This window comes from Luteibacter sp. Sphag1AF (assembly GCF_014192715.1).
GTDB lineage: Bacteria > Pseudomonadota > Gammaproteobacteria > Xanthomonadales > Rhodanobacteraceae > Luteibacter.
In genome coordinates this window covers 1-87,081 of the sequence record NZ_JACHYH010000010.1, presented here as the reverse complement: position 1 = coordinate 87,081, position 87,081 = coordinate 1, and the positions used below count along the sequence as shown (strand labels likewise).

Sequence of the window (87,081 nt, the reverse complement as noted above, 5' to 3'; positions counted from 1 at the left end):
CGGTGAATTTGCTTTTGCGCATCGTAGGTCTCCTTGGGGATATTTTGCCCGGGGACCTCGGTTTATGTCTGGAGTAAGTTTACGGGGAGGCGACACGAACATCGCCAAGCGCGAAAGTGCGGATGAAGCAAAGAACGGCGGTCATCTGACCAGGCGCGAAACCACCAACCTCAATCGCGCCGAAAACCGCAACAGTCGCCATATCTACAAGCAGAAGCACTGAGCGTATTGCCGCACATTGATTCGACGCATGGCACCGGTGCGACCGGCGCCATGCGTCTGTTTCGCTCAGTACAGCACGCGTGCCCGCAGGGTGTCGGGGATGGCGGCCAGTTCGTCTTTCAACGCGGCGGCATGCTGCTCGGTCGTCGACACGTCGATGACGACGTAGCCCACATGCGGTGAGGTCTGCAGATACTGGCCGTCGATGTTGACCTTCGCGCGCGAGAACACATCGTTGATGCGTGAGAGAATGCCGGGCACGTTGCGATGGATGTGCAGCAGGCGGCGGCTTTCAGGATGGCCCGGTAGCGACACCTCGGGGAAATTGACCGCAGAAAGCGTGGAGCCGTTGTCGCTGTAGCGCACCAGTTTGGATGCGACTTCGATGCCGATGTTTTCCTGCGCTTCGAGCGTGCTGCCGCCAATGTGCGGCGTCAGGATCACGTTGTCCATGCCAACCAGCGGCGAGACGAATGCGTCGTCATTGCCTTTGGGTTCCACTGGAAACACGTCGATGGCCGCGCCGGAAATATGGCCATTGCGCAGGTTGGCAGCCAGCGCGTCAATGTCCACCACGGTGCCGCGCGACGCATTGACCAGCATGGCACCAGCGCGCATGCGTTCGAGCTGCGCATTGCCGATCATCAGCCTGGTTTGCGGTGTTTCCGGCACATGCAGTGTCACGACGTCCGCACGCTTGAGCAGTTCGTCCAGGCTGGCCGCAGGACGCGCGTTGCCCAGCGAAAGCTTCGGTTCGATGTCATAGAAAATCACGCGCATGCCGAGGCTTTCGGCAAGTACACCGACCTGCGTGCCGATGTGGCCGTAGCCGACAATGCCCAGCACTTTGTCGCGCACTTCAAAGCTTCCGCTGGCGGATTTGGACCAGCCGCCGCGATGGCATTGCGCATTCTTTTCCGGAATGCGGCGAATCAGCAGGATCGTCTCGGCAATGACCAGTTCCGCCACGCTGCGCGTGTTGGAGTAGGGCGCATTGAACACCGGTACGCCGAGCTTCTGAGCCGCTTCCGTGTCGACCTGGTTGGTGCCGATGCAGAAGCAGCCGACGGCGATCAGGCGCTTGGCTTCGGCCAGCACCTCTTCGCTGAGGTGCGTTCGCGAGCGGATGCCAACGATGTGCGCATCGGCGATGGCGCGCTTGAGTTCATCGTCCGGAAGCGACTTCTCGTGAAATTCGATCTGCGAGTAGCCTGCGTGTCGGAAGGTGTCCAGTGCGCTGCGGCTCACGCCTTCCAGCAGCAGGACTTTGATGTCTTCTTTCGGGTAGGACGTGCGCTTCATATAGGCCGGCTCACAGAACGTATGGCCTCACTATGCCAGATGCCACGCGGCTTTTGCGGCATCGCAGCAGTGGACGGGAAGCCGTGCCGCTGGCAGGCTGGGCGGGCCAACCATCCGGGACCTCCATGAACGATCCGCGCCTTGCCGACCTGACCCGCGTCCTGCCTGATCTGAAGCTGGCCACCGATCCCGGTGACCTGGAGCATTACGGCCGCGACTGGACCCGACGCTGGGCGCCTGCGCCTCTGGCCATCGCGTTCCCGGCGTCCATCGAGGACGTTCAGGGCATCGTGCGCTGGGCGGTGCGCCAAGGCGTGGCGGTGGTGCCGTCGGGCGGACGTACGGGCCTGTCCGGTGGCGCGGTGGCTGCGCATGGCGAGATCGTCATCAGCCTGGACCGGATGAACCGCGTTCTGGCCTTCGATCCCATTGACCGGACGCTGACCGTCCAGCCGGGCATGGCACTGGAGGCGGTGCACAAGGCGGCCCGCGAGCACGGGCTTATTTATCCGGTGGACTTCGCCGCACGTGGCTCCTGCCAGATTGGCGGCAACATTGCGACGAATGCCGGCGGCATCCGGGTCATCCGTTACGGTAATACGCGCCAATGGATCGCGGGCCTGAAAGTGGTGACCGGAACCGGCGAGCTGCTGGAACTCAATCGCGGCCTCATCAAGAATGCGTCCGGATACGACCTGCGTCATCTGATCATCGGTTCAGAAGGCACGCTGGGCATCGTGGTGGAAGCCACCCTGTGGCTCACCTCACCACCGCCGCCCTCTCAGGTCATGCTGTTTGCCGTGCCGGCCATGGAAGACCTGATGCGGGTCTTCGGCGAAGCGCGCCGCAGGCTGTCGCTGGGTGCCTTTGAGTTCTTCACTGATCGTGCCCTGCATCATGTACTGGCGCATGGCGCGCAGCGGCCCTTTGGTGAATCCTCGCCGTATTACGTGGTCACCGAATTCGACGCGCAGGACGACTCGCAGCAGGCTGCTGCACTGGAACTGTTTGAGTTCTGCCTTGAAAAGGGCTGGGTGACCGATGGGGCAATCAGTTCCAGTGACGCGCAGGCTGCCGCGCTCTGGCGTCTGCGCGAAGGCATTACCGAGAGCCTCGCCGCCTATAAGCCGTACAAGAACGATGTCTCTGTACGCATCAGTGCCGTACCCGACTTCATGAGGGACATGCAGGCGCTGCTGCAAGCCGAATACCCGTCGTTTGACGTCGTGTGGTTCGGACATATCGGCGACGGCAATCTGCACATCAATGTACTGAAGCCGGAGGGGCTGGATGACGCCGCGTTCGTCAGTCAGTGCGAGCACGTGACCGCACTGTTGTGCGACACGCTGGAACGCCACGGCGGCAGCATTTCGGCCGAGCACGGCATCGGCCTGGTCAAGAAGCCGTACCTGTCCAGTGTGCGCAGCGAGGCGGACATCGCCCTGATGCGCGGCATCAAGGCAGTCTGGGACCCGGCGGGCATCATGAATCCGGGAAAATTGCTCTGATCGGTCGCGTCGGGTGGCTATCGGGAGGCCGGGGCATTAGCCTTGGCATTCCCTCCCCGCAACGTCCAGAACGACATGGCCCAGGATCAGCGCAGCCTTTACCCCGAAATTGAAGCCTACGACACCGGTTTTCTGAAGGTGTCCGATCTGCACACGATCTACTACGAGCAGAGCGGCAACCCGAACGGCAAGCCCGTCGTCTTCCTGCACGGTGGTCCGGGCGGTGGCACGAATCCGAAGTGCCGTCGCTTCTTTGATCCGGCCAAATACCGCATCGTGCTGTTCGACCAGCGCGGCTGCGGCAAGTCCACGCCGCACGCGGAACTCAACGACAACACCACGTGGGATCTGGTCGCTGATATCGAGCGCGTGCGCGAGCACCTCGGCATCGACCGCTGGCAGGTGTTTGGCGGCTCGTGGGGCTCAACGCTGGCACTGGCCTATGCGCAGACCCATCCGCAGCAGGTCACGGAACTGGTGTTGCGTGGCATCTTCATGCTGCGTCGCTCGGAACTGGAGTGGTTCTACCAGAAGGGTTGCGACGCGCTGTACCCGGATGCCTGGGAAACCTACCTCTCGGCCATTCCGCCGGCAGAGCACGGCGACCTCATCAGCGCCTACCACCGCCGTCTGACTCATGCAGACCCTGCCGTACGTCTTGCCGCCGCGCAGGCCTGGTCGGTATGGGAAGGCGCCACCAGCTATCTGTACCAGGATACCGGCCACATTGCGTCCAGCGCCGAAGACGAATTCGCGCTGGCGTTTGCACGCATTGAATGCCACTACTTCGTCAACGCAGGCTTCTTCGATGTGGATGGCCAATTGCTGCGCGACGTGGAGCGCATCCGCCATATCCCGACCGTGATCGTGCAGGGGCGCTACGACGTGGTATGCCCGATGCGTAGCGCATGGGATCTGCATCGTGCATTCCCCGAGGCCGATCTTCACGTAGTGCAGGACGCCGGTCATTCGGCCTTTGAGCCCGGCATTCTCAGCGAGCTGGTGAAAGCGACGGATCGTTTCGCAGGTTGATCGCAACCGCGAAATCGCTCCGCGTTTCCACCCCGATCAGGTCATGACCGCACGGTCATGACCTGATCGGGATGCCACCCGCTAGGACACGCCCGGTGGGGGACTCAGGTCAAGCTCTTTCAGCGCGCGGGCCGTCTTTTCCGAGCCGCTGCCGTCCAGCGAAATCAGCGCCATTACTTTCAGCGTGCCATAGGCGCCCAACTGATTCATGACCGACCAAGGGATAACGGCGCTGATGCCGTCGTTGACTTCCTTGGCCGAGACGGTGGCCGGCGGTATCCGCATGTCAGCCTGGAAGGGTGTCCTGTCATTTCGCGTGCCGCTGTATCGTAGCCAGATCGACTGGCCCTGTGCGATGCCGGGCCATGGCGCGATCGTTATCGCGATGCCTACACTCTGCGCGGCCCCGCGCACGGGCGATGGCCACGAGACCGCGACCGGAGCAGGAGCAGGAGCAGGGGCAGGAGCCGGAGCCGGAGCCGGAGCCGGGCTGTCACGGTTTGGATCAACCTGCGTGCCGGCGTCGGTGGAAGTGCTTGTGCCAGGCATGTTCTGAACCGTCAGCGCCTGCTGAAGGTTGTCTATGATGGCCTTGAAGCCGGTGCCGCCCCACGCGGCGGAATATTCCAGCCGCACCTCGATATCGTCAATGATGGCGAACAGATCCTTCAGTCCGGCCTTGTCGCCAGGGAAGGTGAGGGTCCAGGAGGAGATCGCTCCCGTACCTTCAAACATCCGGTAGCGACCGTCTTCGTACTGCGTGCGCAGGACGATGGTTTCCATCGGATCGGCCGTCTGTCGTGGCGCGACATGCGAGAGAATCATCTGTTGCCCGCCACGCATGTCCATCAGGATGGCATCCGTGTTGCCGCGCGATGCGTCGTACAACCATTGCGCACCGTCCTCGTCGGGCAGGCATAGCAGGTAGTTCGAAGACTGGGTCAGAACGGCCCGGATGGAGGTGTCCGGGTCGAGTGTTTTACCGCTCTTCGGAATCAGCGCAACGGACACATGCACGATCTGCCGCAGATAATGGCCAGGGAAATCGCTGTCGAAGTGCTGTGCTTGCAGCTTGAACCGCACTTTATTTAACTTGAACTGATCGGCAAGCGTTTTATTTTTTTCGACCAGCAGGCTCTTCAGCGAAACCGTCTTGTGAATGCTCAGGCGTCGCTGGTTCAGGCGCAGGTGCGCGCTTTTCAGGCTGTCCAGGTCGTTGAGCAGCGCATCGCCCGCGAACATGCCGCGCCGCGAGTTGTTCCACGCATCGGAGCGCACGCGCTGGCTATCGAATTGTCCGGTTTCGTAGCGATAGCTGGACTCCGCCGCAAGACACAACGCAAAGACCGACTGATACGCGGAGGCATACAGCTGGTCCAGCCGTCCAAGCATCCATGTGTAAGTGGAGGCGATGGCAAAGCCGGTGGTCTGCACTTCCATCTCACGGCGAAGCGCATCGCGACGGGCCAGTGCCTGCTTCAACTCTATGACGGCAAAGTCGTGCCGGGACTCGTGCTCCTGAAGCTGGGACTGAACAATGCGCAGTTCATGTTCGGCCTGGATCTTTTCGTTCTGCCACTCTTCCAGGCGACGGTCGTACTCGGCCTCCGTTCGCAGGTCTTCGGCCGTGAGCCGAAGTGCTTCTGCGGTAACCCTGAGTGCTTCGGTAACTCCCTCCGCCGCGCCTTCCAGCCTCTGGCCGCCGAACGCCATACCCCATATCTTGGGTATCTGTTTCAATCCCAGCGTGATACCAATGGGAGCGTACTGAGCAGCAAGAACCGCCGCCCCGGCCAGGCCGGTGACTGAGCCGGCTATCTCGGTCGCACTGCGTCCGCCTGGAGGCGCCATCTGCGTGACGTAGTACTGGATGCGTGATTCGACAGCCCGCTGACCTTCATTGAGCGTATTTCGTTCCCGCCGCGCCGTTTCCAGGGCTTGCCGGCGTAGTGAAATATCAAAGTCGGCAAGTTCAACCAGGCTCTTCTGCCGCTCCACTTCCAGTGCATTATCGGCCTCCTGCTCGATGATGTGGAACAGGTAGTGACCGAGTTTTGAAAGCCTTTTCGCAGCGGCACGCGCGGTCGCCCATACTTCCACAAACCGGTAGCTTGGAACGGCGGTTGCGTTGAGCATGCGGAGCATGCCGGACGTTGCGAATCGTCCACTGCCCATTTCTCCATAGGCATCGTCATCGCTGAACCCGAGGTACGGTGCCAGCACGCCATCAATCGTACGTCCATGCCGCAGGTTGTCCAGGCGCGAAAGAATCAGGTCGCGAAGATTGCGTAGCTGACGGTTCACGGGCTGGATGAACACGGCACTGCGCGAGCCCAGCGTGACCGGTGCCCAGGGGCGTTGCTCGGCGGGTTCCTGCAACGTTCCGATGAGGCGAAGCGCCTTCTGGTAGCACACGCTGGCATCGCGCACGCTGTGGGGAGTGAGCCTGCGGAAGTATTCGTCGCCTTCCATGCGCCACAGATCCACCAGGAAGGCATGAATGGCCTTGCGGAAAACCAGAACGTTCTCGTAACCGGCAAGGTCCGGTTCGTTCTCAACATCGTCTTTCGTGGCGCCATCCAGGAAATAGATCAGGGGCACACAATTCCAGAACGGCACGGGCGCTGTCGTGGGCGTGGTACGTGTCCGGTAGGGGTCAAACAGGTAGTCGGTGCACCACTGCAACGCTTCCGCGTACTGGCCTTTTTCGCGAAGGCTCCATGCCACCAGCCAGGGCACGTGGAAGAACAGTTCCCAGAAGTACATGCCATTCGCACCGCGAAAATCTACGAAGCCGTCGCTGCCATCAGGGTGCAAGGCAGGCTCCGCCAGCATCTGCGTATCCAGCGAAAGCACAGCGTCAACTGACTTGGTGGCCCGGGCGACCAGTTGCTTGCCGAAGAGCGTATTGAGGCGAATGGGCGGGAGCTGTGATTCCTCCAGATCGAGGTACTGAGCTTCCACTTTGTTGTGGCGAATGCGTGACGTAGGGACGCGGTCGTCCCGAACGTTGCCGGCAGAGGATGCGGATACGAGTTTGCAGGCAGCCGTGACGGAAAGCCATTTCTCGAATGGAGCCTTTGCCGTGTCGGGTGTGGTTGACGTGCTGAGTTCCAGGCGAAATGTGTAGTTGGTCTCATCGGTGTTGACAGGTACGGAAGCACGAATAATCTTCCTGCCAGGCCCGTTTGCGTTGACCTTCTTGCTGAAAATCAACGCATCACTTGTCCGCCCCGTAAATTGGTACAGCTTGCCAAGCAGTCTGCGATAAAGCGACTGGTGCTGGATGGCAAACTCAACGATCGTGCTGCGCAGTTCGAGCGGGATTTTGTCTCTCGTTTTCGCCTCCAGCCCTTCGCCAAGCCGTGCGGTCATGATCCCGGCAAGCGCGTCGCGAATCTTGCTGTTTCCCGTCGTATGCATGACCTGAAGGAAGGGGAGTTCGCCCGCCAGCGCCCTGTCGTCGGCGATGCCCGTCTCCAGGTTGGCGGCACGAAGCGCGCCATGGTAATCCTTGAATGGCACCTGCCAGGTGTTCTGGAGGGCCGGCAGCCACGCTGATACGGCAGCCTGGTCGGTACTGGCCAGCGTGTACAGATCCTTCAGGCCGTGACTTGCAAATTCTTTGCTGAGCGTTGAGTTGTCTTCCTGGGCAGCCGCCTTTGCGCCAACCCGGAAGAGCGACAGGTCTACCCAGATGGGGCGATCTTTCCGATCTTCGCCCGATGTCGCCGGCTTGGCGTCCAGGCTGAAGGGAAGGACTAGTGAATCGCTCTCCGGTTCGAACTTCCAGCCTGCGCCGTCAATCTCGCCGTACAGGATTTTTGCTAGCGGGATTCCTGACGGCGAAGCTTTCCACCAGGAAAATACGTCAGGGAGTAGCGATTTCGGTTTTGAAGCTACTTGCGGGCCGTACCGAAACTCGTTGCGTGGATAACCTACTTTATTGAAATCGAGCATGCGCAGGAGGACATGCGTTGCGCGTCCCCGAAATTCTATATCGGCGGTGCTGAACCCTCGAGTATGCTTGTCTTTCGAGCCGTCCTGGAGGACATACCAGAAGTCTATCTCGGTCGAATCCTTCCCTTCCATGGCATCTTTTTCCCGCCAATCGAAGTCTCGTATTTCGCCCAGTGGATTTGATTTCGCAGAATCGTTCGAGGCAGTGATCTCACCGAGCTTAAATTGATTCTCCAGAAGCCCCTTTGCGTCAATCGTTGCCTTGATTTTGTAGGTGATAATAAATGTCGTCGGATCTCTTCCCTCTGGCTTTACTGTCCGGGTTGCTCGTACCTTCAATACGGCATCAATGCGGAGTCGTTCGATATCGTCGCCGGAAGCGATGGTGCTGGACACCTGCTGCCTTTTTGTCCATTCATCGTCAAACGCCCCCTGGATCTCGATGCTATTTTCGTCATCGGACAATCTCGCCCTGAGCATGGCGTTGCGCAGATCGGTCGTGATATACGCGCTTGAGAGTGCATTGACCACTTTTGATACTTCTTCCTTCACGCACTTTTCAGGCGAAGGAACCGTCAGTGCATACTTCGCACCCACATACGGATGCTGCACCACGCGGGGATCGCGGAAGAGGGTGCCCCAGTTGGTGACGAGCTGTTTCTGTATGTCGTTGCTGCCGCTGGTACTGGCTCCTCCCACCCTGTCCTTGTCGGTGTCGTCCAGTTTTTTCTCGTCGATCAGCAGCAGGTCGCGCACCGACAGGAAATAGTCGGTGCCCGCGCTCCAGGAGTCGGGATCTTTGGTGTTCTGGCTGTCGAAGAGCATCACCACGAGGTAGGGATCAGTGTCCCGGCGTCCCTTGCGGTTTTCCATCACGATCAGTCCGGGCATGTAGCCCGCGCCCACCAGCTTGCCTTTCCCGGTCAGGTCGACACTGGTTTTTGATGGCGTTTTTCCGGAAGGATTTGGCCTGTTTCCATTGGCGTCCCTGCCGTCCAGGCAAAGGAGTTCATTGGGCATGCTCCATGAGCCATTGCTATTCTGGTAGGCATAACAGACGCGCAGCGCGTAGTAGGAACTGGCGGCGGTTTCGTTGTCGAACACGATGGCCGAGGTATCGCGCTCCGCCCATACCACATAGCGTCGTCCGTCAATGATCAGGGGCCGGATGGCATCGACAGCGGTTCGGGGATCTTCCTTGTCCAGCTTGTCGGCCTGTATCGCGACCCTGGCCGCCCAGACTTTATCCTGGGCGGCCAGGGTAGCCTTGCTTGCTTCCGAGATCGCTTCGTCGTCCGGAGGTGTCGCCGCGCGAAGCGTCTTTTCCGCCTTCGCGGCGGCGTCGGCCTCTTTGTTCGCGTCTTCCAGTGCCTTATCGTTTTTCTGTTGCCTGTCGCTCGGAGGGGAGGGAAGCTGGGTTTGTGCAAGATGCCCCACCACCGGCAGTTCGATGCGTTCCCAGTCGCTCCATGCCAGCATGCCGGTGTAACCGTCCGCCGTCTTGGCCTTCATGTCGCCAGCGCGCCAGTAGAACTCGTACGGTTCGCTGTTGGTGCGACCGATCAGGTGCAGGAGATCATTGGCCGGATCAACGCCGTCGTGGTATGCCGACAGCACTTGCAGGTTGCTTATCTTCTCGAAGGCCGTGAGGTAGTTCAGTAGCGTGGTGTTGATATCCGCGACACGCGCCTGGCCTTGCGCCAGTTGCATTTCAAGCTCGCGAAAGGCCCTGGTGTTGCGCCGGTGTTTTGTCGGTTCGATATGGTTATGGGGGTAATAGAGCGCTTCGCGGTGGTCGCGCCAGTCCACGTAGCGCGAAAGATAAGCACCCCATATCTTGCGCTCGGCCTTCATGTCTGCGGCAGGATCAACATGCTTCTCCAGGCCGCTTAGCAGCCGGTGAATGTAGATCTGCACGCTGTCAGTGGCGGCAGCCACGGAGGTTGTTTGCGGCTCGGTGCCCACGTCCACGTCGATCAGCAGCCATGCGGACAGTTCTTCGCGATCCGCAAACGATTTGCCATCCGCATCCCGGGCGTGAAACAGCAGCCAGTCGACCATGGCGTTGCGCCATGCCTCATGATGCTTTCCCATCACGAGCTTGCGTTCGGACGTATCGCAGCATGCCAGCAGCATCTGTCCCGTCGTCTCGATGCTCGTCGTGGTGCTCTTCGTATCCAGTCGGCTTAACGCGAGTAGTGCGTCGATGGACAGTTCCGACCGTGTCGCGATGGTTTCCAGGCGCTGCCACCATGCGAGCTGCGGGATTCGGGTAAGCCGGGTGGCCGTGGGTTCGGAGGCCTTCGCAAGCGCTTCGATGGTTGTGACATTGGCCTGAATGATGTCAGCCAGTACGAGGCAGGCCTGCTTCGCGTCGAAGTCACCGTCAGTGGTGACGCTGTTCAGATAGGCGAGCAACTGATCGCGCACGCCTTCCGCCTCGTTGCCTGTCTGCCCGGCCACCGCCTGAACAAGATTCTTCCATTCAACCACCCGGTAGATAAGGGTGAGGTCGGCATCCAGCGGTTTATCCGCGCCGAGGCCGAACCACGCCGGGTGTGTGGCCAGCGCATCCATCGTCGGAGCGTCGAGCGCCAGCAGGGAGACCAGTGGCGCCAGTCTTCCCAGCCGGTTCAGCCAGGCAAGCTCCTGCGCCTTTGCCGCCGCATCATTCGGCTGGCCAATACCCAGGGCGTTTGCCAGCAGGTCGTTCAGCGCTGCAAGGCTGTAGTTGCGCACCAGCATGATCAGGTCGGCGTGCGATACCCCAACCCAGGACGCCAGGCTGGTGCGCACGGTTTCCTCGTGCAATTGCGGGAGAAGGCCGGCAAGGACGTCGGAGGCCAGGGCACGCTGCCGACGGATCAGTTCATTCAACTGCTGCGTGACGTTGCTGGAGATGCGCCGCAATGTTTCCGCGGCGGTGTCGGCATCGTCCGGCTCCGTTGGCTTTCCGGCTGCGGCGGTGATCAGCGAGGTCACCTTTTCTGCCAGTGCTTCGGGCGTCAGGGCCAGTGCGGCGGCGCTGGCCAGTCCATTGGCATCGACCAGTGGCGACAGGACAGCAAGCGGCTCTTGAGCACCACCCTGTGGAGAAGGCATGCCGATGAACGCGTTCGCGAGACTTTCCCGGGTGATGAGGCAGGCATCACATTTTTTCGTGTTGGCCACGCGCAACTCGGCCAGAACATCGTCCGGAATGGGGGCCTGGGACGCGGCAGTCAACACGGCGGCGAGCGCCGGGGGAGCGATACGCTGCTGACGCAGCCACTCCGCCAGATTCATCAGGGTGGTGAGTGCATCGACGACGTCTGCCGGGACGCCGTCGCCATCACGTCCGAGGGAGGGCGTTCCTGCCAGTTGCGCCATCAGCTGGGGATGGGTGTGCCTGAACAGCTTGAGCAGCGCCAGTCCGTCGTTGCCCGAATAGCCCAGCCAAAGCGGGAGGACGGCAAGGCGGTGGCAGGCCGATACCAGGGCCAGTGTCCGTGTGGGCACGGGGATCGCGCCGGTGGGCTCCATGCGGGCCTCGGTGGCCCACGAGAGCAGCGTGCAAAGGGTATCCGGTGGCACGCCAAGTCCCGCGCACAGGCGCTGTACCGTGGGATCGTCTGCGCTGTTGCCGAAGGTGCCGCCGTCCATCTTCAGCACCGCATCGGCGCTGACCGCATCGTCGCCACCGGGCCGCGAAAGGAATAGCCGGTCGTAGTAAGGCGTATCGCGCCCCGTCGCCCTGGGGGATATCTCGTGGATCACCGCCGCGTAGGCGTCCAGATCCACGTGGCGCGAATCGCGCAGATGGCAGTACAGCCCAATGGCGCGCAGCACATGCGTGTCTATCTTGAAGCCCGACGTGATGCCCTGTGCACCGAAGGCCGCCTGGAGCAGCCTGTCCAGCGATGCGAACGGCATGTTCGTGCCCGAATGCAGTCGCAGCATCGTCCAGATGCGTTGCATGGACGCGGCGGTCAGGCCTTCAATCCTCGATACCGTGCGGACGTCGGTGGGCGTCACCAGGCGTAGCGCGGGCGATGTACCGTCGTTGATGAAAACAGCACCGAAGAGATGGCTGCTCGCGGTGCCTTTCGGAGCACCGTAGTCGCTCACCGTCACGGAGGTATAGGTATCCGTGGCCCCGGGTTTGGCCACGCCATTGACTGCCAGAAGCTGACGCATGCGCTTGCGGTTGAGGCCAGTGACCTTGAGAAACAGCGGCGTGTCGGCAAGGTCACTGATCGTTGTGCCATCGGGCACGCCCAGACTGGTCAGAAGCGATTTGTCGGTGGTTGCAGCGGCAGGTGTCGACTGCAACGAACCCAGCTGTGTGGGCGACATACCTGTGCATAACGTCAGTGCATCGCGCATCGACGTGTTGGTGATGTTCGCCTGGGCAAAATTGGGATAGTCCTCATCCGTGAAGCGCAGCAGTTGCCAGGGAAGCTGTCGTTTCTGCTGGAGCACTTCACTGACCAGATTCCAGGCCCTGTCAAATGGCACGCTGGGCGACGACGTCGCCGCCGCAATGGTGGTGGCCGCACTTGCATCCGTTTTGGTGGTGCGTTTCACCAGACCTTCCAGGCACTCCACCGCCAGGGTCAGGCGCGATACGCGCCGGGTCAGCGCCGGTTCGTCCAGAAGCAATGCAGCGATGTCCGGACGCCGACGCTCCAGGGGGCTATAGGGTTTGGCGCTGTAGTCTTGCTCGATGGTGCGTGCCCGTGCGTAAAGCTCATCCAGATAGGCCAGCGGACGCAGCGCGCTTTCCAGTGCGGTGGGCAGGCAGCGGCTCATGGAGCGATCGCCGAAGAGGCTGGGATAGTCCGCGGTAAATGCGTTGTTCTGCGATGCCTCGTTACTTTGGGACGGGATGGCGACGGCCTTTGCTTGCTCGGACATGGCACGGATTTCCCACAAGGCGCCCGCAGCACGGTGCCGCGAAGATCGCGTGCCTGTGACGCTAATGATTCGTCAGCGCCGCGGAAATAGCCCAATGGATGTAGGCGCGTTTCATATTTCTGAACGGGGATGGCAGGGCAACGTACGTTGCAGACGAAGAAGGCCTGAGTGCGGCGCCATGCCGGACTCAGGCCTTCGGTTCTCGTGCCTGGGCTCGCACGATGAGCGGATCAGCTCATCGTGCGGTGGCAGCAGGTCAGTGCTTAATGGCCAAGCAGGATGCCACCGAACGGCAGCGGCAAGGCAAGCAGGTCGACCACGAAGCCATCGTGATCCGACGCGCCGATCGCCTTGCGCCAGTCTTTGGCCGACGCCGAATCGTCCAGTGTCTGCACCGGCGCATCCAGGTCGGCACGGCCGTACTGCATGCGCAGGAAGCGGGCCCGCGCGGCATTGTTCAGCAGCGCGTGGTCCAGAACCTGATGGGAGGGAAGCTGACGACCGCTGGTGCCGGTATAGCCCTGAATCGCACCGAAGCTCTCGGTGAAGAGGAACGAGTAGCGATCATTGCGCGGCACCGATTCCACCGCGTTCCAAAGCGCCGGCTTGACGATGTTGTTGCCAAGCTTGAGCAGGTTCTGCTTGTCGTCGTAGCGACCGGCAATGAGGTTCACCACATCGACGAAGCCGTCGCTGAACTCGTAGGCATTGAAGTCACCCACGACCAGCAGCGGCACCTGCGAGGTGGCGCGGTCGTTCTGCAATGCCTGCACCTGGGTTGCCAGCGAGGTGGCCTGGAGGAAGCGCTTCTGACGATCACGTTCAGCCGTGGAGCCGGTCTTGTCGACGTTCTGACGGGCCTTCGGATGCACCGAGATCACGTTGATGCGCATGCGTCCCGCGCTCGGAATTTCGGCGGTCAGCAGCAGCGGCGGATGATCGTGCACGAACGAGGTGCTGCCCTGATCGTTCCAGGTTTCATCGGCACCAAGCTGGCGGACACCAAGCACGCGCACGCGGTCGCTGCGAACAAGGAAGCCCACGTTGATGCCGCTGGGGTCGTGACCCGGAATCAGGTACGCCTCGTAACGCGCCGGATAGTCATCGCCCAGCTGTTTGGCCAGGCCCTGAAGCACGGCCAGGCTCTTCACTTCTTCTACCGACAGGATGTCCGGCAGTTTCAGCACGCTGCCCACATACGCGGAGAGGCGCTGTGTTTTCAGCTTGACCTGATCGGCGGTGGGTTCCGTGGTGCCGCCGCTGCATGTGTACACCGTGTTGAACTCGGTGTCGCAGAAGCGCTCGGTGTTCAGCGCGCCAACGCGTACGGAGAAGAACGGCCGCGGGTCCACTGCACGGGGCAGTGGTGCTGCCTGGGTCAGGCGGAACTTGGTCGGGATGAATGTGTACGCGCCGAAGCTGTACGACATCACGCCTTCCGCACGGAAACGGCTGCCGGCCACGAAAGGCGTGTTGACTGCCACGGCACCGTAGTCGGCGGTGTTCATCTTCAGTACTTCAGGGTTGCCCGACCAGTTCGGCAGGTTCACGCCATCGGGCACCGGCACCGAGAAACGGACGCCTGGCTTGCGCAGCGAACGCTGGCCATTGGCCGTGATGTACACCTCGGCGAACGGTTCGTTGCTGAAGCGCAGATTGCCGGTGGTGATCATGCCGTCGTCGATCACGACGCGCATGCCCACATAGCACTGGAAGTTTGTCTCGCCGCACGACAGCGCATTGGGGTCCGAGGACGGCGTGCGATCACCAAATACCACGGCACGCGGCAGCGTGGCGTTGTGACGCTTCACCGAGAACGTGGCCGTCTTCAGTTCGGGCAGGTAGTAGTAGTTGTCGACCGTGGCGTCCACATCCACCACGTCGCCAATGGCGACGGCCGGGGCGGTGCTGGTGAACACGTAGATGCCGTTGGACGTCAACGTGTCATTGTCAGCACGTGCGTCGGGCGTCTGCATGGTGAAGCCGGCCGGCCCCACGGCAGTGACGATGTTGCCCTTCGTCGACACGCGCTTGCCGAGCAGCGGCGAAATCTGTCCGCGACCCGTGATCTGCCAGATTTCTGCGTCGACGGGGATTTCGTTGAGGATGGCACCGATGGCGCCGCCCTTGGCGATGGTGGCATCACCAGTGACATGGTCGATGTTGACGCGGAACGCCTTGTCCGGGCCGGCCACCGACTTGCCATGCACTTGGACGTTGAACGCTGCGGTGGTGGAACCGGCAGGGAACGAGAGCGTGGTGTCCAGGGCGTTGTAATCGCCCGCAGCAACCGTGGCGCTGTCGTCCGCCGTGCTGGCGTGCACAGTGATGTCGGCAGGAGAGGCTTCGCTCAGCGTGACCGTGAACGGCATGCTGACGTCGCTGCTGTTGCGGATGCTCACCGACGAGTCGGCGATGCTGATGCTGCGACCCTGCGCGACGCAGGTGGACTGACTGTTGTGCGGAACGGTCGGTGCGACCTTGACGAAGTCGGCGCTGTTGTCGCCGGTATTCTGGGGCACGCTCGCCGCATTGGTCTTGCGGGCATAGCCCTGGTCGGCATTGCTTGAACCCAGCGAGGCCAGCGGTGTGCCTGCCTTGTATGCGGAGCCGGCACTGAGGCCCACCTGGTCCACGATGGAACCATTGGCGGCCAGCAGCGCGAGGCCCCCGTCGTCGGTGACACCGGTGCTGTATTTGAGGTCAGGCACGACGGTGCCGGAGTAGCCACCCGTTGCGGAGTTGCCCAGCAGCAGATAACAGCCGGGTGCGACGGTGATGCCGGCGGGAATGGTCAGGCGCGTGCCTGTGGTGCCGCTGGCATTGGATGCGTTGAGCTTGTAGCCGCTGAGGTCTTGCGGCGTGGTGCCGCTGTTGTAGATTTCGACGAATTCGTCGTTGCCGCCTGCCGGGCCGCGAACGCGGAACTGGCTGAAGGAAAGGTCGGCCGCCTGAAGCGGCAAAATGATAAACAGGCCAGCCAGCGCCGACGCGCAAGCACGCCACGTATGTTTGGAACGCATTCCAGTAATCCCCTTCGATGTGTGATCAATCGATGTAGCGGGGGCCGAAACAGCGCACGCGGGTCATCCGCGTAGCGTTCCCCCTGATCGGGCGCCGCAACGCGAGAGTGTGCCGCAAGTTTGTGACAGCAAAACGAGTAAGGCGTCGTTATTTTACGACTGGCCGAAAATGCATGACGCCTTTTGCCGTGGAGCGGGCTTGCTGGGCAATTACGCCTTGGTGCCGAAGATCTTGTCGCCCGCATCGCCGAGGCCCGGCAGGATGTAACCCAGTTCGTTCAGGCGTTCGTCGATGGACGCGGTGTAGATCTCCACATCGGGGTGCACCGCTTCCAGGCGCGCCAGACCTTCGGGCGCCGCCACGAGGAACAGGCCCTTGATGCGCTTTGCGCCCGCCGCCTTCAGCATGTCCACGGTAGCGATCAGGGTGCCTGCCGTGGCGAGCATCGGGTCGATGATGAGCGCGGTGCGCTCGTCCATGCGGCCGCTCAGCTTTTCGTAGTAAGCCACCGGCTGCAACGTTTCTTCATCGCGTTGCAGACCAACGACGCTGACCTTGGCCGACGGAATGAGTTCAAGCACGCCGGGCAGCATGCCGATGCCTGCACGCAGGATGGGCACGATGGTGATTTTCTTGCCCTTGATGTGGGTAACTTCCACCGGGCCGGCCCAGCCGTCGATGGTTTTGGTTTCGGTTTCCAGATCGGCGGTAGCTTCGTAGGTCAGCAGGGTGCCGACTTCGGAGGCGAGTTCGCGAAACTCCTTCGTGCTGATGCCGGCGCGGCGCATCAGGCCGAGCTTGTGCTGGATAAGAGGGTGGCGAACTTCGACGATTTTCATGGCAGACCGGGCATCAGGGGCAAAGGTCTATTGTGCCATGGCCGGTCAGGTGCGCCGGGCCCTCGGGGGCGCGGCGCGCCTGTCCGGGGAGGATCAGTTTTTCAGGCAGGTGCTCATGAAGGATTTGCGCGCATCGCCTTTCAGTGCCTTGGCGGAGGCGTCCTTGTTGCACGAGGTCATTTTCTGCTGCTGGGTCATTTTGGCCGGTGCGGCCGATTCGCCCTTCAGGCAGTGACTCATGAAGTCTTTGCGGTCATCGCCTTTCTTGCCCGTGGCCTGCGTGTTGCAGGAGGACATGCGCTGTTGCTGCGGCGTGAGGTCTTTGGCCGGCTGAGCGGCCTGCGGCGCCGCGATGGCGGCGGCGGAAGTGACGAGGAAAGCAACGGTACAGGCAAGACGGAAATGCACGTGCATGACGACCCTCTCCCATTGGCGCCGGCCGGTGCCGGCGCCACGGAGTCTACGCCGGAACGCGTCAGGCCGCGCGCGACTCCGCCGCCTTGCGCGGACCTTCGGCAAGGGCGAGGCGCACCTGATCGACGATCAGGTCGACTTCGGCGCTGGTCACGTTGAAGTGCGGCGTGAAGCGCAGCGAATTGACACCGCCATGGATGACGCCAAGGCCACGCTCGCGCATGTATTCCTCGGTGGAACGCGCGCCAAAACACTTGAACTCCGGAGACAGTTCGCACGAGAACAGGAGGCCCGTGCCCTGGACCTTGGTGATAAGGCCGCCCAGTTCGTCTTTCAGTGCATTGAGCTTGTCGAGGAATTCGCGACCACGCTCGACGATGTTGTTGCGCACCTCATCGGTAAGCGCCGCCATCGTCGCCACCGCCACGTCGAGCGCGCGGGGGTTGGCGGTCATCGTGTTGCCGTAGATGCCCTTGCGGTAAAGGCCGGCGACGCGTTCGGAAACGGCCAGCACAGACAGCGGGTACTGACCGGCGTTCAGTGCCTTGGAGAAGGTTTCCAGATCCGGCGGGTCCAGTGACTCGAAGCCCGGATAGTCCACGATGGACAGCACACCATGCGCGCGCAGGCCAGCCTGGATGGAATCGACAAGGAGCAGGGTGCCGTGGTCCATCGTCAGCTGGCGGGCCGCCTGATAGAACTCCGGCGTGACGGCGCGGCCCGGGTCGCCTTCGCCCATGACGGGCTCCAGGAACATGGCCTCGATGAACCAGCCGTGGCGGTCTGCGTCAGCAAACACCTGTCTGAGCTGAGCCACGTTGTACGGCTCCACGGTGATCAGCGTGTCTTCGTTGCGGTAGCTGGCCAGATGCTGCTGATAGTTGCGACGCGAAGAATCCGAATACAGTGCCGGGCGCTCGGTGCGGCCGTGGAAGGCGCCCTTCACGGCAACGCGCTTGATGGTGCGGCCAGCGTGGCGGGCACCGGGGTCGGTCATCAGGCGCGCGTTGACGTCGGCGATGCGGCCGGCAAGCGTCACCGATTCGGAGCCCGAATTCAGGCACAGGAAACGGGAGTACGGATTGCTGCCACGACGGCGACCCAGCTCGCGCCCCAGGGCTTCGGTGAGGCGAAGCTGGGCGACGTTGGCCGTCATCACGTTGGCCATGACCTGCGGGCGCGCCATCGCTTCACCAATGGCTTTCGGATTGTGGCCGAAGCCCAGCATGCCGTAGCCGCCGTTGTCGTGAACGACCGCGCCCTTGAGCGTGACGACCCACGGGCCGCTGGCGGCGGCGGGAATATACGGGTTGAGGCCGTCGTCCGGATAGAAGTTGACGAAGCCAGCCTGCACGCGCTGAATCTGTTCGGATTCATCCAGCTTGAGGAAGTCGGCCATGTCTTCGCGCAGCGCGCGGTGGTATGCGACCGCAGCGGTCACGGCTTCACCGAGCAGCGGGTCGATCGAGGCAAAGCGCGAGACCGTCGCGTCGTCCAATCCGTGTGTACGCGGCGCACCGCCAAATTCGCGCAGTTCGCGCAGCTGACCGATCACATCCATAACCCACTCCTCGCAATGCCGCTAAGTGTATATATGTAAAGGATTTCTTCCCCGAGCATAGCACCCGGCTTCACCCCGCGTAACCCCCGGGTGACGCATGTCACATCCGCACAATGACGCAAGCGACTACGTACAAGGGGTTGCGCAGGAATATGGTGCGTTGCAAGGGAGGACACCATGCACACAGAAACGATGTTGGCGGAACTGAAGGGCGTTACGAGTCGCTACGGGAAGATCGTCGCACTGGACAACATGAACCTCACGGTGCGTCGAGGTGAGCTGCTGGCATTGCTGGGCCCCAACGGGGCAGGCAAGAGCACGGCCATAGGATTGCTGTTGGGTCTGCATCGCGCCGATACCGGTTCGGTGAGCCTGTTTGGCCGTGACCCGCAGGAGATCGAGGCGCGGCGGCGCATCGGCGTGATGTTGCAGTCGGCCGAGTTGCCCCGCACGCTGAAAGTTCGCGAGCTGCTGAACCTGACCGCCAGCTACTACCCGTCACCGCGCACGCTCGCCGAGACCGCGGCAGTGGCGGGCATCGGCGATCTGCTGGGCCGCTACTATTCGGCGCTCTCCGGGGGCCAGCAGCGCCGCGTGCAGTTTGCGATGGCGCTGTGCGGACGCCCCGAACTCCTGTTCCTCGACGAGCCCACCGTGGGCATGGACATCGAAGCCCGGCAGCAGTTGTGGTCGGCGATTCGCCAGCTGGTGGCAGCGGGCTGCGGGGTCGTGCTCACCACGCATTATCTGGAAGAGGCCGAAGCGCTTGCCGACCGCGTATGCGTGATCGCTCGCGGCAAGGTCATCAGCGAAGGCAGTGTGGATGCGCTGCGTGCACGTGTCGCTCATCGCCGGGTCCGTTGCACCACGTCGCTGGATGTGGCCACGGTGGCCGCATGGCCGGGCGTCGTTGAGTGCGATGTGGATCACGGCCGCCTGCGCGTGGTGACGGCAGATGCCGAATCGGTCGTGCGTCGCCTGCTGGCCGCCGATCTGACCCTGTGTGACCTGGAAGTGCAGCGGGCTGGTCTGGCCGAAGCCTTCACTGAACTTACCCGGGACGACGATGCATCGTCGTCCGAGAAGGAAGCTGCCTGATGAACACTGTCACTCTTTCCATGGGCGAAACCGCCGCCGCGATGCCGCGCAGTCGCGTGCTGCGCGCTTACGTGCAGGAAGCGCGTACGGAATGCCTGCGCTACCTGCGCATGCCGGGATTCCTGCTGCCGACGCTGCTGTTCCCGTCGGTGTTCTACGTGATGTTCGGCATCCTCCTGGGGAGTGCCAATGGTCCGGACGTTCCGCGCCTGCTGCTTGCCTCCTACGGTGTGTTCGGCGTAATGGCACCGGGGCTGTTCGGTTTTGGTGTGTCGCTGGCGCTGGAGCGGGAAACCGGCCTCCTGACGCTCAAGCGCGCGTTGCCGATGCCACCGGGTGCGTACCTTGTCGGCAAGATGAGCATGGCGATGGTGGTGGCCGTGATCATCTCGCTGATCCTGCTGGCGCTCGCCGTGTTTGCAGCGCATGTGGTGTTGAGCGGCACGCAGATGGCCACGCTGTTCATCGTGCAGGTGCTGGGTGTGCTGCCGTTCTGTGCGATGGGCCTGCTGGTGGGCACGCTGGTCAGGGGGCAGGGTGCGCCGGGCATCATCAACATGGTTTACCTGCCGATGGCGTTCCTGTCCGGACTGTGGTTCCCGTTGCAGATACTGCCGGAATTCATCCAGCGCATTGCCCCCATCTGGCCGAGCTACCACCTGCGCGAGCTGTGCCTGAGCGCCATTGGCATGGGGCATGGCGGGGTATGGATTCACGTGGCCGTGCTGGCTTCTTACACCGTGGCCTTCGTGCTGCTGGCCAGCCGTCGCCTGCGTCGCCACGGTTGAAGTAGCATGACTGAACGTCTTTCCACTGAGAAACCCCGCATGGCCGCTTCCTGGTTCGCGATGGCACCGGACTCGCTTGCCGCGCGGCACCGTGCCACGGGTAAGCACCGTTACCTGCAGATGTTCAATCTGATCTGGGCGGTGTGGATTTTCGGCGACCTGATCTTCCGCAACACGGTCAGTGACGGATGGGTTCTGGCGACCTGCCTCAGCTTTCCTGTCTTTCTTTCGCTGTATCTGCTCGCGTACTTCCAGCCCATCCATCGCATCGCGATCTATGCGGTGGGTATCGGGGTGCTGGGCATGGTCATTCTGCGCTGGAACAACAGCGGCGGCGCGAGCTATGTGATCTTCTCCTGCGCGTATCTGGCGTTTGCCGGCTCTGTGCGAACCGCGCTGGTTTTCATGTGCCTGATGGTGGGCAGTTTCCTGATCGAAGCCAGCCTGCAGGGATGGCCTCTCCCGGTGATGATCACCATGAGCATCATGGCGCTGGCCGTGGGCTCGGGCAATTTCCTGTATCGCCTCAATGCGGAGAAGGATGCCGAACTGAAGCTGTCGCACGATGAAGTGCGCCGGCTGGCGGCGATGGCTGAGCGCGAACGCATCGGTCGCGATCTGCACGACCTGCTCGGCCACACGCTGTCGCTGATTGCCCTGAAGCTGGAACTCTCGCGTCGCCTGCTGGATCGCGACACGGACGCGGCCCGACGTGAAATGGAAGATGCCGAAGGCGTCGCCCGTCATGCGCTGGCCGAAGTGCGCGCCGCAGTCACGGGCATCCGCGCCACCGGTCTTGCCGCCGAACTGGCATCGGCCAAACTGTTGTTGAACTCTTCGCTTGTGCATCTCGATTACGAAAACACGCTGCCTGCACTTCCCGCGCGCGTTGAGGCGGGCCTGGCGCTGGTGCTGCGCGAGGCGGTGACCAATATTCACCGGCATGCACGGGCCACGCGCGCGTCCGTTCGCGTGGAGTGGGTGGAGGGTGAGCTTCGCTTCGTCATTGCAGACAATGGCAAAGGCGGCATGGCGACGGAAGGCAACGGCCTGTGCGGCATGCGCGAACGCGTGCGTGCGCTGGGTGGAAAACTGGTGGTGGAATCGCTGCGTGAGCGCGGCACGACGCTGCGCATCACCGTTCCTTTGAGCAATGAAGATCGACTTGCGGCGCCCATGCCTCAGGCCATATCCGACGAAAGCCGGCTGGCGTCATGAAACGGCTGTTCACGCCCACGCCCGATTCCCTGCTGGGCAGTCTGGGTTCGCCCTATCTGCGTTTGCAGGCAGGGTTGCAGGTGTTCTGGGTGGTTGCGCTGATCCAGGTGCCACTGAGCGTCAAAGGGTTTGCGTGGGGCTGGTTTGCACCCACGCTGCTGACGATCCCCATCTACCTGTGGTGCACGCTGCGTATCCTCATCGGTCCTATGAGGCAGATTCCCATCCACGCCGTGGTCATCGGCGCGCTGGGCGTTGCGCTGTGGTCGCTCAATCCGGTGGGGGTGGGCTACCTGCTGATTGCCTCGGGCGTCATTGCCTATACCGGGCGCATCAACGTGTGGTTCTGGGGCCTGGTTGGCTTCACGGGACTGACGACGGTGCTGATGTTCGTTTCCGGCGAGAACCCGGCACGCATCGCGGTGGTTGCGGTGGGCGGCGGCTTTGGTGGCTTTGCCAATTACCTGTACGTGCGCACCGCCCGAAACGATATGGAACTGCGTCTGTCCCAGGCGGAGGTGCGCCGACTGGCCACGGTCACCGAGCGTGAGCGCATCGGTCGCGATCTGCATGACCTGCTGGGTCATACGCTGTCGCTGATCACGCTCAAATCAGAGCTTGCGCGACGGCTGGCACTCGCCGACCCGGAGCGCGCCCGGCAGGAAATGGAAGAAGTGGAGCGGGTGGCGCGTCACACGCTGGCCGAAGTACGGGCGGCCGTGACCGGTTTGCGCGTGGGCGACCTGCGCGCCGAAGTCACTTCCGCGCGCCTCATGCTGGAAGCCTCCGGCATCTCGTTCGTGGCGCAGCTTCCCGATGCCATCGTTCTGGCCGACACCACGCAGGCGGCGCTGTCGCTGGTCGTGCGCGAGGCCATCACCAATATTCATCGCCATTCGCGCGCCACGGCCGCGAACATCTCAGTGACAAGGGAAGACAACGTCATGTATGTACGGATCATCGACAACGGATGCGGCGGCGTGGCCGCGCACGGTAACGGCATCAGTGGCATGCGCGAACGCGTTCGCGCGCTGGGTGGCACGCTGCGCATGGAGTCGCCGGCCCGCAAGGGCACGTCCATCGACATCGTTGTGCCGGTCGTGGCGCAGCCGGGTCTGGAGCACGTCGCATGATCCGCGTTCTGCTGGCGGAAGATCAGGCGATGGTGCGTGGCGCGCTCTCTGCGCTGCTCAGTCTGGAATCGGATATTGAAGTGCTGGGCTCGGCGGCCGACGGCGAAACTGCGTGGAGGGAGCTGCAACGCCTGAAGCCGGACGTGCTGGTCACCGACATTGAAATGCCCGGACTCACGGGTCTGGAAATCGCCCAGCGCGTTCGCCGTCAGGAGCTGCCGATCAAGGTCATCATCGTCACCACGTTTGCCCGGCCGGGCTTTCTGCGCCGTGCGCTGGACGCAGGCGTGGGTGGCTATCTGTTGAAAGACGCGCCCGCGGAGAATCTGGCCGAAGCGCTGCGCACTGTGCATCGTGGCGGCCGCGCCATCGACCCGCAGCTGGCGCTGGAAGCATGGTCGGAGGCCGATCCGCTGAACGACCGCGAGCGTCAGGTGTTGCGTCTGGCGGGTGAGGGGCAGTCGGCGGGCGACATTGCCACGGCGCTGAACCTGTCCCATGGCACAGTGCGCAATTATCTTTCCGAAGCCATTGGCAAGCTGGGTGTCGCCAATCGCATCGAAGCCTATCGCCTGGCCCGACAGAAAGGATGGCTGTAACCGCGCGATCGCTTAATATAGGCGATGGCGCAGGGGCGCCGATGGAGTGGCACGTTGCTCGGCTGGCGCACAATCGTTATTTTTTTCGTTCTGGCACTTGCCACCGCATGTGACCGGGCGCGGACGCCGCTGACCCAGGATGCCTATATCTGGCAACGCACATGGACACCGGCGCTGCGCGCATCGGTGGATACGGCCACGGATGCGGTCAGTCAGTGGCGCGTGCTGGCTGCCCAGGTGGATGCCGACGGGCAGTTCCGCACCTTTTCTCCCGACGTCGATTCGCTGCTTGCCACAAAGCGGCCAGTGGTTCTGGTGGTGCGCATCGACGGTCGTCTGGCGAACCTGGATGCCGCCGCCCTGGTCGAGCGCATTGCCGAGCTTTCGGCGCGCAGCGATAGCCGTGTGGGCGGCATCGAAATTGACTACGACTGTGCGACGGCAAAGTTGCCCGCCTATGCGGCGTTCCTGTCGACCCTGAAGCCGCGCCTGCCGGGGCGCTGGCTTTCCATTACCGCGTTGCCCGCGTGGATGGATTCAAAGCAGGTGGATACGGTCACGGCCGCGGTCGATGAGGCCGTGCTTCAGGTGCATGCGGTGCAGTCACCGCACGCAGGCCTGTTCGACGCCGACATGGCGTACCGGTGGATCAGGAGCTTTGCGAAGCACACACGTGCGGGGTACCGCGTGGCGTTGCCCACGTACGGCTCGCGGGTCAGCTGGGATGGCGACGGCCGCCTTCTCGCGGTGGAAAGCGAGAAGGCCGGTCTCGTGCCGGGCTCGTCGTCCGCCGAGCTGGCGGCGTCGCCGCGCGAGGTGTCGCGCTTGCTCGATCTGCTGGAAAAAAGCCGTCCTGCGAATCTGCGCGGCATCGTATGGTTTCGCCTGCCTACCAGCGACGACCAGCGGGCCTGGAGCATGACCACCTGGCTGGCGGTCATGCGCGGCCGCTACGTCGATGGGCACGTCGCCACCGTATTCCAGCCGGCCGCCACGCCCGGCATGCTCGACGTGCTGATCCGCAACGATGGCGACACGGACGCGGTAGTGCCCGCCAGCGTGGATCTGCCCGAAGGCTGTCGCCTGGCCGACGGCATCAAGGGCTATGTCCTTCATCGCGATGGCAACGCGGTGACGCTGCGCACCGACGATGCGCGCTTCCTACGCGCCCATACCCAGCAAGCCATTGGCTGGACGCGCTGCGGCGCGCCGGCCACGCCGTCTCCCACACCCTCTTCATCCTCTTCTGCATAAGCCTATCGCCATGAATGGACGCAAATCCGTCACCGCCGCCGTGATCGCCAGCCTTCTCGCAGGCGCGGTTGCCTGGGCCTGTGGCCCGATGTTTCCCAACCAGCTTCTGGATGACCGTGGTGCCACGCTCAAAGCGGTGCCGCAGAATACGTTCGCGTTCGAGGTGGCTCGTCTGCTGCCCGCGACCGACAAGCTGCTGGCGGTCGAAGCCGATCCGTACGACTACAGCGAAAAACCCAACGCCGCCACCATGCCGGACCTGACCAAAGAGCAGGCCAAACGCGTGGACACGCTGCGCGACTCGGAAACGGGCGCCATCGCGATTGAAAACGGCAAGGACTTGCCGGACGACGTGCGCTGGTATGTGGCAGGCGCCATTGATTACAGCCGCTCCAACGCGGCATGTACGGACGAAGACCTCTCCAGCCCGAATGACGACGCTGAGGAGGCGATGAAACACGCACGCGCCGCAGCCCGCCACGCCTGCCGTGATCCAAATGGCGATGCGATGGATCAGGCGCTGGCCAACTTCCAGAAAGTCACGGCGCTGCCGGCCGACCAGTCTGTATTGCGGGGCGTGTGGGCGGCTTACATGCTGGGCGAAGCGCACTCGCAGCTTGCTTACAATGCCGTAGGTACGCCGGCCTTCGCCGGGGAGCGCGATGCCGCTGCCAAGGCGTTTGCCGAAGCGCGCACGCGCGCCGTGGCGGGTGGATCAGACAACGAAGGTCTTGCGGTAGCGAGCTTCGGTGAAGAAGCCCGTCTGTGGTTGCTGGGCAGCGATGGTCACTATTGCGACTGGTCCGCCCTGAACAGCGGCTCCGGTTGCATTGCCGCAGTAAAGCCTGCTGACCTCAAGCACGCCATCGCGCTGTATGCGGCGCAGGCGGGCCATGGCTCGTACGGTGCGGTGCAGTCGTTGTCGGTGATTGCCGAGGCTGTGCTGCACGCACCGGAGCAGGTGGCGGCTATCGTGGATGGCCCGGTATCCCAGCGCCTGCTGGTGGCTTACGCACTTGCCCGTGTGGATGCGCGCGTGGATGGCAAGCCGGATGATCGCCTGGCCGACTTGGTTGCCGCCATTGAAAAAGTGGGCCTGGACAAAGTCGCCGCTGCGGATCGCCTTGCTGCGCTGGCTTACCAGACGGGCCGCTACGACCTCGCTGCAAAGCTCACGGCGAAGGCGCCTGGCCCGCTGGCCAGTTGGGTCAACGCCAAGCTGGCGCTGCAGAAGGGCGATCTGGCGGCGGCTGCCGCCGCGTATGCCGATGCCGCCCGGGCCTTCCCGAAAGCCGATGATCCGAAAGCCTCACTGGCTCCGGCCAGCGCACACCTGCTGACGGGCGAGCAGGGCGTCCTGGCGCTGGCGCGCGGTGAGTATGTCGAGGCCATGAACCACATGTTCGACGCGGCCACGGCAGTGGGTGGCAACGGCAACGTTTATGACGACTACGGTTCCGGCGTTGGCTACGGCAATGACATGGCGTTCATCGGTGAGCGCGTGCTCACCGTGGATGAGCTGAAGTCGTTTGTCGATGCGCGCGTTCCCGCTTCGCCGGTCGTCAAGCCCGACCCGTCCGACAAGGAAGCGGCATACCGTCCCATTCCGCTGAACGACCGTCTGCGCTGGCTACTTGCGCGCCGGCTGGTACGGGCAGGGCAGTTCGATGAGGCCCTGGCGTACTTCCCCGAAGGCAAAGACGAGCGTTACGCCGATGTCGACCTGCGCGAGACCGTGCGCGATTACGCCAAAGATCTGCACGACGGCGACCACGCCTGGACCGATATCGGCAAGGCCGAAGCACGCTACAAGGCAGCCGTGATCGCACGCGGCTATGGGATGGAAATCATGGGCTACGAGCAGTCGCCCGATTACACCGACAATGGTGGTGGTCTGCAATGCGGCTCGGGACAGTCGGGCGCTTCCATGAAGGGCCCTTACGTGACCGAAGGCGAGCGCACGCGTTTCAACGATTCGGTGGCCCGTCCGGACCTGCGCTTCCATTACCGCTATATCGCGGCAGACAAGGCCAACGCCTCGGCCGACCTGCTGCCGCCGCGTTCGCAGGCGTTTGCGGCGGTGATGTGCAAGGCCACCGGCTGGATGCAGGACGGCCCGGCTAGCTACATGCCTGATCCGGAAGATTGCACTCCTGTGGTGGTCAGCGAACGAGAGAAGCGCATTGGTCAGTATTACGACCGCTACGTGAAACAGGGGCCGTACGTGGATTGGGCGGAGGATTTCGGCCGCAACTGCGAGGAGCCCGACTTCGACCGCGCCCGCCAGATGGTGAAAGCCCAGCGTATCGCGGCGGTGAAGCACTTCATCCGTCGCAACCTGCCTTATGAAATTGGCGCGTTCGTGCTGGTGCTGGCGTTGGCCGGCGTGCTGATCGTGCGGCGTCGTCGCAAGGCGTAAAACGGCATCCGGGGGCGGCATGAGCGATAATGCTGCCCCCGTTATCCCCGGTTGCGTCGTGAAAAAGTCCGATTTCGATTTTCATCTGCCCCCCGAACTGATTGCCCAGGCCCCTCTGGCCGAGCGCTCGGCCAGCCGTCTGCTGCTTCTGGACGTGGCGGCGGGCACGCGTGAAAACCGGATGTTCCGTGAACTTCCCGACCTTCTGGCACCCGGCGACCTGCTGGTGTTCAACGACACCCGCGTGCTTCCGGCGCGCCTGCATGGTCACAAGGAATCGGGAGGTGCCGTCGAAATCCTGATCGAGCGGGTCACCGGCACCCATGAGGCGCGCGCCCAGCTGGGCGTAAGCAAGAAGCCGAAAGAGGGCGGCCGGATCATCCTGACCGACGGCAGCATGGTCACCGTGCTGGGCCGGGAGGGCGAGTTCTTCGTCCTGCGTTTCGACACCGACGAGCCGCTGGAAAAGCTGCTGATCCGGGTCGGCGAAATGCCGCTGCCTCCTTATATCGAGCGCGGCGCGGACTCCAGCGATACCGAGCGCTACCAGACCGTCTTTGCCCGGGAGCCCGGCGCCGTGGCCGCCCCCACGGCAGGACTGCACTTCGACGAAGCGCTGCTGGCCAGAATCCGCGACATGGGCGTGGATACCGGCTACGTCACGCTGCACGTGGGTGCGGGCACCTTCCAGGCCATGCGCGCCGACGACGTGCGCGACCACGTGATGCATCGCGAATGGCTTAACGTGGGCGAGGCGCTGGTCGAGAAGATCCGGGCCACGCGCGCCGCTGGCGGCCGGGTGATCGCGGTGGGCACCACGGTGGTGCGGGCGCTGGAAAGTGCCACGGTCGACGGCGTTCTCAGCCCGTTCGCCGGAGAAACGCAGATTTTCATCTTCCCCGGCTACCGGATCACCAGCGTCGATGGTCTGGTGACCAACTTCCATCTGCCCCAGTCCACGCTGCTGATGCTGGTATCGGCGCTGGCAGGCAAGGAAACGATCCTGGACGCGTACCGATTCGCGGTGGCCGAGCGCTATCGGTTCTTCTCCTACGGAGACGCCATGCTCATCCTGCCCGGCGGCACAGAACCCTAAAGATTCGTCAGCCTGCGCCGATAAGCCCACCGAACGACCCTTCGCGATGATGTGAAGGGCGCTAAGGGTGTGGGCTCATGGCGAAGAAATCCTCAAGCGACAAGGCGTCCGCGGCTCTCGTGCTCGACGCCGATCTGCGTATTGCCTCGGCGCCGGCCCTGCGCGAGACCCTGCTGACCGCACTGGCCTCCGGCCAGCGCGTGGAACTGGACGGCGCAGGCGTCACCCATATTGATACGGCCGGCCTCCAGCTGCTGGCTGCTTTTTCCCGCGACGCACGCGCACGAGACCTGGCTCCGGTATGGCTGGCGGCCAGCGAAGCCGTGCACAAGGGTGTTGCGACGCTCGCTCTTCATGACTTGATTGAACTGCCGGCTCGCGCCGGCGTGAACTGAGGTGGACGATGGCTAAGATTCTTGCAGTTGACGACTCGGCATCCATGCGCAGCATGGTCGCTTTCACCCTGCGCGGCGCAGGCCATGACGTCGAAGAGGCGGACAACGGCCAGGCAGCGCTGGATACCGCGCGCAGCACGAAGTTCGACCTGGTGCTGGCCGACGTGAACATGCCCGTCATGGACGGCATCTCGATGGTTCGCGAAATGCGCACGATGCCCGATTACCGCGGCGTGCCCATTCTCATGCTGACCACCGAATCGAATCCGGAAAAGAAGATGGAAGGCAAGGCTGCTGGCGCGACCGGCTGGCTGGTGAAGCCGTTCGATCCCGATCAGCTGCTGGCCACTGTCGGCCGCGTTCTCGGTTGATCCACTTTTAAGCATCAAGGCCGTACCCATGTCCAAAGTCGATCTGGCGCAGTTTCACAAGGCTTTCTTTGAAGAGAGCCTGGATGGTCTCGATGCCATGGAGGCTGCACTGCTGGCGCTCGATGAGGGTTCGGACGACCCGGAGCTTGTGCACACCGTGTTCCGCGCGGCTCACTCGATCAAGGGCGGCGCGGCCACGTTCGGTTTCTCTGACGTTGCGGCCTTCACGCACGTGGCGGAGTCGCTGCTGGACGAAGTCCGCAGCGGCCGGCGTCCGATGGACAAGGCCATTGTCGAGTTGCTGCTGCGCTCTGGCGACACCGTGCGCGACATGCTTTCCCGTTCCATGAGCGGCCAGCCGGCGGCCACGGCTGAAAGCCAGGAGCTGCTGGCTGCGTTGTCCGCGATGGTGGCCGGGCATGCTGCCGTGCCCGCCGCTGCCGCGGCAAAAGCCAGCGCCCCGGCCGACGACATCGAAGGCTGGGACATCACGTTCCGCCCGTTCGACTATCTGCTTAAAACCGGTAACGATCCGGCACGCATGTTCCGCGAGCTGGAAGCCATGGGGCCGTTGTCCGTGGTGTGCGACGCGGGCAAGCTGCCCGCGCTGGATGCCATGGATGCCGAAACGGCTTACCTTGCCTGGACGCTGCATCTGGCGGCCCCGGCAAAGAAGGCCGCCGTTGAAGGTGTTTTCGACTGGGTCGACGGCGACTGCGAACTCAGCATCGTGCCGAAGCTCGCCGTGAAGGCAGAGCCTGCACCGGCTCCGGTCGCGGTGGCCGCACCGGCCGCCGCCGCGTCGCGCACCACGCGCGAATCGGCAGCCAACAGCGAATCGAGTTCGGTGCGCGTGGGCATCGAGAAGATCGACACCCTCATCAATCTGGTGGGCGAACTGGTCATCACCCAGTCCATGCTCAGCCAGTTTGCCGACGGCGTGGATGCCTCGCAGCTTGAACTCCTGCGCCATGGCCTTGCCCAGTTGGGGCGCCATTCGCGCGAGTTGCAGGAAAGCGTGATGAGCATCCGCATGCTGCCCATCAGCACGGTGTTCAACCGTTTCCCGCGCCTGGTCCGCGATCTGTCGCAGAAGCTGGACAAGAAGGTCAATCTGGACATGCGCGGTGAAACCACCGAGCTGGACAAGACGGTTCTTGAAAAGATCGGCGATCCGCTGGTCCATCTGGTCCGCAATGCCATCGACCACGGCCTGGAAATGCCGGCAAAGCGCGCGGCTGCGGGCAAGTCGGAAACCGGCACGCTGCGTCTGGAAGCCTTCCATCGCGGCGGCTCCATCGTGGTGGAAGTGGGCGACGACGGCGCCGGCCTGAATCGCGACGCCATCGTGGCCAAGGCGGTGCAGCGCGGCATCATCACCAGCGGCGATGGCATGAGCGACGACGCCGTGGCCGAGCTGATCTTCGAGGCGGGCTTCTCCACCGCCGCCGCCACCACCGACCTGTCCGGCCGTGGTGTCGGCATGGACGTGGTTCGCCGCAACGTCATGGATCTGGGCGGTACCTGCGCCATCTCCAGCGTTCACGGCAAGGGCACCACGTTCACCATCACGCTGCCGCTGACGCTCGCCATCATTGATGGCCTGACCGCTGCGGTCGGCGAAGAAACCTACATCGTCCCGCTGGTCTCCATCGTGGAATCCGTGCAGCTGAAGACGGAAATGATCCGCAGCGTGGCCGGTGGTGGCGAACTGTTCCGTTTCCGCGATGCGTGGCTGCCGGTGGTTCGCCTGCACGATGTGTTCGGTTGCGCCGGCCAGCGCCGCGCCATCGACGAGGGCATTGTCATCGTGGTGGAAGGCGAGGGCACCCGTATCGGCCTGTTTGTCGATGAACTGATCGGCCAGCAGCAGGCGGTGGTCAAGTCGCTGGAAGCCAACTATCGCCGGGTTCAGGGCATTTCCGGCGCGACCATCCTCGCGGACGGCTCGGTTGCCCTCATCACCGACGTGACCGGCCTGGTCCGCATGCAGTCCAGACGCCGGGCGGCCTGACGGCCTTTTCTGATCCCCATTCAAGGTTCGCCTCTTCCAGCCGATAGGGCTTGTGGGGAGGCGGACAGAACGTTCCGCCAGTGGAAAGCACATGAACCAGCCAGCCAGCAGCGCGCCCGAGACCGAAGCGGCGGAAATCGCCCAGTACCTGACCGTGAACCTCGCCAACGAGGAATATGGCGTGGATATCCTCGCGGTACGCGAGATCCGCGGCTGGACGCCGGTGACCCGCATCCCGCAGACCCCGCACTACGTGCTGGGTGTGCTGAACATGCGCGGCGCCATCGTTCCCGTGCTGGACCTTCGCCTGCGCTTTGGCCTCACCCGTGAGGAATACACCGCGACCACCGTCACCGTGATCGTCACCGTTGCCGGCCGCAATTTCGGCGTGGTGGTGGATGCCGTGTCCGACGTGGTGGAAGTGGCGCCCAACGCCATCCGTCCGGTGCCCGACATGGGTACGGCGGTCGAAACCGAATATCTCAAAGGCCTGACGTCCGTCGGTGAGCGCATGGTTCTGCTCCTCGATGTAGACAGGCTCCTGCAACCCCAGGATGCGCAGATGCTGGAGGCCGCCCTGCCTTCCGCTGAAGAGAAAGCCGTCGCCTGAGTCATCGGGGCCGGCGGTTTATCCGATCGGCCCTGTGCGCTCCTGCGTACCAACCGCACCTTGCCGATTGGAAACGTGATGAAGAAGTTCAGTTTCAAGATTCCCGCACTCACCGTACGTGGCCGCCTTTACGGCGTGCTGGGTCTGCTGACGGCCATGCTGGTCGGCGGCGCCGCCCTTGGTCTGGGTTCGATGTACTTCCAGAACGAAGGCCTGCGCACTGTCTATGAAGAAGAGATGGTGCCGTCGGAGTTGATCAGCCAGATCAACACGCGCTCGCTGATGTCCTTCATCGCGCTGGGCGAGGCTGCCAGCAAGGTCGGGCAGGCCGATCAGGTCAAGCAGAAGGTCGCCGAATTCCAGAAGTACCAGACCGAGATGGACGAGCTGAAGAAGCGCTTCGATGCGATTCCGATGACCCCGGCCATCCAGAAGCTCAACAAGGAATGGCACGACACCGACGCCGACTACGATCAGGCCAAGACCGACATGGTCGAGGCGCTGAACGAAGGCGACACGGGCGCCAACGACGTGCTGGAACTGCAGGTGCGTCCGCTGCTGATGCAGCGCCAGGATTCGCTGGCCAAGCTCATTGCCGCCAAGCGTGACGAAGCCAACGGCATCTATGCGCACCAGGCCAGCAACTACAAGATCATCCGTGCGTTCGCCATCGGCGCGCTGATGATCGGTCTTGCGGTGTCGCTGCTGATCGCCGTGCTGGTCGTTCGCTCGATCATCCGCACGCTGGGCTACACAGTTTCCATTGCCAACGAAATCTCCGAGGGCAAGCTCGGCCACCAGATCAAGGTGGATCGTCAGGACGAACTGGGCAAGCTGCTCGGCGCGTTCCGTGCGATGGATGATCGCCTTACGGCCATCGTCACCGAAGTGCGTCACGGCTCCGGTTCGGTCAGCACGGCAGCGCAGCAGATTTCGCGCGGCAACGACGACCTCAGCCAGCGTACCCAGGAACAGGCGTCCAGCCTGGAAGAAACCGCTTCGTCGATGGAGGAAATGACCTCCACCGTGAAGCAGAACGCGGAGAACGCCAGCCACGCCAATCAGCTGGCACGCGGTGCCCGCGAGCAGGCCGAGCGCGGTGGCGACGTGGTGGCACAGACCGTGATCGCCATGCGCGACATCAACACGTCCAGCCGCAAGATCGCCGATATCGTCAGCCTTATCGACGAGATCGCCTTCCAGACCAACCTGTTGGCATTGAATGCCGCCGTGGAAGCGGCGCGTGCGGGTGAGCAGGGTCGCGGCTTCGCCGTGGTGGCCACCGAAGTGCGCAACCTTGCACAGCGCAGCGCTGGTGCGGCCAAGGAGATCAAGGGCCTGATCAACGACAGCGCCGACAAGGTGAAGGCTGGCTCCGCGCTGGTCGACCAGTCCGGCCGTGCGCTTGCCGAGATCGTGGACAGCGTCAAGAAGGTCACCGACATCGTTGCCGAGATCGCTGCTGCCAGCCAGGAGCAGTCGGCCGGTATCGACCAGGTGAACCACGCCGTGCTGCAGATGGACGAAATGACCCAGCAGAACGCCGCGCTGGTGGAAGAGTCCGCTGCCGCCGCGCGCGCCATGCACGAGCAGGCCAACGAGCTGACCCGTCAGGTGGGTTTCTTCCAGGTAAGCGGCGACGCCGCACGTGCCACGGCACAGAAGAAGTCTGTCCGCACAGCCACCACGGCGGACGAAGTGGAAGCCGTGTTCGCCGCCGTGCGCAGCGCGCCGGCAGCCGCCCAGCCGCGTGCACCGCGTTCGGCCGAAACCGCTGATGCGGGTGCGTGGAAGGAATTCTGATCCATGAATGCGCCCGTCACCACCGACGATAGCGTCGTGCTGGCGAGCGCGACGGGCCCCACGCTGGGGGACACTGACTTCCGCTTCCTGCGCGAGTTCGTTCTCCAGCACTGCGGCATTTCGCTGGGCGAGCACAAGCGTCAGCTGGTTCAGGGACGTCTGCTGCGTCGTCTGCGTGCGCTGGGCCTCACTGGCTTCAGTGGCTACTGCGATCTGCTGCGCCGTGATCCGGAAGGTGAGCTGGGCGAGCTGGCCAGTTGCATCAGCACCAATGTCACGTCGTTTTTCCGCGAGATGCACCACTACGACCTCCTGGTCGATGAGCTGCTTCCCCGCTGGCTGGAAGAGAAGAAGGGCGGCAAGCTGCGCATCTGGTCCGCTGGTTGCTCCACGGGCGAGGAACCCTACGCCCTGGCCATGGTGCTGGCCGAGGCGCTGGAGCGCACCGGCAGCACGGTGGACGCAAGGATTCTCGCGACCGATCTGTCGCCGCAGGCCCTGGAAGCGGCGCGCAAGGGCGTCTATGCACTGGACCGCCTCAACGGCGTCAGCGATGCACGTCGCAAGCGCTGGTTTCTGCGCGGGCAGGGCGCCTACGAAGGCCTGGCCTGCATCCATCCGCGCCTGCGCGAGCTGGTGACCATCCAGCCCCTGAATCTGCTGCATGACTGGCCGATGCAGGGCCAGTTTGAAGCCATCTTCTGCCGCAACGTCGTGATCTATTTCGACAAGCCCACCAAGCAGCGTCTGTTCTCGCGTTATGCGGGCATGATCGCCAGCCGTGGCTATCTGTTCCTTGGGCACTCCGAATCCATGTACGGCCTCAGTGACGATTTTGATCTGGTGGGCCGCACCGTGTACCGGAAACGCACATGAGCGATATGTCCGTCGCTCCTCCGCGCACGTTTGTGGGGTTTGATCCCGCCCGCGTGTTGCCGGGGTTTGAACACGTGCGCCGCTTCTGGGATCCCGCCCAGGAAGTGGTGACGGTGAAAGTGTTGCCGGGCGAGTTTTATGTCAGCACCCAGGACGAGATGATCTCGACCGTGCTGGGCTCGTGCGTGTCGGCCTGCGTGCGCGATCACCGCCGTCGTCTGGGTGGCATGAATCACTTCATGCTGCCGGAACCCGCGGGTGACCGGGACAGCTGGAGCTCTACCGTGGGCCGTGCTGCCCGCTACGGCAACGACGCGATGGAGCAACTCATCAACGCCATCCTCAAGGCAGGCGGGCGTCGGGAAGATCTGGAAGTGAAGATCTTTGGCGGCGGCCGCGTGCTGGCCACGCTGACCGACATCGGCCAGCGCAACATCGCTTTCGTGCAGCGCTATATCGCGACCGAGAAACTCAAGCTGTGCGCCGCCGACGTCGGCGACATCTATCCGCGCCAGGTCCAGTTCTTTCCGGTGTCCGGCAAGGTCCGCGTGCGCCAGTTGCGCTCGGTCCACGACACCCAGCTGGCCGACCGTGAAAAACGATACCTCAAGCGATTGGCGAACGATCCGATAAAGGGAGATGTGGAACTGTTCTGACCGGTTTGCCGGGCATGTCCCGGTGCCATCGTCCGCACAGTCCGATATCGCTGCCGTTCCGCCGATTCACCGTTTCGCCCCACGCACTCAGGCCCTTCAGAGTCCATGCAAAAAGTACGCGTACTCATCATCGACGACTCGGCCCTGGTGCGTAAGATCCTCACCACGATGCTGGAGTCCGACCCGGGTATCGAGGTGGTCGGCACGGCGCCCGATCCGTTGATCGCGCGCGAGAAGATCAAGGCACTGAACCCCGACGTACTGACCCTGGACGTTGAAATGCCGCGCATGGATGGCCTCACGTTCCTTGAGAACCTGATGCGCCTGCGTCCGATGCCGGTGGTGATGGTGTCCACGCTGACCGAGAAGGGCGCTGACGTCACGTTGCGCGCACTGGAACTGGGCGCCGTCGACTTCTTCACCAAGCCCAACGCCGACCTGGCCAGCACCTTCATGAGCTGTGCGCCGGAAATCTGCGCCAAGGTGCGCCTTGCCGCTGGCGCTCGTCCGCGCGAACGCGCCGAAGTGCGCAAGCTGGATGTCGCGCCGCGCTTCACCGCTGATGCCGTGCTTCCGCTGGCGCAGACGCCGGGCACGCGCGGTGGCACCCGCATCATTGCCATTGGCGCCTCCACGGGGGGCACCGAGGCCATCCGTGTGGTGCTGGAGGCCATGCCCCCCACGGCTCCGCCGATTGTCATCACCCAGCACATCCCGGCGGCGTTCAGTGGCCCGTTCGCGGCGCGGATGGACAGCTGTTCGGCCATGCGTGTGTGCGAAGCCCGGGACGGCCAGCCCATTCAGGCCGGTCACGCGTACATCGCGCCCGGTGGGCAGCATCTGCTGGTGATGTGGGACGGAGCGCGTCACGTCTGCCGTCTGCACGATGGGCCGCCGGTGAATCGTCACAAGCCCGCTGTGGATGTGCTGTTCCGTTCCGTTGCTGCCAGCGTGGGCGCGGCTGCCATTGGCGTGCTGCTGACCGGCATGGGCGACGACGGTGCGCGTGGCCTGGGCGAGCTGCGCGACGGCGGTGCCGCCACGCTGGTACAGGACGAAGCCAGTTCGGTGGTGTGGGGCATGCCCGGCGCCGCGTGGAAGGCTGGTGCAGCCGACGAAATGCTGCCGCTGAACGACATTGCCGCACGCCTGCTGGCGCTTGCTCATACCCCCGTTTCCTCCGGCGCGAAACGCGTCGGTACCTGAAGAACGAGAAGTCATCATGCTTACTTCCAACAACGAACGCATCGCCGGGCTTGCCGTCAGCGCCCTCGCGCTGATCGCCGTCCTGGTGTTTCACAGCCCTTGGGTGGCACCGATTGCGGTCGCGTTGCTGACGGCCACCTGGATCGTCATCAGCCAGCGCGCAGCCCATGCGCCCGTGGATGATCTGATCGAGGTCGTGTCCACCCAGTCGGCCGATGAAGCCTCTGTCCGTGAAGCCATGGAAGACGTGCGCAGCGCCATTGTCGACGAGCTGGGCCACGCCAGCCGCGAACTGCATCAGGCGCTGGATCTCCTGCGTGATGCGGTGGCCGACCTTGGCGGCGGCTTCAACGGCCTGTCGCGCAAGACCGGCATGCAGCAGGCACTGCTCAGCCAGATCATCGAGAGCGGCGGCAAGGGCATTTCGGTGCAGGACTTCGCGTCGCGCACGGCCGACCTGCTGGAACACTTCGTGGGCCTGATCGTGCAGCTTTCGCGCGAAAGTCTCCGCATCGTGTACCGCATCGACGGCATGTCCCGCGAAATGGATGCCGTGTTCGCCCTGCTGAAAAACGTGAACACGATTGCCGAAGAAACCAATCTGCTGGCGCTGAACGCGGCCATCGAAGCGGCGCGTGCCGGTGAGTCAGGTCGCGGCTTTGCGGTGGTGGCGGGCGAAATCCGCAACCTTGCGCAGCACAGCAACCAGTTCAACGAGAAGATCGGCACCCACGTGGAACGCTCCCGCACCGCGATGGAGCAGCTGCGCGAACTGGTCGGCAACATGGCCTCCCAGGACATGAACGTGGCGCTGTCGGCCAAGGGTGGCATCGACGAGATGATGTCCACCATCACCGAAACGAATGCACGCACGTCTGCTGCGGCGGACGAAGCGGCCAGCATCAACCGTGGTCTGGGCAACGATGTTTCCACCACCATTCGCTCGCTGCAGTTTGAGGACATCCTCAGCCAGCTGCTGCACCAGACCCGTTCGCGTCTGGTCGAGCTTCAGGAAATCACGGCCGACTGCACCCGTGACATCGAAGAGCTGGCGTGCGCGCCGGCCGATGCCAGCGAGCTGGGTGCGCGCGCCCAGCGTGTGCGAGTCCGTCTGGCCGAGCAGCGCGAACGTGCGCGTCTGCGCGCCCGTGGTCCCGCGCTCCAGCAGTCAATGGCTGCCGGTGACATTGATCTGTTTTAAGGGGATAGCAGCATGAGCATCAACGTTCACAACGATAGCGAACAGGGCTGCCTGACCTTGCACCTGGGCGAGCGCTTCGATTTTTCGATCCATCGCCTGTTTCACGACGCCTGCCTCGGCGACGTGCCGCCGGCTCGCAGTTACGTGCTGGATCTGGGTGAAGTTACCGGTATGGACAGCTCCGCGCTGGGCATGTTGATGCTGCTGCGCGAGCACGCCGGTGGCGAGCGTGCGGAGATCCGCATCGTCAACGCCAGCGCCGACCTGCGCAACACGCTGCGCATCGCAGGCTTCGACAAACTGTTTACCGTGCACTGATTGTTACCAGTCAGGTTTGCCGGAAGGGCGCAGCGGAAACGCTGCGCCTTTCTTTTGATTCATCGCGGATCGCCAGATTCATGGCCACATCGGGGCGCGACGTTTGCCAGGGCGGCCCCTTCCGGAAAGCCAGATCCCGGCACTGCGAAGATTCGAGGGTCAGCGACTCAACGAATGTCCTCTGCGCTCCATCGCCAGCTGTCGTGCAAAGGAGATCTGGCGTTCGATGGCCTGCTCCCTGGCGTCTGCATCCAGCTGCTGGGCCTGCTCCATGCTGAACTCCTTCGGCGGTGCCGGCACGTCCATGCTCAGCGTCACCCGCTTGTGCGGCATGGTCACGACCATCTGGTTGTCTTCCAGTTGCGCGTCGTTCACGCTGATCGGTCGTAGCGATTCGTAGCGTCTGACATGACAGCTCAGCAGGGCGACCTGGTCGTTGGACACCTCCATCGGCAGGCGTTGGCGCAGATTGGAGTACAGCGGATCTTCGCCGGGCAACGGCGCGCTGGCCCGGGGCACGACGTGGGTCAGCGGATGCTGCGAGGGGACGAGTTGGCTCGTATCGTCCGGGTGGGTGGCGTCGCGGGCTTTTTCGCGTTCCCGGCGAAGCTGGTAGGTGTCTTCCAGTTGCGCGCGTTCGGCCGGATCGGTGACGTCCCGCATGAGCGGCTCATCCATGGTCGCACCCATACTCGAATTCATCGACATGGGCGATGCCATGATTTCGATCCATGCGCCATCGCGTTCCCGCGCGAAGTAATGCTTCCTGTCGCCAATGAAGTGGGGCCTCTGGTTGGTCCATTGGTCTAAAGCCGAGAAGTAGGCAGCACTCATGTCCTTGCTGTAGATCGCCCGTTCGGCAACTCGCAGGCTGTCCACCGTGGCTATCTCGCTCAGGGTGTGGATCAGGCGGGGCATGCCGAGGAAGCGGTTGTTCAGCATGCTCTTCCAGAGCGCTTCGGTCTGGACCTCGGCGCCTCGTTCGTCCAGGCGTAGGGCTTCCAGCGCCTTGCGGGGTGTCCAGGCGTTGGGGTCGATGTTGATGTTGTTGAAGCTGAGGTCGTGGGCTTCCTGCACTTTCCTGACGGGCAGATTAAGGGCCAGATCGGGACGTGACCTTTCGAACTGCTTTCTCCGCAAAAGCAGATCCCGCCCGATCAGGTCGACGCCAAAGTTATCCCACTCCCGCTCGGTCAAGACCCTGCCGTTGTGTTCCTTCGCGTAGGTCTTGGCATAGAGGTTCGCGGTGGCACCGGGCATGTTGTCGTTACGCACGACACCGAGGGCCAGATCCCCGTAGCCGTCGTCGCCGGGGCGTGTGGCCAGGTAGTTCCAGTAGCGCTCGCGATTTCGCGTCTTCACGTAATAGGCAAGGATGGCCAGATCTTTTTCGGTCAATCCGAAGGAGGGCGAGGTCATTTACTTAATCTCCCCGTTTTTCAGCAGGGCGCGCACGGACGCTTCGATCTGTTCCCAGTGCGGCATCAGCACACGCATGTAACTCACCGAAACGTGCGCTTTGTATTCGGGAATCAGGAATTCGTGATAGCACGTGGATCGGCGTCCATCCCGTTCGATATCGTCCACGAGATGATCCCGTTCCAGATACGCGCCATCGGGGAGGGGGCGCGATCCGCAGGCGATGACGGTCGTCGGGACGCCTTCCGGATCAAAGCGCACAAACCAGTCGTCGTTCACGTCGGGCTCGTGCGCACGGGTGTCCGGCCCATACACTTTGCGGTAGTAGGTCTTCAGCCGGTCGAAGTCGGCGTAGTACGGGATAAGGCCATAGAGGGGCTTACCCTTGATCCGCAGGTCAAGATTCTCCGACGGATCGGCACGCTGCTCCGGATCACTGGGGTTCAGCGGCTGAATCGCTTTCCACAGATGGCGCGGATAGTTCTCGTCCGCGATGCGGGACAGGTACGAAGCGTCGATCGTGATGCTGGACAGAAACGTATGAGGATCATCGTGCTGATCGATCCCCATCGGCAGCGGCTGTAGCGACGGCCACTGGATCGACATGTAAATGGTGTCGATGTCGTTGTCCTGCCCCCGCTGCCCGTCATACAGATTGCTCGGCAACCGGAACCGATGCGGCCCCAGGCACGCCTCGCGTAACGTCAGGGTCTTGGTAGTGACCGACGGCTGCGCGTGGCACGGGTTGTCCGCCGTCGGCTCGGGCGCCGCGGGAGGCAGGGAGCGGCACGCGGCCAGGAGCGCGATGACAAGAATGCCGATGGGCAGGGGTACGGGCATGAGGTCTCCTTGGAGTTCAGGGGGAGGCGGTAACCGGCGACGCGGTGGCCAGGGGATGGCGCAGCGCACGGCGCGATGCCGCGAGGGGACCATCACGGCCTGCTCGCCACGACGCAGGGTCATCAGGTCGTCCGCACACGGCGGCAGGCACGTGAGCCGGTGCTTGTCCGGGGCATGGGCCCGGATAAACGCGTCGCACACGGGCGCCTGTGCTTCGGCCCAGTCGCGTTCGGGCGGTGGTTGCACCACGCACAGGTCGAACCGGCGCAGCAGTGCCGTCGTCGCCTTGCCGTACAGGCCGGGCAGCGTGTCGAGCCCGGCGGTCGAGACCAGCCAGCGCAGCGCCTGCGGCCCCTCCGTCAGGCAGGCCAGCGGCGGAAACGTCCGCAGGCTGTTGAGGATGACCAGCGGTTTGACCTTCGGGGCGCGGTACGCGACCCGCGCCTGCCATTGGTTCACAAAGGTCTCGATCAGCGGCCGCGCCTCTTCGCCACGGTCGCCGGGAATGTCCAGATAGATCGTGACGCGTCGCGGATCGTGGCCGCCACACAGGTCCCCATGGCGGGCGATGGCGTCCCGGTCGGGGTTCCACGAGGCGAACGGCTCCAGCGGGCCACGCAGCTCCTGCCAGATCCGCGCGACGGTGGCCTGATCCAGCCCGCGCCACTCGTCCAGCGCGATACGGGTGGCCGAAGACAACGCCGGGTGGCTGGCCAGCGCCGCCAGCGACCGGTGGTTGGCGTGCCACCGGCACAGCCGGAACAGGTCCACGGGAGAGACCCGGGTCTCCCCCTCGCCAGCGGCGTGAAGTACATCGTGCACGACGTGCACCAGCGCGACAAACGCATGCTGCACCTGACTGGCCAGCAGCGCGTTGCGTTGCGCTTGGCGCGGATACCAGCATGCCGCGATGGCACGGAGCGCCGGGTCCGACCAGCCATCTTTCGTCCACGCCGGCTGCAACGGATTCCAGCCATGACGGCCACCAAAGAGCACGATCTGCAGCACCGGATGCCCGTCCTTCGCCCGCCAGCCGGCGGTCTCCGCATACAGGTGCCCGCCCGGGTCGATGACCAGCACCGGTCCCTGCACATGCCGCAGCGTGGTCACCAGCGAGGCGGGGGCACGGCGGCCCACCACCAGCACCGAGGCGTCCGGCGCACTCGTGCTGCGTCCCCAGCGGGATGCCAGCGCGATACCGCGTCCGCGACGATACGACCACCATCGCGCGCCGTCGCCCAGGCGCGCAAACGGAGGCACGGGTGTGGGCCAGTTCGCGCGCTGCCAGCGACGACACCACGCACCCAGGCCACCGCCCAGCACCACCGGCACGGCCACGCCGACCAGCGTCCAGACGCGAATGCGCGTGGCCACCGGTTGCAGATCAGGACGATCCAGCACCCACAGGGTGTTATAGATCAGATCAATACGCAGCTGCGCTAACGAAAGACCCAGCGACCACAACACCAGCACGCCGGACACATACGCGGCGGCAACCACGATACCCAACGCCAGCATCGCGGCGCACAGGGCTTTTAACCAGGGCTTCATGCCACTTCCTCAAGAACAGGGGACATCCGTGTCGGCGGATCATGGCATAGCTTCGCGAAGGGCGCCGAGTCGATGGGCACACATCACGAGTGGAAAGTGATGGGCTTCACGGGTGGGTTCACAAGTGGATATGTACCTTTCCCGCAACAGGAAAACGCTCCGCCGTAATGTGCGAAAAAGCGTTCTTTTTCAGCCTGCCTTGTGAAAGGGGGAGCGAATCGCGCTGTTCGCCGGGCACACGTACGTCCAATTTATTCCGGTCGTGCTCGGGCATGCTGGTCTCCGGCGCCAAAGTCGGCGCACTTGTCGTCCTCACACCGGAGAAACCCATGGGCAGCGGCACATTCAAGACGAAAGACGGTACGAATATTTTCTACAAGGACTGGGGCACAGGCCCGGTCGTGGTGTTTTCCCATGGCTGGCCGCTGTCGGCCGATGCGTGGGATGGCCAGATGATGTTCCTGGCGTCACGGGGATACCGGGTTATTGCGCACGACCGTCGCGGTCATGGCCGGTCGGATCAGCCGTTTGAAGGCAACACGATGGACCAGTACGCCGACGATCTGGCTGAGCTTCTCGACAAGCTGGACGTGAAGGACATTGTGATGGTCGGCCACTCCACTGGCGGCGGCGAAGTGGCGCATTACATCGGGCGTCATGGCACCGCGCGGGTGAAGAAGGTGGTGCTGCTGGGCGCCGTGCCGCCGCTGATGCTCAAGACCGATGCCAATCCGGAAGGCCTGCCGATTTCGGTATTCGATGGCATCCGCAAGGGCACCTTCGATGACCGCTCGCAGTTCTTCAAGGACCTGAGTGGGCCTTTCTATGGCGCCAATCGCGACAACAGCCGGGCGACGCAGGGCATGCGCGACGCGTTCTGGTTCCAGGGCATGCAGGGTGGCATCAAAGGCCTGTACGACTGCATTCACGAATTCTCCGAGGTGGATTACACCGACGACCTCAAGAAGATCGACGTGCCGACGCTCGTGGTGCACGGCGACGACGACCAGATCGTGCCCTTCGTGGCCTCGGCCGCAAAAACGGCGAAGATCGTGAAAAATGCCACGTTAAAGGTGTATCCGGGTGCGCCGCATGGTCTTGCGACCACGCATCAGGATCAGTTCAACGACGATCTTCTGGCTTTTATCAAGGAATAAAGCGCTCTGCGCAATGTTCAACCGCACGCTTCACGGCGTGCGGTTTTTTTTTGCCACTAATTTGTTGCGCTTTTACGCTGCTAAATGCTTCATGAATGTGATGACCTTCACACCTTGGGGACGTTCGGAGCCTTTGTTTAGCCGCTTTTGCGCATTTCACGTCGCTTGCCCGGCGTACTTCTAACCCATAGCGCGGATTCCTCCGCGGGCTTGTTCGCCATCGGGGTGTGCAGGCTTTTGGGGTGCCTCCGGAGTGGGGCCTTGCTGGAACGCTGCGGCGTTCGGGAGAGAATGTGATGGCCAAGACACAGGGGTTCACCGGTACGCTGACACGCACGATGCTTGCGACGTGCATTCTCGCGGCAACCATTTCTCTGGCGGCTTGCAGCGGCTCCGGTTCGGTGCGTTCGCCGGGCAGTGGTGGTTCGGCGATAACGCCCACCGGCGAAGGTGGAAGCGGTTCGGGCGGCTCCGGTGATTCCGGCAGCGGTGGTGGAACCGGCGGCAGCGATAATGGCGGCACGGGTGGAACGGGTGGAACCGGCACCGGTGGTGGCTCAGGCACGGGCGGTGGAACGGGTACGGGCGGCGGTGACGGCGGTGGCACCGGTACGGGTGGTGGCACTGGTGGCGGCACGGGCGGCGGTACCGGTGGTGGAACCGGCGGTGGTACCGGTGCTGCGGCACCCTCCAACGCAGTGGGCGCCATATCCACGGGTGCGGGCGGCATTATTTCCGCTATCGGCGGCACGGTTTCCGGCGTCGGTGCGCAGATTCCGGGCGTCACGGCACTGGGTGGCAACACCGCCGCAGCCACGGCGCTGGGCGGCGTGGTCGACAACCTCGGCAATGCAGTGTCTGCGCTGGGCAACGGTGTCAGCAGCGGTCTGGGACAGACGGGCAACATCGCCAATCCGGTTGGCACGACCACGGGGAGTCTCGGTGGCGTGGTGGGTTACACCGGGACAGCGGTCAATGATCTTGGCCAGGTGGTGACGTCGGCAGGCGCGGGCTCGCCGATTGCACCGATCACGTCACTCGTGGGCACGGTTGTTTCGACGGCGGGTAACGGTGTTGGCACGCTTGGCACCAACCTCAACGGCGCACTTGCGTCCAACGGTGCCACGCAGCTTACCCAGGCACTCAGCAACGTGGTGACGCCCATCGCAGGCAGCCTCAATCAGCCAGCATCGACGGGCGGTTCCACCAATCTTGTGGCGGCTGTTTCGACCACAGGTGGAAACGTGGTCGCTGGTGCAGGTACGGGCGTGCAGAGTCTCGGTAACTCCATCGCTGGTGCGCAGGTGGGAGGTCCGGCCGGTGGTCTGACCACCACGCTGGGCGATGCGGTGGCCGGTGCGGGTGGCGCGGTCAACACGCTGGGTAAGGGGGTGACGGCCGGCCTGGGTCAGTCGGGTCTGTCCGCCAATCCGGTCGGCACGACGCTGGGCGGCGCAGGTGCCAGCGTGGCAGCGGTGGGTTCGACGGTAACAGCTGTCGGAAGCTCGGGGCCGCTTGCTGCGCTTAATCCGGTCACCAGTGCGGTGGGCACCACGGTGGCTGCGGTAGGCAACGGCGTGACGTCGGCAACGAGCCCGACCGGCGCACTGGCTCCGGTAACCTCGCTCCTCAACAACACGGTGAATGGACTGGCAGGCGCGGTCGGTGGCGGGACGGGCTCTGGCCTGGATCTCGGCGGAACACTGGGCGGAATCAAGGGTGGAATCCTCGGCAAGGGTAGTGCGGCCCACTGAACAAGCGGTTCGTGAACTACCCGGACGGAGACGCATGGATGCGTCTCCGTCCTCCGGGCGTCCAGGGCAAAGGGAGATCAGATGAATCGTTGGCTCGGCTGTTTTGTTGGACTGTCCGTTGTGTGTGCCGCGCAAGCCCAGGTAAGACCCCCCGCCAATCCGTTACAGACGCTGCCTCAGACGCAGGCGCCCAAACAGGCGCCGTCGGTGAATGTCACCGTGCAGCAACAGCGCAACCCCGCGCTTGAAGCATTGCTTGCTTCGCGCCTCACGCCCACGCGCTTCGACGTGCAGGGTGCCAAAGCCGTTCCCTTCGAGACCGTCGCGGCCATTTTCCGTCCGCTGCAAGGCCGCGACGTTTCCGTGGCCGACCTCATTGCGGCGGCTGACAAAGTCACTGCGCTGTACAAGGAAAAAGGGTACGCGCTGTCATTCGCGTTTATACCCGGTCAGGATTTCAGCGGTGGCGTCGTCCGTGTGGATGTGGTGGAAGGTTACGTCGCCGAAGTTACAGTCAAGGGCGACACCGGCACGCTGGACAAACGCATCCGCCGTATAGCCGCCCATATCGTGGGCGAGCGTCCTCTGAAGCAAGCCACGTTCGAGCGCTACATTCAGGTGCTGGGCCAATTGCCCGGCGCAAAGATTGCGGCCAGCGTGCCGCCTCCCACGACCACCGACGGCGCCACGCGCCTTGATCTGAACGTGACTCGCCAGCGATACAACGCCACGTCGGGTCTGGACATGAATCATCCCGGCACGCAGGGTGTGGTGGCCCTGATGGAGAACGCGCTGACGCCGCTGGGCGAGCAGGTGAGTGTGTCGACGCTCTTTCCGAGCGGCGGAAGGCAGAAGTTCTATTCGGCAAGCTGGATTCAGCCATTCGGTTCGAATGGCTGGCAGGGCGAGGCAGACATTTCCAATTTTCGCGGCAATCCGGACAACGGCGAAAGCACGTTACCCGCCTATCTCGATCACCGCCTCGATCAGGACAAGCTGAGTTTTTCCGCGCACTATCCGATCATCCTCTCCAATACGCGAAGCCTTGTCGCCAATGGCGGCATTTACGCATCGGACCAGAACGACAAATATCGCAATGTGGATACGGGTGCGCTTCTCGCGTTGCAATCGCATACGCGCGTGGTCAATGCCAGTCTTGCCTGGGTGGCCACGTACCCGAAACAGACCCGGCAGTTCAGTGTGGAAGTGGCGCACGGGTTTAACGGACTTGGCGCTTATTCCCGGGCGCTGACCAACATTCCGGGTGCGGACGCCAGCGCCATCGCGTTACCTGATGTGACCTTCACGCGCATCGACATGAGTTTTGCGCAGACCAATCAATGGCCGCACCAGTTCGGTACGGTGATCAGCGCTACCGGCCAGTACAGCAACAACACGCTGCCCTCGACGGAGCAGATCAACTTCGGCGGTCCCCGCTACGCGCTGGCGTACGATCCGGGCGATGCGGCGGGGGACAGTGGATGGGCAGGCGCGCTGGAGGTCAATCGCAAGTTTGTGTCTTCCATCAAATGGGTTTCCTCGCTGGTTCCCTACGTGGTGGGCCAGATGGCACGCGTGTATGTGAATAGTGGCCGGCCGCTTATCCGCAACCTCGACTCGGTCGCGCTGGGTCTGCGTGCTTCCGATGGCAAGCATTACACCATCGACCTCGCGTTCGCCCAGCCCGTGGGCGACAAGCCACCGGAAGACCACAGCCGGAGCACGCGCGTTAATCTGACGTTTTCATATCGGCTGAAATAGGCGTCCGTCCGGACGCCGTCTTCACGGCTGGGCGCACACCATTCTGTGGCCCTGTTGTTCGCCGGAGTTACGCCATGCCGCTTTCCCTGCATCCCGCGCCGATTCGTTTTGACGAATCGCTGGAAGTGATCGAGCCGGATGAAGCCCAGACGGCACAGTCACTGATCGACACCCTGACGGGCATCAACGAAACGACACTCCGTCACGAGGGACACGCGAACCGCGCTGTGCATGCCAAGAGCCATGGGCTGCTGACCGGCGAGCTGATCGTGCCGGGAGACTTGCCGCCCGAGCTGGCCCAGGGCCTGTTCGCAACGCCCGGGCACTACCCGCTGGTGATGCGGTTGTCGACCGTGCCGGGCGACATTCTCGATGACAGCGTGTCGACGCCACGCGGCATGGCCATCAAGATCTTCGATGTGAAAGGCCCCAGGCTTCCTGGATGCGAAGGCGATTCCACGCAGGACTTCGTCATGGTCAATGGCCCGACGTTTTCTGCACCGGATGCAAAGAAATTCCTGAGTTCACTGAAGCTGGTGGCTGCGACCACGGACAAGGCCGAGGGCGCGAAGAAGGCGATTTCCGCCGTTCTTCGCGGGGCAGAAAAAGTGATTGAAGCGTTCGGCGGAAAAAGCTCCACCCTGCTCGCACTGGGTGGCCAGCCGGAAACGCATATCCTCGGCGACACGTTTTTCAGCCAGGTGCCTCTGCGCTTCGGCGACTATGTCGTGAAGTTTTCTGTCGCGCCCGCATCGCCGAATCTGGTGCGGCTCACTGACCTTCCGCTGGATCTGCACGACCGCCCCAATGGCATTCGTGAGGCGGTCATCGAGCATTTCGCGCGCGAAGGTGGCGAGTGGGAAGTGCGTGTGCAGTTCTGCACCGATCCTGAAGCGATGCCCATCGAGGATGCGTCCGTGTCCTGGCCGCAGGAGCGCAGCCCGTACATTGAAGTGGCCCGCATCGTGGTGCCTGCGCAGCCGGCGTGGAACGAGGCGCGTCGCGCATCCATTGACGACGGCCTCTCGTTCAATCCGTGGCATGCCCTGGCAGCGCATCGCCCGCTGGGTTCGGTGATGCGTGCCCGACGCGTGGCTTACAAGGCCATGGCCGCCTTCCGTGCGCGGCACAACGGCACGGCGCCGTGCGAGCCGAAGAGCATCGACGACCTCAATCTTTGACGCGGTGAAATACCAGTGTGTCTTCCCCGGCATAGGTCGTGGAGGTGATGTGCTGATAGCCGTGACGGCTGGCCAGGCGTATGGACGGCTCGTTGGCCGGCGAGATGATGCAGCCAGTCGTCCTTTCTGGCCATGCCTCGTCGGCCCAGGCCAGCGCCGCACTCAAGGCTTCATGGGCGTATCCCTTGCCCTGCATGGCCGGCAGGAGGGCCCAGCCGATCTCCGGAATGCCTTCGAAGGACGGTTCGATGATGCGCTCGTAGCGCGCAAAGCCCATCTCTCCGACGAACGCGCCGGTGTCGCGTTCGCGAATGACCCAGTAGCCGAAGCCGAGAGAATGCCAGTGGCCGATGTAACGCAACAGCCGCGACCAGGCCTCTTCACGGGTTCCTGGTCGGCCGGTGATATAGCGGGTGACTTCCTCGTTGGCGAACAGCGAGTAGCTGTCGTCGAAATCGGTCAGTTCGTGCGGCGTGAGTGTGAGACGTTGCGTGGTGATGCGCCGGGATGTCACGGGAAGCCTGCGTGGGTGGAAGGTGGCGCTATCAGGCGGTGTCGGACGGATCAGTGTCAACCGCGCATTGAGCCGGAAGGGCAGGCGTCGTACCTTGCGTGTCACTGCCCTGTCGAGTTGCCCGTGGAAGACGTCGCGAAATCCTGGTTCCTGTATCTGATCGAATGCGCGAACGGTGCTTATTACGCCGGCATCACCAACCGGCTGGAGCAGCGCTACGCAGCGCACGCGGCGGGAAAAGGCGCGCGTTACACACGGGCCAATCCACCGGTGCGGCTGCTGGGCGCGCGCGCGTTTCCCGACCGTGCCACAGCGTCGCAGGCCGAATGGGCCATCAAGCGGCTGCCGCGTGACGCCAAGCTGGCGTGGCTACTCCGTGACGAGGCGGCGACGGAGTAATCGCCTGCGCTCCGGGTGGCATCTGCTGCATACTTCGGCATCTCTCCAGCTATCGGATTTCCGGGACATGGGCCAGCACCACGAAGTGACTCCCGACTGGCAGCGCTGGATCGTGGAAGCCGTTGCAGGTGGTTCGGCGCCCGCACAATTACTGGCCACCATGCGGGAAAACGGGTTCGATCCGGCCGTGGCCCGCCAGGCCATCGCGGATGTCGTGTTTGGTGGGCCCGCGCCCATGAGCCTGCCGACGTCGCCTGCCGCACACCGGCCGCGCAGCAGCCGCCTGGCGGCCTCTCACGTGGTGGACGCGGGCGATCGCGAGGCGCGGGTGCTGATCCGTATCGACCGTCCGGTGATCGCCGTGCTGGACAACGTGCTGGACCCGGCCGAGTGCGCCGCGCTGTGCGCCATGGCGTCGGCGCGGCTGGCCCGTTCGGCCGTGGTGGCGCCCGGTTCGGGCAGCAACACGGTGATGGACATACGCACCAGTGAAGGCGCGTACTTTCACCGCTCCGAGAACGAACTGATCCAGCGTATCGACGCGCGGGCGGCCGCGATCATGCGCCTGAGCGAGGAACACGGCGAAGGCCTTCAGGTCATGCGTTACGGCGTGGGCGGTGAGTACATGCCGCACTACGACTTTTTCGCACCCGACGAAAAAGGCAGCGAACGCCATCTGAAGAACGGCGGCCAGCGCGTATCCACACTGATCATGTACTTGAACGATGCGGACGATGGCGGCGAGACGATCTTCCCGCACATCGGCTTCCGCTACATACCCAGGCGTGGCCAGGCACTGTATTTCGAGTACGCCAGTGATGCGGGTGAACTGGACAGCTATTCGCTGCACGGCGGCGCTCCAGTGCGCCGGGGCGAGAAATGGATCGTGACCAAATGGATGCGCGAGAAGGCGTTCCCTGGCTGACGCCCCATCGGTCAGCGTTGTCCATGACCTCTGGCCTATATCGGCCCTTTCATGCGCAGCGCAATGATCACCTGATTACAGGGGCGGGATGATATCCATGCAGCGCATGGCAAGACGATTCGTGACTGGTCTCCTGGTGGTGGCGTCATGCACCGCCGCACCGCTTGTTCTGGCCATCCAGCTTCCACCCCCGCCATCTCCCCAGCCGGCGGCGGCATCATCCGTCGCGACAGCGGCGATGCCTGCGGCGGATATCCCCTTCGCATCGGCGCATGCGGCGGCCGTCAAAACGCCCAGCGCCGAAAATGCGTGGGGCGGCCCGCGCACCGGACAGGAACCGACACTGTCCGACCGGGTCGTGTCCTATCGCATCCAGGCCAGGCTGGATCCGAACGCGCACACGGTGGACGGCCAGGAGCAACTGACCTGGCGCAACCGCAGCGCTCAGCCGGTGTCGTCGGTCTACCTGCATCTGTATCTCAATGCGTTTCAGAACGAAGGAAGCACGTTCTTCACCGAACGTCGCACGCTTGCAGCGCACGGCGGCGGTCGCGGCCTGGCCACCACGAAGAAAGGCGAGTGGGGCTTCATCGACCTCCGCCGCGTGGAGCAGCAGGGCGCGACGCTGAAGTGGGAGTACGTCCATCCGGATGGCGGCCCGTCGACCGATACCACCGTGGTGCGCGTGGACCTGGCCCAGCCGGTTCCGGCGGGTGGCAGCGTGACCCTCAACATGGACTTCCACAGCCAGTTGCCGCGCGTGATCGAACGCACGGGCTACGTGGGACAGTTCCATCTGGTGGGGCAGTGGTATCCGAAGATCGGCGTGCTGGAACTGGCCGGCGAACGTGGCGCCACGGCACCGCGCTGGAACGTTCACGAGTTTCATTTCGCCAGCGAGTTCTACGCCGATTTCGGTCAGTTCGATGTCCAGCTGACCGTGCCGAAAAACTATGTTGTGGGCGCCGTGGGCGAACAGCAGGGCGAGCCGGTGGCGCAGGGCGACGACCTGGTCTGGCACTTCGCCCAGGACGACGTGCACGATTTCGCGTGGGTGGCCGCGCCGGCCTACCTCACCATGGATACGACCTGGCAGGGGCCGGGCAGTCCTCAGGTGAAGGTGCGGGTGATCTATCCGCCGGAGTACGCCGTCAACGCGAAGCAGGTGCTTAAGGCATCCACCGATTCGCTGACCTATTTTTCCAACACGCTGGGCCCGTATCCGTACAAGACCGTGACCGCGGTGATTCCGCCGTTCAACGCGGACGAGGCGGGCGGTATGGAGTACCCCACGTTCTACACCGTGGACCATTACAAGTCGGCGCAGCCGGGTACGCTGGACGAGTTCATGCTGGACTTCGTGACCATCCATGAATTCGGTCACGGCTATTTCTACGGCTTGCTGGCGTCCAACGAGTTTGAAGAACCGATTCTCGACGAAGGCCTCAACGAATATTGGGACCAGCGGATGCTGCGCGAACGCGGTCAGCGCGTGTGGCTGACCACCGCGTTCTATCGTTTCTTCGGCGTTGAGGCGCCCACGCCCGTCTTCATGCTGGAGCGCATGATGGCAACGCTGTCAAAGCCGGCCGATCCCCTGGGGCAGAATGCGTGGGATCGTCTGTCGTCATCGTCATACGGCACGGTGTACTCGCGCACCGCCACGGCGATGCACGATCTGGAAGAGCGCCTTGGCAAGGACGTGATGGAGCGTGCGTTCCGTCGTTATTACCAACTGTGGCGCTATCGCCATCCATCCGTTGCCGACTTGCAGGCCGTGTTGATCGAGGTGTCGGGCAAACGTCACGACGTGGATCAGATCTTCGACCAGTACGTGTATGGCACCGACGTGGTCGACAACCAGATCACCGAGCTGACCAGTGAGGAAGTGCTGCCGCTGCCGGGCAGCTTCGTGAAGGGCGGGACGCGTGCCGAGGTGAATGCTGGGGACATCGACAAGATCGTTCGGGAAAAGCGCGACGCCTGGAACAAAGCCAACCCGAATGCGAAAGAAGGCACTGGCCCGTATCCGTTCCGCACGGTGGTTACCGTGTGGCGACAGGGTTCGCAGCTGGGCGAAAAGCTTCGTGTCACCTTTGCCGACGGTTCCACCGAGAACGTGCGCTGGGATGATGATCGCCGCTGGGCGCGCTTTGAATTCATCAAGCCGGTGCGGGCGGTTTCGGCAGAGCTTGATCCGGAGCGCGTCGTGTACCTGGACGCAGACAAAATCAATGACAGCCGCACCTTGAAGGCCAACGGCAGCGCGTCGCGCCGCTGGACCTCGGATATCGCCCATCTTCTGCAAGGCTTCTACGCCATCCTGGGGACGCTATGAACGGTTACATGCAACGTTCCGGATGGTCGGCGCTGGGTACCGGCCTGGCGGGTGGCCTGCAATGGCGGCTGCTGATCTGCTGGGTGCTGTTGACCCTGATTCCCACGCTGGTGGCATCGCTCCCGATACTCAGCGCGTTTTCGTCGATGCTCGATTACTCCGTGCACGCGGACGAATGGGCGCAGCACTTCGATGCCCTGATGTTCCGTGACGTGGCAGCCCGGATGGGTGACCTCGCGCCGGTGCACGGTGCCATCGCGGCGGGCGTGGTGCTGTCGTTGCTGATATCGCCGCTGTTGTCGGGCATGGTGGTGGCCAGCGCGCGGGCAGGGCGATCCCTCAGTTTCACCGGACTGCTTCAGGGAGCAGGCGCCGAGTACTGGCGCATGTTCCGCACAACGCTGGTGTCGCTCGTTGTCTATGTGCCGTCAGGTTTCCTGGCCATGCAGGCCATGAAGTATGCGAGTGATCGTTCGGAGACAGCCCTGTTGCAGAGTGATGCGGATCTTGCCGGCCACGTGGCGCTGGGTGTGGCGCTGCTGTGCATCGTGCTGGCTCAATGCATTGCCGAATCAGCCCGCGCGCAGTTCATGGTGGACATGGGCCTGCGTTCGGCGTGGCGTGCCCTGTGGCGCGGGCTGTTGCAGTTCCTGCGTCGGCCGTTCGCCACGCTGGGGTCGTATCTGGTGATCTCGATCGTCGGCTTCGGACTGGCCGCGCTGATTGCCAGCTGGCGTGGTCACACCACAGCCGTGGGCGTCGGCCTGCTCGTCGCGTTCCTGATTACGCAACTGGGTGTGGTCGTGGTGGGCTGGATGCGTACGGCTCGCCTGTACGCCCTGGCCGCCGTGGCTCAGCCGGCCGGCGCGCGGCGCCGGCGTACGGACTTCGCACCGGCGCTCTGAGCGCCGGTAACGAGGGGAGGCTCAGCCTGCCGCGCGGCGACTTTCGCGGTGCGGCGGGTAGTACGCAAACAGATGCGTGGCACCGCCCAGGAAGTCGATGTTGTCGATGTGTTCGCCACCGAGGCGTTCGGCCACATGGTCGGATGCTTCGTTGCCGATGCGCACCAGGCTGATGACGCGCTGGGCGTGCAGTTCGTTCCATGCAAAGGCGAGAATCGCCTCGCCGGCTTCCGTGGCATAGCCATGGTGGCGATGGTCGGGCTTGAGCATCCAGCCCAGTTCCAGATCAGGCCAGCCTTCCGGATGCATCAGGCCGGCGCGGCCGATGAACTGGCCGGTATCCTTGAGCTCGATGGCCCACATGCCACAGCCGCGCAACGCCCAGTGGCCCAGAAGCATGGCCATGGAACGCCAGGCATTCATGCGATCAAGGGGTTGCCCGTCGCCAATCCAGCGCGTGCTGTCGGCGTCGGCGAGCATGCTCGCGTATTCGTCGAAGTGGCTTTCGGTAAGGGCGGTAAGGCGCAGGCGCGCGGTTTCGATTACGGGAATTTCAAGCATTGCCATCTGAGTTGACCAGTGAGTCAGCCGAGCAGGCGAGCCAGGGCGTGAGTAGACGCCGTGAGGCTCTCCTGCCAGGACAAGCCGATTATTTTCTCACCACTCTGGCTGTCGATAAAGCTCTCTTCCTCGCCCGGAGGCAGAAGATGGCGATAATCCACAGTGATTTCAGTGCCTTCCGGTAAGTCTTTGAAGGCAAAAATAAATCCGAGATGCCAGAGCCCCGTGGGTTCAAAGCTGTGATTCACGAAACATTCGTCGGGCCAGTCCGGGGAAACGGTGTAGTGATCCTCGAACCAGCGGGCGCTGGCAAACATCTGTTCGGCCAGCTCGGGGCGCGAGGAAAGCTCTGCCCAGGGGTAGGTGCGATCAATCGCGTCCGGCGCCGTGATGATGCGGCCCCGGGCGACGGATTCTTCGAGGAAAAGCCCTTTGCCAGCGCCTTCAATGGCAGAGGCGGCAATACGGTAACGCGGCAGGATCATGGGGCGCTGGTGCCTCCGATGCCTTCAGGGGCGGGCGCACCGTTGCGCGGGCCGCCGTCGGCAGGTGCGCGAGTGTAGCGCAGACTGCCGACGGCGGAAGGTGGTTCAGTGTTCGGCGTCGGCAGCAGGCGGCCGTTTGCCGGCACGGGCCTTGGTCAGGGGCTTGCTGGCGTCGCCCAGCCGGATAGCGTCGCGGTTGCGATCCACCAGTGACTGGCCGATGCCCTTGACCATGGTGAGCTGGTCGGCACTTTCAAAGGCGCCGTTGGTCGTGCGCCACGCCACGATGGCTTCGGCCTTGCTGAGGCCCACACCGTCCAGTGACTGGGCAAGCGTGGCCGCGTCGGCGGTGTTGATGTTCACCGGGCTGGATGCCCAGGCCGTGGTGGTCGCCAGCAGGGCGACGAGGAAGACGCAGATGCGGTTCATGGATTCTCCTTCTAAGGACAGGCGCACAACGCGCCGGAGCACTCTGCGGTTCGCACACCGGGCTGCCCATCGGCAGTGCGCCCGAAGACGCGTGCATCTGTGCTCTTCAATCGAAGCGGGCGGCGCCCTCCGGGGCGCTGGTACACTACGTTTTTGCCTCACCGGGAAACGCACGCATGGACACCTCTCGCATCTCGTCCTTCGTCAGCGATCTTTGGGACGCCGAAATCGTCCCGCAGCTGGTCGAATACATCCGCATCCCCAACAAGTCGCCGATGTTCGACGCGAAATGGGCCGAACACGGCTACATGGATCAGGCCGTTGCCCTCATGGAAACGTGGGCGCGCGGCAAGCTGGCCTCTCTGCCCGGTTCCACGCTGGAAGTGGTGCGCCTGGAAGGCCGCACGCCGCTCATCTACATCGACATTCCCGCTCAGGGCGCACCGGCCGGTGCAACGGACCAGACCGTGGTGCTGTACGGCCATCTGGACAAGCAGCCGGAAATGACCGGCTGGGCCGATGACCTCGGCCCGTGGACGCCGGTGATCAAGGGCGACAAGCTCTACGGCCGTGGCGGTGCGGACGATGGCTACGCCATCTTTGGCTCGCTGGCGGCACTGCTGGCCCTGCGCGACCAGAACGTGCCGCACGCACGCTGCGTCATCATGATCGAGGCGTGCGAAGAGTCCGGCAGCTACGATCTTCCCTATTACGTGGATCACCTGGCGGCCCGTATCGGCAATCCGGCGCTGGTGGTCTGCCTGGATTCCGGCTGCGGCAACTACGACCAGCTGTGGCTGACCACGTCGCTGCGCGGCATGACCGGCGGCAACCTGACGGTGCAGGTGCTGGAGGAGGGCGTGCATTCCGGTGACGCATCCGGCGTGGTGCCGTCCAGCTTCCGCATCCTGCGTGACCTGCTCAGCCGCCTGGAAGATCCGGAAACCGGCACGATCCGCCCGAAAGAACTCTACGTGGACATTCCGCAGCAGCGCATTGACCAGGCGCGCCGTTCGGCCGAGGTGCTGGGTACTGCCATCTACGACAAGTTCCCGTTCGTCGAAGGCATGAAGCCGGTGACCGAGGATCTGGCCGAACTGGTGCTCAACCGCACCTGGCGACCGCAGCTGGCCGTGACTGGCATCGGTGGCATGCCCGCGCTGGACAGCGCCGGTAACGTGCTGCGTCCGAAGACCTCGGTGAAGCTCAGCCTGCGCGTTCCGCCCACGCTCGACGGGGCGAAGGCCGGACAATTCGTCAAGGAACTGCTGGAATCGGACCCGCCGTACGGCGCAAAGGTCACCTTCGACCTGGAGAAGGACGGCAGTGGCTGGAGCGCTCCGCAGCTGTCGCCGTGGCTGGAAGACGCCGTCGCGGAGGCCTCGAAGCACTATTTCGGCGCACCGGCCGCCTACATGGGCGAGGGCGGCAGCATCCCGTTCATGGGCATGCTGGGCGAGAAGTTCCCGAAGGCGCAGTTCCTCATCACCGGCGTGCTGGGTCCGCATTCCAATGCGCACGGCCCCAACGAGTTCCTGCACATCCCCACGGGAAAGCGCGTGAGCATGGTCGTGGCCGACGTGGTGGCCCGCCACTTTGCTAACGCGACCCAGGTATGACTGACGGCCTTGCCGCGCGCTGGGAAGCCGTACGCGGACGCGTGGCGGCGGCCTGCCAGAGGGCGGGCCGTCACCCGGACGAGGTGACGATCCTGCCGGTCAGCAAGACCTTCGATGCCAGCGTGGTGGGTGAAGCCGTTGCGCTGGGCATGCGTCGCTTCGGCGAGAACAAGGTTCAGGAGATTCTTGCCAAGGCCCCGTTGCTGGGGCCTGGCATCGACTGGGTGATGATTGGCCACTTGCAGACGAACAAGGCTCGGGACGTCGCCCGTGTGGCCTCGGAGGTGCAGTCCCTCGACCGTCCCTCGCTGGCGGCCGAGCTGGATCGTCATCTTCAGGCCCAGGGGCGGGCCATCGACTGCCTCATCCAGGTGAAGACCTCGGACGAGCCCAGCAAGTCGGGTCTGGCCATCGAAGACCTTCCCACCTTCCTGCGCTCGCTGTCCGCCTATTCCAGTCTGCGGCCGGTGGGCCTGATGACGCTGGCCGTCGCCTCGGACGATGAGGCTCAGGTCCGCGACTGCTTCCGTCGCCTGAAGACCTGCCAGCAGCGCGCCCGGGACGACGGCTTTGCACTGGATCGCCTGTCCATGGGAATGAGTGGCGATTTTGCATGGGCCATTGCCGAAGGCTCGACGGAGGTTCGGATCGGCAGTGCCATCTTTGGCGTGCGCTCCTGATTACCACGTCCAAGTTCATGAATGTGAAGATGATTCGTTAAATTCTTTGCTGAATTCGTTCAGATTCAGCACTGAGTTTCCGAGAGTTTTTGCGAATTATCTGAATTATTCCTAGATCGACCGCTTTTTAACGTTCTGCCAACAACTGCGATGTAGTCCTTTGCTAACTTCACCGCTCGTTCACGGTCGTCAGCCTGGCAGGCGGCTCAACTCACCGAAAGAAAGGCCTTATCGCTCATGCATTTAAAGCGACTGACCGCTCTCGCGTTAGCTCTCACCTGCGCTGCTTCCGTTACACCTGTTCTTGCTGAAACGATCACGGTCCCCTCGGGCATCAACGATTCGGCCTCGCTTCTTCTTACCGATCTTCCCGTGTTTGCGCCGGCTACGGCCCTCGCGCAGTCAGTGGTCCCTGACGCAGCTTCGATCACGAAGCCGGCTCAGGCCCTCGCCAAAGCCGACAAGGCCCCGGTGGATGACGCTGACGATGGTGATGACGCTGGCGACCTCGTCGCTGACGCCACCGACAAGCTGGCAGGTCACGTTGACGGCGATGCCCGCAACGTTCTGATGTCATTCGCCATGAAGCTGCGCGATATCCGCTACAAGCGCGGTGGTCGTCAGCCTTCAACCGGTTTCGATTGCAGCGGCTTCGTCCGCTACGTGTTCCGTCATAGCATTGGTCTGGATCTGCCGGCCAATTCGGCCAGCCAGTTCCTCGCCGGCCTCAAGGTCAAGCGCAGCGACATGAAGACGGGCGATCTGGTGTTCTTCCGCACCCGCGGCAAGGCCATCTCGCACGTTGGCATCTACATCGACAACGGTCAGTTCATCCATTCGCCGTCGGCAGGCAAGACGGTTCGCGTGGACAACCTCAACGAAGCCTACTGGGCCAAGCACTTCGTCGGTGCGAAGCGTCCGGAAGGTATCGCCCGGATCTGATCCACTCCGGACAGCTTTACTGGATTCATCGCGCGTCTTTAACGGTCCTTCAACGTATTTTCCGAAACGGCGTGCCCCGGCCCGCCGTTTTTTTTGTCTGCGATTTGGGGATGCGGGGCGGTGATGAATCCGGCAGCTGCGCGCCCCATCTGCCGCCTCATGGCGCCATCACGAAAGTCTCTGCACACTGGTCATTCATTACTGGCCTGAAACGTAAGGAGCCCTGGCATGAGCGACGTGCGCAAAGTGGCGGTTCTGGTGGGTAGCCTGAGGAAGGGCTCACTCAATCTCAAACTGGCTCATGTGCTGAAAGAGCTGGCACCGCCGGAGCTTGATCTGCATCTGGTCACCATTGGCGACCTGCCGCTTTACGACTCCGACCTCGAAGACGCCGCGCCGGCTGCGTGGACGACGTTCCGTCAGGCTGTGCGAGCCTGCGATGCGGTACTGTTCGTGACCCCGGAGTACAACCGTTCCGTCCCGGGCGCGCTGAAGAACGCGCTGGATGTGGGCTCCCGCCCGTACGGGCACAGTGTGTGGAGCGGCAAGCCGGGTGCGGTCATCAGCGCCTCGCCCGGTGCCATCGGCGGCTTTGGTGCCAATCATCATCTGCGCCAGTCACTGGTGTTTCTGGATGTGCCGGCCATGCAGCAACCGGAGGCGTACATCAGCGGCGCGGACAAGCTCTTCGACGACCATGGCCACCTCGTCAACGAGGGCACGAAGAAATTCCTGCACGGTTTCATGGAATCGTTTGGTCACTGGGTAGCGCGCAATATTCGCGTGTAAGGGCCAATCCGTTACCCTTCGCGCATGATTGCCCGGCCTCCCCGTAAAACGACCCCGACCTTTGGTCTTGCCCGTGTCCTTTCCAAGCGCGGCATCTGTTCGCGCAGCCAGGCTGAAAAGCTGGCGCGCGAGGGGCGGGTCACGGTGGACGGCCGGGTCGAGCGTGATCCGGAATTCCCGATCCGTGGCCATGAACATATCGAAGTGGACGGCGGCGGCGCGGAAGCGGTGGCGTCGGTCTACATCATGATGAACAAGCCGCGAGGGCTGGTGACTACCGCCGCTGACGAGCGTGGGCGCGATACGGTCTACAGCGCGCTGGCTGACACGGGCCTGCCCTGGATCGGGCCGGTGGGGCGGCTGGATCGCGCAAGCGAGGGCCTGCTGTTGCTCAGCAACGACACGGTCTGGGCCGCTGGCATCACGGAGCCTGCGACACACGTGGACAAGACCTATCACGTGCAGATTTCAGGTCAGCCGGGCGAGAGCGTGCTGGCGGCCATGTGTGCTGGCGTGCACGAGGAGGGCGATCTGCTGCGTGCCCGGTCGGTGACACTGCTTCGCCAGGGCGAGCGCAACGCGTGGCTTGAGGTCACGCTGGATGAAGGTCGCAACCGGCACATTCGCCGGCTGCTGGCTGCGCTGGGGTTCGATGTGCTGCGGCTTGTGCGCGTGGCCATCGGATCGCTGGTGCTGGGAGAATTGCCCAAAGGGCAGTGGCGCCACCTCACTGATGCAGAGGTGGCCGCCTTGCGCACCGCGCCCGCAAAGGGGCGCGGCGCACCGTCTCCGGTCAGGCCGGCAGCACGCCCAAGCGCTTCGCGACGCGGGTGAGCGCGTCGATGGCCTTGTCCAGGTGCTCGCGCGTGTGTGCGGCGCTCATCTGCGTGCGGATGCGTGCCTTGCCCTGCGGCACCACGGGGAAGAAGAATCCGGTGACGTAGATGCCTTCGTCCAGCAGTGCCGAGGCCATGGCCTGTGCCTGCTTCGCGTCGTAGATCATCACGGGCACGATGGGGTGCTGGCCCGGACGGATGTCGAAGCCGGCTTCGGTCATCTTCTCGCGGAAGTAGCGCGTGTTTTCCTTGACCTTCTCGCGCAGGTCGCCCGCGGCGGCCAGCATGTCGAACACCTTGATGCCTGCGGCCACGACGTGCGGCGGCAGCGAGTTGGAGAACAGATACGGACGCGAGCGCTGGCGAAGCATTTCGATGACTTCGCGGCGACCGGTGGTGAAGCCACCCAGTGCGCCACCGAGTGCCTTGCCCAGCGTGCCGGTGAAGATGTCGATCTTGTTCAGCACGCCGTGCACTTCCGCCGAGCCACGACCGGTGTCGCCCAGGAAGCCGGTGCAATGGCATTCGTCGATATGCACGAGCGCGCCGTATTTCTCCGCCAGCGCGGTGATTTCTGCCAGGGGCGCCACGAAGCCGTCCATGGAGAACGCACCGTCGGTGGTGATGAGCTTGGTGCGCGCGCCAGCGGCATCGGCTGCCTGCAACTGGGCTTCCAGATCGGCCATGTCGCAATTGCCGTAACGGAAGCGCCTGGCCTTGCAAAGGCGAATACCGTCGATGATGGAGGCGTGGTTCAGTGCATCGGAAATGACGGCATCTTCTTCGCCCAGCAGTGGCTCGAACAGGCCGCCGTTGGCGTCGAAGCACGCGGCGTAAAGAATGGTGTCTTCGGTGCCGAAGAATTCAGCGATCTTCGCTTCCAGCTGCTTGTGCAGATCCTGCGTACCGCAGATGAAGCGAACGCTGGCCATGCCGAAGCCATGGGTGTCCAGGGCATCTTTCGCGGCCTGGATCACATCAGGGTGGTCGGCGAGGCCAAGGTAATTGTTGGCGCAGAAGTTGAGAACTTTGCGGCCGTCCTCAAGTTCGATTTCCGCAGACTGCGGCGAGGTGATGATGCGCTCGCTCTTGAACAGCCCCTGCTCGCGGATGGATTCGAGTTCGCTGGCGAAGCGCGCCTGGCCCGGGTAGGTCATGAGGGGGTGTCCGTTGGGAGGGAAGACCCCGATTGTAGCTGTCTGGCTGGCGGGCGTCAGGGCCGGCCGTCTCAAGCGGACGGCCCTGCGCGCGTGTCAGCTTACGTCCAGCTGCAAACAACCTTGCCGCAGACGCCAGCGTCCATGAGGTCGAAACCCTTCTGGAAATCGTCAATGGCGATCTGGTGGGTCAGCACCTTCTGCAACGGGAAACCCGTGAGCACCATCTGCGTCATCTTGTACCAGGTTTCGTACATGCGGCGGCCGTAGATGCCTTGCAGGGTGAGGCCCTTGAAGATGACCTTGTCCCAGTCGATGCCTGCACCGCGCGGCATGATGCCGAGCATGGCGATCTTGCCGCCGTGGTACATGCAATCGAGCATGTCGTTGAAGGCGCGCGGATTGCCGCTCATTTCCAGGCCCACGTCGAAGCCTTCGATGTGCAGGTCCTTGACCACGTCCTTCAGCGACTGGTTGGCCACGTTGACCACGCGCGTGGCGCCCATGTCGGCTGCAAGCTTCAGGCGGTAGTCGTTGACGTCGGTAACCACGACGTTGCGCGCACCGATGTGCTTGGCGATGCCTGCGGCAATGATGCCGATGGGGCCCGCACCGGTAATCAGCACGTCTTCGCCGATCATGTCGAACTCAAGCGCGCAGTGTGCCGCGTTGCCGTACGGATCGAAGAAGGCGGCCAGTTCGGACGGAATCTGGTCCGGGATGGGCCACAGGTTCGACGCCGGCATGGTCATGTATTCGGCGAACGCGCCGTTGCGGTTCACACCGATGCCCACGGTGTTGGGGCACAGGTGCTGGCGACCGGCGCGGCAGTTGCGGCAATGACCGCACACGATATGGCCTTCCGCAGAAACGCGGTCGCCGATCTTGTAGCCGGTGACACCCGGGCCGATTTCCGCGATGCGGCCGACGAACTCGTGGCCGATGGTGAGGCCCGGCTGGATCGTGCGCTGGGACCATTCGTCCCACTTGTAGATGTGCAGGTCAGTGCCGCAGATCGCGGTCTTTTCGATCTTGATCAGGACTTCGTTGGGGCCGACCTGTGGAACAGGTACTTCCTCCATCCAGATACCCTGCTCGGGCTTGCGCTTGACCAGGGCTTTCATCGTCTGCTGCATGGCAATCGTCTCGTGGGGAGCGGCCTCGGGGGAGACCCAAACGACGATTATAGAACGGGTATGCCGGAGGACGCTGTTGTGCGCTGCCGCATTGCCCCCTGCGGTTTAACCCTTTATGGTCGTCCGGCTAAGAACGACGCTGACAGGGGTAAAAGGAACTATGCGAATTCGCACGATGATGCTGGGAGCCGCCATGGCGCTTGCGCTTGATGCAAAGGCTGACGAGGGCATGTGGATGCCGTCGCAGCTGCCCACAATCGACAAGGCACTGCGCGAAGCAGGCTACAGGGGCAATCCGAAGGATCTGGCCGACCTGACCAAGGCACCGCTGAATGCGGTGGTGCGCATTGGCGGCGGCACGGGTGCCTTTGTCTCGGCGGATGGCCTGGTGGTCACCAATCACCACGTCGCCTTCGGCGTGATTCAGTACAACAGCAAGCCGGATCGCGACCTGATCACGGACGGCTACGTGGCGCCCGACCGCAAGGGCGAGCTGCCGGCCAACCCCGATTACCGCCTGCGCGTGACCGTGGGTTTCGACAAGGTCACTGATCGCGTGCTCGCTGGCGCTGCGGGCAAGACAGGCCGTGCCTATTACGACGCGGTGGATGCCGCCAGCAAGGCGCTGGTGGCCGAGTGCGAGAAAGAACAGGGCTATCGCTGCTCCGTGGCCAACATGTTCTACGGTCGCGACTTCTACCTGGTGAAGCAGCTTGAACTGCGCGATCTGCGTCTGGTGTACGCACCGCCGCGCGCCATTGGCAATTACGGCGATGAAGTGGACAACTTCGTGTGGCCGCGTCACGCCGGTGATTTCACCGTACTGCGCGCTTACGTGGGTCCCGACGGCAAGCCGGCTGATTTCTCGCCGGACAACAAGCCGTATCACCCGCCGTCGCATTTGCAGGTGGCCCGCGAGGGTGTGGCTGAAGGTGATTTCGTGATGCTGGCCGGTTATCCGGGCATCACCTATCGCCATCGCACCGCCGCTGAATTTGCGGACCAGATCGAATGGCGCCTGCCATCCTCGATTGATGTGCTCAAGCAGTTGCAGGGCATCATCGAAGATCAGGGCAAGGCGGATCGCGAAGCGGGCATCAAGTACGCCTCTCAGTTGCAGAGCCTGAAGAATGGCATCAAGCGCTTCAGTGGCGAGCTGGAAGGTCTTGAGCGCAGCGATGCGGTCACCATCCGCCGTGACGATGAAGCGGCCATGCTCGCGTGGCTGGCCACCCAGCCGGACGCTGGGGCGCTGAAGCCGAATATCGACGAGGCAATGAAGCTGATCGCTGCCGGCAAGGACGTGCGTGAGCGCGATCTGCTCATCGGTCTGTTGTCGTCGCAGACGCAGCTGATGCGTGGCGCACTGGCCATTGATCGCCTGTCGGTCGAGCGTCCGAAGCCGGACGCCGCGCGCGAAGCAGGCTACCAGCAGCGTGACGAAGAGCTGATCCAGAGCCAGCTGAAGCAGGCGCAGCGTCGTTACGATCCGCGCGTGGAAAAGGCGATGATCAGTGCGTTGATGACGCGCTACCAGGCGCTGCCGGCGGCTCAGCATCTACCGGAGTTCGATGCCGTGTTCGGTCGCAATGCCAGTGAACTGGCCAGGGCGCTGGATCGCATCTACGGCGGCACCGGCATGAGCGATGAAGCCACGCGCCTGCGTCTGTTCAGTGCGTCGTCTGCTGATATTGCCGGCAGCAAAGACACGCTGCTGGCGGCGGCACATGCACTGCAGCCCGCCTTGCTTCGCGTGGAAGACGAGCGCAAGTCGCGTGAGGGTGACCTGATGCGTCTGCGTCCGGCGTACATGCAGGCGCTGATCGGCTATCGCGAAAAGCAGGGCAGGGCCGTCTATCCGGATGCGAACTCCACGCTGCGCGTCAGCTACGGCAAGGTCACGCCGCTGGCCGCCCGCGATGCGGTGACGTACGGCCCGGTAACCACGGTGGCCGGCATTGTAGAGAAGAACACCGGCAAGGCACCGTTTGATGCGCCCAAGCCGCTGCTCGATGCCATTGCCAAGGGTGATTTCGGGCAGTACGCCGATCCGAAACTCAAAGCGATGCCGGTGGACTTCCTCAGCAACCTGGACACGACGGGCGGCAACTCCGGCTCGCCCGTGCTCAACGCGAAGGGCGAACTGGTGGGTCTGAATTTCGACAGCAACTGGGAAGCCGTGAGCGCCAGCTGGATGTACGACCCGCGCTACAAGCGCGCGATCCATGTGGACATGCGCTACATGCGCTGGCTGATGGACAAGGTCTACCCGGCACCTGCACTGCTGAAAGAACTGGGCGTCGCCCCCTGAGCGCCGATCACGGGGATGGGCAATCCGCCCGTCCTCGTGACCTTCGGCACAGTTATAAAGTAACGACTCCGGGCTAGTTTAGCCCGCCCCCCTTCAAGGAGAACGCCTTGCGTCGTCTCGCACTTGCCGCGGCCCTCGCCGCCGGCCTCGTCACTTCCGCTCATGCCGTTGAAGGCATGTGGCAGCCCGCCCAGCTTCCGAAGATCGCCAACACGCTCAAGCAGCACGGGCTGAAGCTTGATCCGAAGACGCTGACCGACCTGACCGCCTACCCGATGGGCGCCATCGTCAGCCTCGGCGGTTGCACGGCATCCTTTGTGTCGCCCGACGGCCTTGTGGTCACCAACCACCATTGCGGCTACGGCGCACTTCAGTACAACTCCACGCCGCAGAAGAACCTCATCGAAGAGGGCTTCCTGGCGAAGACCCCGGCTGAAGAACTCCCGGGTTCGCCGGACATGCGCGTGTTTGTCACCGAAGAAATTCGCGACGTGACGAAGGAAGTGACGGCCAGGCTCACGGCCGACATGGACCCGCTGGCCCGCTACAAGGCCATTGATCTGGCCAAGAAGGAGCTGGTGAAGGGCTGCGAGACGGACGGCTATCGCTGCGACGTCTACACCTTCCATGGCGGCTTCAGCTATCAGCTGATCAAGCAGATGGAAATCAAGGACGTGCGCCTGGTTTACGCGCCGCCTGAGTCCATCGGCAAGTTCGGTGGCGATGTCGACAACTGGATGTGGCCGCGCCACACCGGTGATTTCAGCTATCTGCGTGCGTATGTCTCGAAGGATGGCAAGTCGGCCACCTATTCCAAAGACAACGTGCCGTATCACCCCAAGCACGTCATCAAGGTCAACCCGCAGGGCGTGGAAGAGGGTGACTACGTGATGGTCGTGGGTTACCCGGGCCGCACCAACCGCTACCGTCTGGCGGACGAGGCGAAGGCTGCCATCGACTGGCAGTACCCGACCCAGATCAAGATCTACCAGGACACGCTGGACATCATTGCTGCCAACGGCAAGACGAATCCGGACGTGACCGTGAAGTACGCCAGCATGGTGGCGGGTCTCAACAATTACCTGAAGAACTTCGGTGGTCAGCTGGAAGGCCTGCGTCGCGCTGATGCCGTGGCGGTCAAGGAAAAGCAGGAGGCGGACCTCAATGCGTGGCTGCAGAAGCAGGGCGGCGCGGAGAATCAGGCACTGATCGCCGACATCGCGCAACTGAAGGCGAAGCTTGCCAGCTACCAGAGCACGCGTGAGCGCGATCTTGACCTCTCGCTGCTGTCGCGTTCGTCGCTGTTTTCCAGCGGTGTGCGTCTGGCCCGTCTGGCCAATGAGCGCGCCAAGCCGGACATGGAGCGCGAGACCGGTTACCAGCAGCGTGACGAAGTGCGCATCGAAGGTGCGCTCAAGCAGATGGAGCGTCGCTACGATGCGAAGACCGATCAGCAGCTGATGACCTACGCGCTTGCACGTTACGTGAAGCTGCCGGCTGACCAGCGCCTTCCGGCTCTGGATGCGTGGCTTGCCGGTGCCAACACCGATGCCGCCATCGCGCAGAAAGTGTCTGCACTTTACGCGGGCAGCAAGCTTGGCAACACCGAAGACCGCATGAAGTTCTTCAAGGCCGACGCGAAAACCATCGCTGCCAGCAACGACAGCATGCTGAAGCTGGCCACGGCCGTGCTGCCGCAGCTGAAGAAAATCGAAGACGAGCAGGATGCGCGTGACGGCGAACTGGCCAAACTGCGTCCGCGCTACATGCAGGCGATCATCGCGTGGAAGGAATCGCAGAACCTGCCGGTATACCCGGATGCGAACAGTTCCCTGCGCGTTACCTTCGGCAACGTTCAGGGCGTGTCCCCGCGTGATGGCGTGAGCTATGCACCGTTCACCACGGCCGAAGGCATCGTGCAGAAGGACACGGGCGTTGTTCCGTTCAATGCACCGAAGGCCGAAACCGATGCCATCCGCGCGAAGGCATACGATGGTTACGCGTCGAAGAAGCTCGGCACGCTGCCGGTCGACTTCCTTGCTGACCTGGACATCACGGGTGGCAACTCCGGCTCGCCGTCGCTCGATGCGGAAGGTCGCCTCGTGGGTCTGGCATTCGACGGCAACTGGGAATCGGTGAGCGGCGACTGGCTGTTCAACCCGAAGCTCAACCGCTCGATCCAGGTCGACGTCCGCTACATGCTGTGGGTCATGCATCACCTCGATCACGCAGACAACCTGCTGAAGGAAATGGGCGTGCCGGCCAAGTAATGCCGGTCGGGGAAGGGGCATCTGCGCCCCTTCCTGTGTGACTTGCAACGTTACAGCGCAGGCATTGAAGGTATGACGCCGCAGTGGTATCACTGCGGCGTTTACTTTTCAGGGGGAACCAAAATGGATGAGCTGACAGAAGGTCAGGTTGCCGTCGCACTGGAATATGCGTTTGCGCATGGTGCGTTGAAGACATGCGAGAAATGCGGCGAGATCGTCGCGGGCGAGGGTTCGGAGTCGAAGGCGTCGATGCAGGCCTGGCGTGACCGTCGTGACGGCAAGCACTCCGGGCACTTCGTCTCGTCGTACGCCATAAGCTGTGCCGTGTATGACGTGGTCAAGCTTCACAAGAACAATGAGTGCCCTTGCATGCGCGAGGAAGAGGAAGAGGAAACCTTCGAGCAGTGGGTCGCGCGGGTGAACGCGGAGCATGGCGTGCCCTGAGCGGTGGATTCGCTGGCCGTCGGCCGAACGTGACCTGTCGCACACCTTTGGCGACCCTTGCCCGCAAACGGCCAGGGATCTGCCCGTTGCACAGAATGAGGGTGTCATACTCTGCCTCTTTGCCAAGATGGACCTGCGCATGAATGGTTTGACTCGTTTCGCTCTGGGCTTTTGTGTTCTCGGTTTGACGGGGCTGGCTTCGGCCAAACCGCCGGTTGATGCCGACGCCGCCGCGTTGTGCAAGGGCGTGACGCCCTGCGAAGTTCGTGATGTCAAGCCCGCCGGTCGGAGCGAGGCAGGCAAGGACATGAAGGTGGTGCGTTTGTGGCTGGGCGAATCGGTCGGCAAGGGCGACAACCTGCAGAAGTGCGGCGATTACGACGACGGCGACGAACACGGCCACATGCAGTTCTGGTTGCTGGGCGGCCGCGATGGCAAGCGCAAGCTGCTTGATCTGTGCAACGACGGATATGGCGCGGCTGGCGTGGGTCAGGACACCGTGGAGGTGAAGCCCAACCTGTTCATCCATACGCAGAACGGCGGTTCGGCCTGGCGCTGGGGCAACTCCGCCAACGTGAAACTGGACCCGCTGACGGTATTGAGCGAGGAGTCGTCGTCCTACTGGAACATGGGCGAGAACAATTCGAACATGGCCTGGGACTGGACGACCTTCACCGGCAAGGCCGACTGGTTTGTGCCGACCTGCAACGCGGCAGGCGAAGCGCCGGAGCCGCAGAGCGTGGGTGGTGGCGACGTGTCCTATCCCTACAAGCCCATCCCGCGCATGGAGTCCGCTGATCTTCCCGGTGGCGCGGCACAGGCCATGCTAGGCACCTGCTCCGTGCAGGTGGGTGCCGATGGCAAGGGTGGTTTCCTGCTGCGTGGCAAGGATCAGCCCGCCAGTTCTGCGTGGATGCGTGTGCTGGGCGTAGGCAAGGATGAGCTGATGGTGACCGTGGGTGGCGCCGACTGGACGCATGGCGCGTCCAACTGGATCTTTGACGATCACCTTGAGCTCTGGTTTGCACCTGAGCCGTCGTCGACCTGCATGTCTTCGGACGCCGTGCTTTCACAGTGGGCCGTGGGCATTGCAGACGGCACGCTGCGCCAGGGCTACAAGGCGAAGCCCGAGACGGGCCCCAAGCTCCTTTCGCGCACGACCGGTGCCGATCATGCGGTGACGTATCGCTTCAAGCTGCCCGCGGACCTGTACAGCACCAACTCGATTTCGGTGGTCCTCTCGCTCGGCAATGGCACGAAGCAGTTGCGTATGGTGGGTACCAGTCCGGTGAAACTCGGCAAGGCCACCACGATGGGTGGCTTCTTTGACGTTGCCGCAGGCGGTGCCCGCTGCGAAGTCGAGGGCGGTCAGCTTAACCGCAAGGCCAGCGGCCTTCCGGTCTTGCTGGACGAGCGCTCCTATTCGCAGCCTTGAGGACAGTGGCGACGCGTTGCAACGCGTCGCCACTGCTTTACTCTTGAGGGCACCCTGATCTGTGGAGTTTGCCCGTGCCGTTTCGCGGTCTGTTGTTTGCGTCCTTGCCTCAGGTGCCCGAGTGCAACCTCGCGCCTGATGGCTCCATCGACGATGACCTGATCGCTCGCTCGGCGCGCGCTTACATGCGGCATGGTGGCTGACGTGTCACGCGACATGCGGCCACCGGCCATCTTCGTCATGGGCCCCACGGCGTCAGGCAAGACCGCGCTTGCCTGTGCGCTGGCGGATCTTTTCCCTGTCGGACTTATCAGTGTGGATTCGGCGCTCGTCTATCGTGGTCTGGACATTGGTTCGGCCAAGCCGGACGCCGCCACGCTGTCGCGCTATCCGCATGACCTGATCGACATCCGCGATCCGGCCGAGCCGTACTCCGCGGCTGATTTCCGCGCCGATGCCGTGCCGGCGATGCAGCGCATCACCTCGACGGGACGAATTCCGGTATTGGTCGGGGGCACCGGCCTCTATTTCCGGGCATTGCAGCGAGGACTCTCCGCATTGCCCGAGGCGGATGCTCAGGTTCGCGAGCGGCTTGCAGACGAAGCCGTGACCGTGGGCTGGGCCGCCTTGCATGCCCGTATGGCCGCCATGGACCCCGTGGCGGGCGAGCGCATCCGGCCGGGCGATGCCCAGCGCATCCAGCGTGCGCTGGAGGTCATGGAGCTGACAGGACGTCCATTGAGTGAGTTGCAGCAGGGCGGTGGGGGTGAACGCTTCCCCTGGCGCGTACTGAAACTGGCGCTTCTGCCCCGTGATCGCCAGCCTCTGCACGACCGCATCGCCCTACGTTTCGACGGCATGCTCGCTGATGGTTTTCTCGATGAAGTGAAGGCGTTGCGTTCACGCGGCGACCTGCACGCTGACCTTCCGGCAGTGCGTGCGGTGGGCTATCGTCAGGCGTGGGAATTTCTGGACGGGCAGGGTGACGCCCGATCCTTCCGCGATCGTGGCGTGTTCGCCACGCGACAGTTGGCAAAACGGCAAATTACCTGGTTGCGGCGTGAGTTCGATGCGCTGACTATCGACCCCGACGGGGGCGATCCGACAGCCCATGCCACGAGCGCCGTTGAGCAATTTCTTGGAATGCCAAGGTCGTCACGGCAAGCGCTTCCGCCGGGCGTTTAAAAGCAGTTAAGATTCAAACCACTTGGACCGGGGCGCCTCTTTGAGGTGTTCTTTACCCGGTCTGTCGCGTGATGTCAGGGGAGAAGAAGAATGTCCAAAGGGCAATCGTTGCAGGACCCGTTTCTCAATGCACTGCGTCGTGAACGCGTGCCAGTCGCCATTTACCTGGTGAACGGCATCAAATTGCAGGGCACGATCGAGTCGTTCGACCAGTTCGTGGTGCTGCTGCGCAACCAGGTCAGCCAGATGGTGTACAAGCACGCCATTTCCACTGTGGTGCCCAGCCGCAACGTGCGCGTGGGTGGCCATGAGAACCACCCCGACGGTGCGACCGTCGACGCCGAGGGTTGAGTCTGCGCCGTCGGCGACCCATATCGAACGGGTATTGAAGCCTTCAAGACCTCGCGGCCGGCGTCCTGTCCGCCGCGGGGAATCCGCCGCTATGAATGAGGTTGGCCAGACTCAGTGTTTGACAGACAAAAGAAAGGCGAGCGTGCCGTCATCGTGTTGCCGCATTCGCGCGGTGAGGGCGATTCGGTGCGCCGTGGTCAGGAATTCGCCGAGCTGGTGCGCTCGGCCGGCGCAGACATCCTGGAAAGCATCCCGGCCCGTGTCGAAGCGCCCAACCCGCGGTTTTACATAGGTTCCGGCAAGGCGGACGAAGTCGCCGAAGCCGTGCGGGCCACCGAGGCCGACCTTGTCCTCGTGGACCATGTGCTCAGCCCCGTGCAGGAGCGCAACCTCGAGAAGCACCTGTCTGTCCGCGTGGTGGACCGCGCCGGGCTGATCCTGGACATCTTCGCCCAGCGCGCCCGGTCGCACGAAGGCAAGCTGGAAGTGGAGCTGGCTCAGCTGAAGCACCTGGCTACCCGGCTGGTGCGTGGCTGGACCCATCTGGATGCCCAGCGTGGCGGTGCCATCGGCAACCGCGGCCCGGGTGAAACCCAGCTGGAAACCGACCGTCGCCTGCTCGCCGAGCGGGTGAAAATGCTGACCAAGCGCCTGGAGAAGGTGCAGACACAGCGCAACCAGCAGCGTCGCGCGCGCCTGCGCAACACGGTGCCCCGCGTGGCCCTCGTGGGATATACCAACGCCGGCAAGTCCACGCTGTTCAATGCGTTGACCACTGGCGGCGTGTACGCGGCTGACCAGCTTTTCGCCACGCTGGACCCCACCGTTCGCAAGGTGGACGGCCTGGCCTGCGGGCCGGCGGTGATCGCCGACACGGTGGGCTTCATCCGTGAATTGCCCCACGACCTCGTGGCGGCTTTCCGCGCCACGCTGGCCGAAGCCCGCGATGCCGACCTGCTGATTCACGTCAGCGATGCGGCAGACGACGAGCGCGAACTTCTGCGCAAGGTCGTCAACTCCGTGCTGGAGGAAATTGGCGCCGGCGACGTTCCCCAGCTTTCCGTGATGAACAAGGCGGATCTGGTGGACATGGCCCCCCGGATTGATCGGGGCGACGCTGGCGAGATCCGTCAGATCTGGCTGTCTGCCGCCACGGGCGACGGCGTGGACCTGCTGCGCGAGGCGCTGGGCGAGCTGCTTGGCGGCGAGCGCATTCAGGCTCCCCTTGACCTCCCGCTGGTCGCCGGACGGCTGCATGCCCGGCTGAAAGCGGCGGGCGCCATCGCCTCCGAAGAGGTGGACGAGCACGGCTGGCACCTCATGATCGACGCCCCGCGCTCCGTTCTGGCCCCCTTGCTGGGCGACGACGAGCATGCCCGCAGCCTGCGGGATCTTGTGGACCCTCCGCTGGTCGATTGATGAACCGACGCCCCCGATGGCGCTGCCCCGGCACGCCGGGGCGGGCATCGGCGGGTTCCCTCTGCTAGAATTACGGGCGTTTGCGCGCCCTTTCAGGGTGCGTCGAGGCTTTCGCGCCGCCCCGTTACTCCGGTCCCCAAAGGAGACTGTCGCCAATGGCTTGGAACGAACCCGGTAACGGGCAGAAGGACCCCTGGAGCCGCAACCGGCCAAAGGGCCGCAAGCCCGATCTGGACTCGGTGCTCAACAGCCTCAAGGCGCGCTTTGGCCGCCTGGGCGGTGGCACCGGCGGCATTTTCACCATTGTGCTGGCCATCCTCCTGGCCTGGCTGCTTCTGGGCAGCTACACCGTCATTGATGCGCGTCAGGTGGGCGTGGTGCTGCGTTTCGGCGAGTTCTCGCGGATGCTGCCGCCGGGCTTCCATCTGAAGTTCCCGAGCCCTGTGGAAACAGTGACCAAGGTCGAGACGACCCAGGTGCGCTCGCTGTCTGACAACGTGCGCATGCTTACCCGCGACGAAAACATCATCACGGTGGACTTCAACGTCCAGTACCAGGTGTCGGACGCGCGCAAGTTCCTGTTCTCCAACCGTGATCCGGAAGGCACCATCCGTCAGGCTTCCGAAGCCGCCGTTCGTTCGGTGGTGGGGGCCAATGTCATGGACAACATCCTGACCAGCCCCGGTGTGGACGCTCCCGCGCCGACCGCCGCCGCCGAGCCGGGCGTGAAGCCGGAAGTGCGCGAGACGCTGCAACAGCAGACCCGTGACATCCTCCAGGCCACGCTCGACGAATACGGCGCAGGTCTTGCCATCACCGACGTCAGCTTCCAGAACGTGGCTCCGCCCAAGGAAGTGAAGGACGCTTTCGACGACGTCAACGCCGCTCGCGAAGACAAGCAGAGTCAGGAAAACGAAGCGCGTGCCTACGCCAGCAAGGTGGTGCCGGTCGCACGTGGCGAAGCTGCGCGCATTGCCGCCGAGGCAGATGCTGATCGTGTGGAGCGCGTCGCGCGCGCCAACGGTGACGCCGAGCGCTTCAACCTGCTGTTGAAGGAATACCGCGCAGCGCCGGACGTCACGCGCCGTCGCCTGTGGCTGGAAACCGTTGAAGAAGTGATGGCCGACAACCCGAAGATTGTTGACGGCTCCAACGGCAAGAACATCATCAACCTGCCCGTGGCCGCCGGTCAGGGCAGCGTCCGCACCGTGCCGGGCGTGGGCACCGTGATCCAGTCCGCCACCACCACGGATGCCAGCGGGCAGGAGAAGTCCCAGTGAAGATCGCTTCCGCCATCCTCGCCGTTCTTATCGTCTTTTTCGGCTTCAACACCGCCTTCGTGGTGCACGAAGGCGAAAACGCGCTGCTGTTGCAGTTCGGCCGCATTGTGCGCGCCGACTACAAGCCGGGCCTGCACTTCAAGGTCCCGGTGATCCAGCAGGTGATGAAGTTCGACAACCGGATCCTTGGTCTGGATTCGCAGCCGGAGCGTTACCTCACGGCCGAAAAGAAGAACGTCAACGTCGACTTCTACGTGAAGTGGCGCATTGCCGACAACGCGGCCTATTACCGCGCCACGTCGGGTGACGAACTTCAGGCTGCACAGCGCCTCACGCCCATCGTGAAGGATGCGCTGCGCTTCGAGTTCAACTCCCGTCAGCTGGAAGAGCTGATTGCCGGCGGCCGCAAGGATGTGACCGAGCGCGTGCGTCAGCAGACCGACGCCGCCGCTCGCAAGAGCCTGGGCATTGCCGTGGTCGACGTGCGCATCAAGCGCATCGACCTTCCCGACGAAGTCAGTGAGTCGGTCTACAAGCGCATGAAGGCCGAGCGTCTGCAACTGGCCAATGAGCTTCGCTATACCGGTCAGGAAGCGGGCGAGACCATCCGCGCCAATGCCGATCGTCAGAAGCAGGTGCTGCTTGCCGATGCCAACCGTGACGCCACCAAGGTGCGCGGCGACGGCGACGCACAGGCGGCTGCCATTTACGCCCAGGCATACAGCCAGGACCCGGAGTTCTTCGCGTTCTACAGAAGTCTGGCGGCGTACAGAAAGGCGTTCGGCGACGGCAAGGGCGTGCTTGTCATGAAGCCCGATTCGGAATTCCTGCGCTACCTCAACGATGGCCCGGGCAAGCAGCGCTGATCGAACACCAGGCGATGCGGTCCACACAGATTTTGAAACATCCCTATCGCCCCTGACGGGGCAACACGTAAAGAAGGCGAGAGCATCATCATGGGCAAGTCAGTCGTAATCCTCGGTGCGCAGTGGGGCGACGAAGGCAAGGGCAAGATCGTCGATCTGCTGACCGAACGCGTCGGTGCGGTGGCGCGTTTCCAGGGCGGCCACAATGCCGGCCACACGCTGGTCATCAAGGGCAAGAAGACCGTCCTGCACCTGATTCCCTCGGGCATCCTGCGCGACGACGCGCTGTGCCTGATCGGCAACGGCGTGGTCCTGTCGCCTGCCGCCCTGATGGCGGAAATCGCCGAGCTGGAAGGCAATGGCGTCGACGTGCGTCCGCGCCTGAAGATCAGCCCGGCCACGCCGCTGATCATGCCGTACCACATTGCGCTGGATAAGGCGCGCGAAGCGGCTTCCGGCGCGAAGGCCATCGGCACCACCGGTCGCGGCATCGGCCCGGCGTACGAAGACAAGGTGGCGCGTCGTTCGATCCGCGTTGCCGATCTGATGTACCCGCACGAGCTGCCCGAGAAGGTGAAGGCTGCCGTCGATTACTACAACTTCGTGCTCACGCAGTGGCTGAAGGCCGAGCCGGTCGACTTCCAGACCGTGCTGGACGAAGCGCTGACCTGGGGCGAGTACCTGCGTCCGATGGTCGACGACGTTGCCACCATCCTGCACGACGTGCGCAAGGAAGGCGGCAATATCCTGTTTGAGGGCGCACAGGGTGCACTGCTGGACATCGACCACGGCACCTATCCGTACGTCACCTCGTCCAACACCACGGTTGGCGGCGCACTGGCCGGCACCGGCGTGGGTGCGCGCGACATCGACTACGTGCTGGGCATCTGCAAGGCCTATGCAACGCGCGTCGGTGGCGGCCCGTTCCCCACCGAGCTGCACGACGAGATGGGTGAGCTGCTGCGCAAGAAGGGCAACGAGTTCGGTGCCAGCACCGGTCGTCCGCGCCGCTGCGGCTGGATCGACCTGGTGGCGCTGAAGCGCGCCGTGCAGATCAACGGTATCGACGGCCTGGCCATCACCAAGCTCGACGTGCTGGACGGCCTGGAAAGCATCAAGGTCTGCATCGCGTATGAATACCGCGGCAAGCGTCGCGAACTGGCCCCGCTGGATGCGGACGGCTGGGACGAGTGCAAGCCGGTATACCTTGAGTTCCCGGGCTGGGAAGAGTCCACCGCGGGCATCCGCGACTGGAACAAGCTGCCGCCCGCCGCCCGCGCTTACCTGCGCGCCGTGGAAGAGCTCTCGGGCTGCCGTCTGGCGCTGGTCGCCACCGGTGCGGATCGTGACGACACGATCATCCTGGACGACCCGTTCGCCTGAGTGCGCCATTGACTCACGCGTAACAAAAACAAGCCCCGCACTGCGGGGCTTGTTCGTTTCCGGCACCCCGCATTTGCCGGTATGTGCGGTGTTTTATGGCGCACTGCAGCTTGTTCGTGTCACGTGGAACGCCGACACTCGGAGGACCACAGGTGTCCTGTCGCTGCTCGATGCGGTCGCAGGATGAAACGGGAAGCCGGTGCGGATCTTTCGATCCCAGGCCGGCGCTGCTCCCCCGCAACGGTAGGCGAGAAGACCCCACCAAAAGCATCCACCGCACACGCGGAGCGATGCCGGGGTGAGGCAGCCATGCTGCTTCTTTTCGCAAGCCCGGAGACCGGCCCGTGGCGGACATAGCCATGTCCTTCCTCGGGTGTCGCGGTGGGCGACCCAGGCGAGCTTCGTCGACGCCTGCGCGCGCAACGAACGACCCGTCTGCTCTCCACGGCACGCCCCATGCGGGTCAGTAATACGGAGACAGACAACCATGAACAAGTTGAACGATGTGGCGACCGAAGTCGCGAGCGTGAAGCTGCTTATCGACGGCAAGTTCGTCGATTCCGCGACCAGTCAGTGGCGCGATGTCGTCAATCCGGCCACCCAGGACGTCCTGGCACGTGTGCCCTTCGCCACGCCGGCGGAAGTTGACGCGGCGGTGGCTTCTGCCAAGGAAGCATTCCGTACGTGGCGCAAGACGCCGATCGGTGCGCGTTCGCGCATCTTCCTGAAGTATCAGCAGCTGATCCGCGAAAACATGGGCGAGCTTGCTGCGCTGCTGACCGCCGAGCAGGGCAAGACCCTTCCCGATGCGGAAGGTGACGTCTTCCGTGGTCTGGAAGTGGTGGAGCACGCTTCGGGCATCGGTCATCTGCAACTGGGTGAGCTGGCAAACAACGTCGCTGGCGGCGTGGATACCTTCACGCTGCTGCAGCCGCTGGGCGTGTGCGCCGGCATCACGCCGTTCAATTTTCCCGCGATGATTCCGCTGTGGATGTTCCCGATGGCCATCGCCACGGGCAACACGTTCGTGCTGAAGCCGTCCGAACAGGACCCGATGGTCACCATGCGTCTGGTTGAGCTGGCGCTGGAAGCGGGTGTGCCGCCGGGCGTGCTCAACGTGGTACATGGTGGCGAAGAGGTGGTCAACGCCATCTGCGATCACCCGGACATCAAGGCCGTGTCGTTCGTCGGTTCCACGGGCGTCGGCACGCACGTGTATCACCGCGCTTCGAAGGCCGGCAAGCGTGTGCAGTGCATGATGGGCGCGAAGAATCATGCCGTGGTGCTGCCCGATGCCAACCGCGAGCAGACCCTCAATGCGCTGGCGGGCGCGGCATTTGGCGCGGCGGGTCAGCGCTGCATGGCCGCCTCCACGGCGGTGCTGGTCGGTGAGGCAGCAAGCTGGATTCCGGATCTGGTGGAACGTGCACGTGGCCTCAAGGTCAATGCGGGCGATCAGCCCGGTACCGATGTGGGTCCGGTGATTTCCTGCGCGTCGCGCGAACGCATCGAGAAGCTGATCGCGTCCGGCGTGGAGCAGGGCGCCAAACTTGAACTCGACGGCCGCTCGCCGAAGGTGCCCGGTTACGAAAGCGGCAACTTCGTTGGCCCCACCATCTTCTCGGGCGTGAAGCCCGGCATGCGCATTTACGACGAAGAAATTTTCGGCCCGGTGCTGGTGATTCTTACCGCAGAGACGCTGGATGAGGCCATCGAACTGGTCAACGCCAATCCGAACGGCAACGGCACAGCCGTATTCACCCAGAGTGGCGCCGCAGCGCGTCGCTTCCAGGAAGACATCGACGTCGGTCAGGTTGGCATCAACGTACCCATCCCCGTACCCGTGCCGTTGTTCTCGTTTACCGGCTCGCGCGCATCGAAGCTGGGTGATCTTGGTCCGTATGGCAAGCAGGTGGTCCTGTTCTACACGCAGACCAAGACGGTGACCCAGCGCTGGTTTGATGACGACACGCTGCATGTGGGCGTCAACACGACCATCAGCCTGAAGTGACGGGAATGAACATGGATACCCATGTCACACCATCCCTTTCGTGGGACCTGAGCGAAGACCAGATCGCTTACCGTGATGCGGCGCGCGCATTTGCGCAGGCAGAGTTTGCGCCGCATGCGGCGCACTGGGACGCTACCTGCGAGTTCCCCCGTGACGCCATTGCGCGCGCGGGTGAACTCGGCTTCTGCGGCCTGTACACCGATACCGATGTTGGTGGCGCGGGCCTGGGTCGCCTGGATGCCGCCATCATCTTTGAAGAACTGGCGGCCGTTGATCCGTCCACCGCGGCGTACATCAGCATCCACAACATGGCGACATGGATGCTGACCTCGTTCGCGCAGCCGGCCGTGCGCGATGCCTGGGGGCCGGCGCTTGCCTCGGGCCAGAAGCTGGCGTCGTATTGCCTCACCGAACCCGGCGCGGGTTCGGACGCGGCATCCCTCACCACGCGCGCGCAGCGCGTGGATGACCACTACGTGCTCGATGGTGCGAAGGCCTTCATTTCCGGCGCGGGTTCCACCGACATGCTGGTGGTGATGGCACGTACCGGTGGTCCGGGCGCGGGTGGCATCAGTGCCTTTGCCGTGCCAGCCAACACGGCGGGCATCAGCTACGGGCGCAAGGAGGAGAAGCTTGGCTGGAACAGCCAGCCCACGCGCAGCATCAGTTTCGATGGCGTGAGCGTGCCGGCCGATCATCTGCTGGGTGAGGAAGGTGGCGGTTTCCGTCTTGCCATGAAGGGACTGGATGGCGGCCGTACAAATATTGCGGCGTGCTCGCTTGGTGCGGCGCAGGGGGCGCTGGATGCGGCGCGCCGTCACATGGGCGAGCGCAAGCAGTTCGGTCGCAAGATCGGCGACTTCCAGGCATTGCAGTTCAAGCTGGCCGACATGGCTACGCAACTGGTTGCCGCGCGGCAGATGGTTCACACCGCTGCGCGCAAGCTCGACACGCACAGTGCCGATGCCACCGTGTGGTGCGCGATGGCCAAGCGCTTCGCCACCGACGCCGGCTTCGCCATCTGCAACGATGCGCTGCAAATTCACGGTGGATACGGTTACATCCGCGAATACCCGATAGAGCGTTTGCTGCGCGATGCACGCGTGCACCAGATTCTTGAAGGTACCAACGAAATCATGCGCGTCATCATCGCGCGCCACCTGCTCAATACCGATGAGGAATTGCGATGAGTCCGCAGTCGAACGCGAACTATCTGAATCTTGATGTAGAACGCGATGGCCACGTGGCCATCGTGACGATTGCCAATCCGCCCGCCAACACCTGGACGCGCGACAGCCTTGCCGCGTTGCGCGACCTGGTGCACGACCTCAACGCTGATCGCGGCGTCTATGCGCTGGTCATCACGGGGCAGGGCGAGAAGTTCTTCTGCGCCGGTGCCGACCTGAAGCAGTTTGCGGACGGTGATCGCGCCGTCGCCCGGGAGGCGGCGCGCCGTTTTGGCGAGGCGTTCGAGGCGCTGTCGTCGTTCCGTGGCGTAAGCGTTGCCGCGATCAATGGTTATGCCATGGGTGGCGGCCTGGAGTGCGCACTGGCATGCGATCTTCGCATTGCCGAAGAGCAGGCACAGATGGCGTTGCCCGAAGCAGGCGTTGGTTTGCTTCCGTGTGCCGGTGGTACCCAGAATCTGGCGCGTCTGGTTGGAGAAGGCTGGGCCAAGCGCATGATCCTGCTTGGCGAGCGTGTGGATTCAGCGACCGCGTTGCGCATCGGCCTGGTGGAAGAAGTGGTGCCGCGCGGCGACGCGAAGGCGCGTGCTGTCGAGTGGGCGAAGTCTGCCGGTCGGCAGAGCCCCACCAGCGTCGCAGCGTGCAAGCGCCTGATTCAGGCGACGCGTTCGCAGACCCATGCCTCCGCCCTGGTCGCCGAGCGGGAAGCGTTCGTGGACCTTTTCGACACCGCCGATCAGGCCGAAGGCGTCAATGCCTTCCTTGAGAAGCGTGCGCCCGACTGGAAGAACGCATGACGCATGAAACCGATGCCGGTGCTCAGGCGCCGGTACTTTTCGAGGAGCGCGAGGCCGCTGGTGGCTTCCGTATTGGCATTGCCACGCTCAATGCGCCGGCCACGCTCAATGGCCTGTCGCTGGACATGGCGCGGCTTCTGGACGATCAACTGATTGCATGGGAAGCCGACGAGCGCATCGCTGTCGTGGTGTTGCAGGGCAGCGGTGAAAAGGCGTTCTGCGCGGGCGGTGACCTCCAGGGGCTCTACCGTTCGATGCTGGCTCATCGTGAGTCCGGCAGTGACGACATCCTGGCCAATGGTTACGCTCGCGATTTCTTCGAGGTGGAATATCGCCTCGATCATCGCATTCACACCTGTGCGAAGCCGGTACTGTGCTGGGGCCATGGCATCGTCATGGGCGGCGGCATCGGCCTGATGTCGGGCGCGACTCATCGCGTGGTGACGGAGCGGTCGAAGCTGGCCATGCCTGAGATCACCGTGGGTCTGTATCCGGATGTGGGCGGCAGCTGGCTGCTCAATCGTGTGCCCGATCACGCGGGTCTGTTCCTCGCGCTTACGGGTGCGCCGCTGGGGGCGGCCGATGCGATTCACGCCGGTCTGGCGGATCACTATCTGCGGGACGAGCAGCGCGCGGACGTCTATTCGGCGTTGTCTGCGCAGGCGTGGTCGATCCGCGCGGCCGATAATGCGCAGGCGCTCACCTCGTTGCTTTCGGATATGGCGGGTCAACCGGACGTGGGTCCGCTGGCTCGTCACCGCGACGCCATTCATGCGGCATGTGCGGCCGATACGCTCGACGCCGTGATTGCCGCCATCGAGGCGATGCCCGGTGACGATCCGTGGCTGGAATCGGCCAGGCGCACGCTTGCGGCCGGTGCTCCGGGTTCGGCGCGCCTGGCGTTTGAGCTTTCGCGTCGTGCGCGTGATGCGTCGCTGGCCGACGTGTTCCGCATGGAGTACGTGGTGTCGCTTCACTGCGCCGCACACGGCGACTTCCAGGAAGGCATCCGTGCCTTGCTGATCGACAAGGATCGCCAGCCACGCTGGAACCCCGCGACGCTTGCAGACGCGACGCCATCGTGGGCCGAAGCCTTCTTTGCCGAGCCCTGGTCGGCCGGCCACCACCCGCTGGCCGATCTGGGCCGCAGCGCCACTTAAGAGGAATGCACGATGAGCCGGATCGCATTTATCGGTCTTGGAAATATGGGCGGCCCGATGGCTGCCAACCTGGTGAAAGCCGGGCACGCGCTACGCGTTTTCGACCTGAGCGCAGCGTCGATGCAGGCAGCGAGCGCGGCGGGCGCGGTGGTCGCATCCAGCGCGGCTGAAGCGGTGGCTGATGCGGAAGTCGTGATTTCGATGCTGCCGGCCAGCCGCCACGTGGAAGGTCTGTATCTGGGTGCTGATGGCCTGATGGGGCACATTCCGGAAGGCGCGCTGGTCATTGATTGCAGCACCATCGCTCCGGCGTCAGCGCGAAAAGTCGCGGAAGCAGCGGCTGCACGCGGTTTGCAGATGCTTGATGCCCCGGTATCCGGAGGCACGGCCGGAGCCGCCGCCGGCACGCTCACGTTCATCGTGGGTGGCCAGGCCGACACGCTGGAGCGTGCGCGCCCGGTGTTGCAGGGCATGGGTCGCAACATCTTTCACGTCGGCGCCTCCGGCGCAGGGCAGGTGGCCAAGCTGTGCAACAACATGGCGCTGGGCGTGATCATGGCAGCCACGGGCGAGGCGCTGGCCCTCGGTGTGAGCCATGGCCTTGATCCTGCTGTGCTGTCGCAGATGATGGCCGTGAGCACGGGTCGCAGCTGGGCCACCGAAGTGTGCAACCCGTGGCCGGGCGTGCTGGAAAATGCGCCGTCGTCGCGCGGTTATACGGGTGGATTCGGCAACGATCTGATGCTTAAGGATCTCGGCCTTGCCGCGGAAGCCGCCATGCAGTCAGGCGCGACCATTCCTCTCGGGGAGCTGGCCCGTAACCTCTACGCCATCAACAGCCGCAACGGCCATGGCGGGCTGGACTTCTCCAGCGTGGTACGTGTGGTGGCGCCGGATATCTGATCCGGAGTCGGAACGTTTGTCCTGTGGCTTGCTCACAGGACAAACGTTGTCAGGCAGGTCAACCGGCTTTTGCCTTTGGATGTTGCGGCGCGTCCGACCCTTTATTTCAAGATTCATGAGTTGATTCGCGCTTGCATCCTGCGTTGCAGCAGGGCGTGTTAAATGCCGCTTCACGACGGCAGTCACGTTTTGCTCTGTCTTCGATAGACAACGTTGTCATTTCGCCGTATCTCATCGGGCAGCCATCGCGACGCGATGGTGCGAAGGGGTGCGCGAGTGCCTTTACCGGAAGGGGTGGAAGGGTTCGCGCCTTGTCGATTTGATATCTGCAAACACGGAGGCAGAACCCATGTCCATGCGTTCATCGCGTACGCGCGTCATGGCGGTATCGTGTACATCCACCGCAGCCCTGGCTGCGGCGATTTCACTGGGATTGGTGGGCGCGCTTGCGCCGACCGGCGTTGTCCACGCGCAAACGGCCTGCGCCGCTGCGTGGAGTGCCACAGCCGTCTATACGGCCGGCAACACGGCAAGCGAAAACGGTACAAACTACAAGGCCAACTGGTGGACCCAGGGCAACGACCCGGCGACCAGTAGCGGCCCGTCCGGTTCGGGCCAGCCCTGGACATCCACCGGATCATGCAGCGGCGGTGGCACCACGCCCCCGCCCGTCGATCCGCCGCCGCCGACCAATCCACCGCCCGCACCAGGCACGTTGCTCTTCAGTCCCTACAAGGACGTGACGATCAATCTCAACTGGAACACCAACTCGATGCAGACCGCGGCGTCGGGCACGGTTCTTCCGGTGGTGGGCAGTGGCAGCTTCTATTCGACCGTGCAGCCAAACCTGGGCGCCCTCACGCTCGCGTTCGCCACGGGCGAATGCGGCAGCGAGAACTGGGGCGGCGTGCCGGCGGCCAATTTCGCCAGCGCAAACATTCCTGCGCTGAACAGCTCCGGCCTCAACTACGTGGTGTCGACGGGTGGTCAGGCGGGTACGTTCACCTGCTCCACGACGGCGGGCATGGCGAAGTTCCTGTCGACGTACAACTCATCGCACATGGTTGGCATCGACTTCGACATCGAGGGCGGCCAGACGCCCGCGCAGCTGGCCTCGCTGATTTCGACCGTGAAGTACGCGCAGACGCTTTACCCGAACCTGCGTTACTCCTTCACCCTGGCCACGCTCGGTGCGTCGGACGGCAGCTACGGCGGCCTCAACAGCACGGGCGACGCGGTCATCAAGGCGATCAAGGCCGGTGGCCTGAGCAACTACATCATCAACCTGATGGTGATGGATTACGGCTCGGGCAGCAGTGCGATCTGCGTGGTGGCCAATGGAACGTGCGACATGGGGCAGTCCGCGATTCAGGCGGCGAAGAACCTCCAGCACACTTATGGCATTCCGTATACGCAGATCGAGCTCACGCCGATGATCGGTGTCAATGACGTGTCGGCCAACGTGTTCAAACTGGCTGATGTGGACACCATGACGGCATGGGCCGTAGCCAACAAGCTGGCGGGCATCCACTTCTGGTCGCTGGATCGCGATACGCCGTGCGGCGGCAGTGGGCAGACCACGGCGTCACCCACCTGCAACTCCATGCCAGGCACCACGCCGGTGCAGTACACCAAACGCTTCCTCAACGACCTGGGGCGCTGAGGTGTGATGTCACAAGGGCCGGATGTTCCGGCCCTTGTGATTTACCAGAGTACGCCAGCCTCAGGGGTCAGGGGCGTCAGCCCGTGCTGCTCGCCCAGTCCATCGCGAAGGTCGATTTCAATGGCGCGGGTGATGGCGGTCATGGGCACATCGTTCTCGGTGTTTTCAAACGGGTTCTGGATGTCGTTGCCGATTTGCAGCAGGGCGAGAAACAGGAACCCGGCCGCGGTGGAACCAAGAGGCGTGTAAAGGCCCAGCGTTTCCACCAGTCCCAGCGGCAGCAGGATGCAGAACGCGTGAGTGAACAGCGCAGGATAGGTGGCGTACTGCTGCGGCAGCGGGGTGTTCTTGATGCGTTCGAGGCCACCTTGTGCATTGGTCAGTTCGCCCAGCGTGCGTTCAATGGCTACGTGACGAATGGCTTCCACGTCCGTCTGGCGGATCATCCCGGCCGTGCGCGTGAGAATGGCCTGCGGCACGTTGGTGACGCGGCGCAGTTCATCCAGTTCTTCAGGCGGCAGCAATCGCTGGAGCTCTTCCCAGGGGGACTGCCGGCGCAGGTGCAGACGCAGTGCATGCACATAGGCGACCTGCCGGTGCACCAGTGGCGCGACGGCCGCCCCTGCTGGCAGCAGCGTGCCGAGTTCGCGGGCAAGTGTCCGCGATGAATTGACCATGGCCCCCCACAGCGTCCGAGCTTCCCACCACCGCGCATATGCGGTGGTATTGCGGAAGCTGAGATATACGGCGACAGCGGAGCCCAGCAGGGTGAGCGGCAACGCCGGGAATTCGATCCAGTGTGGCGTGAAGTAGTAATACGCGGCGGTGACCGCCACATCCCATGCAAAGAGCAGGATCAGCGGTCGTCCGACGTATTTCAGAATGTGCCCGAGATGGGCGCGACCTGGAATGATCACCGGGCGCTCTCGCGGGCGATGGCTTCATCCAGCGAAATGAAGGTGTCGCTGGCGTTGTCCAGGACGGTGACCTTGCCATGCTCGATGTCATAGACCCAGCCCTGGAGCGCCAGGCGCTTTTCGCCCAGTCCGGCGGCGACAGAAGGGTGGGTGCGCAGGTGCGTCAATTGGAGGCGCACGTTTTCTTCAATCAGTGCACGGAGCGCTTCGTCGTCCTCCAGGTGGCGGGCGAAGACGGCGCTGCGAGCCGCCTCTGCGTTCCTGAGCCACGCTTGCACGGTGTGCATGTCGCGTGTGGAGGCGGGGGCCAGCAGGCCCTTCATGGCACCGCAATCGCTGTGCCCGCAGACGACGACCTGACGGACACCAAGCACCATGATGGCGTACTCGACCACGGCCGATACGCCACCGAGCATTTCGCCATAGCCGGGAACCATGTTGCCGATGTTTCGGCACACGAAGAGCTCACCAGGCTGGGTCTGGGTGATCATTTCCGGCACCACGCGGGAGTCGGCGCAGGTGATGAAAAGGGTATGGGGCGCCTGACCGTTGGCGAGTTCCCCGAAAAGTTCTGCGCTTTCGGGGAATATCTTGTGGGTAAAGGCATCTACCCCTTTGAGCAGACCCAGAAGGTCGGTGCCGGTTGTCTGTTCAGTGGTCATGGGATGTTCCTGTGGTGGGACAGGCGTACATGATGCGCTGCCCAGGGGGCTGGGGGAAAGGCATGGGCGGCAAGTTTCGGATCGCGGGCAAGCCCGGCTCCGCATGCCCAATGTGCCGCAGTCACACCAGCCAATGTCTACGTGATCATCAGCACAGCTGAAGGAGCGTTCGTCGTAGCCTGAAAATTCACTCCGACGGAATAAGGATGTTTCATATGTGTTCGACGCTCGCCGCGCGCGCACGCCTCTTGCTGTGCACCGCGCTTCCCCTGATTTCCTTTGGTGCACACGCTACCTGGGTCTATGGGCCGCCCTACAGCTACAACACGGCATTTGGATCCGAACGTGGCTTCCTTTCCGTGGATGCGGCGGTCAACTCATTCATCGCGCGCTACGAAAACTCCTGCGCCACTAATCTGACGTGCAAACCCCACACGTTCTCTGTGGACTACCGAAGTAGTACAAGCGACACCGGGGCCTCGGTGAGCATCAACTACGTCAATGCAGACGGAACTACCGGGCAAACTTTTGGCGCCTACATTTTCGCAAGCAATGTGACCGGCCAGGGATTTCAGCCCAAGAATGCGGGCGGCTGCCGCATGATGTGCACCGGTGGCAACGGCTCGCCTACGGATACGCTCGGTCCCCGCGGCAGTAGTCAGGAAGGGATGACCAAGACAGCATCCAGCGACGTGGGCACGCCCTTGGAGGGCGATCCCATTAATGCGGCGAACGGCAGCGTCTTTCGACAGGATACCGACCTGCATACCTCGTCGTGGCTGACCTTTCGCCGCTTTTACAACTCATCTAACTTTGTGGTCGCTACCACAATGGGGCCCAAGTGGCGCCACTCATTCGATCGCACCATCAATCTCATGCCGCACAGTGGCCCCAACGGCGGCCTGATCTACGCACGCCGTCCCGACGGCTCGTTGGTGCGCTTTCAGAGCAGCGGCGGCGTGTGGACTGCCGACACGAACGCAGCTGAAACCTTGACGGTCACGAATGATGCGACGACCGGTCTGGCCATGGGGTATGCCCTTCGCATAGCGGCCACGAGGGAAACCGAGACCTATGATAATAGTGGGCGCCTGCTGTCTATCGCGGACGATAACGGCGTGGTGACGACACTGACCTATAGCGACGCTGGTACCGATCCAGCCATTGCTACTGGTCAGGGTTTGCTAATTGCCGTCACAGATCCCCAGGGGCGTGTGCTGAGCTTGAGCTACGATGCCGAGGGCCGCCTGTCGAAGGTCACCGACCCTGCGGGCCAGTCGTCTACATACGCGTACGGCGCCAGTGGCAACTTGGCCAAGGTGACTTATGCCGACAACTCCACACGCCAATACCTTTATGCCGAGACGGCCTACGCGGCAGCACCCAGCTCTTTTCCCTCGGAACTGACGGGCATCATTGATGAGAAGGGCGTGCGCTTCGAGACCACGACCTACGACAACAAAAACTACGCACTCACATCGCAGTTCGCCGGCGGAGCAGACAAGATCTCGCTTTCTTATGCCAGCTACTCTCAAAACGGCGGCGTTCCAGCCAAGATGACCACGCCTTTGGGCCTGATAGTCACCCTGGGATTCGCCGACGATGGTGCTCGAACCCTCAAGCCGAGTGGCGCCAGCACTCTGTGCGGCAACCAGTGCAACCAGCCCTGGAAGTCGGCGACCTACGACACTCGCGGTTATCCCGCCAGCTTCACGGACTTTCGTGGCACGGTGACCTCGACCGCTTATGACGCCAACGGGCTGCTGACTAAGCAGATCGAGGCTTCGGGAACCGGTGCGCAGCGTACGATCAGTTCTACCTGGGACACGATGCACCGTCAGCCACTCACCCGTATGATCTCGGATGCCAAGGGTATCGTTGTCGCGAAGGACGTTTGGGCCTACAACGCCCGAGGCCAGGTGATCGCCGAGTGCGCCATCGCCCCATCGGTCGCTGCCACTTACGCTTGCGGCAGTCAGGCGCAGGCACCCGAGGGTATCCGTCAGACCCGCTACACCTACTGCGACGCCGTAGATTCGACCCAGTGCCCTCGGGTGGGTCTGCGGCTGACGATCACCGGCCCGCGGGCTGATGTGACGGAACTCACCCGTTATACCTACTACCTGACCACTGACGAGAGCAACTGCGCCACCATCGGTGGCACTTGCCACCGAGCTGGCGATCTCGCTCAGATCACTGATGCGGCCGGTCACGTGACCACTTTGGTGGCTTACGACCGCCATGGTCGCCCCGTGCGCCTGAAGGACGCCAATGGCGTCATCATCGACGTGACCTACACGCCGCGTGGTTGGCTCGCCACGCGCACTGTCCGAGCCAATGCTGATGGATCTGCCTCGGTCGCTGATGCGACCATCACGCTGACATATGAGGCCACCGGCGCGCTGAAGACGGTGACTGACGCCGATGGTGTCAACGCCACCTACACCTACGACGATGCGCATCGCCTGGTGGACGTCGCCGACGCGGCGGGCAATCACATCCGTTACACACTTGACGCCTCGGGCAACCGTATCAAGGAGGAAGCATTCGATGCGTCTGGAACGTCGCGGCGCGCGCTAACCCGCAAGTACAACAAGCTGGGGCAGCTGGTAAGCGTCACCGATGGCCGAGCGCAAACAGTATTTGATGCCGCGGCCAGCGGGAGCTACGACGCCAATGGCAACCTCGTGACTACGAAGGACGCGTTGGGCGTGGTGCGCAAGGACACCTTCGATGTTCTGAATCGCCTGGTGAGTCGCGTGGCCAATGCCAGCGGGACAGACGCCGCCACGAAAGCGACGACCAGCGTGTTCACCTTCGATGCCAGGGATCAGCTGACGTCGCTGACAGATCCGGATGGACTGGTGACGACTTACGCATTCGACGGACTGCGCAATCCAACGAGTCAAACCAGCCCAGATACCGGCACTCATTCGACGACGTTCAATGCGGCGGGTAATCCTGTCACCCGTACGGATGCCAATGCCACGGTAGCGACACAGGTCTTTGATGCGCTGGGACGCAAAACCTCTGTCTCGTATGCCGATGCCAGCCTCAATATCGCCTACCACTACGACGATGCAAACAGCGTCACTGGCTGCGCCACGTCGTTCCCGACGGGGCGACTGACTCGCATCGTAGAGACGGCCGTCACCACGGTGTATTGCTACGACAACCAGGGCCGCGTCACGGAGCGGCGCCAGACGCAAGGTGCAGCGACCGATGTCACCGGCTATGCGTATACCCGAGCCGGGCGCATCGCTGCCATTGCCACTCCCTCCGGTCTGGTGACGGAATACGGCCGAGATGCGCTTGGTCAGATCGTCACCGTGAGCGTGACACCTGCGAAGGGCGTGGCCAGTCAGGTGATCACTGCCGCGACCTATCTGCCGTTCGGGCCACTCGTGAGCTATACCTTGGGCAACGGGCAGACCGTTACCCGTACTTACGATGCTAACTATCAGGTGACGGACATCACCAGTCCTGTAGTGAACCTGCATTTTTCCCGGGATGCGATTGGCAACATCGTGGCTTTGGGCGATGGGCCGGGGTGAAGCGTCCTCGTTGGTTCGAGCCAGACGGAAGTAGAGTTTCCCATCCAAGGAGCTCTATATGAAGAAGTCGAAGTTCAGCGAAGAACAGATCG

Annotated in this window: 67 protein-coding genes, 1 pseudogene and 1 riboswitch; of the genes and pseudogenes, 51 read left to right on the top strand and 17 right to left on the bottom strand. The window is 63.2% G+C overall.

What is annotated here, in order from left to right:
* Positions 1-223, top strand: a pseudogene (locus tag FHW69_RS17715) (hypothetical protein); the annotation flags it as partial.
* Between the two features lie 65 nt (positions 224-288).
* On the opposite strand, the gene serA reads toward FHW69_RS17715, so the two are convergent.
* Positions 289-1,524 carry a phosphoglycerate dehydrogenase gene (serA, locus tag FHW69_RS17710; protein ID WP_183424432.1) on the bottom strand — a complete coding sequence of 412 codons (1,236 nt, stop codon included), beginning with the start codon at positions 1,522-1,524 and terminating at the stop codon, positions 289-291.
* A 125-nt stretch (positions 1,525-1,649) separates the two neighbouring features.
* On the opposite strand from serA, the gene FHW69_RS17705 reads away from it, so the two are divergent.
* Entirely contained in the window at positions 1,650-3,032 is a 1,383-nt protein-coding gene (locus FHW69_RS17705) for an FAD-binding oxidoreductase (RefSeq protein WP_183424431.1), read from the top strand.
* A 75-nt stretch (positions 3,033-3,107) separates the two neighbouring features.
* Complete coding sequence (gene pip / locus FHW69_RS17700; RefSeq protein ID WP_183424439.1) at positions 3,108-4,064, top strand: prolyl aminopeptidase; 957 nt, start codon at positions 3,108-3,110, stop codon at positions 4,062-4,064.
* An 81-nt stretch (positions 4,065-4,145) separates the two neighbouring features.
* Here the strand turns inward: pip and FHW69_RS17695 are convergent, their stop codons facing one another.
* From FHW69_RS17695 to FHW69_RS17675, 5 genes are all read right to left on the bottom strand, one after another.
* A complete protein-coding gene (locus tag FHW69_RS17695) occupies positions 4,146-12,920 on the bottom strand; it encodes a neuraminidase-like domain-containing protein (protein WP_183424430.1) in 8,775 nt (2,924 codons plus the stop codon).
* 263 nt (positions 12,921-13,183) lie between these two features.
* On the bottom strand, positions 13,184-15,943 hold the full coding sequence (locus tag FHW69_RS17690; protein WP_183424429.1) for a lamin tail domain-containing protein: 2,760 nt from the start codon (positions 15,941-15,943) through the stop codon (positions 13,184-13,186).
* 210 nt (positions 15,944-16,153) lie between these two features.
* Positions 16,154-16,783: a uracil phosphoribosyltransferase gene (gene upp / locus FHW69_RS17685; protein WP_183424428.1), complete on the bottom strand. Its 630-nt coding sequence runs from the start codon at positions 16,781-16,783 to the stop codon at positions 16,154-16,156.
* A 93-nt stretch (positions 16,784-16,876) separates the two neighbouring features.
* Positions 16,877-17,197 (bottom strand): PsiF family protein, encoded by a 321-nt coding sequence (locus FHW69_RS17680; protein ID WP_183424427.1) that lies wholly within the window; start codon positions 17,195-17,197, stop codon positions 16,877-16,879.
* A 61-nt stretch (positions 17,198-17,258) separates the two neighbouring features.
* The gene (locus tag FHW69_RS17675) at positions 17,259-18,758 is read right to left on the bottom strand and encodes an aminotransferase class III-fold pyridoxal phosphate-dependent enzyme (protein WP_183424426.1); all 1,500 of its coding nucleotides are present in this window, start codon (positions 18,756-18,758) and stop codon (positions 17,259-17,261) included.
* 177 nt (positions 18,759-18,935) lie between these two features.
* Here FHW69_RS17675 and FHW69_RS17670 point away from each other — a divergent pair, with 177 nt between their 5' ends.
* The 18 genes from FHW69_RS17670 (at position 18,936) to FHW69_RS17585 (ending at position 37,813) form a co-directional block, all read left to right on the top strand.
* Positions 18,936-19,856: an ABC transporter ATP-binding protein gene (locus tag FHW69_RS17670; RefSeq protein WP_183424425.1), complete on the top strand. Its 921-nt coding sequence runs from the start codon at positions 18,936-18,938 to the stop codon at positions 19,854-19,856.
* On the top strand, positions 19,856-20,644 hold the full coding sequence (locus FHW69_RS17665; RefSeq protein WP_183424424.1) for an ABC transporter permease: 789 nt from the start codon (positions 19,856-19,858) through the stop codon (positions 20,642-20,644). The genes FHW69_RS17670 and FHW69_RS17665 overlap by 1 nt, the downstream gene beginning before the upstream one ends.
* A gap of 6 nt (positions 20,645-20,650) precedes the next feature.
* Entirely contained in the window at positions 20,651-21,862 is a 1,212-nt protein-coding gene (locus FHW69_RS17660; RefSeq protein ID WP_183424423.1) for a sensor histidine kinase, read from the top strand.
* Positions 21,859-22,995 carry a sensor histidine kinase gene (locus FHW69_RS17655; protein WP_183424422.1) on the top strand — a complete coding sequence of 379 codons (1,137 nt, stop codon included), beginning with the start codon at positions 21,859-21,861 and terminating at the stop codon, positions 22,993-22,995. The genes FHW69_RS17660 and FHW69_RS17655 overlap by 4 nt, the downstream gene beginning before the upstream one ends.
* Entirely contained in the window at positions 22,992-23,594 is a 603-nt protein-coding gene (locus FHW69_RS17650) for a response regulator transcription factor (RefSeq protein ID WP_183424421.1), read from the top strand. Before FHW69_RS17655 ends, FHW69_RS17650 begins: the two co-directional genes overlap by 4 nt.
* A 54-nt stretch (positions 23,595-23,648) precedes the next feature.
* On the top strand, positions 23,649-24,848 hold the full coding sequence (locus tag FHW69_RS17645) for a DUF3142 domain-containing protein (RefSeq protein ID WP_183424420.1): 1,200 nt from the start codon (positions 23,649-23,651) through the stop codon (positions 24,846-24,848).
* Positions 24,849-24,858: 10 nt separating this feature from the next.
* Positions 24,859-27,267, top strand: coding sequence for a hypothetical protein (locus FHW69_RS17640; protein WP_183424419.1), 2,409 nt, complete (start codon positions 24,859-24,861; stop codon positions 27,265-27,267).
* A gap of 19 nt (positions 27,268-27,286) precedes the next feature.
* A complete protein-coding gene (gene queA / locus FHW69_RS17635) occupies positions 27,287-28,363 on the top strand; it encodes a tRNA preQ1(34) S-adenosylmethionine ribosyltransferase-isomerase QueA (RefSeq protein ID WP_183424418.1) in 1,077 nt (358 codons plus the stop codon).
* A 77-nt stretch (positions 28,364-28,440) separates the two neighbouring features.
* Positions 28,441-28,758, top strand: a complete 318-nt coding sequence (locus FHW69_RS17630) for an STAS domain-containing protein (protein ID WP_183424417.1) — start codon at positions 28,441-28,443, stop codon at positions 28,756-28,758.
* Positions 28,759-28,766: 8 nt separating this feature from the next.
* A complete protein-coding gene (locus tag FHW69_RS17625; protein ID WP_183424416.1) occupies positions 28,767-29,129 on the top strand; it encodes a response regulator in 363 nt (120 codons plus the stop codon).
* A gap of 28 nt (positions 29,130-29,157) precedes the next feature.
* The gene (locus FHW69_RS17620; protein WP_183424415.1) at positions 29,158-31,143 is read left to right on the top strand and encodes a chemotaxis protein CheA; all 1,986 of its coding nucleotides are present in this window, start codon (positions 29,158-29,160) and stop codon (positions 31,141-31,143) included.
* Positions 31,144-31,234: 91 nt separating this feature from the next.
* On the top strand, positions 31,235-31,753 hold the full coding sequence (locus FHW69_RS17615; protein WP_183424414.1) for a chemotaxis protein CheW: 519 nt from the start codon (positions 31,235-31,237) through the stop codon (positions 31,751-31,753).
* Positions 31,754-31,831: 78 nt separating this feature from the next.
* Complete coding sequence (locus tag FHW69_RS17610) at positions 31,832-33,556, top strand: methyl-accepting chemotaxis protein (protein WP_183424413.1); 1,725 nt, start codon at positions 31,832-31,834, stop codon at positions 33,554-33,556.
* A 3-nt stretch (positions 33,557-33,559) separates the two neighbouring features.
* Positions 33,560-34,432, top strand: a complete 873-nt coding sequence (locus FHW69_RS17605; protein WP_183424412.1) for a CheR family methyltransferase — start codon at positions 33,560-33,562, stop codon at positions 34,430-34,432.
* Entirely contained in the window at positions 34,429-35,088 is a 660-nt protein-coding gene (gene cheD / locus FHW69_RS17600) for a chemoreceptor glutamine deamidase CheD (RefSeq protein ID WP_255494882.1), read from the top strand. The genes FHW69_RS17605 and cheD overlap by 4 nt, the downstream gene beginning before the upstream one ends.
* 105 nt (positions 35,089-35,193) lie before the next feature.
* The gene (locus FHW69_RS17595; protein ID WP_183424411.1) at positions 35,194-36,294 is read left to right on the top strand and encodes a chemotaxis response regulator protein-glutamate methylesterase; all 1,101 of its coding nucleotides are present in this window, start codon (positions 35,194-35,196) and stop codon (positions 36,292-36,294) included.
* 16 nt (positions 36,295-36,310) lie between these two features.
* Positions 36,311-37,495 (top strand): methyl-accepting chemotaxis protein, encoded by a 1,185-nt coding sequence (locus tag FHW69_RS17590; protein ID WP_183424410.1) that lies wholly within the window; start codon positions 36,311-36,313, stop codon positions 37,493-37,495.
* Between the two features lie 12 nt (positions 37,496-37,507).
* On the top strand, positions 37,508-37,813 hold the full coding sequence (locus tag FHW69_RS17585) for an STAS domain-containing protein (RefSeq protein ID WP_183424409.1): 306 nt from the start codon (positions 37,508-37,510) through the stop codon (positions 37,811-37,813).
* Positions 37,814-37,972: 159 nt separating this feature from the next.
* Here the strand turns inward: FHW69_RS17585 and FHW69_RS17580 are convergent, their stop codons facing one another.
* The 3 genes from FHW69_RS17580 to FHW69_RS17570 form a co-directional block, all read right to left on the bottom strand.
* The gene (locus tag FHW69_RS17580; protein WP_183424408.1) at positions 37,973-39,232 is read right to left on the bottom strand and encodes a hypothetical protein; all 1,260 of its coding nucleotides are present in this window, start codon (positions 39,230-39,232) and stop codon (positions 37,973-37,975) included.
* The gene (locus FHW69_RS17575; protein WP_183424407.1) at positions 39,233-41,623 is read right to left on the bottom strand and encodes a hypothetical protein; all 2,391 of its coding nucleotides are present in this window, start codon (positions 41,621-41,623) and stop codon (positions 39,233-39,235) included.
* A gap of 118 nt (positions 41,624-41,741) precedes the next feature.
* Positions 41,742-41,897, bottom strand: coding sequence for a hypothetical protein (locus FHW69_RS17570; protein WP_183424406.1), 156 nt, complete (start codon positions 41,895-41,897; stop codon positions 41,742-41,744).
* Positions 41,898-41,952: 55 nt separating this feature from the next.
* Between FHW69_RS17570 and FHW69_RS17565 the strand changes: the two genes are divergently transcribed.
* The 4 genes from FHW69_RS17565 (at position 41,953) to FHW69_RS17550 (ending at position 47,476) form a co-directional block, all read left to right on the top strand.
* Positions 41,953-42,780 (top strand): alpha/beta hydrolase, encoded by an 828-nt coding sequence (locus FHW69_RS17565; RefSeq protein ID WP_183424405.1) that lies wholly within the window; start codon positions 41,953-41,955, stop codon positions 42,778-42,780.
* Between the two features lie 296 nt (positions 42,781-43,076).
* On the top strand, positions 43,077-44,534 hold the full coding sequence (locus FHW69_RS17560) for a collagen-like triple helix repeat-containing protein (protein ID WP_183424404.1): 1,458 nt from the start codon (positions 43,077-43,079) through the stop codon (positions 44,532-44,534).
* Positions 44,535-44,615: 81 nt separating this feature from the next.
* Positions 44,616-46,295: a ShlB/FhaC/HecB family hemolysin secretion/activation protein gene (locus FHW69_RS17555; protein WP_183424403.1), complete on the top strand. Its 1,680-nt coding sequence runs from the start codon at positions 44,616-44,618 to the stop codon at positions 46,293-46,295.
* Between the two features lie 74 nt (positions 46,296-46,369).
* The gene (locus FHW69_RS17550) at positions 46,370-47,476 is read left to right on the top strand and encodes a catalase family protein (RefSeq protein ID WP_183424402.1); all 1,107 of its coding nucleotides are present in this window, start codon (positions 46,370-46,372) and stop codon (positions 47,474-47,476) included.
* Here the strand turns inward: FHW69_RS17550 and FHW69_RS17545 are convergent.
* Complete coding sequence (locus tag FHW69_RS17545; protein WP_183424401.1) at positions 47,466-47,990, bottom strand: GNAT family N-acetyltransferase; 525 nt, start codon at positions 47,988-47,990, stop codon at positions 47,466-47,468. The genes FHW69_RS17550 and FHW69_RS17545 overlap by 11 nt on opposite strands.
* A 123-nt stretch (positions 47,991-48,113) precedes the next feature.
* Here FHW69_RS17545 and FHW69_RS17540 point away from each other — a divergent pair, with 123 nt between their 5' ends.
* The 4 genes from FHW69_RS17540 to FHW69_RS17525 all read left to right on the top strand — a co-directional run bounded on the left by FHW69_RS17540 (position 48,114) and on the right by FHW69_RS17525 (position 52,557).
* A complete protein-coding gene (locus FHW69_RS17540) occupies positions 48,114-48,389 on the top strand; it encodes a GIY-YIG nuclease family protein (RefSeq protein ID WP_183424400.1) in 276 nt (91 codons plus the stop codon).
* A 67-nt stretch (positions 48,390-48,456) separates the two neighbouring features.
* Positions 48,457-49,314, top strand: a complete 858-nt coding sequence (locus tag FHW69_RS17535; protein ID WP_183424399.1) for a 2OG-Fe(II) oxygenase — start codon at positions 48,457-48,459, stop codon at positions 49,312-49,314.
* 121 nt (positions 49,315-49,435) lie between these two features.
* Positions 49,436-51,652, top strand: coding sequence for a M1 family metallopeptidase (locus FHW69_RS17530; protein ID WP_343204047.1), 2,217 nt, complete (start codon positions 49,436-49,438; stop codon positions 51,650-51,652).
* A gap of 8 nt (positions 51,653-51,660) precedes the next feature.
* On the top strand, positions 51,661-52,557 hold the full coding sequence (locus tag FHW69_RS17525; RefSeq protein WP_183424398.1) for a hypothetical protein: 897 nt from the start codon (positions 51,661-51,663) through the stop codon (positions 52,555-52,557).
* 21 nt (positions 52,558-52,578) lie between these two features.
* Here the strand turns inward: FHW69_RS17525 and FHW69_RS17520 are convergent, their stop codons facing one another.
* The 3 genes from FHW69_RS17520 to FHW69_RS17510 form a co-directional block, all read right to left on the bottom strand.
* Complete coding sequence (locus tag FHW69_RS17520; protein WP_183424436.1) at positions 52,579-53,118, bottom strand: GNAT family N-acetyltransferase; 540 nt, start codon at positions 53,116-53,118, stop codon at positions 52,579-52,581.
* 23 nt (positions 53,119-53,141) lie between these two features.
* The gene (locus tag FHW69_RS17515) at positions 53,142-53,603 is read right to left on the bottom strand and encodes an SET domain-containing protein (RefSeq protein ID WP_183424397.1); all 462 of its coding nucleotides are present in this window, start codon (positions 53,601-53,603) and stop codon (positions 53,142-53,144) included.
* A gap of 105 nt (positions 53,604-53,708) precedes the next feature.
* The gene (locus tag FHW69_RS17510) at positions 53,709-54,032 is read right to left on the bottom strand and encodes a helix-hairpin-helix domain-containing protein (protein WP_183424396.1); all 324 of its coding nucleotides are present in this window, start codon (positions 54,030-54,032) and stop codon (positions 53,709-53,711) included.
* A gap of 176 nt (positions 54,033-54,208) precedes the next feature.
* Between FHW69_RS17510 and FHW69_RS17505 the strand changes: the two genes are divergently transcribed.
* The 5 genes from FHW69_RS17505 to FHW69_RS17485 all read left to right on the top strand — a co-directional run bounded on the left by FHW69_RS17505 (position 54,209) and on the right by FHW69_RS17485 (position 58,896).
* The gene (locus FHW69_RS17505) at positions 54,209-55,651 is read left to right on the top strand and encodes a M20 family metallopeptidase (protein WP_183424395.1); all 1,443 of its coding nucleotides are present in this window, start codon (positions 54,209-54,211) and stop codon (positions 55,649-55,651) included.
* A complete protein-coding gene (locus FHW69_RS17500; protein ID WP_183424394.1) occupies positions 55,648-56,331 on the top strand; it encodes a YggS family pyridoxal phosphate-dependent enzyme in 684 nt (227 codons plus the stop codon). Before FHW69_RS17505 ends, FHW69_RS17500 begins: the two co-directional genes overlap by 4 nt.
* Before the next feature lie 237 nt (positions 56,332-56,568).
* Complete coding sequence (locus FHW69_RS17495) at positions 56,569-57,273, top strand: C40 family peptidase (RefSeq protein ID WP_183424393.1); 705 nt, start codon at positions 56,569-56,571, stop codon at positions 57,271-57,273.
* Between the two features lie 228 nt (positions 57,274-57,501).
* The gene (locus tag FHW69_RS17490) at positions 57,502-58,062 is read left to right on the top strand and encodes an NAD(P)H-dependent oxidoreductase (RefSeq protein ID WP_183424392.1); all 561 of its coding nucleotides are present in this window, start codon (positions 57,502-57,504) and stop codon (positions 58,060-58,062) included.
* Between the two features lie 24 nt (positions 58,063-58,086).
* Entirely contained in the window at positions 58,087-58,896 is an 810-nt protein-coding gene (locus FHW69_RS17485) for a pseudouridine synthase (protein WP_183424391.1), read from the top strand.
* Here FHW69_RS17485 and kbl read toward each other — a convergent pair.
* A complete protein-coding gene (gene kbl, locus FHW69_RS17480; protein ID WP_183424390.1) occupies positions 58,856-60,055 on the bottom strand; it encodes a glycine C-acetyltransferase in 1,200 nt (399 codons plus the stop codon). The genes FHW69_RS17485 and kbl overlap by 41 nt on opposite strands.
* A 101-nt stretch (positions 60,056-60,156) precedes the next feature.
* Complete coding sequence (tdh, locus tag FHW69_RS17475) at positions 60,157-61,191, bottom strand: L-threonine 3-dehydrogenase (RefSeq protein WP_183424389.1); 1,035 nt, start codon at positions 61,189-61,191, stop codon at positions 60,157-60,159.
* Positions 61,192-61,351: 160 nt separating this feature from the next.
* On the opposite strand from tdh, the gene FHW69_RS17470 reads away from it, so the two are divergent.
* From FHW69_RS17470 to FHW69_RS17395, 16 genes are all read left to right on the top strand, one after another.
* Positions 61,352-63,502, top strand: a complete 2,151-nt coding sequence (locus tag FHW69_RS17470; RefSeq protein WP_183424388.1) for a S46 family peptidase — start codon at positions 61,352-61,354, stop codon at positions 63,500-63,502.
* A gap of 107 nt (positions 63,503-63,609) precedes the next feature.
* Positions 63,610-65,772, top strand: a complete 2,163-nt coding sequence (locus tag FHW69_RS17465) for a S46 family peptidase (RefSeq protein ID WP_255494880.1) — start codon at positions 63,610-63,612, stop codon at positions 65,770-65,772.
* A 123-nt stretch (positions 65,773-65,895) separates the two neighbouring features.
* Positions 65,896-66,216: a hypothetical protein gene (locus FHW69_RS17460; protein ID WP_183424387.1), complete on the top strand. Its 321-nt coding sequence runs from the start codon at positions 65,896-65,898 to the stop codon at positions 66,214-66,216.
* Between the two features lie 139 nt (positions 66,217-66,355).
* Complete coding sequence (locus tag FHW69_RS17455; protein WP_183424386.1) at positions 66,356-67,651, top strand: hypothetical protein; 1,296 nt, start codon at positions 66,356-66,358, stop codon at positions 67,649-67,651.
* Positions 67,652-67,855: 204 nt separating this feature from the next.
* The gene (gene miaA / locus FHW69_RS17450; RefSeq protein ID WP_183424385.1) at positions 67,856-68,836 is read left to right on the top strand and encodes a tRNA (adenosine(37)-N6)-dimethylallyltransferase MiaA; all 981 of its coding nucleotides are present in this window, start codon (positions 67,856-67,858) and stop codon (positions 68,834-68,836) included.
* Positions 68,837-68,926: 90 nt separating this feature from the next.
* On the top strand, positions 68,927-69,187 hold the full coding sequence (gene hfq, locus FHW69_RS17445) for an RNA chaperone Hfq (protein ID WP_132143506.1): 261 nt from the start codon (positions 68,927-68,929) through the stop codon (positions 69,185-69,187).
* A 114-nt stretch (positions 69,188-69,301) separates the two neighbouring features.
* Positions 69,302-70,606, top strand: coding sequence for a ribosome rescue GTPase HflX (gene hflX, locus FHW69_RS17440; RefSeq protein WP_183424384.1), 1,305 nt, complete (start codon positions 69,302-69,304; stop codon positions 70,604-70,606).
* Positions 70,607-70,761: 155 nt separating this feature from the next.
* Positions 70,762-71,886, top strand: coding sequence for an FtsH protease activity modulator HflK (gene hflK, locus FHW69_RS17435; protein ID WP_183424383.1), 1,125 nt, complete (start codon positions 70,762-70,764; stop codon positions 71,884-71,886).
* Entirely contained in the window at positions 71,883-72,752 is an 870-nt protein-coding gene (gene hflC / locus FHW69_RS17430) for a protease modulator HflC (RefSeq protein WP_183424382.1), read from the top strand. The genes hflK and hflC overlap by 4 nt, the downstream gene beginning before the upstream one ends.
* A 90-nt stretch (positions 72,753-72,842) precedes the next feature.
* On the top strand, positions 72,843-74,135 hold the full coding sequence (locus tag FHW69_RS17425; protein WP_183424381.1) for an adenylosuccinate synthase: 1,293 nt from the start codon (positions 72,843-72,845) through the stop codon (positions 74,133-74,135).
* A gap of 133 nt (positions 74,136-74,268) precedes the next feature.
* Positions 74,269-74,496: riboswitch (cobalamin riboswitch) on the top strand.
* Positions 74,497-74,622: 126 nt separating this feature from the next.
* The gene (locus FHW69_RS17420) at positions 74,623-76,146 is read left to right on the top strand and encodes a CoA-acylating methylmalonate-semialdehyde dehydrogenase (protein WP_183424380.1); all 1,524 of its coding nucleotides are present in this window, start codon (positions 74,623-74,625) and stop codon (positions 76,144-76,146) included.
* Between the two features lie 5 nt (positions 76,147-76,151).
* Complete coding sequence (locus tag FHW69_RS17415; RefSeq protein WP_183424379.1) at positions 76,152-77,336, top strand: acyl-CoA dehydrogenase family protein; 1,185 nt, start codon at positions 76,152-76,154, stop codon at positions 77,334-77,336.
* A complete protein-coding gene (locus FHW69_RS17410) occupies positions 77,333-78,130 on the top strand; it encodes an enoyl-CoA hydratase (RefSeq protein ID WP_183424378.1) in 798 nt (265 codons plus the stop codon). Before FHW69_RS17415 ends, FHW69_RS17410 begins: the two co-directional genes overlap by 4 nt.
* Complete coding sequence (locus tag FHW69_RS17405; RefSeq protein WP_183424377.1) at positions 78,127-79,290, top strand: enoyl-CoA hydratase/isomerase family protein; 1,164 nt, start codon at positions 78,127-78,129, stop codon at positions 79,288-79,290. The genes FHW69_RS17410 and FHW69_RS17405 overlap by 4 nt, the downstream gene beginning before the upstream one ends.
* A gap of 12 nt (positions 79,291-79,302) precedes the next feature.
* Positions 79,303-80,193 (top strand): 3-hydroxyisobutyrate dehydrogenase, encoded by an 891-nt coding sequence (gene mmsB, locus FHW69_RS17400; RefSeq protein ID WP_183424376.1) that lies wholly within the window; start codon positions 79,303-79,305, stop codon positions 80,191-80,193.
* A 349-nt stretch (positions 80,194-80,542) separates the two neighbouring features.
* Positions 80,543-81,856, top strand: a complete 1,314-nt coding sequence (locus FHW69_RS17395; protein WP_221195617.1) for a carbohydrate-binding protein — start codon at positions 80,543-80,545, stop codon at positions 81,854-81,856.
* Between the two features lie 41 nt (positions 81,857-81,897).
* On the opposite strand, the gene FHW69_RS17390 is transcribed toward FHW69_RS17395, so the two are convergent.
* Both FHW69_RS17390 and FHW69_RS17385 read right to left on the bottom strand, forming a co-directional pair.
* Entirely contained in the window at positions 81,898-82,773 is an 876-nt protein-coding gene (locus tag FHW69_RS17390; protein ID WP_183424375.1) for a bestrophin family ion channel, read from the bottom strand.
* Complete coding sequence (locus FHW69_RS17385; protein WP_183424374.1) at positions 82,770-83,435, bottom strand: carbonic anhydrase; 666 nt, start codon at positions 83,433-83,435, stop codon at positions 82,770-82,772. The genes FHW69_RS17390 and FHW69_RS17385 overlap by 4 nt, the downstream gene beginning before the upstream one ends.
* 215 nt (positions 83,436-83,650) lie before the next feature.
* On the opposite strand from FHW69_RS17385, the gene FHW69_RS17380 reads away from it, so the two are divergent.
* Positions 83,651-86,989, top strand: coding sequence for a DUF6531 domain-containing protein (locus FHW69_RS17380; protein WP_183424373.1), 3,339 nt, complete (start codon positions 83,651-83,653; stop codon positions 86,987-86,989).
* Positions 86,990-87,081: the final 92 nt, after the last annotated feature.

Bases quoted from the DNA above. Each gene is read 5' to 3' on its own strand.
- FHW69_RS17615 (WP_183424414.1), top strand. From the start codon at position 31,235: ATGAACCAGCCAGCCAGCAGCGCGCCCGAGACCGAAGCGGCGGAAATC.
- FHW69_RS17675 (WP_183424426.1), bottom strand. From the start codon at position 18,758: ATGGATGTGATCGGTCAGCTGCGCGAACTGCGCGAATTTGGCGGTGCG.
- FHW69_RS17650 (WP_183424421.1), top strand. From the start codon at position 22,992: ATGATCCGCGTTCTGCTGGCGGAAGATCAGGCGATGGTGCGTGGCGCG.
- FHW69_RS17550 (WP_183424402.1), top strand. From the start codon at position 46,370: ATGCCGCTTTCCCTGCATCCCGCGCCGATTCGTTTTGACGAATCGCTG.
- FHW69_RS17510 (WP_183424396.1), bottom strand. From the start codon at position 54,032: ATGAACCGCATCTGCGTCTTCCTCGTCGCCCTGCTGGCGACCACCACG.
- FHW69_RS17500 (WP_183424394.1), top strand. From the start codon at position 55,648: ATGACTGACGGCCTTGCCGCGCGCTGGGAAGCCGTACGCGGACGCGTG.
- FHW69_RS17590 (WP_183424410.1), top strand. From the start codon at position 36,311: ATGCTTACTTCCAACAACGAACGCATCGCCGGGCTTGCCGTCAGCGCC.
- FHW69_RS17460 (WP_183424387.1), top strand. From the start codon at position 65,896: ATGGATGAGCTGACAGAAGGTCAGGTTGCCGTCGCACTGGAATATGCG.
- serA (WP_183424432.1), bottom strand. From the start codon at position 1,524: ATGAAGCGCACGTCCTACCCGAAAGAAGACATCAAAGTCCTGCTGCTG.
- FHW69_RS17640 (WP_183424419.1), top strand. From the start codon at position 24,859: ATGAATGGACGCAAATCCGTCACCGCCGCCGTGATCGCCAGCCTTCTC.
- tdh (WP_183424389.1), bottom strand. From the start codon at position 61,191: ATGCAGCAGACGATGAAAGCCCTGGTCAAGCGCAAGCCCGAGCAGGGT.
- FHW69_RS17380 (WP_183424373.1), top strand. From the start codon at position 83,651: ATGTGTTCGACGCTCGCCGCGCGCGCACGCCTCTTGCTGTGCACCGCG.
- FHW69_RS17630 (WP_183424417.1), top strand. From the start codon at position 28,441: ATGGCGAAGAAATCCTCAAGCGACAAGGCGTCCGCGGCTCTCGTGCTC.
- pip (WP_183424439.1), top strand. From the start codon at position 3,108: ATGGCCCAGGATCAGCGCAGCCTTTACCCCGAAATTGAAGCCTACGAC.
- FHW69_RS17580 (WP_183424408.1), bottom strand. From the start codon at position 39,232: ATGACCTCGCCCTCCTTCGGATTGACCGAAAAAGATCTGGCCATCCTT.
- FHW69_RS17705 (WP_183424431.1), top strand. From the start codon at position 1,650: ATGAACGATCCGCGCCTTGCCGACCTGACCCGCGTCCTGCCTGATCTG.
- FHW69_RS17655 (WP_183424422.1), top strand. From the start codon at position 21,859: ATGAAACGGCTGTTCACGCCCACGCCCGATTCCCTGCTGGGCAGTCTG.
- FHW69_RS17585 (WP_183424409.1), top strand. From the start codon at position 37,508: ATGAGCATCAACGTTCACAACGATAGCGAACAGGGCTGCCTGACCTTG.
- FHW69_RS17415 (WP_183424379.1), top strand. From the start codon at position 76,152: ATGAACATGGATACCCATGTCACACCATCCCTTTCGTGGGACCTGAGC.
- FHW69_RS17560 (WP_183424404.1), top strand. From the start codon at position 43,077: ATGGCCAAGACACAGGGGTTCACCGGTACGCTGACACGCACGATGCTT.
- FHW69_RS17625 (WP_183424416.1), top strand. From the start codon at position 28,767: ATGGCTAAGATTCTTGCAGTTGACGACTCGGCATCCATGCGCAGCATG.
- FHW69_RS17575 (WP_183424407.1), bottom strand. From the start codon at position 41,623: ATGAAGCCCTGGTTAAAAGCCCTGTGCGCCGCGATGCTGGCGTTGGGT.
- FHW69_RS17570 (WP_183424406.1), bottom strand. From the start codon at position 41,897: ATGCCCGAGCACGACCGGAATAAATTGGACGTACGTGTGCCCGGCGAA.
- FHW69_RS17680 (WP_183424427.1), bottom strand. From the start codon at position 17,197: ATGCACGTGCATTTCCGTCTTGCCTGTACCGTTGCTTTCCTCGTCACT.
- hflK (WP_183424383.1), top strand. From the start codon at position 70,762: ATGGCTTGGAACGAACCCGGTAACGGGCAGAAGGACCCCTGGAGCCGC.
- FHW69_RS17495 (WP_183424393.1), top strand. From the start codon at position 56,569: ATGCATTTAAAGCGACTGACCGCTCTCGCGTTAGCTCTCACCTGCGCT.
- hfq (WP_132143506.1), top strand. From the start codon at position 68,927: ATGTCCAAAGGGCAATCGTTGCAGGACCCGTTTCTCAATGCACTGCGT.
- FHW69_RS17455 (WP_183424386.1), top strand. From the start codon at position 66,356: ATGAATGGTTTGACTCGTTTCGCTCTGGGCTTTTGTGTTCTCGGTTTG.
- FHW69_RS17605 (WP_183424412.1), top strand. From the start codon at position 33,560: ATGAATGCGCCCGTCACCACCGACGATAGCGTCGTGCTGGCGAGCGCG.
- queA (WP_183424418.1), top strand. From the start codon at position 27,287: ATGAGCGATAATGCTGCCCCCGTTATCCCCGGTTGCGTCGTGAAAAAG.
- FHW69_RS17695 (WP_183424430.1), bottom strand. From the start codon at position 12,920: ATGTCCGAGCAAGCAAAGGCCGTCGCCATCCCGTCCCAAAGTAACGAG.
- FHW69_RS17665 (WP_183424424.1), top strand. From the start codon at position 19,856: ATGAACACTGTCACTCTTTCCATGGGCGAAACCGCCGCCGCGATGCCG.
- FHW69_RS17395 (WP_221195617.1), top strand. From the start codon at position 80,543: ATGTCCATGCGTTCATCGCGTACGCGCGTCATGGCGGTATCGTGTACA.
- FHW69_RS17425 (WP_183424381.1), top strand. From the start codon at position 72,843: ATGGGCAAGTCAGTCGTAATCCTCGGTGCGCAGTGGGGCGACGAAGGC.
- FHW69_RS17410 (WP_183424378.1), top strand. From the start codon at position 77,333: ATGAGTCCGCAGTCGAACGCGAACTATCTGAATCTTGATGTAGAACGC.
- FHW69_RS17690 (WP_183424429.1), bottom strand. From the start codon at position 15,943: ATGCGTTCCAAACATACGTGGCGTGCTTGCGCGTCGGCGCTGGCTGGC.
- kbl (WP_183424390.1), bottom strand. From the start codon at position 60,055: ATGACCTACCCGGGCCAGGCGCGCTTCGCCAGCGAACTCGAATCCATC.
- FHW69_RS17470 (WP_183424388.1), top strand. From the start codon at position 61,352: ATGCGAATTCGCACGATGATGCTGGGAGCCGCCATGGCGCTTGCGCTT.
- FHW69_RS17660 (WP_183424423.1), top strand. From the start codon at position 20,651: ATGACTGAACGTCTTTCCACTGAGAAACCCCGCATGGCCGCTTCCTGG.
- mmsB (WP_183424376.1), top strand. From the start codon at position 79,303: ATGAGCCGGATCGCATTTATCGGTCTTGGAAATATGGGCGGCCCGATG.
- upp (WP_183424428.1), bottom strand. From the start codon at position 16,783: ATGAAAATCGTCGAAGTTCGCCACCCTCTTATCCAGCACAAGCTCGGC.
- FHW69_RS17505 (WP_183424395.1), top strand. From the start codon at position 54,209: ATGGACACCTCTCGCATCTCGTCCTTCGTCAGCGATCTTTGGGACGCC.
- FHW69_RS17525 (WP_183424398.1), top strand. From the start codon at position 51,661: ATGCAACGTTCCGGATGGTCGGCGCTGGGTACCGGCCTGGCGGGTGGC.
- FHW69_RS17485 (WP_183424391.1), top strand. From the start codon at position 58,087: ATGATTGCCCGGCCTCCCCGTAAAACGACCCCGACCTTTGGTCTTGCC.
- FHW69_RS17515 (WP_183424397.1), bottom strand. From the start codon at position 53,603: ATGATCCTGCCGCGTTACCGTATTGCCGCCTCTGCCATTGAAGGCGCT.
- FHW69_RS17595 (WP_183424411.1), top strand. From the start codon at position 35,194: ATGCAAAAAGTACGCGTACTCATCATCGACGACTCGGCCCTGGTGCGT.
- FHW69_RS17490 (WP_183424392.1), top strand. From the start codon at position 57,502: ATGAGCGACGTGCGCAAAGTGGCGGTTCTGGTGGGTAGCCTGAGGAAG.
- FHW69_RS17420 (WP_183424380.1), top strand. From the start codon at position 74,623: ATGAACAAGTTGAACGATGTGGCGACCGAAGTCGCGAGCGTGAAGCTG.
- FHW69_RS17385 (WP_183424374.1), bottom strand. From the start codon at position 83,435: ATGACCACTGAACAGACAACCGGCACCGACCTTCTGGGTCTGCTCAAA.
- FHW69_RS17670 (WP_183424425.1), top strand. From the start codon at position 18,936: ATGCACACAGAAACGATGTTGGCGGAACTGAAGGGCGTTACGAGTCGC.
- FHW69_RS17555 (WP_183424403.1), top strand. From the start codon at position 44,616: ATGAATCGTTGGCTCGGCTGTTTTGTTGGACTGTCCGTTGTGTGTGCC.
- FHW69_RS17610 (WP_183424413.1), top strand. From the start codon at position 31,832: ATGAAGAAGTTCAGTTTCAAGATTCCCGCACTCACCGTACGTGGCCGC.
- FHW69_RS17405 (WP_183424377.1), top strand. From the start codon at position 78,127: ATGACGCATGAAACCGATGCCGGTGCTCAGGCGCCGGTACTTTTCGAG.
- FHW69_RS17535 (WP_183424399.1), top strand. From the start codon at position 48,457: ATGGGCCAGCACCACGAAGTGACTCCCGACTGGCAGCGCTGGATCGTG.
- cheD (WP_255494882.1), top strand. From the start codon at position 34,429: ATGAGCGATATGTCCGTCGCTCCTCCGCGCACGTTTGTGGGGTTTGAT.
- FHW69_RS17565 (WP_183424405.1), top strand. From the start codon at position 41,953: ATGGGCAGCGGCACATTCAAGACGAAAGACGGTACGAATATTTTCTAC.
- FHW69_RS17520 (WP_183424436.1), bottom strand. From the start codon at position 53,118: ATGCTTGAAATTCCCGTAATCGAAACCGCGCGCCTGCGCCTTACCGCC.
- FHW69_RS17620 (WP_183424415.1), top strand. From the start codon at position 29,158: ATGTCCAAAGTCGATCTGGCGCAGTTTCACAAGGCTTTCTTTGAAGAG.